The organism is Streptomyces sp. NPDC031225 (assembly GCF_055570355.1).
The window spans coordinates 143,527-256,384 of sequence record NZ_JBVIHJ010000013.1 but is presented as its reverse complement, the minus strand read 5'-3'; the positions used below and the strand labels follow the sequence as shown (position 1 = coordinate 256,384).

The 112,858-nt window shown below is 70.7% G+C and carries 101 protein-coding genes, 1 tRNA gene, 6 pseudogenes and 1 riboswitch (2 of these 109 running past the window's edge); of the genes and pseudogenes, 55 read left to right on the top strand and 53 right to left on the bottom strand.

The features are described 5' to 3' along the window. On the top strand, positions 1 to 1,616 hold the 3' portion of the coding sequence (locus ACZ48Z_RS23565; protein WP_468737819.1) for a (Fe-S)-binding protein. 676 nt of this gene lie to the left of the window's left edge; 1,616 of the gene's 2,292 nt are visible here — the last part of the coding sequence; its start codon lies off the left edge, out of view; its stop codon occupies positions 1,614 to 1,616. A gap of 224 nt (positions 1,617 to 1,840) precedes the next feature. On the opposite strand, the pseudogene ACZ48Z_RS23560 reads toward ACZ48Z_RS23565, so the two are convergent. Next, positions 1,841 to 2,203: pseudogene (locus ACZ48Z_RS23560) on the bottom strand (hypothetical protein); the annotation flags it as partial. A 130-nt stretch (positions 2,204 to 2,333) separates the two neighbouring features. Between ACZ48Z_RS23560 and ACZ48Z_RS23555 the strand changes: the two are divergent. After that, positions 2,334 to 3,719, top strand: a complete 1,386-nt coding sequence (locus tag ACZ48Z_RS23555) for an FG-GAP-like repeat-containing protein (RefSeq protein ID WP_468737818.1) — start codon at positions 2,334 to 2,336, stop codon at positions 3,717 to 3,719. Positions 3,720 to 3,798: 79 nt separating this feature from the next. On the opposite strand, the gene ACZ48Z_RS23550 is transcribed toward ACZ48Z_RS23555, so the two are convergent. Further along, a complete protein-coding gene (locus ACZ48Z_RS23550; protein ID WP_468737817.1) occupies positions 3,799 to 4,782 on the bottom strand; it encodes an ArsR/SmtB family transcription factor in 984 nt (327 codons plus the stop codon). 147 nt (positions 4,783 to 4,929) lie between these two features. On the opposite strand from ACZ48Z_RS23550, the gene ACZ48Z_RS23545 reads away from it, so the two are divergent. The 7 genes from ACZ48Z_RS23545 to ACZ48Z_RS23515 all read left to right on the top strand — a co-directional run bounded on the left by ACZ48Z_RS23545 (position 4,930) and on the right by ACZ48Z_RS23515 (position 10,867). Continuing rightward, positions 4,930 to 5,460: a peptidoglycan-binding domain-containing protein gene (locus tag ACZ48Z_RS23545; protein WP_468737816.1), complete on the top strand. Its 531-nt coding sequence runs from the start codon at positions 4,930 to 4,932 to the stop codon at positions 5,458 to 5,460. Positions 5,461 to 5,612: 152 nt separating this feature from the next. Then, positions 5,613 to 6,878, top strand: coding sequence for an FG-GAP repeat domain-containing protein (locus tag ACZ48Z_RS23540; protein WP_468737815.1), 1,266 nt, complete (start codon positions 5,613 to 5,615; stop codon positions 6,876 to 6,878). A 154-nt stretch (positions 6,879 to 7,032) separates the two neighbouring features. Continuing rightward, positions 7,033 to 8,451 (top strand): FG-GAP and VCBS repeat-containing protein, encoded by a 1,419-nt coding sequence (locus ACZ48Z_RS23535; RefSeq protein WP_468737814.1) that lies wholly within the window; start codon positions 7,033 to 7,035, stop codon positions 8,449 to 8,451. 58 nt (positions 8,452 to 8,509) lie between these two features. Beyond that, positions 8,510 to 9,466 carry a Yip1 family protein gene (locus ACZ48Z_RS23530; RefSeq protein ID WP_468737813.1) on the top strand — a complete coding sequence of 319 codons (957 nt, stop codon included), beginning with the start codon at positions 8,510 to 8,512 and terminating at the stop codon, positions 9,464 to 9,466. 158 nt (positions 9,467 to 9,624) lie between these two features. Beyond that, the gene (locus ACZ48Z_RS23525) at positions 9,625 to 10,032 is read left to right on the top strand and encodes an NUDIX hydrolase (RefSeq protein WP_468737812.1); all 408 of its coding nucleotides are present in this window, start codon (positions 9,625 to 9,627) and stop codon (positions 10,030 to 10,032) included. 60 nt (positions 10,033 to 10,092) lie between these two features. Then, positions 10,093 to 10,236 carry a hypothetical protein gene (locus ACZ48Z_RS23520; protein ID WP_468737811.1) on the top strand — a complete coding sequence of 48 codons (144 nt, stop codon included), beginning with the start codon at positions 10,093 to 10,095 and terminating at the stop codon, positions 10,234 to 10,236. Positions 10,237 to 10,417: 181 nt separating this feature from the next. Further along, a complete protein-coding gene (locus ACZ48Z_RS23515) occupies positions 10,418 to 10,867 on the top strand; it encodes a hypothetical protein (protein WP_468737810.1) in 450 nt (149 codons plus the stop codon). Positions 10,868 to 10,936: 69 nt separating this feature from the next. Here the strand turns inward: ACZ48Z_RS23515 and ACZ48Z_RS23510 are convergent, their stop codons facing one another. Continuing rightward, positions 10,937 to 11,452 (bottom strand): phosphoribosyltransferase, encoded by a 516-nt coding sequence (locus ACZ48Z_RS23510; protein WP_468737809.1) that lies wholly within the window; start codon positions 11,450 to 11,452, stop codon positions 10,937 to 10,939. After that, positions 11,449 to 12,024, bottom strand: coding sequence for a dCTP deaminase (gene dcd / locus ACZ48Z_RS23505; protein ID WP_037702868.1), 576 nt, complete (start codon positions 12,022 to 12,024; stop codon positions 11,449 to 11,451). The genes ACZ48Z_RS23510 and dcd overlap by 4 nt, the downstream gene beginning before the upstream one ends. A gap of 512 nt (positions 12,025 to 12,536) precedes the next feature. Here dcd and ACZ48Z_RS23500 point away from each other — a divergent pair. After that, positions 12,537 to 12,610: transfer RNA gene (locus tag ACZ48Z_RS23500), tRNA-Gly, on the top strand. A 529-nt stretch (positions 12,611 to 13,139) separates the two neighbouring features. Here the strand turns inward: ACZ48Z_RS23500 and ACZ48Z_RS23495 are convergent. Together ACZ48Z_RS23495 and ACZ48Z_RS23490 are read right to left on the bottom strand one after the other, a co-directional pair. Then, a pseudogene (locus ACZ48Z_RS23495) lies at positions 13,140 to 13,320 on the bottom strand (PIN domain-containing protein); the annotation flags it as partial. A 66-nt stretch (positions 13,321 to 13,386) separates the two neighbouring features. Then, positions 13,387 to 13,500 (bottom strand): annotated as a pseudogene (locus ACZ48Z_RS23490) (type II toxin-antitoxin system VapB family antitoxin); the annotation flags it as partial. Between the two features lie 271 nt (positions 13,501 to 13,771). Here ACZ48Z_RS23490 and ACZ48Z_RS23485 point away from each other — a divergent pair. After that, positions 13,772 to 13,930 carry a hypothetical protein gene (locus tag ACZ48Z_RS23485; RefSeq protein ID WP_468737808.1) on the top strand — a complete coding sequence of 53 codons (159 nt, stop codon included), beginning with the start codon at positions 13,772 to 13,774 and terminating at the stop codon, positions 13,928 to 13,930. A 5-nt stretch (positions 13,931 to 13,935) separates the two neighbouring features. On the opposite strand, the gene ACZ48Z_RS23480 is transcribed toward ACZ48Z_RS23485, so the two are convergent. Further along, positions 13,936 to 14,736: an FHA domain-containing protein gene (locus ACZ48Z_RS23480; protein WP_468737807.1), complete on the bottom strand. Its 801-nt coding sequence runs from the start codon at positions 14,734 to 14,736 to the stop codon at positions 13,936 to 13,938. A gap of 1 nt (position 14,737) precedes the next feature. Beyond that, positions 14,738 to 16,705, bottom strand: coding sequence for a serine/threonine-protein kinase (locus ACZ48Z_RS23475; protein ID WP_468737806.1), 1,968 nt, complete (start codon positions 16,703 to 16,705; stop codon positions 14,738 to 14,740). A gap of 216 nt (positions 16,706 to 16,921) precedes the next feature. Between ACZ48Z_RS23475 and ACZ48Z_RS23470 the strand changes: the two genes are divergently transcribed. Further along, entirely contained in the window at positions 16,922 to 18,349 is a 1,428-nt protein-coding gene (locus tag ACZ48Z_RS23470; RefSeq protein WP_468737805.1) for a tetratricopeptide repeat protein, read from the top strand. Beyond that, positions 18,346 to 20,184, top strand: coding sequence for a serine/threonine-protein kinase (locus tag ACZ48Z_RS23465; RefSeq protein WP_468737804.1), 1,839 nt, complete (start codon positions 18,346 to 18,348; stop codon positions 20,182 to 20,184). The genes ACZ48Z_RS23470 and ACZ48Z_RS23465 overlap by 4 nt, the downstream gene beginning before the upstream one ends. Positions 20,185 to 20,227: 43 nt before the next feature. Here the strand turns inward: ACZ48Z_RS23465 and ACZ48Z_RS23460 are convergent, their stop codons facing one another. The 3 genes from ACZ48Z_RS23460 to ACZ48Z_RS23450 all read right to left on the bottom strand — a co-directional run bounded on the left by ACZ48Z_RS23460 (position 20,228) and on the right by ACZ48Z_RS23450 (position 24,336). Next, positions 20,228 to 20,785 carry a hypothetical protein gene (locus ACZ48Z_RS23460; protein ID WP_468737803.1) on the bottom strand — a complete coding sequence of 186 codons (558 nt, stop codon included), beginning with the start codon at positions 20,783 to 20,785 and terminating at the stop codon, positions 20,228 to 20,230. Positions 20,786 to 20,819: 34 nt separating this feature from the next. After that, entirely contained in the window at positions 20,820 to 21,272 is a 453-nt protein-coding gene (locus ACZ48Z_RS23455) for a hypothetical protein (RefSeq protein ID WP_468737802.1), read from the bottom strand. 751 nt (positions 21,273 to 22,023) lie between these two features. Continuing rightward, positions 22,024 to 24,336 carry a YncE family protein gene (locus tag ACZ48Z_RS23450; protein WP_468737801.1) on the bottom strand — a complete coding sequence of 771 codons (2,313 nt, stop codon included), beginning with the start codon at positions 24,334 to 24,336 and terminating at the stop codon, positions 22,024 to 22,026. A gap of 405 nt (positions 24,337 to 24,741) precedes the next feature. On the opposite strand from ACZ48Z_RS23450, the gene ACZ48Z_RS23445 reads away from it, so the two are divergent. Beyond that, positions 24,742 to 27,393, top strand: coding sequence for an RICIN domain-containing protein (locus ACZ48Z_RS23445; protein WP_468737800.1), 2,652 nt, complete (start codon positions 24,742 to 24,744; stop codon positions 27,391 to 27,393). A gap of 149 nt (positions 27,394 to 27,542) precedes the next feature. On the opposite strand, the gene ACZ48Z_RS23440 is transcribed toward ACZ48Z_RS23445, so the two are convergent. The 7 genes and pseudogenes from ACZ48Z_RS23440 to ACZ48Z_RS23410 form a co-directional block, all read right to left on the bottom strand. Next, positions 27,543 to 28,781, bottom strand: a complete 1,239-nt coding sequence (locus ACZ48Z_RS23440) for an ABC transporter ATP-binding protein (protein ID WP_468737847.1) — start codon at positions 28,779 to 28,781, stop codon at positions 27,543 to 27,545. 283 nt (positions 28,782 to 29,064) lie between these two features. Next, positions 29,065 to 29,295: pseudogene (locus ACZ48Z_RS23435) on the bottom strand (ABC transporter permease); the annotation flags it as partial. 42 nt (positions 29,296 to 29,337) lie between these two features. Beyond that, a complete protein-coding gene (locus ACZ48Z_RS23430; RefSeq protein ID WP_468737799.1) occupies positions 29,338 to 30,129 on the bottom strand; it encodes an ABC transporter permease in 792 nt (263 codons plus the stop codon). Continuing rightward, positions 30,126 to 31,118 (bottom strand): ATP-binding cassette domain-containing protein, encoded by a 993-nt coding sequence (locus tag ACZ48Z_RS23425; RefSeq protein ID WP_468737798.1) that lies wholly within the window; start codon positions 31,116 to 31,118, stop codon positions 30,126 to 30,128. Before ACZ48Z_RS23425 ends, ACZ48Z_RS23430 begins: the two co-directional genes overlap by 4 nt. Positions 31,119 to 31,219: 101 nt before the next feature. After that, positions 31,220 to 32,062, bottom strand: a complete 843-nt coding sequence (locus ACZ48Z_RS23420) for a DUF4097 family beta strand repeat-containing protein (RefSeq protein WP_468737797.1) — start codon at positions 32,060 to 32,062, stop codon at positions 31,220 to 31,222. 98 nt (positions 32,063 to 32,160) lie between these two features. Then, the gene (locus ACZ48Z_RS23415; RefSeq protein ID WP_468737796.1) at positions 32,161 to 32,673 is read right to left on the bottom strand and encodes a hypothetical protein; all 513 of its coding nucleotides are present in this window, start codon (positions 32,671 to 32,673) and stop codon (positions 32,161 to 32,163) included. Between the two features lie 177 nt (positions 32,674 to 32,850). Next, positions 32,851 to 33,030: pseudogene (locus tag ACZ48Z_RS23410) on the bottom strand (winged helix-turn-helix domain-containing protein); the annotation flags it as partial. 89 nt (positions 33,031 to 33,119) lie between these two features. On the opposite strand from ACZ48Z_RS23410, the pseudogene ACZ48Z_RS23405 reads away from it, so the two are divergent. Then, a pseudogene (locus tag ACZ48Z_RS23405) lies at positions 33,120 to 33,296 on the top strand (3'(2'),5'-bisphosphate nucleotidase CysQ); the annotation flags it as partial. A 46-nt stretch (positions 33,297 to 33,342) separates the two neighbouring features. Here ACZ48Z_RS23405 and ACZ48Z_RS23400 read toward each other — a convergent pair. Then, entirely contained in the window at positions 33,343 to 34,641 is a 1,299-nt protein-coding gene (locus ACZ48Z_RS23400; protein ID WP_468737795.1) for an alpha/beta hydrolase, read from the bottom strand. Between the two features lie 337 nt (positions 34,642 to 34,978). Here ACZ48Z_RS23400 and ACZ48Z_RS23395 point away from each other — a divergent pair, with 337 nt between their 5' ends. From ACZ48Z_RS23395 to ACZ48Z_RS23350, 10 genes are all read left to right on the top strand, one after another. After that, entirely contained in the window at positions 34,979 to 36,718 is a 1,740-nt protein-coding gene (locus tag ACZ48Z_RS23395; RefSeq protein WP_468737794.1) for an FAD-dependent oxidoreductase, read from the top strand. A 374-nt stretch (positions 36,719 to 37,092) separates the two neighbouring features. Further along, positions 37,093 to 37,644, top strand: coding sequence for a hypothetical protein (locus ACZ48Z_RS23390; protein WP_468737793.1), 552 nt, complete (start codon positions 37,093 to 37,095; stop codon positions 37,642 to 37,644). A gap of 115 nt (positions 37,645 to 37,759) precedes the next feature. Then, the gene (locus ACZ48Z_RS23385) at positions 37,760 to 38,452 is read left to right on the top strand and encodes a class F sortase (RefSeq protein WP_468737792.1); all 693 of its coding nucleotides are present in this window, start codon (positions 37,760 to 37,762) and stop codon (positions 38,450 to 38,452) included. Between the two features lie 184 nt (positions 38,453 to 38,636). After that, on the top strand, positions 38,637 to 39,794 hold the full coding sequence (locus ACZ48Z_RS23380; protein ID WP_468737791.1) for a SchA/CurD-like domain-containing protein: 1,158 nt from the start codon (positions 38,637 to 38,639) through the stop codon (positions 39,792 to 39,794). A 46-nt stretch (positions 39,795 to 39,840) separates the two neighbouring features. Next, a complete protein-coding gene (locus ACZ48Z_RS23375) occupies positions 39,841 to 40,278 on the top strand; it encodes a cupin domain-containing protein (protein ID WP_468737790.1) in 438 nt (145 codons plus the stop codon). Beyond that, positions 40,275 to 41,543 carry a beta-ketoacyl-[acyl-carrier-protein] synthase family protein gene (locus ACZ48Z_RS23370; RefSeq protein ID WP_468737789.1) on the top strand — a complete coding sequence of 423 codons (1,269 nt, stop codon included), beginning with the start codon at positions 40,275 to 40,277 and terminating at the stop codon, positions 41,541 to 41,543. The genes ACZ48Z_RS23375 and ACZ48Z_RS23370 overlap by 4 nt, the downstream gene beginning before the upstream one ends. Further along, positions 41,540 to 42,790 carry a ketosynthase chain-length factor gene (locus tag ACZ48Z_RS23365; protein WP_468737788.1) on the top strand — a complete coding sequence of 417 codons (1,251 nt, stop codon included), beginning with the start codon at positions 41,540 to 41,542 and terminating at the stop codon, positions 42,788 to 42,790. Before ACZ48Z_RS23370 ends, ACZ48Z_RS23365 begins: the two co-directional genes overlap by 4 nt. Positions 42,791 to 42,834: 44 nt before the next feature. Beyond that, positions 42,835 to 43,092: a phosphopantetheine-binding protein gene (locus tag ACZ48Z_RS23360; RefSeq protein WP_468737787.1), complete on the top strand. Its 258-nt coding sequence runs from the start codon at positions 42,835 to 42,837 to the stop codon at positions 43,090 to 43,092. Position 43,093: 1 nt separating this feature from the next. After that, on the top strand, positions 43,094 to 43,573 hold the full coding sequence (locus ACZ48Z_RS23355; protein WP_468737786.1) for an SRPBCC family protein: 480 nt from the start codon (positions 43,094 to 43,096) through the stop codon (positions 43,571 to 43,573). Between the two features lie 32 nt (positions 43,574 to 43,605). After that, positions 43,606 to 43,938, top strand: a complete 333-nt coding sequence (locus ACZ48Z_RS23350) for a TcmI family type II polyketide cyclase (RefSeq protein WP_468737785.1) — start codon at positions 43,606 to 43,608, stop codon at positions 43,936 to 43,938. A 75-nt stretch (positions 43,939 to 44,013) separates the two neighbouring features. Here ACZ48Z_RS23350 and ACZ48Z_RS23345 read toward each other — a convergent pair whose 3' ends face one another. Further along, positions 44,014 to 45,042, bottom strand: a complete 1,029-nt coding sequence (locus ACZ48Z_RS23345; RefSeq protein WP_468737784.1) for a methyltransferase — start codon at positions 45,040 to 45,042, stop codon at positions 44,014 to 44,016. A gap of 77 nt (positions 45,043 to 45,119) precedes the next feature. Further along, complete coding sequence (locus ACZ48Z_RS23340) at positions 45,120 to 46,193, bottom strand: right-handed parallel beta-helix repeat-containing protein (protein WP_468737783.1); 1,074 nt, start codon at positions 46,191 to 46,193, stop codon at positions 45,120 to 45,122. 240 nt (positions 46,194 to 46,433) lie between these two features. On the opposite strand from ACZ48Z_RS23340, the gene ACZ48Z_RS23335 reads away from it, so the two are divergent. The 6 genes from ACZ48Z_RS23335 (at position 46,434) to ACZ48Z_RS23310 (ending at position 51,333) form a co-directional block, all read left to right on the top strand. Beyond that, positions 46,434 to 47,207, top strand: coding sequence for a polysaccharide deacetylase family protein (locus ACZ48Z_RS23335; RefSeq protein WP_468737782.1), 774 nt, complete (start codon positions 46,434 to 46,436; stop codon positions 47,205 to 47,207). Positions 47,208 to 47,294: 87 nt separating this feature from the next. Continuing rightward, a complete protein-coding gene (locus ACZ48Z_RS23330) occupies positions 47,295 to 47,777 on the top strand; it encodes a DUF5990 family protein (protein WP_468737781.1) in 483 nt (160 codons plus the stop codon). 372 nt (positions 47,778 to 48,149) lie between these two features. Beyond that, positions 48,150 to 48,353, top strand: a complete 204-nt coding sequence (locus ACZ48Z_RS23325; protein ID WP_006143946.1) for a cold-shock protein — start codon at positions 48,150 to 48,152, stop codon at positions 48,351 to 48,353. Positions 48,354 to 48,565: 212 nt separating this feature from the next. Further along, positions 48,566 to 50,062, top strand: coding sequence for a DEAD/DEAH box helicase (locus ACZ48Z_RS23320; RefSeq protein WP_468737780.1), 1,497 nt, complete (start codon positions 48,566 to 48,568; stop codon positions 50,060 to 50,062). 92 nt (positions 50,063 to 50,154) lie between these two features. Beyond that, positions 50,155 to 50,418, top strand: coding sequence for a CBS domain-containing protein (locus tag ACZ48Z_RS23315; RefSeq protein ID WP_468737779.1), 264 nt, complete (start codon positions 50,155 to 50,157; stop codon positions 50,416 to 50,418). Positions 50,419 to 50,979: 561 nt separating this feature from the next. Then, the gene (locus ACZ48Z_RS23310) at positions 50,980 to 51,333 is read left to right on the top strand and encodes a helix-turn-helix domain-containing protein (RefSeq protein ID WP_468737778.1); all 354 of its coding nucleotides are present in this window, start codon (positions 50,980 to 50,982) and stop codon (positions 51,331 to 51,333) included. Positions 51,334 to 51,386: 53 nt separating this feature from the next. Here ACZ48Z_RS23310 and ACZ48Z_RS23305 read toward each other — a convergent pair whose 3' ends face one another. Both ACZ48Z_RS23305 and ACZ48Z_RS23300 read right to left on the bottom strand, forming a co-directional pair. After that, the gene (locus ACZ48Z_RS23305) at positions 51,387 to 52,616 is read right to left on the bottom strand and encodes a lactonase family protein (protein ID WP_468737777.1); all 1,230 of its coding nucleotides are present in this window, start codon (positions 52,614 to 52,616) and stop codon (positions 51,387 to 51,389) included. Between the two features lie 287 nt (positions 52,617 to 52,903). Beyond that, entirely contained in the window at positions 52,904 to 54,256 is a 1,353-nt protein-coding gene (locus ACZ48Z_RS23300) for a phosphatase PAP2 family protein (RefSeq protein ID WP_468737776.1), read from the bottom strand. A gap of 551 nt (positions 54,257 to 54,807) precedes the next feature. Here ACZ48Z_RS23300 and ACZ48Z_RS23295 point away from each other — a divergent pair. The 5 genes from ACZ48Z_RS23295 to ACZ48Z_RS23275 all read left to right on the top strand — a co-directional run bounded on the left by ACZ48Z_RS23295 (position 54,808) and on the right by ACZ48Z_RS23275 (position 61,240). Next, positions 54,808 to 55,011 carry a cold-shock protein gene (locus ACZ48Z_RS23295; protein ID WP_007383480.1) on the top strand — a complete coding sequence of 68 codons (204 nt, stop codon included), beginning with the start codon at positions 54,808 to 54,810 and terminating at the stop codon, positions 55,009 to 55,011. A gap of 177 nt (positions 55,012 to 55,188) precedes the next feature. After that, positions 55,189 to 56,613 carry a DEAD/DEAH box helicase gene (locus ACZ48Z_RS23290; RefSeq protein WP_468737775.1) on the top strand — a complete coding sequence of 475 codons (1,425 nt, stop codon included), beginning with the start codon at positions 55,189 to 55,191 and terminating at the stop codon, positions 56,611 to 56,613. 125 nt (positions 56,614 to 56,738) lie between these two features. Then, the gene (locus ACZ48Z_RS23285) at positions 56,739 to 57,041 is read left to right on the top strand and encodes an SCO5918 family protein (RefSeq protein ID WP_468737774.1); all 303 of its coding nucleotides are present in this window, start codon (positions 56,739 to 56,741) and stop codon (positions 57,039 to 57,041) included. Between the two features lie 464 nt (positions 57,042 to 57,505). Further along, entirely contained in the window at positions 57,506 to 59,989 is a 2,484-nt protein-coding gene (locus tag ACZ48Z_RS23280) for a SpoIIE family protein phosphatase (RefSeq protein WP_468737773.1), read from the top strand. Positions 59,990 to 60,133: 144 nt separating this feature from the next. After that, entirely contained in the window at positions 60,134 to 61,240 is a 1,107-nt protein-coding gene (locus ACZ48Z_RS23275; RefSeq protein ID WP_468737772.1) for an ABC-2 transporter permease, read from the top strand. Positions 61,241 to 61,588: 348 nt separating this feature from the next. Here ACZ48Z_RS23275 and ACZ48Z_RS23270 read toward each other — a convergent pair whose 3' ends face one another. Beyond that, on the bottom strand, positions 61,589 to 62,821 hold the full coding sequence (locus ACZ48Z_RS23270) for an acyltransferase family protein (protein WP_468737771.1): 1,233 nt from the start codon (positions 62,819 to 62,821) through the stop codon (positions 61,589 to 61,591). 483 nt (positions 62,822 to 63,304) lie between these two features. Next, positions 63,305 to 63,526, bottom strand: a complete 222-nt coding sequence (locus ACZ48Z_RS23265; RefSeq protein WP_328748902.1) for a hypothetical protein — start codon at positions 63,524 to 63,526, stop codon at positions 63,305 to 63,307. A gap of 252 nt (positions 63,527 to 63,778) precedes the next feature. On the opposite strand from ACZ48Z_RS23265, the gene ACZ48Z_RS23260 reads away from it, so the two are divergent. After that, positions 63,779 to 65,137 (top strand): COG1361 family protein, encoded by a 1,359-nt coding sequence (locus ACZ48Z_RS23260; RefSeq protein ID WP_468737770.1) that lies wholly within the window; start codon positions 63,779 to 63,781, stop codon positions 65,135 to 65,137. A 56-nt stretch (positions 65,138 to 65,193) separates the two neighbouring features. Here ACZ48Z_RS23260 and ACZ48Z_RS23255 read toward each other — a convergent pair whose 3' ends face one another. The 4 genes from ACZ48Z_RS23255 to ACZ48Z_RS23240 all read right to left on the bottom strand — a co-directional run bounded on the left by ACZ48Z_RS23255 (position 65,194) and on the right by ACZ48Z_RS23240 (position 70,610). After that, positions 65,194 to 65,724, bottom strand: coding sequence for a TerD family protein (locus ACZ48Z_RS23255; RefSeq protein WP_468737769.1), 531 nt, complete (start codon positions 65,722 to 65,724; stop codon positions 65,194 to 65,196). A 119-nt stretch (positions 65,725 to 65,843) separates the two neighbouring features. Then, positions 65,844 to 66,638, bottom strand: a complete 795-nt coding sequence (locus ACZ48Z_RS23250; RefSeq protein ID WP_468737768.1) for an inositol monophosphatase family protein — start codon at positions 66,636 to 66,638, stop codon at positions 65,844 to 65,846. A 132-nt stretch (positions 66,639 to 66,770) separates the two neighbouring features. Next, the gene (locus tag ACZ48Z_RS23245; protein ID WP_468737767.1) at positions 66,771 to 68,006 is read right to left on the bottom strand and encodes a sensor histidine kinase; all 1,236 of its coding nucleotides are present in this window, start codon (positions 68,004 to 68,006) and stop codon (positions 66,771 to 66,773) included. A gap of 399 nt (positions 68,007 to 68,405) precedes the next feature. After that, the gene (locus ACZ48Z_RS23240) at positions 68,406 to 70,610 is read right to left on the bottom strand and encodes an MMPL family transporter (protein ID WP_468737766.1); all 2,205 of its coding nucleotides are present in this window, start codon (positions 70,608 to 70,610) and stop codon (positions 68,406 to 68,408) included. Between the two features lie 285 nt (positions 70,611 to 70,895). Between ACZ48Z_RS23240 and ACZ48Z_RS23235 the strand changes: the two genes are divergently transcribed. From ACZ48Z_RS23235 to ACZ48Z_RS23225, 3 genes are all read left to right on the top strand, one after another. Further along, entirely contained in the window at positions 70,896 to 72,509 is a 1,614-nt protein-coding gene (locus ACZ48Z_RS23235; protein ID WP_468737765.1) for an alpha/beta hydrolase, read from the top strand. A 158-nt stretch (positions 72,510 to 72,667) separates the two neighbouring features. Further along, positions 72,668 to 72,904 carry a Scr1 family TA system antitoxin-like transcriptional regulator gene (locus tag ACZ48Z_RS23230; RefSeq protein ID WP_468737764.1) on the top strand — a complete coding sequence of 79 codons (237 nt, stop codon included), beginning with the start codon at positions 72,668 to 72,670 and terminating at the stop codon, positions 72,902 to 72,904. Between the two features lie 60 nt (positions 72,905 to 72,964). Next, on the top strand, positions 72,965 to 73,165 hold the full coding sequence (locus ACZ48Z_RS23225) for a DUF397 domain-containing protein (protein WP_468737763.1): 201 nt from the start codon (positions 72,965 to 72,967) through the stop codon (positions 73,163 to 73,165). Here the strand turns inward: ACZ48Z_RS23225 and ACZ48Z_RS23220 are convergent. The 4 genes from ACZ48Z_RS23220 to ACZ48Z_RS23205 form a co-directional block, all read right to left on the bottom strand. Continuing rightward, positions 73,162 to 74,115 (bottom strand): HTTM domain-containing protein, encoded by a 954-nt coding sequence (locus tag ACZ48Z_RS23220; RefSeq protein WP_468737846.1) that lies wholly within the window; start codon positions 74,113 to 74,115, stop codon positions 73,162 to 73,164. The two genes, ACZ48Z_RS23225 and ACZ48Z_RS23220, sit on opposite strands and share 4 nt — an antisense overlap. Before the next feature lie 73 nt (positions 74,116 to 74,188). Next, positions 74,189 to 74,749, bottom strand: coding sequence for a DUF5819 family protein (locus tag ACZ48Z_RS23215; protein WP_468737762.1), 561 nt, complete (start codon positions 74,747 to 74,749; stop codon positions 74,189 to 74,191). Between the two features lie 256 nt (positions 74,750 to 75,005). After that, complete coding sequence (locus ACZ48Z_RS23210) at positions 75,006 to 76,199, bottom strand: ice-binding family protein (protein ID WP_468737761.1); 1,194 nt, start codon at positions 76,197 to 76,199, stop codon at positions 75,006 to 75,008. Between the two features lie 758 nt (positions 76,200 to 76,957). Beyond that, on the bottom strand, positions 76,958 to 77,446 hold the full coding sequence (locus ACZ48Z_RS23205; protein WP_468737760.1) for a signal peptide protein: 489 nt from the start codon (positions 77,444 to 77,446) through the stop codon (positions 76,958 to 76,960). Positions 77,447 to 77,777: 331 nt separating this feature from the next. Between ACZ48Z_RS23205 and ACZ48Z_RS23200 the strand changes: the two genes are divergently transcribed. Continuing rightward, complete coding sequence (locus tag ACZ48Z_RS23200; protein WP_468737759.1) at positions 77,778 to 80,618, top strand: golvesin C-terminal-like domain-containing protein; 2,841 nt, start codon at positions 77,778 to 77,780, stop codon at positions 80,616 to 80,618. Positions 80,619 to 80,918: 300 nt separating this feature from the next. On the opposite strand, the gene ACZ48Z_RS23195 is transcribed toward ACZ48Z_RS23200, so the two are convergent. Continuing rightward, positions 80,919 to 81,536, bottom strand: coding sequence for a phosphoribosylanthranilate isomerase (locus tag ACZ48Z_RS23195; RefSeq protein ID WP_468737758.1), 618 nt, complete (start codon positions 81,534 to 81,536; stop codon positions 80,919 to 80,921). A gap of 127 nt (positions 81,537 to 81,663) precedes the next feature. On the opposite strand from ACZ48Z_RS23195, the gene ACZ48Z_RS23190 reads away from it, so the two are divergent. Beyond that, positions 81,664 to 83,235, top strand: a complete 1,572-nt coding sequence (locus ACZ48Z_RS23190; RefSeq protein ID WP_468737757.1) for a carbohydrate-binding protein — start codon at positions 81,664 to 81,666, stop codon at positions 83,233 to 83,235. Between the two features lie 67 nt (positions 83,236 to 83,302). Here ACZ48Z_RS23190 and ACZ48Z_RS23185 read toward each other — a convergent pair whose 3' ends face one another. Genes ACZ48Z_RS23185 through ACZ48Z_RS23175 form a run of 3 tightly spaced genes read right to left on the bottom strand, consistent with a single transcriptional unit; the run spans position 83,303 to position 85,278 of the window. Then, positions 83,303 to 83,620 carry an antibiotic biosynthesis monooxygenase family protein gene (locus ACZ48Z_RS23185; RefSeq protein ID WP_468737756.1) on the bottom strand — a complete coding sequence of 106 codons (318 nt, stop codon included), beginning with the start codon at positions 83,618 to 83,620 and terminating at the stop codon, positions 83,303 to 83,305. Between the two features lie 36 nt (positions 83,621 to 83,656). Next, the gene (locus tag ACZ48Z_RS23180) at positions 83,657 to 84,652 is read right to left on the bottom strand and encodes a CU044_5270 family protein (protein WP_468737755.1); all 996 of its coding nucleotides are present in this window, start codon (positions 84,650 to 84,652) and stop codon (positions 83,657 to 83,659) included. Further along, positions 84,649 to 85,278: an RNA polymerase sigma factor gene (locus tag ACZ48Z_RS23175; RefSeq protein ID WP_468737754.1), complete on the bottom strand. Its 630-nt coding sequence runs from the start codon at positions 85,276 to 85,278 to the stop codon at positions 84,649 to 84,651. Before ACZ48Z_RS23175 ends, ACZ48Z_RS23180 begins: the two co-directional genes overlap by 4 nt. Positions 85,279 to 85,395: 117 nt before the next feature. Between ACZ48Z_RS23175 and ACZ48Z_RS23170 the strand changes: the two genes are divergently transcribed. Further along, complete coding sequence (locus tag ACZ48Z_RS23170) at positions 85,396 to 85,746, top strand: hypothetical protein (RefSeq protein ID WP_468737753.1); 351 nt, start codon at positions 85,396 to 85,398, stop codon at positions 85,744 to 85,746. Between the two features lie 120 nt (positions 85,747 to 85,866). Here ACZ48Z_RS23170 and ACZ48Z_RS23165 read toward each other — a convergent pair whose 3' ends face one another. From ACZ48Z_RS23165 to ACZ48Z_RS23155, 3 genes are all read right to left on the bottom strand, one after another. Continuing rightward, the gene (locus ACZ48Z_RS23165) at positions 85,867 to 86,793 is read right to left on the bottom strand and encodes a CPBP family intramembrane glutamic endopeptidase (RefSeq protein WP_468737752.1); all 927 of its coding nucleotides are present in this window, start codon (positions 86,791 to 86,793) and stop codon (positions 85,867 to 85,869) included. A gap of 115 nt (positions 86,794 to 86,908) precedes the next feature. Continuing rightward, the gene (locus ACZ48Z_RS23160; RefSeq protein ID WP_468737751.1) at positions 86,909 to 87,568 is read right to left on the bottom strand and encodes a response regulator transcription factor; all 660 of its coding nucleotides are present in this window, start codon (positions 87,566 to 87,568) and stop codon (positions 86,909 to 86,911) included. A gap of 484 nt (positions 87,569 to 88,052) precedes the next feature. Further along, positions 88,053 to 89,258 carry a sensor histidine kinase gene (locus tag ACZ48Z_RS23155; protein WP_468737750.1) on the bottom strand — a complete coding sequence of 402 codons (1,206 nt, stop codon included), beginning with the start codon at positions 89,256 to 89,258 and terminating at the stop codon, positions 88,053 to 88,055. A 197-nt stretch (positions 89,259 to 89,455) separates the two neighbouring features. Here ACZ48Z_RS23155 and ACZ48Z_RS23150 point away from each other — a divergent pair, with 197 nt between their 5' ends. Further along, a complete protein-coding gene (locus tag ACZ48Z_RS23150; protein ID WP_468737749.1) occupies positions 89,456 to 89,614 on the top strand; it encodes a hypothetical protein in 159 nt (52 codons plus the stop codon). A gap of 15 nt (positions 89,615 to 89,629) precedes the next feature. On the opposite strand, the gene ACZ48Z_RS23145 is transcribed toward ACZ48Z_RS23150, so the two are convergent. Beyond that, positions 89,630 to 90,724 (bottom strand): sugar ABC transporter substrate-binding protein, encoded by a 1,095-nt coding sequence (locus ACZ48Z_RS23145; RefSeq protein WP_468737748.1) that lies wholly within the window; start codon positions 90,722 to 90,724, stop codon positions 89,630 to 89,632. 111 nt (positions 90,725 to 90,835) lie between these two features. Beyond that, complete coding sequence (locus tag ACZ48Z_RS23140; RefSeq protein ID WP_468737747.1) at positions 90,836 to 91,486, bottom strand: DUF4328 domain-containing protein; 651 nt, start codon at positions 91,484 to 91,486, stop codon at positions 90,836 to 90,838. Between the two features lie 429 nt (positions 91,487 to 91,915). On the opposite strand from ACZ48Z_RS23140, the gene ACZ48Z_RS23135 reads away from it, so the two are divergent. The 3 genes from ACZ48Z_RS23135 to ACZ48Z_RS23125 all read left to right on the top strand — a co-directional run bounded on the left by ACZ48Z_RS23135 (position 91,916) and on the right by ACZ48Z_RS23125 (position 93,603). Continuing rightward, entirely contained in the window at positions 91,916 to 92,695 is a 780-nt protein-coding gene (locus tag ACZ48Z_RS23135; protein ID WP_468737746.1) for a class I SAM-dependent methyltransferase, read from the top strand. Positions 92,696 to 92,825: 130 nt separating this feature from the next. Beyond that, a complete protein-coding gene (locus tag ACZ48Z_RS23130; RefSeq protein WP_468737745.1) occupies positions 92,826 to 93,224 on the top strand; it encodes a luciferase domain-containing protein in 399 nt (132 codons plus the stop codon). Positions 93,225 to 93,231: 7 nt separating this feature from the next. After that, positions 93,232 to 93,603 (top strand): DUF6479 family protein, encoded by a 372-nt coding sequence (locus ACZ48Z_RS23125; RefSeq protein ID WP_468737744.1) that lies wholly within the window; start codon positions 93,232 to 93,234, stop codon positions 93,601 to 93,603. 496 nt (positions 93,604 to 94,099) lie between these two features. On the opposite strand, the gene ACZ48Z_RS23120 is transcribed toward ACZ48Z_RS23125, so the two are convergent. Further along, positions 94,100 to 94,612: a DUF7144 family membrane protein gene (locus tag ACZ48Z_RS23120; protein WP_468737743.1), complete on the bottom strand. Its 513-nt coding sequence runs from the start codon at positions 94,610 to 94,612 to the stop codon at positions 94,100 to 94,102. A 119-nt stretch (positions 94,613 to 94,731) separates the two neighbouring features. Continuing rightward, on the bottom strand, positions 94,732 to 95,412 hold the full coding sequence (locus tag ACZ48Z_RS23115; RefSeq protein ID WP_468737742.1) for a DUF6445 family protein: 681 nt from the start codon (positions 95,410 to 95,412) through the stop codon (positions 94,732 to 94,734). A gap of 365 nt (positions 95,413 to 95,777) precedes the next feature. Between ACZ48Z_RS23115 and ACZ48Z_RS23110 the strand changes: the two genes are divergently transcribed. Then, entirely contained in the window at positions 95,778 to 96,545 is a 768-nt protein-coding gene (locus ACZ48Z_RS23110; protein WP_468737845.1) for a DUF4142 domain-containing protein, read from the top strand. On the opposite strand, the gene ACZ48Z_RS23105 is transcribed toward ACZ48Z_RS23110, so the two are convergent. After that, complete coding sequence (locus tag ACZ48Z_RS23105; protein ID WP_468737741.1) at positions 96,546 to 98,231, bottom strand: glycoside hydrolase family 13 protein; 1,686 nt, start codon at positions 98,229 to 98,231, stop codon at positions 96,546 to 96,548. A gap of 260 nt (positions 98,232 to 98,491) precedes the next feature. Here ACZ48Z_RS23105 and ACZ48Z_RS23100 point away from each other — a divergent pair, with 260 nt between their 5' ends. Next, positions 98,492 to 99,436: an LAETG motif-containing sortase-dependent surface protein gene (locus ACZ48Z_RS23100; RefSeq protein ID WP_468737740.1), complete on the top strand. Its 945-nt coding sequence runs from the start codon at positions 98,492 to 98,494 to the stop codon at positions 99,434 to 99,436. Between the two features lie 114 nt (positions 99,437 to 99,550). On the opposite strand, the gene ACZ48Z_RS23095 is transcribed toward ACZ48Z_RS23100, so the two are convergent. Continuing rightward, positions 99,551 to 100,126 carry a dihydrofolate reductase family protein gene (locus ACZ48Z_RS23095; protein WP_468737739.1) on the bottom strand — a complete coding sequence of 192 codons (576 nt, stop codon included), beginning with the start codon at positions 100,124 to 100,126 and terminating at the stop codon, positions 99,551 to 99,553. Positions 100,127 to 100,406: 280 nt separating this feature from the next. Here ACZ48Z_RS23095 and ACZ48Z_RS23090 point away from each other — a divergent pair, with 280 nt between their 5' ends. The 4 genes from ACZ48Z_RS23090 (at position 100,407) to ACZ48Z_RS23075 (ending at position 103,269) form a co-directional block, all read left to right on the top strand. Then, positions 100,407 to 100,631 (top strand): hypothetical protein, encoded by a 225-nt coding sequence (locus tag ACZ48Z_RS23090; RefSeq protein WP_328748872.1) that lies wholly within the window; start codon positions 100,407 to 100,409, stop codon positions 100,629 to 100,631. Between the two features lie 110 nt (positions 100,632 to 100,741). Next, positions 100,742 to 101,923: a ThiF family adenylyltransferase gene (locus ACZ48Z_RS23085; RefSeq protein ID WP_468737738.1), complete on the top strand. Its 1,182-nt coding sequence runs from the start codon at positions 100,742 to 100,744 to the stop codon at positions 101,921 to 101,923. Beyond that, a complete protein-coding gene (locus ACZ48Z_RS23080; RefSeq protein ID WP_468737737.1) occupies positions 101,920 to 102,525 on the top strand; it encodes a GNAT family N-acetyltransferase in 606 nt (201 codons plus the stop codon). The genes ACZ48Z_RS23085 and ACZ48Z_RS23080 overlap by 4 nt, the downstream gene beginning before the upstream one ends. 378 nt (positions 102,526 to 102,903) lie before the next feature. Then, positions 102,904 to 103,269: a peptidoglycan-binding domain-containing protein gene (locus ACZ48Z_RS23075; RefSeq protein ID WP_468737736.1), complete on the top strand. Its 366-nt coding sequence runs from the start codon at positions 102,904 to 102,906 to the stop codon at positions 103,267 to 103,269. Between the two features lie 165 nt (positions 103,270 to 103,434). Here the strand turns inward: ACZ48Z_RS23075 and ACZ48Z_RS23070 are convergent, their stop codons facing one another. From ACZ48Z_RS23070 to ACZ48Z_RS23050, 5 genes are all read right to left on the bottom strand, one after another. Further along, positions 103,435 to 103,986: a hypothetical protein gene (locus tag ACZ48Z_RS23070; RefSeq protein ID WP_468737735.1), complete on the bottom strand. Its 552-nt coding sequence runs from the start codon at positions 103,984 to 103,986 to the stop codon at positions 103,435 to 103,437. Beyond that, entirely contained in the window at positions 103,970 to 104,467 is a 498-nt protein-coding gene (locus ACZ48Z_RS23065; protein WP_356108628.1) for an RNA polymerase sigma factor, read from the bottom strand. Before ACZ48Z_RS23065 ends, ACZ48Z_RS23070 begins: the two co-directional genes overlap by 17 nt. Before the next feature lie 104 nt (positions 104,468 to 104,571). Continuing rightward, positions 104,572 to 105,207 carry a class F sortase gene (locus ACZ48Z_RS23060; RefSeq protein WP_468737844.1) on the bottom strand — a complete coding sequence of 212 codons (636 nt, stop codon included), beginning with the start codon at positions 105,205 to 105,207 and terminating at the stop codon, positions 104,572 to 104,574. 2 nt (positions 105,208 to 105,209) lie between these two features. Continuing rightward, complete coding sequence (locus ACZ48Z_RS23055; protein ID WP_468737843.1) at positions 105,210 to 105,584, bottom strand: sortase-dependent protein; 375 nt, start codon at positions 105,582 to 105,584, stop codon at positions 105,210 to 105,212. A 235-nt stretch (positions 105,585 to 105,819) separates the two neighbouring features. Further along, positions 105,820 to 106,167 carry an ArsR/SmtB family transcription factor gene (locus ACZ48Z_RS23050; protein ID WP_468737734.1) on the bottom strand — a complete coding sequence of 116 codons (348 nt, stop codon included), beginning with the start codon at positions 106,165 to 106,167 and terminating at the stop codon, positions 105,820 to 105,822. 80 nt (positions 106,168 to 106,247) lie between these two features. Beyond that, positions 106,248 to 106,453, top strand: a riboswitch (cobalamin riboswitch). A gap of 29 nt (positions 106,454 to 106,482) precedes the next feature. Here ACZ48Z_RS23050 and nicT point away from each other — a divergent pair. Further along, entirely contained in the window at positions 106,483 to 107,586 is a 1,104-nt protein-coding gene (nicT, locus tag ACZ48Z_RS23045; RefSeq protein ID WP_468737733.1) for a Nickel transporter NicT, read from the top strand. A 99-nt stretch (positions 107,587 to 107,685) separates the two neighbouring features. Here nicT and ACZ48Z_RS23040 read toward each other — a convergent pair whose 3' ends face one another. Together ACZ48Z_RS23040 and ACZ48Z_RS23035 are read right to left on the bottom strand one after the other, a co-directional pair. Beyond that, positions 107,686 to 109,119, bottom strand: a complete 1,434-nt coding sequence (locus ACZ48Z_RS23040) for an ATP-binding protein (RefSeq protein ID WP_468737842.1) — start codon at positions 109,117 to 109,119, stop codon at positions 107,686 to 107,688. 139 nt (positions 109,120 to 109,258) lie between these two features. Next, a complete protein-coding gene (locus ACZ48Z_RS23035) occupies positions 109,259 to 109,438 on the bottom strand; it encodes a hypothetical protein (protein WP_468737732.1) in 180 nt (59 codons plus the stop codon). Between the two features lie 198 nt (positions 109,439 to 109,636). Here ACZ48Z_RS23035 and pglX point away from each other — a divergent pair, with 198 nt between their 5' ends. Continuing rightward, positions 109,637 to 112,858, top strand: partial view of a BREX-2 system adenine-specific DNA-methyltransferase PglX gene (gene pglX, locus ACZ48Z_RS23030; protein WP_468737731.1) — the 5' portion only. It continues 306 nt past the right edge of the window; the window shows 3,222 of its 3,528 coding nt (coding positions 1–3,222); it begins with the start codon at positions 109,637 to 109,639; its stop codon lies off the right edge, out of view.

Below are 112,858 nucleotides of genomic sequence, written 5' to 3'. Positions count from 1 at the left end.
TCACGGTCGCCCTGAAGACCGACATGGGCGTGGCCTGGCACCGCTTCCTGGCCTTCCCGAACATCTGGTTCAAGCGCAACGCGGACGGCGCGACCTCGCTCGGCGCCCTGCTCCCGATGACCTCCGGCGGCAAGCCGATCGACTTCACCGACCCCGGTGACGACGACGTCTTCGGCGTCTCCCAGGTCGAGCAGTTCTCCTGGAAGGGCCTGCTCGACTTCTCCACCTGCACCGAGTGCGGCCGCTGCCAGTCGCAGTGCCCCGCCTGGAACACCGGCAAGCCGCTCTCCCCCAAGCTCCTCATCATGTCCCTGCGCGACCACGCGCACGCCAAGGCGCCGTACCTGCTCGCGGGTGGCGGCAAGTCGATGGAGGGCGAGGAGAAGGCGACGGAGGAGCAGCTGGCCGGCGTACCCGCCGCGGCCCTCGCCGAGGCCGAGCGCCCCCTGATCGGCACGCTCGAAGAAAACGGCGTCATCGACCCGGACGTCCTGTGGTCCTGCACCACCTGCGGCGCCTGCGTCGAGCAGTGCCCGGTCGACATCGAGCACGTCGACCACATCGTCGACATGCGCCGCTACCAGGTGATGATCGAGAGCGCGTTCCCGTCCGAGGCGGGCACGATGCTCAAGAACCTGGAGAAGAAGGGCAACCCCTGGGGCCTGGCGAAGAAGCAGCGCCTGGAGTGGCTCAAGGAGGTCGAGTTCGAGGTCCCGGTCGTCGGCCAGGACATCGAGGACCTCACCGAGGTCGAGTACCTGTACTGGGTCGGCTGCGCGGGCGCCCTTGAGGACCGCGCCAAGAAGACCACCAAGGCCTTCGCCGAGCTCCTGCACATCGCGGGCGTCAAGTTCGCGATCATGGGCGGCGACGAGAAGTGCACCGGTGACTCCGCCCGCCGCCTCGGCAACGAGCCCCTGTTCCAGGAGCTCGGCATGGAGAACGTCATGGCGCTGAACATGGCGTTCGGCGAGGAGCTCGACGACGACGGCAAGGTGGTCCCGGAGTCCGCCAAGCCGAAGTCCGCGAAGAAGATCGTCGCGACCTGCCCGCACTGCCTGAACACCATCGGCAACGAGTACCCGCAGCTCGGCGGCGACTACGAGGTCATCCACCACACCCAGCTGCTCCAGCACCTCGTCGACGAGGGCAAGCTGGTCCCGGTCACGCCGGTCGAGGGCATCATCACCTACCACGATCCGTGCTACCTGGGCCGCCACAACAAGATCTACACGCCCCCGCGCGAGATCATCGCCAGCGTTCCCGGTCTCCGGAACGAGGAGATGCACCGCCACAAGGAGCGCGGCTTCTGCTGTGGCGCCGGTGGCGCGCGGATGTGGATGGAGGAGCGGATCGGCAAGCGCATCAACAACGAGCGCGTCGACGAAGCCCTCTCCGTCAACCCCGACATCGTCTCCACGGCCTGCCCGTTCTGCCTGGTCATGCTGACCGACTCGGTCAACGGCAAGAAGAACGACGGCAAGGCGAAGGAGTCGATCCAGGTCGTCGACGTCGCCCAGCTCCTGCTGCAGTCCGTGCAGACCCCGGCCGAGGACGAGCCCCCGGCGGGCGAGGCGGAGACGGAGAACGAGGCGGAGCCGCAGCCGGTGAAGTAGGCGGCGAAGCAGGCGGTTTTCCGCAGGTGTGTCGAGGTGCCCCCGGTCCGGGAAGGGCCGGGGGCACCTCTGCGTTCGGAAATACGTGGCGGTCCCGAAGACCCGGCGCAGCCGGGCCGGCTCGTGCCGGTCGCGTTCCGACGGCTCGTATCCCTGGGGGAGTAGTCGACCTGCTGCTCGGCGCGGAGACCCGGCACGGGCCCGCCGTGGCTGGTCCCCGTCACCAGGCACGAGACGGGGTGGACGCACGGGCGCTCCGGATCGGGCGAGGCCTGGAGCGCCGAGCCGCCGTCGGCGAAGACCAGGGGGTGCGGGGCGGCCTCCCGTCCGGGCGGTGACCACGAACCGGACCGGCCGCCGGTCCAGGCTCTCGACGAACCCGCCCCCTGGTGGTCCCGGGCCCGCTCGCCGATCAGGGCGTCGATACCCCGGCCGCCCCGGCTCCAGACCTCGCCCTCCGCCCTCCGCCCTCCGCAGCAAGCCGAGGCCGTGCACCACGTCGTCGGCCGACACCATCCGCCGCAGGTACGAGGTGCCGCCTTCAGCCGGCGACTGATGAAAACCTTACCGAACTCACGTACAACCATTACCTGTCGGCGCGGGTCTCATGATCGCCGACCGCCGTGTGCGCTTCTCCGTACGACCGGTGGTCCGCTCCCATCGACTGGGGAGGCCCGTGAGACGCGGGCGTCCCCGCGTGCCGCAGGAGAACACCGCATGCGCCAGTCCCTCAGGCCGACTCTCGCGACGGCCGTCACGGTCGCTCTGACGGGTGGTCTGCTCGCGTTCGTGGCAGCCACGCCGGCGACGGCCGCGAGCGGCCAGTACACGGCCGACTTCAACGGCGACGGCTACAAGGACGCCGTCGCCACCGCGCCCCAGGCCGCCGTCGGCGGCACCTGGTGGGCGGGCGCCGTCGGCATCGTCTACGGCTCGGCGGCCGGCGTCGGCCGGGCCACGTCCGTCAGCCAGAACACCGCCGGTGTGCCCGGCGCCGCCGAGGACTACGACACCTTCGGCGAGGCGGTGGCGGTCGGCGACCTCAACAAGGACGGGTACAGCGACCTGGTGGTCGGCGTCCCGAACGAGACGGTCGGCAACGACGTGGAGGGCGGTACCGTCGTGATCGTCTGGGGCTCCTCCAGCGGTCTGAAGGGCGCGACCACCGTCCAGGACCCGGCCCCCGGCAAGCACGACCGCTGGGGACAGGCCCTGGCCGTCGGCGACTTCACCGGCGACGGCAGGCCCGACCTCGCCGTCGGCTCCACCGGCACCACGCAGTACATCGTCAAGGGCGGCTTCACCAAGGCCGGTGCGACCGGCGCGAAGCTCACCTACACGACCTCCTGGACCGGCAGCAAGGGCGTCACCCGCCTCACCTCCGGCAAGGTGAACACCGACGCCAAGGCGGACCTGGTCATCGGCGGCAGCGTCACGACCGGCTCCGAGAACCACCTCGACCACAACTACCTCTACCTCGGCACGAGTTCGGTCCCGTCGAAGAAGACGAAGCTGCCGTACGGCACCCAGACCGCCCTCGCCGACCTCGACAAGGACGGCTACGGCGACGTCGTCACCGGGTGGACGCAGACCGAGACCGGCGGCTCGCTGGAGGGCAACGGAGCGGCGATCGTTTCGTACCTCACCTCGACGGGCGCCGTCTCCTCCTCGCTGCAGCTCCCCTGGCCCGGCATCCCGTCCGTCGGTGACATCAACGGCGACGGCCGCAAGGACCTCGTGCTGGGCGACCCCGACTACTCCGCGGAGGCGGCCGTGGCCGGCGCGGTGCACCTGTACTACGGCACCGCCTCCGGTCTCGCAACGGACGCCGTGACGCTCACGCAGGACAGCGCGGGGGTCCCCGGTGCCGCCGAGACGAACGACTTCTTCGGGGAGGGCGTCCTGCTCGCCGACCTCACCAAGGACGGCAAGGCGGACCTGCTGGCCGGGGCGAACGGCGAGAACGACGCGGACGGCCTCGTCACCCTTCTGAAGGGATCCGCCTCGGGCGTCATCACGTCCGGCGTGAAGACCTACGGCCCGAGCGCGTTCGGTATCCCGACGGCGGACGACCCGCGGCTGGGCTCGATCCTGGCGGGCTGAGCGGCGGTCGTACGCCACCGGCCGGGGATGCCCGCCGGGCATCCCCGCATGCCGCGGGAGCCCCCGCGCGCACGCCCCCTCACCACGGCCACCGCCGCCGCAGCAGCGCCGCCCCCAGCGGGGTCAGCGTGTGCAGGACCGTCGGACCGACCTGCTGGCTGGTTGTCAGACCGGCGTCCCGTAACACCGTGGCGTGCCGGCTGGCGGCGGAGAGGGAGACCCCCGCGGCCCGCGCGAGCTCCCCCGTGGTCAGGCCGTCCGCGACGCACCGCAGGACCCGCGCCCGTGTGGCACCGAGCAGCGCGCGCAGGGGCACCGCGTCACCGGGGAGCGCCTCCTCCGGCACCGTCGGACGGCTCAGCGGATAGGAAAGGATGGGCGGGAGATCGGGGTTGGCCAGGGCGACCGGCGTCCCCCACGAGAAGTACGTCGGCACGAGCCGGAGGCCTCGGCCCTGGAGGTGGAGGTCACGGTCCGTCCGGTAGTCCACCTCCAGGACCGGCCTGCGCCAACGCATCCGCGGTCCGAGGCTCGACAGCAGCCCCTCCACTCCGTCGGCCAGCAGCACACGGGCGAGCAGACCCCGGTGCGCGACGATCCCGCTGTCCATGCGCTCCGCGAAGGGGGCTACGGCGACCGCGTGGAAGCGGCTGATCAGCTCGGTGAGTTCCCGGCGCTCATCCAGCCGCGCCAGCCCCGGGGCCCAGGCGGGCGGGGCGTGGAAGCGGTGGAGAAGCTGCAGTTCGGCGAGGATCTCCCGGCGGGGGAGGCGCAGGAGGCCGTCGAGGCCCGCGTCCAGTCCGTCCTCGGACTCCGCCGGCGTCAGGAAGTCGGGCAGGTAGGGCCCGAGGGGGTACAGGGCGAACAGCACCTCCCGCACGGGCCTGGCCAGTCCGGCCGCGTGCAGGCCCGCACGCGTCGTGCGGTACCAGGCGGCGAACTGCCCACGCCCGCCGCGCGACTGGAGCCGGTGGAGCGTCGAGAGCACTTCCCACATCGGATCCGGCTCCCCGGCGACGCGGACCCGGGCGAGATCGACTTCGGTGAAGTGAATACGGAGCACGTGATTCCCCCCGCGGATCTCCACATTTGCGCTGTGGCGCAAGAGTGTGTCGCCGCTGACGAGTCCCTGCCAAGGTTCCGCCAGGCCAACTGGTCACAGTGGCCCGAATCCGACGGTCCGCCGTCACCCGAACCAGGAGGAACTGCCGTGACTTCGAAGAGATCCAGGCTGGCCGCCGGCACGATCGGCGCCCTGACGGCCGGCGTCCTCGCGCTGAGCGCCACACCGGCGTCGGCGAGCGGGTCGTACAGCGGGTTGGCCTACGTCTACGGCGGCGGCGTCTTCGCCGACGACTGGGACAACGAGGGCATCGTGGACACCAGCCACAACAAGCAGTCCAACGCGACCTGCCTGTGGCAGAAGATCCTTTGGGCCGACGGCGAACTCGCCGCATCCGGCATCGACGGCGACTTCGGGAGCAACACCGCGGCCGCGACCGCGAGGTGGCAGACCAAGTTCCAGGTGCCCAGCGACGGTTCGGCCGGACAGCAGACCTGGACCGCGGCCGGCAACTGGCTGCGCAACTCCAGCTGGCTGCCGGACGGCAGCACCGTGGCCCACTACATCGGCACCAGCTACTCCCTGGACCTCAGCCGCGACAGCGACGGCTACTACCACTTCACCGACGGCGACGGCAGCGGCCGCATCGCGGGCTACAACTACCGCACCTGCAGCTAGACGCGGCCGACGGCCGTGCGCGCGGAGGACCACTCCTCTCGCGCACGGCCGGCACCACACAGGACTGTCGCCGCGCCTCGAACATGTGCATCATTGACCGGTCGTTGTCAAAGATGCTGACGAGGTGAACGGTGCGCGCGCACAGAGGTGTTGTGGGTACGGCGGCCCTGTGCGGCACCCTCATCCTGGCCGCCTGCGGCCCCACGCAACAGGCCGGATCCCCGGACCGCGGCCCGCTCCGGATCGCCGACGCCCCGGCCCACCTGCCCGTCCCCCGCGGCAAGGGCAGCAAGGTCCCGGACGACTTCAACGGCGACGGCCACCGCGACCTCCTCCTCGGCGACCTGGTCAAGGCCCAGGCCCACGCGGACGACCCCGGTATCGGCATCGTCTACGGCGGCGCACGCGGACTCGTCCCGGGAGCCCGGCAGTTGGTCACCGCGAAAGGACAGGGCGCGGCGACCAAGGGCCAACTCCCCGCGGTGTTCGACGCGGAGGCCACCTGCGACCTGGACGGCGACGGCTTCACGGACCTCGTCGTCTCCACCGACCCGCCCTACGACGGCCAGGGCCGGCCGCCGGTCCCGCTCCAGATCCTGTTCGGTTCCCCGACAGGCCTGACGGGCAAGGCCGTTCACCTCACCGTCCCGTCCGTCGCCCGCGTCGGCAACGACTGGCCCGATCAGCCGGTCTGCGGCGACTTCGACGGCGACGAGGCGAAGGACCTGGTCCTGCACGCGACCGGCGGCAAACTCACCTACCTGCGCGGCCCGTTCACGAGGAAGGGCACCCCGAGGGCGGCCGGCGCCCCGCTCCGGTCACCGGGCGAGGTCCCCACGGGCCCGGCCGCCGACGTCGACCGCGACGGCTACGACGACCTGGTCGTCCGTACGGCCCAGGGCACCGGTCCCTCCGCCGTGGTCCTCGGCGGCCCCGCGGGCCCGACCCGCACCGGAACCGTCCTGCCGTCCGGCATCGACGTGGCCCTCGGCGCCTTCGGACGCAGCAAGGCCCTGGACGCGGCGGTCGGCGCGATGGGCGGAACGTCTCTGCGCTACGACCTCCCCACCGCCGTACGCGGAACCCTGGACGCGGCGGGCTCGGTCCTCGACGCCGCCGACTTCGACGGCGACGGCCTGTCCGAACTGGTCTCCAGCGGATCGCGCCTGCGGATCTTCCGGGGCCGTACGGCAGGCCCGTCCCCGAAGGCCATGGTGACCGTCGAACCCACCGCCACCGGCACCACCCGCGTCCTCACGGTCGGCGACCTCAACGGCGACGGCCGCGCCGACCTGGCGGTCCGGACGTACCGGGGCGAGACGAAGGACACCGTGGCGGTGTTCCCCGGCGCGAAGAAGGGCCTGGTCGCGGCGGACCCGTCGGTCACCTTCTCGACCTCGGTGTTTCTGAGCCCCTGACCTCGCCGGGAGCGTCAGGGAGGTGTCGCCGGGGTATCGCCGAACCCCCGTACAACCCATACCCCTTGTGGGAGGTCTAGTGATCGCGGTCGGAGATGTTCTGATCGCGACACCGTGCGATCCCGGGATCACCGAACGCCCCCATGGAGTCCTCTTGACCCCCCGTATCCGGCCCGTCCTCCTGGCCGCCGCCCTCCTCGCCGCAGGCCTGAGCCCGCTTGCCCTCACCGCCCCGGCGGGCGCGGCGGCCGCGAAGTACGCGGACGACTTCAACGGTGACGGCTACCGCGACCTCGCCCTCGGTGACCGCACCGCCACGGCCGGCGGAAAGAAGGAGGCGGGCGCGGTGGTGGTCGTGTGGGGCACGTCGAGGGGGCTGGACTTCGCCAGGCGCACGGTCGTCACCCAGAACAGCCCGGGCGTCGAGGGCGCGGCGGAGACCAAGGACTTCTTCGGCGCCAAGATCACCACGGCCGACGTGAACAAGGACGGCTACGCAGACGTCGTCGCCACCGCCCCCAACGAGGGCGTGGACTCCTCCCACCGCGGCACCTTCACGATCCTGTGGGGCTCGAGGACGGGCCTGAGCGGCGGCAGCGCGTACGCGATCCCGGGCGGCACGGACAGTTTCGCCAAGGACGTGGCCGTCGGCGACTTCAACGCCGACGGCAGGGTGGACGTGGTCTCGGTCGGCGACAACTACGTCTGGTTCCTGCGCGGCCCGTTCACCAGGTCCGGCTCCCGCGGCAAGGCCACCAACCTCGACCCGGTCGACGGCGAGGACATCAGGCCCGCGCTGGTCGTCTCCGGCAAGGTCACCAAGGACGGCACCGCCGACTTCGCGGTGATCGGCGACGACTCGAACACCGACCACAACCGTGTCTGGTTCTACCGCGGCGGCGGAAGCGGCCCGGCCGCACCGCCCAGGAAGTACAACCTGCCGATCCCGGGCGGAGCCGACCTCTCCTACGCCGCGGGTGCCACGATCGCCGACTTCGACAAGGACGGATACGGCGACCTGGCCGTCGGAGCCGCCCGCGGGGGCAAGGGCGAGGCGGTCCACCTCCTCAAGGGCAGCTCCACCGGCTTCAGCGGCTCGGTCACGTCGATCACCCAGAACACCGCGGGTGTGCCGGGGGTGCGCGAGACCGGCGACGACTTCGGCTTCGACGTCTCGGCCGGGGACACCAACGGCGACGGCTACCCGGACCTCGCGGTGGGGGCCCCGTCGGAGACGCTCGGCAGCGAGTTCTGGCGCGCGGGCGCCGTCACCGTCCTGCGTGGCGGGAAGTCCGGGCTCACCGGCACGAACGCCCGCCAGATCGACTACACCACGGCCGGCTTCCAGCGCCCGGCCGACGAAGGCGACTCCTGGTTCGGCACCTCGGTCCTGCTGCGTGACTACAACCGTGACGGCCGCGCCGAACTCGTCGCCGCCGCACCGGACATCGGCCGGCTGCACCTCTTCCCCGGCACCGCCTCCGGCCCGACGGGCACCGGCTCGACCACGCTGACCGTGAGCGGTCTCGGCCTGGGCAACCGTGCCTTCTTCGGCGCCGCACTGGCCGACTGACGGACCTCGCCCCGGAGCGCGGAGCCCCGTAGGGGACGGCTGAGAACTCCCTTAGGGGATGTCACAGCTCAGCCGCAAAGCCGTCCCCGAAACGCCCGGCCCCGCACGTTGCTCTCCAGGACCAGGTACGTTCGAAGACGTGGCTGGATTCAGGATCGGACGCGGCCGGGACAACGGCGCTCCTCATACGCGACCGCAACACCCTCCGTACGGGCAGCAGGCGCCCCAGGGACAGCCGTACGGCTATCCCCCCGCGCCTCCGCAGCCCCAGGGCCAGTGGACCCAGGGCGGCGGTGGCGGCTACGACGAGCCGGAGTACTTCGGCGCCGGCGCGGGCGCCCCGCACCCGCAGGGCGCCCCGGACCCGTACGCGGCCGACAACCCGGGCCACACCCAGGCGTTCTCGGTCGGTGAGGACCCCTACAACCCGGGCGGCACGTACCGGGCGGGCTCGGCCCCGGCGCCCGTGGCAGGCCCCCGTCTGCACTGGAAGGCCCTGCTCGGGGGAATCTTCACCTCCCCCAACCAGACCTTCCTCCAGATGCGGGACTACTCGATGTGGGGCCCGGCCCTCATCGTCACCTTCCTGTACGGCCTGCTCGCGGTCTTCGGCTTCGAGGGCGCCCGCGAGGACGCGATCAACGCCACCCTCTCGAACGCGATCCCGATCGTCCTCACGACGGCCGTCGCCATGGCCCTGTCGGCCTTCGTCCTCGGCGTCGTCACCCACGCCCTGGCACGTCAGCTCGGCGGCGACGGCGCATGGCAGCCCACGGTCGGCCTCTCCATGCTGATCATGTCGCTCACGGACGCCCCCCGCCTGGTCGTCGCCATGTTCGCCGGCGGCGATGCGTCCTTCGTCCAACTCCTCGGCTGGGCCACCTGGGTGGCGGCCGGCGTCCTCCTGACCCTCATGGTCAAGGCCTCCCACGACCTCCCCTGGCCGAAGGCTCTGGGCGCGTCGGCGATCCAGCTGATCGCACTGCTGTCGATCGTGAAGCTGGGCACGTTCTAGGTTCTACGCGGCGACGCCGACGAGGGGCTCCAGGCCGACACGGCCGGGAGCCCTTCCTGTTTCCCCGCGGGGTGCGAGCGGCGGGCGCGCTTCGGTCTGCCGGGCGGGGCCGTCCCGTACTGCTGCCGCCGCCGACACCCTCCGCTACGGTCCTGGCCATGGCGAACGGCGACGTAGTACCGGAGAAGGTGGCGTGGGTCCTGGTGCGGGACGACCGGGTGCTGGTGACGCGCAGTCACGGCAGAGATCGCTTCTACTTCCCGGGCGGTCATCGCGAGCCGGGCGAGTCCGACAGCGAGACCCTGGTGCGGGAGATCGACGAGGAACTACGGGCGGCGATCGACCCCGCCTCCATGGTGCACTTCGGCACGTTCGAGATCGGCGAGGGCCATCCGGAACACGGCCCGTTCCGCATGATCTGCTACACGGCCGATCACCACGGCGAGCTGACCCCGTCAAGGGAGATCGCCGAGAAGGCATGGTTCCGCTACGCCGACCGGGCCCGGGTGACGGCGGTCGACGAACTGGTCTTCGACGCGCTGCACAAGGCCGGGCGCCTCACCTGACCCCACAGTCGCTGTACACCAGCGAACCCACAGGTTCTGGTCCGAAGCCGGGTGGAACTCATGGCAGAACCGACCCGACTCAACATCACGCTGGACCTCATGATCGGGTGGGCCCATCCGTCGTACTGGGAGCCAGTCGAAGGCGAATGGGGAGCGATCGAGGTCGCGTCTCGGGAGCCGATCGTGCGGATCATCGGCAGTTGATCTGCGGTACAGCACGGAAGTACAGCAATCGTGGCGACCGAATGCGACCGGCATGAACTGTGGTCACCCTCGTAATCAGGGCGGGAGACCTCAGCGACCTCCCCGCCCGTAGTTCGCATCGAGGGCATGTGGAAGCACGACCGTCGTGGCGGTGTCAGTCCCAGCGTGCACAATGCCGTCCATGAGTGAGCGCTACGAGGTCGTCCTTTCCTGCTACTTGCGCGACGACACCCCCGAATGGGTCATGGCCGCCCTGCGGTGGCACTTGGGCATGGACACCGAGTTCCCCGAAGGTCTCGACGACCAAGACGAATTTCTGTACCCACTGCTCGTCCCCGACAACTACGCCAACCGTCGGGTGCCCTGTGGAGATGTCGCGTCCCTGCGTCGCGAGGTGCAAGAGTTCACGAGTTCCGGGGAGAGGTATGAGTGGGAACTTTTCGCACGCTCCGGCTGGATCGACGACTCCATGCTTTACCTCCGGGGCTTGTTGGACCTACTCGCCCCACACATCGCACAGCCCGGCTACGGCGGCCACTTCCGTCACCTATTCGACACCGAAGTGACTGTCTTCGACTTCCGTGACGGAGCGTACGAGCCCTTCAAGATATGGGGTGTCGACCCGCAGTAACAGGGCGGCAAAGGGTTCGCGCCCCGCATCGCCCCATCGGAGGCATTCGGCGGAGGAACACGCACCGGATCAGAGCGCTTCCTTCGACGGTGTGACCGGCTCCCCCGACTTACGTACGACAGGCAGAACACTCCACGGAAAGTTGATCCAGTCGTCCGTGCGCTTCCACACGTACTCGCACTTCACCAGGGACTGGGACTTCTCGTAGATGACCGCGGAGCGGACCTCGGCGACGGCGTCGAGGCAGAAGTCCCGCACCAGCTTGAGCGTCTTGCCGGTGTCGGCGACGTCGTCGGTGATGAGGACCTTCTTGGCGGAGAAGTCGATGGTGTTGGGGACGGGGGCCAGCATGACCGGCATCTCCAGGGTGGTCCCCACGCCGGTGTAGAACTCCACGTTCACGAGGTGGATGTTCTTGCAGTCGAGGGCGTACGCGAGACCGCCGGCGACGAAGACACCGCCGCGCGCGATGGAGAGGACGATGTCGGGCTCGTACCCGTCGTCGGCGATGGTCTGCGCGAGTTCGCGGACGGCGGTGCCGAACGCCTCGTAGGTGAGGTTCTCCCGTACGGCTGCGGCGCTCATACCTGGGTCCGGTGGAAGTTGAGGAAGGAGCGGGAGGCGGTCGGGCCGCGCTGGCCCTGGTAGCGGGAGCCGTAGCGCTCACTGCCGTAGGGGAACTCGGCCGGCGAGGAGAGCCGGAACAGGCACAGCTGGCCGATCTTCATGCCCGGCCAGAGCTTGATGGGGAGCGTGGCGAGGTTCGACAGCTCCAGGGTCACGTGCCCGCTGAAGCCGGGGTCGATGAAGCCGGCGGTGGAGTGGGTGACGAGCCCGAGCCGGCCGAGGGAGGACTTGCCCTCCAGGCGCGAGGCGAGATCGTCGGGGAGGCTGATGACCTCGTACGTCGAAGCGAGGACGAACTCACCGGGGTGGAGGATGAAGGGCTCGTCGCCCTCCGGCTCCACGAGCCGCGTCAGATCGGCCTGCTCCACGGAGGGGTCGATGTGGGGGTACCGGTGGTTCTCGAACACCCGGAAGAAGCGGTCGAGGCGTACGTCGACGCTGGACGGCTGCACCATGGATTCGTCGTAGGGATCGATCCGCACTCGCCCGGCGTCGATCTCGGCCCGGATGTCCTTGTCTGAGAGAAGCACGCCCCGAGGATACGCAAGGCGCGCGGACCGACCACAATCGGACGGACCCGCGCGCCTGGCACTAACTTCTCAGTGGAACTTCTCAGCGCTTCTCCAAGGTCACCTGAACGACACTGCGAAGCCGCGCGCAGCGAGGACACCGGACGAGTCGTCCGGGACCGAGGCGCTCGGCCTGCTGCATCGGGAACGAAGCGGTGCTGAACACGTGCCCATCGGCACAACGGACGACGGTGCGCTCCATCAAGTTCTGGAGTCCCTTCCCCAAGAGCCGCGTCGGGCTGCTGCTCACCTGACGACAAATGCCACATTACGGGATGGACAGGGCGACCCTCCAGGCGGCACTCCGGTCCCGCCCGAACCCTCTTCCCCGCCCCCACCGTACGCCCCAACTCCCGTCCCCCGCAGCCCCGTCCCACCCCTCAAACGCCCGCGGGCCCCACGGGTTCAGCGCCGGGGGCCTGGCATGAGGTAGGGTTGCGTTGCGTCTCGGCACCAGTCCGACCGGCGCACACGCGGGTGTAGTTTAGTGGTAGAACATCAGCTTCCCAAGCTGAGAGTGCGAGTTCGATTCTCGTCACCCGCTCCAGATCGAAACCCCAGGTCAGCAGCCTGGGGTTTGTGCATTGCTCAAGGCTCCTCAGCAGCTTCCGCCCCTTCGAGCACGCAGAGATCGGGCACCCGAAGGGCACGAGTGCTTGGCGGATGCCATGCAGGCGCCACTCTCGGTTGCCAAATCGCACCGCTGGCCTGGGATTTCGTGGCGCACATCGGAAGTGTTCACGAACCTGAGCCCTCAGCCTGCTGTTCCCACGCCTTTGGCTTCAGAAGAGCTTTGAATCGACGGTGGTTACCGCCGCTGACGGTCTGCGTTCTCCCGTGACCGGATGATCCGGCAGACGACCTCTTCGGCCACCTACCGGCAGTGTGCCATGGCGGCCGTGTCCGGTCGGTGGCGCCGGCCCAGTAATGAGCCGTGACCATTGACCCGCACCAGTTGGAGCGGCAGCGATCAAGGCCGCTGGTGATGTCACGCCGCTGGTCAGCCCGGCACGGAACAAAGCCCAGGTGTTCGCAGAGAACGTCCCCATCCGCAATCTGTCGGGCGACAATCCGCCTCAGGCCGCGTCGCGGATGTTGTGCTCGGTCAGGTCGGATGCGTGCCGGGCAACAGCGCGGTGGTCGGCGTCGTCATGGAGGACGGTCAGACCGTGATGGGCGGGCGGTGGCAGCGATGACAAGGTCCACAGCCGAGGCACTGCGATGTTCCCCAGCCCGGGCTATACGGTGTTGCACTTCCTCGACTGCACCCCACTCACGCGCACGCTCGAAGTGACGGCTTATGCGTGCCGCCCGCTCCTGCTGCTCGGCGTAGAAGCGCAGAGCGAGATTGACCGCCTCGTTCTTCGTCCTGACCCCGGCCAGAGCCATGGCGCGTTCCAAGGCGGCCTCATCGATGTCGATCTGGGTCACAGACATGTGGCGCCTCCCGCGGACGGCCTACGCGGAGAAGGCGGCGAGGACGGAGAACCAGACCAGGCCAGGATCCACGACATCCTGATGGTGAGTGAGGCGGTCGTTCATCAGGGTCCAGCCGAGCCATCCGCCACCGTTGATCGCCGCCCGGCACCACACCACCACCAGCGCGCCCGCCCGCGTACCCGAAAGCCGGCGGGACGGTGGAGTCCGGCCCGCACCCCAGCTTCCCGGGGCCGTTCCGGGACCCCTCCCGACGCTGTGCCGGTAGGCATTGGCCGACTCCCGGGCGCAGGGCTTCATGGACCTGGAGTACCCGTACGGGCGGGAGTACGCCGTGTTGGGCTTCATAGCGGTGGTCCTGACCGGCACCGGTGTGGCCCTGCTCTACGGCCGTCGCGGCAACACGTACTTCCGCCGGCGGCCATGGTGACGGCTTCAGGCGGAGTCGATCAGTGCCAGGTCCATCGGTACGAGCGTGGTCGATGCCAGCAGGGCCCGGATCAGGTGGTCGTTGAGCGCGTTGCCCACCGGCTCGCCGAGCTCCTCGCGGGTCAGCCAGGGCACCCCGTCGCGGGACAGCTTGGTGCGCACGCCGTTGACCAGGTGCTCGACGCGCTTGTCCGTCCAGCCGGCACCGGGCTGCACCTCGGCGAGTTCGGCGGCGGTCTGCCGCCAGGTCAGCGGCTGTGGCCGGGGTTCGTGCAGCAGGTAGCGCCGGCCGAGGACGACGAGGGCGAGCTTCTCCTGTTCGGTGAGCGCCCACACCCGGGGCGGGCGGGTGACGTCCTCGTGCCGCGGCGTCGGCCGGTCGCCCTCGGGGCCGGTGACGAAGACCTCCAGCAGGTGCTCGCGCCTGTGGGAGCCGCCGACGAACAGCGGGGTGTAGCCGGTGTCGAGCGGCAGTGACTCCTCGCCCCGGAACAGTAGCCGGGCCCCCGCGCAACGGATCGGCAGCCGCCCGGAGTTGCTCACCCACCAGCGGCCGTCCCGGTGTGTGAGCGTGCCCTGGTGGCGGCTGACCTGGGGGTCGTCCTCGCCGAGACAGACATGCACCTCGGGGCGGTTGCGGCCGAACAGCACCTCGCGGCCCTCCCCCGGCCCCAACGTCATACCGCCGGTCAGCGCGAGCGCGAAAACGGTGCCGGGCAGCCGTGCGGACGCGCCCCGGGCGAGGCTCCCATGGGTGGCGGGCAACCGCCTGGCGCCCGTGCCGTCGGGAGTCACCGGCTCCGTCATGTCACGCCTCCGGCGCTCGCTTCGCGATGTTCCGCACGACGACGGCCGCGAACTCCGCTGCGCTGTCGCACAGTTGCTGGTCCGACTGCGGCGCGTACACGGTCAGCTGGAGCAGCTCGACGGTGCGGTCGCCGACGGAGTCCGTGTACGTACGGTGCGGTGTCCGTACGGTGCAGCTGTCGTCCTCGGCCTCGTCCGCCACGTAATAGCTCCGCGTCCCGGCGACGTCCACCGCCGTTCCGTCGTCGGAGTCCAGCGAGTTGTCCCGGCTGAACTGGATCTCGACCTCGCGTGTGCCGTCGTCGCTGGACCAGTCGCAACTCCAGGAACCGAAGCCGCGGTCCCGGTTGTCCGCGTCGACGCCCGGCAGCCGCCTGAGCTCGGTGGCGTCGAGCAGGGTGCAGGTGTCCAGCCGGGCCAGGGAGTTCGCGGCCGGCGACGACGAACGCCGGGGCACCGGGCCGTCGGCCAGCACGCCGACCACGTGGTCGGTGGCGGCGTCGGCCATCTGGCACGGGTCGGGCGCCGCTTCGCCCAGTTGCTTCCCGATGACGCGGACCTGCTTGCCGTCGGTGGTCAGGACGGCCCGCTCGCAGGCCTTCCCGTCCCGTTTGAGGGTCACGACCGTGAGGCCGCCGGCGAGGTGGGTGGATTCGATATCCCCGAAGTCGTCCCGGTTCGAGTCGAGGTTGACCTGGACGTCCGCGTTGTCGTCACCGCTGTTGTTGCGCACCAGGACGTCGCAGCGGTCGAACTCCCCGTAGTCCGGGTCGAGTACGGTGTCGCCGAAGCGGCTCAGCGAGGCGGCGTCGAGCAGCCCGCAGGGGTCCGCCGTACGCTCATCGCCGATGACACCGGCCAACAACGTGGCCGAGGGTTTCGCGTCGGTCGCGCCTGTACGGCCGCCCTCGTCTCCCCCGTTCTTCGAGGCCCACGGGGAGGCCCATGGACCGAAGACGACCAGCCCGGCCGTGATCGCGCCCGCCGCGGCCAGCGCCACCGCCGCGATGACCAACCGACGTCGGCGCAGGGGCTGTTGCGGCTGCGGCACGAAGGGCGTGGAGTCCTGCGCTCGGCGGACGAGTCGCCGTAGCCGGAGGGTTGGGGACGTGCGGTCCCGCACACGGCTGTCGTGCAACTGCTCCGCTATGTGCGGGGGCGGTGGCGCGGCCCGCGTCAGCAGGCTCTGTGCCCTGGCGGCGTCGGGTCGGCGCCGGGGCTCCACCTCCAGCAGGGCGGTGAGCAGCCCCGCCAGCGGGCCGGCCCGGTGCGCGGGCTCGATATGTCCCTCGACGGCCCGGGCCAGGTAGGCCATGGGGTGTTCGACCTCGCCGTACGGTGACCGGCCCTCGACCGCCATGAACAGGGAGGCCCCCAGGGAGAACACGTCGGACTTCTCGCCCGCGGGCAGACCCTTGGCCAACTCCGGGGCCAGATACCGGGGTTTGCCGGGCACACCGCTCGACCCGCTGTGGGTGACGTCGCTCCACAGGGCCCGCGAGATCCCGAAGTCGGTCAGTCTCGCGACGCCTTCGTCGGTGACGAGGATGTTCTCCGGTGTCACATCGCCGTGCACCACGCCCTCGTGGTGGGACTTCGCCAGCGCGGCCGCGATCTGGCAGCCGATCGACCCGGCCGCCTCGGGCGGGAGCGGACCGCTCTCCGTCAGGATCTGTGCGAGGCTGCGCGAGGGGACGTACTCCATGATGATCCAGCAGGCGGCGCCCTCGTCGACGAAGTCGAAGACGCCCACGATGTTCGGGTGGTGCAGCCGCCCGGCGTTGCGCGCCTCGCCCATGAGCCGTCGCGTGGCCCGATCGTCGTCCAGGCGTGCGCACTTGACCGCGACCCGCCGTTCGAGCCGTTCGTCCCAGGCCAGCCAGACGACGCCCATCCCGCCTCTGCCGATGGGCTCCCGCAAGAGGTACCGGCCGGCGATCCTGTCCCCGGCCTCCGGCGTCACCAGCACCGCCCCACTCCTCGCCCCACCGCCGACGGTCCTGCCAGACGACGGAGTGTACTCAGCCCGCACCTGGCGGTGATCTCTTTCACCGGACTTCGGGCGGACCCTCCCACAACCCCCACAGCACGGCCTGTTCACGGTCCGCCCGGGACCCCTCCCGGGAACGGCGCCGCACCATGCGCGCACCAGACCTGTTCGTGACCGAGACCGGGGGAGATCAGGATGAGCGACCCGACGTACGCCCTGCCCACCAGGCCGAGTTCCGCGCCCGACGAGCCCAGGGCGCCCGACCCGATGGCCGTCGCCCTGGGCAATGCCTCGCTGCTCGGTGTCGGCTATCTGATGCTGCGGCGGCGCGGGCTCGCCCTCGCCGCCGTGGCCGGCACGACCGTGCTCGTGTGGCGGCTGGTCACGACCACCTCGCCGTCGTACGAGGTGGCCTTGCTCGGGTGGTGGGCGGCCGTCGTCGCCCATGGGTGGTTCCTGGCACGCGGAGGCGGCGGCAGCCGGGGGGCCGTGCGCAGACAGCGTCTGGTCGCGCTCGGCATCACGCTGCCGGTGCTGCTGGTGGTGGGACTGTTGCGCTTCGACGCGTTCACGATCGGTCGCAGCGTCACCGAGGCACGCGAAAGCGGCGACTGCGCACGGGTGTCGACCGCCCAGGACAGGGTGTGGTTCGGGCACCGCGTCGCCGACGCCCCGCTCACCGCCCGCGGTGACGAGGCCGTGGCGGCGTGCGACCGGCTGCGGACGGCCGGGGCCGAGCTGAGCACAGCGCTGACGGGCGACACCGAAGCCCTGACGGAAGGCTTCGACACACTCGCTTCCGTACTGGCCGAGGACGGCAACGAGAAGACGGCCGAAGCGACCTTGAACGGATTCCTCGGCGGGCTGCCCGCCAAGGACCCCTGCGACACCGCGACCGTCACCGACTGGCTCCGCGACCGGAAGTGGAGCCACGACCTACTGGAACGGACCGCCGACGCCGCCGGGAGGACCGAGCCCGCGGCACTCGTCGGATGCGGTGACGACCTCCTGGCGGACGGCGACTGGGAGGAGGCGCGCACGTACTACGACCGGCTACTCAGCCGGTATCCCGGCAGCGGCCTCGCGGACCGGGCCCGGAAGGGAGCCAGGAAGGCCACGCTGAGCATCGAGTTGGCGAACGTCCGCGGCCTGCTCCATTCGGAGACCGGTACACAGCCCGAGTACTGCTCGAACCCGGCGCAGTACAGCGGCGCCAAGCCCATGGGCAAGGGCACCAACCCCGCGCTGTTCTATACCTCCGACCAGTACGGCACCACGTCCGACTACCCGAAGCGGTTCCCCGGCTCCTGGAAGGCGGGGGATGCCACCGACGCGGTGCTGGTGGTCTGCATGGGTGAGGGCGCCTTCGGGGATTCCGTCGAGACCTGCCCGTACCGGAGCGAGTCCACCGGCAACGTCGGGTACGTGAGCTTCCACAAGATCGAGATCCCGGTGAAGGTCTACGAGCTGCGCAGCGGCAAGTTGGTCGCCAACCGCAAGATCCAGATCAGCGGTACGAGCTGCCCCGCGACCATCTACACCGCGGAGACCACGGTCTCGGTGTACGTCGACCCCTCCAAGTCCGATGTACGGTCCGCCTTCCGCCCGCTGGTCGTCCGGTGAGCGGCGGCGCGGAGCGTGGCCTCGGCGGGATCATCGCCGGGCGGTACCGGCTCCAGGAGCGGCTGGGTTCCGGCGGTGGCGGACATGTGTGGCTGGCCGAGGACGAGGACCTCCAGGTCCGGGTCGCGGTCAAGGAGATCGCGGTTCCGTACGAGTCGGACGGACCCGGCGACGACCCCGTCCACCGCGGGCGCAGGGAGGCGCTGAAGGCGGCGCAGCTGCGCGAGCACCCGAACGTGATCACGGTGTACGACGTGGTGGAGGCCGACGACCGCCCGTGGATCGTGATGGAGTACCTGCCCGGCACCCGGGATCTGCGAGCCGTGGTGGAGGACCGCGGGCCGCTGCCGAGCGAGGAGGTGGCCGGGATCGGGGCGGCCACCCTCGACGCGCTGTCCGCCGGGCACCGGCTGGGCATCATCCACCGGGACGTGAAGCCCTCCAACGTCCTGTTGGCGCCGGACCCGTCCGGCGCCGCCGATCGACGGGTTCTGCTCACGGACTACGGCATCTCGCTGTGGCCCCGGGAGACCCGGGTCACCCGGAGCGGCATGGTGGTGGGCACCCCGGGCTACCTGGCGCCGGAGCGACTGTCCGGCGGCGAAGCGACGGAGGCGACCGACCTGTTCTCGATCGGTGCCACTCTCTACTTCGCCGTCGAGGGCGCCTCCCCCTTCGAGCGGGACACACTCGACGCATCCCTCATGGCGGCGCTGACCGCGGAACCCGCCGTACCGCAACGGGCGAGCGACCCGCTGAGCCGCGTGATCATGGGGCTGCTGGCCAAGGATCCGGCGGAGCGTATGCGGGTGGAGCGAGCACGTGAGCTGCTCGCGGAAGCCGGGGGAACCAGGTCCCCTCGTACGCCACTGCCCGGGCTTCCCGGAGCCGCCCGGGAGAGGACCGGTTCCAGCGCCGATTCCGCCGCCCCGACCGGCTCCGGGCGCACCTCGGCCGCCGCTCGCCGGGCGCCCGGCCGGCGAACGTCCGTACTGCTGACGCTCGTTGCCATGCTGGTGGGGGCCGGCGGATTCGCGCTGGGCGCCGCCACGCACACGGTGGAGAAGGCCGGGGTGAACGGGCCGGAGGTCGGTACGAAGGTGACCGCGAGCCCTTCCCCGACCGTGACCCGAAACGCGTACCCGTACGGCCGGCAGGCGGGGCTGCGCGAGGAGCTCACACCTGGACAGTGCGTCGACGCCGACGGGAAGGACGGGAAGTTCAAGAAGCTGCCCAAGGTGAAGCTCGTCGACTGCTACGACGACAATCCCGACGGCCAGGTCATCACGACCGTCGCAGCCGACGGCCCGCGGGCAGTACGGGAGGAGTGCACCCGGCGCACCGCCAAGCTGCGGGCGACCATGGCCGACCCGGTGCTGTACGTCCTCACGCCCGGGCCCGGGCAGAGCGAGCCGCCGCCTTCGGCCTGTCTGCTCTTCCTGAAGAACGCCACCGCGGGCGGCCCGCTCGGCGACTTCCGCAAGTTCGGCAACGAGGTGTACGTCACGCAGCTGGGCCCGGGTGACTGCATCGACACGCGGAAGGACGAGGACGACACGTACACCAAGACCCTGGTGAACTGCGGCGGACCGCACGACCAGCAGATGGTGGGCTGGACCCGGGCCTCGGGCGACGGCTCGGCGGACAGTGTCGACGCGGGAGACCTCTGCGACGAGAAGTACGGCGTCAACTGGGCCCGTGGCCAGGGACACGAGATGTGGGGCTGGTACTCCTCGGACGAGGAGTGGGACGCCGGGTTCCGATGGGTGTTGTGCGGCGTGGGCCAGGAGGACGGGAAGAAACTCCCCGGCGGAACGCTGAAGTCGGCGTACTGACTACCCGCAGGATCCCCGGCGCCATCGACGCCGCTCGAGGTTGCTACCCGACGTCCTTCACCGAGGTCGGCCCCAATTGTTTGGCACTGGCGTACTCCGGCATCGTCATGGGCTTGTCGAACAGGAAGAACGACTGGTTCGTGCCGACCGTGAACTCCATGTACACGCCCGTCGTGGCATCGAAACCGTAGTAGGCGTTGCAGGTGGAACCCGACGAATACGTGCCGTCCATGCCGGGCTGCGCGAGGACTGCGACGCCGTTGGAGGAGGACTCCACCCTCTCCGTCGGAGTGAGCATCTTGCAGCGCGGCACAGGCAGGCCCTTCATGACGAAGTACCCGTACTCGCCATTGGCGTTCTGGATGTAGACGTACGAGAGTTTGCCCCGCTTCCCCCACGTCCTGATCCACTGGTTGATCGCTTCGCGGGTCGGCGAGTACTCCATGCGGCCCGCCGGCTGCTGGGCCACGAGACGGTCGTAGTTGTCCTGCTTGGCCTTGTTCTCCTTGTCCTGGCCGGAGTCGCCGGTGCAGGACGTCAGGGCAAGGCCCACAACGAACGCGACAACGGTGGCCAGGGCCATGCGTGCGAAATTCTTCATGCGGTACTGCCCTCTTCCCGGGGTGAGATGGGGATCAGTTGGTGCACGTCGTGTGCTCGGCGCCGGCATCCAGCCGGTACGGCAGATCCTTGTCGCGGAAGGGTGCGCGGTGCTCCTGGGCGGCCTTCGCGTTGTAGGCGTTGACCGACTCGATCCGCGTGGCCTTCAGCGCGGTGATCGACTGGTCGATCTGCGTCGTGCGAGTCTCCGAAGCGACCTCCCGCTCCTCCCGGAGCGCCTGGATCGTCCCTTCGGCGTTCTGCACGGCCTCGCACAGATCGAAGAACTCCTCGTACGTGGTCTGCCGGAACTCGCCCGAGCCGACACTGTTCTCGCGCTTGTCCGCCTCACCGCGGAACGGGGCGGTGATCCACTCCGCGCCGCCGAAGGCGAACACCCCGATCACGTACAACACCGCCAGGCCGATGACCCCGCTGACGGCCCAAGCCGCCAGCCGTGCACCCTCGCGTACCTGCCCCACGGTCATCCCCCTTCACCGGTGTCTCCAGCACACACCGCATCTGTAACGAAGACCGGGCTTGCGCGTGCAGGACCCGAATCGTTGGTTGCACGCGAGGCACTTGACTCCGGTGGAGGCTGGTCGTGTGTGCTGCCCGCAACTGATGTCCGATGCTAGGAGGAGCGTCCGGGACCGGTCCCGCGCACTTGCAGGCCCTCCCTGTTCCTCGGGTTCCCGATCACCCGCCGGTCCCCCGAGCACAGCGAAGGCGAGACCGCCGGCCCACATGCGCAGCGCACGACGCCGGAGCGCAGCTCCCGCAGCCATCGCTCACGGTCGGACAACCGGCTGGTAGCCACGGAAGTCGCCCGACCGGCGCAAATGATTCGCATGTGCCATGACGCATTCCGACCGTCACGATGCCCGGGGACAGCGATGGCTCCTCAGGCCCGCCCGCCGCTTCTCCTGCTCCGCCCCGAAGGCCGTGCCCACAGCACGCCCATAACCCGCTCTTCTTGAAGCCCCGGGCCAGCGGCCTGGGGCCGCTGCATGTCAGAGGTCTCTGTCGCGTTTTCCGGCACGCAAGGCACCCGAAGTTTGGGCACGCTGAGGGCACGAGTGTCTGGTGGCCGTTGTTCCTCCGCCACGCACAACGACCCGGCCGCGGCGCATCCAGCTGCCGCGCCGAGTGTGCGGAGCACTGCAACAACGACCGCGTCCCACCGGTCCAGGAGGTCCAGGAGGTCCAGGAACACAAGCAACCCCGAGCCGCTGGGTCTTACGAGGGGCTCCCGGGGCGGACCGTCAGGTAGGTCCACTGGCTCCATGCGCTGCCGGTCTGTGCGCCCCTGGCCGGCGGCGTGTAGTGAGCCCGGATGCGGTAGTGGCCGTTGCTCGCGAACAGCTTCAGAGTCCGGCCGTAGCCATACCAGCCGTCGGAATACACGGGCACGCAACTCTGCGAAGTCACCTTGTGCCAGGCCCCCGAGTAGTAGTGCTCCAGGTACACCGACGTGCAGCCGCCGGACTGGTGGGGGGTGACCTGGACGTTGAACCCCATGTTGACTTCGGACTTGTAGAAGACCTGGTAGGTGGTGGCTCCGATGCGGGTGGTCCCCGTCGGCCACTGCATCTGCGTCCGGGTCGTCGGCGTGAGGATCGCACTGGTGGTCACCGTGCGCGGCTCGTAGCGGTAGTCACCGGCGAAGGCCGCGCTGAAGACGGTGTTGCGGGTGATCTTGTAGTGCGCGACGAGGTTCCCTTGCGCGTCGACCTTGCCGGTCTTGAGCTGCGTCCGCGACTTGCCCGCAGGCTGGTCGTACAGCGTCACGAGACGTGAGTTGTACGTCGTCCCCAGATGCGCGGTGACCTTGACCGTCGCGCCGGAGTGGTACGACTTCGCGTCGGTCGCCACCTTCAGGCTCGGAGTGGCTCGGGACACCTGCACCTTCGCCGACGCCACGACCGGGAGGTAGGACGTGCCGCCGTCGTAGGTGAAGGCGTACGTGTTCGCGCCGCCGGTCTGCGGGGTGTCGTGGAAGGTGAAGCTGCCGTCGGCGGCGACGGGCACGGTGCCCACCGAGTAGCCGGAGGGGTGCGCCGAGTCGGTTTTGACGACGTGGACCGCGCCGGTCGCCACGTGCGCATGCGGCCAGGTGAGTTGCCCGGTGACGGTCATCGGTGCGGCACGGTCGCCGGCGGAGGGAGCAGTCAGCGCCATCGTGGGCGCGTACTTCGCGACGTGGACGTCGAAGGTCTGGCCGGCCGGGGCGTAGTGGCCGCTTCCGGAGTAGTCGACGCGGAAGCTCAGCGGGCCGGTGAGGGGAGCGGTGCCGGCGACGTAGTAGGAGCCGAAGAAGTCGACCGGCATGCGTGCCGGGGTGGTGGTCGGGTCCGGGATGAGCACGCCGTCCGGATCGGCGTCGTCGTAGCGCGTGATCCGTACCGTGCCCGGAAGCATCGTTTCTCCGGCACTGAGGCTGAGGGGCGAATCGAAGCCTGCTTGGAAGGAATAGGCCTCGCCAGGGGCGAGCGGAGTCGTGTTTGAGCGTCCGATGAGCCTGACCCGCGCGGTTTCCGGGTTACGAGCTGTCCGGAGCGTCGGTGTTCCCCCGGCGGCGTCCACGCCCACGGCGTAGAGCTCGCTTCCGTCCGGCGCCCAGGCAAGGCCGTGTGCGGCCAGGCGTACCGGCGTCTCGAACCCGTACTCGTTGTAGAAGCCCTCGCCCGTTTCCGGAAATGCCTCGAACGAGTAGTCGTTGCAGCCGCAGCCGGCCAGGGTGCCGTCCGCGGCTACGGCGACGGCTTTGGCGGCCACAGGCATGGCAAATCGCCCGTCCACCGCCAGATCCGAGGTGCGGTACCGATTGTCGCTCGCGACCTTCCAGGACGAGACCGCCAAGTGCTGCCCGTCCGCCGTGACCGCGAAGTCGCTCAGGTCGGAGACGGGCAGCGCCTTCGCGGCCTGCCGGGTCAGCGCACCGCCCCCGGCCCGGTACGTGACGAAGGCGGAGGTGTCGCCCGTCTGGGCGGCGGCCGCGAGTACACCGGAGGGGGTCGGGGTCGTCGCCAGCATGGGCGGTGTTGCCCAACTGCCGGAATCCTGCCGCAGAGTGACCGTGCCGGCCCCGTCGACGGATCCGATGCCGCCGGCGCCCGCCGTGCCGTACCCGAACCAGAGAGTGCCCCCGGCGACGGCCAGCGAGTCCGGATGGGTGGCCGCGCCCGTGCCGTAGCGAGCAGCCTCCGTCAGCTTGTCCGTGCTGATCGCCACGATCGTGTCGTGGTCCGGCAGAGCCGCGTACAGGGCGGATCCGTCGTCGGAGAGGGCAAGACCGGTGGCCCCCGGCTCGCCACTGATCATCGTCGGGTTCCCGCCGTCGAGGTCGGTGACGAGAATGCCGTCGGTGCCGGAGCCGCCGCTGATGAACAGGTGTCCGTGCGGAGCATCCACCACCATGTGCGCGAAGTGCGCGATCGGCAGTGGGACGTCCGACGCCGCGTACGAGTCGACCGCGCCTGGACCGATGGCAATCGTCAGTCCCAGGAACAGCGCTGCGGCGGTCGGCGGCGAGAAACGCGCCAGCTTCATGACAGGCCCCCACATAACCTTCACGATCAAGGGGCGCAACCTAGCACGGGAAGATCGGGCGTCGACCGGTGGGTTCCCCGGGGCCACATGACGTTTCGTGTACCTCGAAGGTGGCAGCCGGCCAAGTCGCCGTCGGTGAAATGAACTTGGGCACCGGGGAGCTCGCCGCACAGTCCGGGTGAGGGACCGACGCACCATCGCGGGGCTTCCGGGCAGGTTCTGCGCAACCGTCGCCCGCAGTTGCGACCAGACCAACGCCAGCGCACCCGAGGTGACCTGAAAAAGCTCCCCGCTCGCGGCAACCCTATGCGGAGCCTGTGACCACAAGGAAGCGGATCCGGCCAGTTCCGGTGGCCGGGATCCGGCTTTCTCTCGTGAACGGCTTGCAAGGAGAACACCCCGCTCATGAACCACCCCACGAACGGCGGGCGCCGCGGGCGTCATCGCCGTCGCTGGACCGCCACCGGTCTGATCCTCGGCGTGCCCGTCGTCCTCGTGCCGTATCTCCTCTACGCGCAGGAGGACTCACAGGCCGCGACGGTCGACGGCACCGCCTACTACCGGCTGGTTTCCGTGCGCAGCGGCAAGGTGTTGGACGTCAACGGCTTCTCCACCGCCGACGGCACCCGTATCCGGCAATACACCGACCAGCACACCGCCAACCAGCAGTGGAAGCTGAAGCCCACCGGGGACGGCTACTACGAGCTGGTGAACCGCAACAGCGGCAAGGTGCTGGGCATAACCGGTAACTCGACCGCTCAGGGCGCCGCCGCCGAGCAGCAGACCGACAGCTCCTCCACCGCCCAGGAGTGGCGGATGAGCGAGGTGAGCGGTACCGGCGCCGTCACCTTCACCTCCCGCAGGAGTGGTCAGGTCCTGGACGTTTCCGGGGGCTCCACGGCTGACCTCGCGGCAGTCATCCAGTCGCCGAAGAGGGGCACCACCAGCCAGCAGTGGAAGCTGGTGAAGACGGCCGAGACCCCGGCGGCCGGGGCCGGCACGGCGCAGACCACGGCCGCGGCCGGACCGTACAGCTGGAAGAACGCCCAGGTGGTGGGCGGCGGTTACGTCACCGGGCTGGTGTTCAACCCGCGGGAGAAGGGCCTGCTGTACGCGCGCACCGACATGGGCGGCGCCTACCGCTGGGACACCGGGGCCGAGCAGTGGATCCCGCTGACCGACTGGATCGGCGAGAAGGACTGGAACCTGCTGGGCATCGACTCGGTGGCGACCGACCCCGTCGACCCCAAGCGGCTCTACCTCATGGCGGGCACCTACACCAACGACTGGGCGGGCAACGGCGCGATCCTGCGCTCCACGGACCGGGGCCGCACCTTCAAGCGCACCGAGCTGCCGTTCAAGGTGGGCGGCAACGAGGCCGGCCGCGGTGCGGGCGAACGGCTCGTGATCGACCCGGCCAACCACGGCACCCTGCTGCTGGGCACCCGCAAGAACGGCCTGTGGCGCAGCACCGACTACGGCGTCACATGGCGTCAGGTCTCCTCGTTCCCCGTCAAGGACGGGGCGAGCAGCGGTGCGGGCATCTCCTTCGTGACCTACGGCCCGGCCGGCAGCAAGACGATCTACGTCGGTGTCGCGGACGGTTCCACCTCCCTGTACCGCTCGACCGACGGCGGCAGCACCTGGCAGGCCGTCTCCGGGCAGCCCAGCGGCCAGATGCCGCAGCACGGCGTGGTCTCCGGCGACGGCTCGCTGTACCTGACGTACACCGACACCCTCGGGCCCAACGGCGTGACGGCGGGTTCGGTGTGGAAGTACACACCGGCCGGCGGGGCGTGGAAGAACATCTCGCCCTCGCAGGGGTCTTACGGGTTCTCCGGTCTGGCCGTCGACCCGCGCAAGCCGTCCACGGTGATGGTCACCACCCTCGACCGCTGGTGGCCGGAGGACGAGATCTACCGCAGCACGGACGGCGGCACGACCTGGAAGGCACTGGCCGACAAGTCGGCGCGCAACGCCTCGGCCGCCCCTTACGTCGGCACCCACACCGGGCACTGGATGACCGCCCTGGCCATCGATCCCTTCAACTCCGGGCACGTGCTGTACGGCACCGGCAACGGCATCATGCGCAGCAAGGACGCAGGCGCCTCGGACAGCGGCGGCACCAGCCACTGGAGCAGCGGGGCCCGAGGGCTGGAGGAGACCGCGCTGATGGACGCGATCGCCCCTCCCGGCGGCGCCACCGTCATCACCTCCATGGGCGACCAGGGCGGCTTCCGGCACGTCGACCTGACCAAGGTGCCCTCCGGGCGGCTGAAGAGCCCGATGATGACCAACAGCACCGATATCGACTTCGCCCAGTCCAAGCCCGCGCTGATGGTCCGCGTCGGCCGCGGCGGCGCGCAGGACGGCGCCTACTCCACCGACGGCGGCCGCAGCTGGAACGGCTTCAAGGCGGAGCCGGTGGCCAGTGCCCAGGACGGCCATGTCGCGCTCTCGGCGGACGGCTCCACCATCGTCTGGACCGAGGACGGTCAGGCCCCGTACCGCTCGACCGACAACGGGGCGAGCTGGTTGAGGGTCGGCGGCCTGGGCAACGACGCCGTGGTCGTCGCCGACCGCTCCTCGGCCAGGACCTTCTACTCACTGTCCGGCGGCACGCTCTACGCCAGCACCGACGGCGGCGCGACCTTCACCGCCCGCGCCGGTAACCTGCCCGCCGGCAAGCTCACCGCCGTCCCCGGTATCGCCGGGGACCTGTGGATCGCCGGCGGTGACAAGGGGGTGCTGCACTCCACCGACGGCGGCCGCACCTTCACCACGCTCAGGTCGGTGCAGTCCGCCTCCGCCCTCGGCTTCGGCAAGGCCAAGCCGGGCACCGGCTACCAGGCCCTGTACCTGATCGGCACCGTCAAGAACGTCCCCGGAGTCTTCCGCTCCACCGACAAGGGCGCCACCTGGCTCCGCGTCAACGACCAGGCCCACCAGTGGGGCGCCATCGGCAGCGTCGGCGTCATCACCGGCGACCCCGACACCTACGGCCGCGTCTACGTCGGCACAAACGGACGCGGCCTCCAGTACGGCGACCCGTCCTGACCCACCCACCCGAGCGGGGCCGCAGCCACAACGACCTGCGGCCCCGCCACGGCGGAGGGACCTCAAGAGGCGTGCATCCGCAACCCGACTGCGCGAGGTGGCACCGGCGCTCTGGCGCCCTCCGAACCGAGCCCTGGCCCACGCGCACGTCAGCCCCCCAATGAAACCCCCGTGGCCAGCGCCGCGGTCACGGGATGCGTCGGTGAGTTGAACAGCTGTGCGGTGGGGCCCGACTCGACCGTGCGGCCCTCGGACATGACGACCAGGGAGTCCGTGCGGTCGGCGACGAGGCGCAGGTCGTGGCTGACGAGGACCAGGGACAGGTTCCGGTGGTCACGGAGCTCGGTCAGCAGGTCCATGACGGCTACGGCGGTGTCCGCGTCCAGTGCGGAGGTGACCTCGTCGCAGAACAGCACGTCGGGGTCGGCCGCCAACGCGCGGGCGATGGACACGCGCTGGCGCTGTCCGCCGGACAGTTCGTGGGGGTAGCGGTCGGCCGTGGCGGCGGGCAGGCCGACCTGTTCCAGGACGCGGGCCGGGGCCTCGGCGCGGCCGGTCCGGCCGTGCAGCAGGAGGGGGCGGTGCAGGGTCGCTCCGACTGTGCGACTGGGATTGAGGGTGCCGAGCGGGTCCTGCGGTACGAGTTGCAGGCGGCGGCGTTGCTCGCGGGAGCGACGATGAGCGGCGGGGGCCAGACGCGCGTCGTCCAGGGCGACCACACCGGCCGTGGGTCGGTGCAGGCCGACGAGCGTACGCAGCAGTGTCGTCTTGCCGGAGCCCGAGGCGCCGACGATGCCGAGGCTGGTCCCGGCGGCGAGGGTGAGATCGATGCCGTGGAGGACGGGGACGCGTCGGCCCCGGTGGAGGTGGGCGGCGTGCAGGGCGGATGCCGTGACGACGGGCGGGGCGTCGGATGCGATGCGGTCCTTTGCCATCCGCGGTGCGGGCACGTTCGCCTTGGGGCGCGGGCCGCTCAGGTCCACGACCTCGTCGGCGAGCCGGGCGACCAGGTCGGTGTCGTGGCAGGACAGGGCGATGGCGATGCGGTGGTTCTCGGCGAGGTGGCGCAGGAGGTCGGCGATCTCGTCGCGCAGCGCCGGGTCGAGTCCGGCCGTGGGTTCGTCCAGGAGCAGGACGGCCGGGCGGCGGGCCAGGGCCCGGGCCAGCGCGACCCGGCGCTGCTGGCCGCCCGAGAGGCCGCCGATACGGCGGTCCGGCAGGCCGTCGTCGACAGGCAGCCGTACCTCGGTCAGCTGGGCCCGGATCGCCTCGCGGCCGTTGTCCACGGCGACTTCGGCGAGCAGGCGGCGCACGCTCATCCGCGGGTTGAGGCCGGAGCCGGGGTCCTGGCCGACGTAGGCGAGGCGGTGCCGGCGCAGGGTGCGCAGGGCGGGTGCGGGCAGGGTGAGGGGGTCCTGGCCGAGGACGGTGACGGTGCCGGCGGTGCGTGCGGCGCCGGGGGGGCAGGGCGCCTGTCACCGCGCGCAGCGGGGTGGTCTTGCCGCAGCCGGAGGGTCCGACGACGGCAGTGATCCGGCCGGGGGTCAGCTCCAGGTCGGCCCGGTCGAGGAGAAGGCGGCCGTCGGTGGCGGGCGACGGTCAGGCCGGTGACCTGGACCGCGCCCGCGCCCTCCGTCGCCTGGCTGTCGGAGTACCGGTCGGGCATGTGGTTCACAGTGCGGGCACCGCCTTCCGGCCGGTTGCGGGGACCAGGGCGGCCGCCGCCAGGTTGACGCTCATGGCGAGCAGGCCGATGGCGATGCTGGGGGCGAGGACGGCCCAGGGGTTGAGGAGGATGCCCGCTGAGTTCTCGCGGATCATCAACGCCCAGTCCGCCCCCGGAGGTTGGGGGCCGATCTGGAGGAGGCCCGCGGTGGCCACCAGGTACACGGCGGCGACGAAGCCTACGGGGCTGGGGAGCCGCGGGACTCGTTGCCGAGGCTGCTATTTCGGGTCGCGGTCGAACAGCGACTTGGACCAGGCGTAGCCGAGTGCGGCCAGGCCGAGGCACCAGGCCACGGCGAGCCAGCCGTTGTGGCCGATCTCGGTGCCGAGGAGCAGGCCGCGCAGGGTTTCGATGGCCGGGGTGAAGGGCTGGTACTGGGCGATGGGCTGGAACCAGCCCGGCATGGCGTCGACCGGGACGAAGGCGCTGGAGAGGAGGGGCAGGATCATCAGCGGCATGGCGTTGTTGCTGGCCGCTTCGGCGTTCGGGCTGGACAGGCCCATCCCCACCGCGATCCAGGTGAGCGCCAGGGACATGAGGACGACCAGGGCGAAGGCCAGGATCCACTCCAGCACGGTGGCGTCCGTGGAGCGGAAGCCGATGGCCACGGCGACGGCGCCGACGAGGGCCACGCTCATCGCGCACTGGATCACGCTGCCGACGACGTGTCCGACGAGCACCGAGCCCCGGTGGATCGCCATCGTGCGGAAGCGGGCGATGATGCCCTCGTTCATGTCCATGGAGACGGAGACGGCGCTTCCGATCGTTGTGCCGCCGATGGTCAGCATCAGGATCCCGGGGAAGAGATACGCGAGGTACGCGGACCGGTCCCCGCCGCCGTCCCCGATGCCGGCGCTCATGGTGTCGCCGAAGATGTAGACGAAGAGCAGGAGCAGCACGATCGGGCTGAGCAGCAGGTTCAGGGTGAGGGACGGGTAGCGGCGCACATGCAGGAGGTTGCGGCGCAGCATGGTGGAGGAATCGCGCAGGGCGGGTGCGAGGGTGCTCATCGGACGGTCTCCTTGGACTCGTCGGTGACGTCGCGGTCGCCGGTGAGGGCGAAGAACACGTCGTCGAGGTCGGGGGTGTGCACGGTCAGCTCGTCCGCCTCGATGCCGAGGGAGTCCAGCCGGTCGAGGATCGAGCGCAGTTCGCGCTGACTGCCGTCGCTGGGGAGCTGGAGGGTGAGGGACTCGTCGTCCCGGGTCACCTCGCGCAGGGTCTCGGCAGCGCTCCGGTAGGCGGCCGGGTCGTCGAAGCGCAGGCGCACATGGCCGCCGGGGACGAGCCGCTTGAGCTCCTCCGCGGTGCCCTCGGCGACGATCCTGCCGTCGTTCAACACCGCGATGCGGTCGGCGAGTTCGTCGGCCTCCTCCAGGTACTGGGTGGTGAGGAAGACCGTGACGCCGTCGGAGACCAGCTCCCGGATGATGCCCCACATGCTGTGCCGGGAACGCGGGTCGAGGCCGGTGGTCGGCTCGTCGAGGAAGATGATCCGCGGGCTGCCCACCAGGGTCATGGCGATGTCCAGGCGGCGCTTCATGCCCCCGGAGTAGGTCGAGGCCGGCTTCTTCGCGGCCTCGGCGAGGTCGAACCTCTCCAGCAGTTCGGCAGTGACCCTGCGCCCCTCCTGTCGGGAGAGGTGGTGCAGGTCCGCCATCAGGAGCATGTTCTCCTCACCGGTGATCAGACCGTCGACCGCGGAGAACTGCCCGGTTACCCCGATCGCGGCACGCACCGCCTGGGCCCCGGCGGTGAGGTCGTGGCCGCCGACCCGCGCCTGACCGCCGTCGGCCGTGATCAGGGTGGAGAGGATCTTCACGACGGTGGTCTTGCCGGCGCCGTTGGGTCCCAGCAGGGCGAACACCGACCCTGCCGGGATGTGCAGATCGATGCCGTCGAGGACGGTCTTGTCGCCGTACGACTTGCGCAGGCCGGTGGTGGAGACGGCGATCGGGGAACCGTTCCCGTTGGATGTGGACATGACAGAAGAAGGCATGGAGCCCTCCCGTTCGAAGGCTGAAGTGGGTGGGGGGGCGATCGGTTGGGACAGGGGTGCTCAGCCCGGACTCCGACTCAAGCTCGGGCTCGGGCTCTGCCTCAGGCCTTGGCGCGGAAGACGTCGATGTTGCCCCAGTTGGTCCGTGCGCGGACCTTGACCGTGTCCTCGGTCTGCTCCGGGGCCTCGGAGGCGGTGAGCGTGTTGCGCACCAGGCCGCGGTTGGAGCTGACGTCGAGCCAGGCGGCGGTGCCCTCTCGGATGCCGATCTCGATGGGACCGTTGGAGGTTTCCAACTGGACTTCACCGCGGGCGACTTCGGCGACGCGAAGGGCGCCGTTGGTGGCGGTGCCGGTGACCGACGCCTCGGCGCACGCGATGTCGATGGTGCCGTTGGCACCGCTCACCCGCAGCTCGCCGGAGACGGCGCCCACGGTCGTGTTGCCGTTGGAGTTCTTCAGGACCGCCGGGCCGTCGACGGTGCCGACGCGCAGGTTGCCGGAGCTGGTGGTGATCTCGGCCTTGCCCTCGATCCGGTCGACGACGATCGAGCCGTGGGAGGCGGTCAGCTCAACCGGTCCGGTGGTGTCGAGGCGTACGTCACCGACCGAGGTCTTCACCCGGACCTCGCCGAGCCGGCCCTCACCGAGCACCTGGGCCCAGGCGCCGGTCACCTCGACGCGTGACCCCGTGGGCAGTTCGACCGTCACGTCGGCGACACCGGAGGGGCCGATCATGCGGCGCTCCTTCGTCCTGACGGTCAGGACGCCGCCCGCGTAGCTGACCTCGGTCTGCTCGGCGGCGCGTACGTCCTTGTCCCGCTTCGGGTCGCGGGGCAGCACCTCGACGACGGTGTCCAGGCGGTCGCCCGCGGTGAGCCGGAGGGAACCGGCGGCCACATGGGCGTTGACCGAGATCGGTTCGGGAGTGTCGAAAGAAGGCATGGCTGTCCCGTCCTCTTGAGTCCTTGGAGCGTCCCCGCTGGTGGGACGTGGTGCGGGTGAAGTGTGGGTGAAGCGCTTTTCCGTGCGGGCGGATGCGGCTAGCGCACCCAGCCCGTGAAGTTCTGTCCGACGTTCTGGGCCCTGCCCGGCGTACGGGGCCGGGTGCCGCCGTCGACCGCGGCCGCCACGGCACGCACCAGCCATGCGTTGACCGACAGGCCCTCGCGGTTCGCGGCCTCCTCGGCGCGCGTCTTGAGGTGGGCCGGCAGCCGGAGGTTGACGCGGGCGGTGCCGCCCTCCTCGGCGTCGGCCGGGTCCTTGAACGGTTCGAGGGGTGCGGCCGGTTCCACGGGGGCGTCGCCCTCGGTGGGCGGCAGCGTCACGACGAAGTCTGGGTCGAGTCCGCGCAGCCGTACGTCGACCGAACCGGGGGCGAGTTCGCGGGTGATCTCGTCCATCGCGGCGGACAGCACGTTGAGCATGACCAGCCGGGTCGCCGACTCCAGGGGGGCGGTCAGCCGCTCGGCCAGCTCACGGGCTTCGTCGCCTCCGGCTTCGGCAGCCACCGCGAGTTCGCGGCGGAGGTTGTCGACATACGGGGTGAGGTCCATGGAGCCATCATGGCACCACAATGGCGCCACCCGCAACCCCGAAGAGTCATCCCCAGCAGCAGAACCCGCGCCACCTGCGGAAACGCCATGAAGATAGACGTGGCACCACATGGCACCACTCAGTGCCAGGCGGTGCCACATGGCGCCAGTCGCTGACCTCCAGCCCGAGTGCCGTGTTCACCCTTCGAAGCGGTAACCCATGCCGGGCTCGGTGATCAGATAGCGGGGGTGGGCGGGATCCGCCTCCAGCTTGCGCCGCAGCTGGGCCATGTAGACCCGCAGGTAGTTGGTCTTGTCGCTCCGGGAGACGCCCCAGACCTCCTGGAACGGGTGTTTCTGCGTGATCAGCCGTCCCGGCGGCGACTGCCTGAACCACCGAACGGCCCGAGCGGAACAGAAACAGCACCCCGCGGCCGCGGACCGAACACGAGTGGCGAGCCATTCGCCTCGACCTGCCGCGGGGACCGCTGCTGTGGGCCCGTCCCGGATCGCAGTGGGCCGAGGGACGCGCGCTCCCGCCCGGGGAGTGGTGGGTCGTCGATCCCGCCGAGGGCAACGTCACCCACGTCCACGCCATGCCGGACTGGGCCGTCACCGCCAGACCGGTCCGCGGCCAACAGCCGCCCCGCCCACCCCTGTGCCGTCGCGACCGTCATGCCCCGGACGGGTTCACCTGCGTGTCCTGGCGGTAGGGGTGGGTTCCGGGCCGTCGGCGCGGAGGGGGGCGTGGCTGGTTTTCGGGGGGTCGGCGACCACAGCGCCCGGCTTGGTCCTGTGGTGGCGGGGGACGACGTCCTGGGGGAACGTCAGCTGCTGGTTCATCCACTTCAGGGCGGGGGGCATCTCCTGTACCCAGGTCGGGAAGTTGTGGCTGCCGTGCTCGGGCTGGATCGACACGACACGCATGGGTGCCTTGACGGCCCTGAGGAAGGCCTGCGTCTGCGGATAGCCGCGTTCGCCGTGCTTGCTCTCCGCCACCAGGACGGAGACCTGGGGGGCGGGCAGGTTCTTGAGCCTCCACATCAGATCGTGGCCGTTGCTCCGCTCGGCGCGTCCCGGCCCGCTGCCGAAGAGACTGCCGGTCGTCGGATCGTCCTTCACCCTGTAGTCGGGCGACAGGGCGGCGGCCGTCGTGTACGCGTGCGGATCACGCATCGTCAGCTGAAGGGCACAGCTGCCGCCGGAGGAGTAGCCCATGACACCCCAGGCGCTGGCGTCATGGCCCACCCGGTACGCGGACTTGAGGGCGTCGGGGAGATCCTTGGCCAGGAAGGTCTCGGTCTGCGGACCGCCGGGTACGTTCACGCACTCGGTGTCGCGCGGCGGGGCGATCGTCGGCCGGATCATCACCATGATGGTCGGCTGCATCTGACCGCTCTTCTGCAGTTCACCGGCGATCTGGGGGACCTTCAGATGCTGCGCGAGGTTGAAGATGCTGCCCGGGTAGCCGCTGAGCGCGACGATCACCGGGAAGCGCTGCCGCTGGTACGCCTTCTGGAAGTACTGCGGCGGCAGGTAGACGAACGCCGGGTCGACCACGCCCGTACGGCGTCCGACGACCTTCACGGACTCCACTCGCCCGTTCACCGCGGCGGGGCCGGTGGGCAGTCCGCTGACCTGGCTCAGCTGCCCGTCGCCGGCCGGCTGTACCAGCGACCCCTTCATGGCGACGCCGTTCACGGTGCCGGCGCCGCCGATGTCCCCGCCCGCCTGTGTCACCCCGACGGGGGCGGTCTCGACGCGGCCGAAGAGTTCGCCCCACGATCCGAAGAACTGGTACGACGAGTTCAGCCAGCACGCGAACGCGGCGATGATCACCACCTGGGTCGTCCCGATGGCCACCAGCCGCCCCAGCACCTGCCACAGTCCCTGCCGGGCGAACCGTGGCCACAGCCAGACCAGCAGTGCCACAGCCACGGCGGCGAGGGTCGCCATCACATACACGGTCGTCTCGCTCGTCAGACCCATACCGGTTGATCCCCGATTTCCCTACCTGTGCGGTTTCCTTCACACAGAAGGAGGGTGCTGGAGTCCTCCGCGTTCCACATTCAGTGCAAAAGGGGTGCAAGAACAGCCCACTCGGACGCGATCCAGGCGACTCGGGCCACGGGCCACCGGCCACATCGTCGGGAACGGCCCGTCGACCCACCGCCCCGCCTCTCCACCTCCCCACCGCCCCGCCGACCCGGCGAATCCGGCGGGTAAAGCGGGTGAAGCTTGGGCCCGCCCCGATGCCACGGGGCATGCATGGAGATCCCGGCCGTATCCGGACGAGTCGGTGGACCTGACGCGCCGGAGGCGAGAGATGAGCCCAAGAGACGACCATTCCGAGCGGACCCAGCGGAACGAGCGGGCCCCCCAGGTCGACGGGACCGACCCGTCCTACCCGTCCGACCCGTCCTACCCCCCGGTCCATCGGGTCCCGGTCCTCATCGTCGGCGGTTCCCTCGTCGGCCTGTCGACCTCGCTGTTCCTCGGCCGGCTGGGCGTACGCCACACGGTGGTGGAGCGCCACGCCGGCACCTCCATCCACCCCCGCGGGCGCGGCAACAACGTCCGCACGATGGAGCTGTTCCGCACCGCAGGCGTCGAGCCGATGATCCGTCAGGCCGCCGCCACGCTGGCCGGCAACCACGGAATCCTGCAGACGCCCACCCTCGTCGGCGACGCGGGCGAGTGGCTCTTCAAGGAGATCGACCCGGGCGGCGGACTGGCCCGCTTCAGCTCCAGCTCGTGGTGTCTGTGCAGCCAGAACGACCTGGAACCGGTGCTCCTCGAACACGCCGAGCGGCTCGGCGGCGACCTGCGGTACGGCACCGAGCTGATGTCGTTCGACAGCGACCCCTCCGGCGTCAACGCGGTGGTCAAGAGCCGGGAGACCGGTGAGCACACCACCATCCGCGCGGACTACCTGGTCGCTGCCGACGGCCCCCGCAGCCCCATCCGCGAGCAGCTCGGCATCGGCCGCAGCGGCCCCGGTGACCTGTTCAGCAACGTCAGCATCACCTTCCGTTCCCGCCGCCTCGCCGATGTCGTGGGCGACCGCCGCTTCATCGTCTGCTATCTGACCGACCCGGACGCCGACGGTGCGCTGCTGCCCGTGGACAACCGCGAGAACTGGGTCTTCCACGCTCCCTGGCACCCCGAACACGGCGAAACGCTGGAGGAGTTCACCGACGAGCGCTGTGTCGACCACATCCGCCGGGCGGTCGGCGTCGCCGATCTCGACGTGGAGGTCACCGGCAGGGCTCCCTGGCGCGCCGCCCAACGCGTCGCCCGGAGCTACCGCTCAGGCCGCGTCTTCCTGGCCGGCGACTCGGCCCACGAGATGTCACCCACCGGGGCGTTCGGCTCCAACACCGGTATCCAGGACGCGCACAACCTCGCCTGGAAGCTGGCCGCGGTGCTCGGCGGCTGGGCCGGGGAGGGCCTGCTGGACTCGTACGACGCCGAGCGCCGCCCGGTGGCGGAGGCGACCAGCGCCCGGGCCGCCGCCCGGTCGGTGGAGCACAGCCATCCCGGTTTCGCCCCGCCGCCCGGCGCGGGCGGCGGCGGTGGCGGTGGCCCGCAGCGCGGCATCCTCAACGTGGCCCTCGGCTACCGCTATCCGCAGGGCGCCGTACTCGGCACCGATCCCGCGGCTCCGGTCGTCCCGGAGCGCCTCGACCTGTCCGGTGAACCCGGCAGCAGGGCACCCCACATGGCGGTACGGCACCGGGGTGAACCGGTCTCCACGCTGGACCTCTACGAGCGGTCGTTCGTCCTGCTCAGCTCCGCCGACGAACCGGCCGGCTGGCACGAGGCCGCCGTCCGCCTCGCCGATGAGACGTCCGTGCCCCTGACCTCGTACCGGGTGGGTGGAGGGTCCGACGCCGAGCTGACACCGGAGGGCGACGCGGACTGGTCGGCCGTCCACGGCACGACGCCCGGGGGCGCCGTACTCGTCCGGCCCGACGGGTTCGTGGCATGGCGGTCGGCCGGGCCGGTCCCGGACGCCCTGTCGGCCCTGCGTGAGGCCCTGGCCGCGCTGGTGGCAGCGGACTGAGCCAGGCGGACACCTGAGCGGGAAAGGCCGGAGCGATGTCGCTCCGGCCTTTTTCGCTGCAAGGGGTCGGGCGGCGGCCGTTCGACACGTCCGTGCGGGGGGGGGTGTGATCCGGTGCTGGCGCCACGGGCCCCTCGGGTGTCTCCACTCCGACCCCGGCGGGCGTGAACTCGCCTGCTGCGTAAGCCTGTTGTGCCGTGGGGACGACCCGCGTGACACCGGCTCCACCGGGGCCGTCGGCCGGGCGGGTTCACCCGGGTGATCGTCTTGAGTGGTGGGAGACGGGCGACTGACTGACGGTGGATCACGTCGGGGGTGGGCCACCTCAGCTGACGAAGCACCAGCTGCCCGGCCACCGACGGAAGGAACGTCAGATGCATTCTGCTCGCACCCTCCTGGCCATCGCGGCGGCTTCGACCGTCCTCGCGCTCGGTGCCCCCGGCGCCTACGCGGCGGCCGGAGACGACGGCGACCACACGGACTCCGGCTACAGCAAGGAGCACGGCAAGGACCAGGGCAAGGAGAACAGCCAGGAGAACGGCCGGGAGAACGGTCAGGAGCACGGCAAGGGCAGCGGCCACGACTCGCCGCACGGTGGCATCCACACCGGTGGCGGTGCGCTGACCGCCGTGAACGAGGACGACTGGGGCACCGCGAAGGACCCGAAGTACGACCCGGAGACCTACAAGGACAAGGGCGACCAGGACAAGCAGGACAGCGGCAAGCAGGACAGCGGCTCCTGGAGCGGCAAGCAGGACGGCGGCTCCTGGAGCGGCGGCCACGAGAAGCCCAGCGGTGGAATGCACACCGGGGGCGGCGCGTTGGCCTCGCCGGCCATGACCGCGGGCGGGCTCGCCGTCCTGGCGGTCGCCGGAACCGGGCTGTACGCGGCGCGTCGCAAGAAGTTCGCCGGAAGCGTGGCCTGACCCATGCCGGGTGACATAGCCGCTGTGGCCGCCACGCGCGTGCCGCGTGGCGGCCCGGCGGGCCTTCCCCGTCCCTCGTCCGATTTGCTGCCGTGTCCCGGTGAGGTGGTGTCCGATGGCAGTGCGTCCTTCTTTTCCCGCAGACAACCCCGGCGGCCCCGGGCCGGCCCCCCTGGAGCGCGGATCCAACTCCAAGGTGATCTTGGGTGCCGTGGCGCTCCTGGCCCTGGCGGTGAGCCTGTTCGGCGGCCACGACTCCTCGCCCGACGCGCCCCGCCCGGTGCGGGTCGCCGCTCCCGCCGCCGTGTCGGTTCCCCCGGCCGGGCAGCCTGCGGAGAAGCCGACGGTGCAGCCCCTGCCCCGGTCAAGGCCCGTGCGGCTGCTCATCCCGAAGATCTCGGTCGACGCCCCCTTCACCGACCTCAGGATCGGCCCCACGGGACAGCTCGAGCCGCCCCCCGCCGCCGACACCAACCTCGTCGGCTGGCACGTCAACGGAGCGTCCCCCGGGGAGGCGGGCACCTCGGTCATCGCCGGACACGTCGACACGAAGACGTCGGCGGCCGTGTTCGCGGGTCTCGCCGAACTGGAGAAGGGGGACGTCTTCTACGTCGATCGCGCCGACGGGCGCAGAGCGTCCTTCGTGGTCGACAGCGCGGAGACCTTCGCCAAGGACGACTTCCCCAGCGACCGTGTGTACGCCGACACGGCACAGGCCGAGGTCCGGCTCATCACCTGCGCCGGCGACTACGACCATACGGTCCGGGACTACACGGACAACCTGGTGGTCTTCGCCCATCTCACCTGAGCCGGCCACGGCTTCCGGGCCGGCCGGTCACCCGCACGGTGCCTCCGAGTCGCGCGCTCCCGAGAGCCGGATCAGGATCGAGGCACGCCGACGTCGCCCCCCACGTGGCCGATGTCGGCCCGCGGCCGGGTCACCCCCGGCCCGCCCTTCCCCCGCCCCGCCCCGTCGAGGAGATGTGCGCAGGATGACCACCACGTCGGAACGTGTTTCCCCATCGCTTGCGCAGCAGGCCTCGCAGCGTGTCTCGCAGTCCGTCTTCGACGGCTCCAGGCTCCGTGTCGTCCTGCTGGTGGACGTCTACGACGGCGCCCAGCAGCAGTTCCTGGAGGCGTACGAGCAGCTGTGCGCGCAGGTCGCGTCCGTTCCCGGGCATGTCAGCGACCAGCTGTGCCAGTCCATCGAGAACCCCTCCCAGTGGCTCATCACGAGCGAGTGGGAGAGCGCACCGCCCTTCCTCACCTGGGTGAACAGCGAGGAACACGTGCGGATGGTGGAGCCGCTGCACAGCTGTGTCCGGGACACCAGGTCGCTCCGCTTCCACGTGGTCCGCGAGACCGGCGGTCCGGCCGTGGACACCGAGCCCGGCCGTCGCCGGCTGCAGGCCTCCCCCAGGATCGGTGACGGACTGATCCGTCACGCGCTCACCTTCACGGTCAAGCCGGGCAGCGAGGAGACCGTCGCCAAGATCCTCGCCGACTACGCCTCACCGGAGCCGCGGGTCGACGACACCACCCGGCTGTGCCGCACCTCCCTGTTCATGCACGGCAACCGGGTGGTCCGGGCCATCGAGGTGCGCGGCGACCTGCTCGCCGCGCTGCGCCACGTGGCCCGGCAGCCCGCGGTACGGGCCGTCGAGGAGGCGATCAACCCCTATCTGGAGCAGGACCGGGACCTCGACGACCCCGAGTCCGCCCGCGTCTTCTTCACCCGCGCGGCACTGCCCGCCGTCCACCACGTGACGACGGGCCGCACGAGCCCGGACGCGGTGCGGCACGCGTTGTACTACCCGGCGCGTGAGGGGCAGGGCATGCGGCTGGCCGAGTTGCTGGCCCGGCAGGACGAGGCGGCGGCCGACGACCCGCAGGGACCGGTGCTGCGCAGCACGATCTTCCAGCGCGACGACGTCGTGGTGCGGCTGGTCGACGTGAGCGGCGGCCTCGACAGCGACCCCGGGCCCGTGCTCGGTCTCACGGACCGCGGTCGCGCGGCCGAACTGACGGCGCTCCTCGACGGCGAGGCCCTCGGGGTGGAGGGTGCGGCACCGTCCGACGGCGCTTCCACCCGCCTCCTGTCGGTCTCCCGCATGGACCTCGTCACCGACCGTCGCGCCCCCGACGCCTGACTCTCCGGCACCCCCTGCCGGCCACGCCCCTGTTCGGAGGAACGCCGTGATCAAACGTCATCCCGGAATCGTGGATCTCAGCGAGGTCGAGCCCAACACTCGGCGCGGTGGCGATCTGCGAGCCCTGCTCACCCCGACCACCGTCGGCTCCACCAGCGGTTTCATGGGCGTGGCCATCGTGCAGCCCGGCGACCGCATCGCCGAGCACTACCACCCGTACTCCGAGGAGTTCATCTACGTCGTCTGCGGGCAGCTGGAGGTGGACCTGGACGGTGAGCCCCACCCGCTGCGGCCCGAGCAGGGGCTCATGATCCCCGCCCATGTGCGGCACCGCTTCCGCAACGTCGGTGAGGTGACGGCCCAACTGGTCTTCCACCTGGGCCCGTTGGCCCCGAGCCCGCCCCTCGGTCATGTCGACACCGAGGACGCCGACGGCGTGCCCATCGCGGTGGAGCCGGCCGAGCGCCCCCGGGTCCGCTCATGACGAGGCGCGTGGCGGTCACCGGCATAGGTGTCGTCGCCCCGGGCGGCATCGGCGTCCCGGCGTTCTGGGACCTGCTGACGAACGGCCGTACGGCGACGCGCGGGATCACGTTCTTCGACCCGTCCGGGCTGCGTTCCCGGATCGCCGCCGAGTGCGACTTCGACCCGGCGGCGCACGGACTGGACGCGGAGCAGATCGCCCGGTGCGACCGGTACATCCAGTTCGCGCTGGTCGCCGGGGACGAGGCGATACGGGACTCCGGTCTCGACCTCGCCGCGGAGAACCCGTGGCGCGTCGGGGTCTCCCTGGGCACCGCGGTCGGCGGAACCACCCGGCTGGAGCAGGACTACGTCCTGGTCAGCAGCTCGGGGCAGCGCTGGGACGTGGACCACCGGGAGGCCCGTGCGCATCTGCACCGGGCGTTCTCGCCCAGCACCCTCGCCTCGACGGTGGCCGAACGGTTCGAGGCACGCGGGCCGGTGCAGACCGTGTCCACCGGCTGCACCTCGGGGCTCGACGCGGTCGGGTACGCCTTCCAGACGATCGAGGAGGGCCGGGCCGACGTGTGCCTGGCCGGCGCCTCGGACTCGCCGATCTCCCCGATCACCATGGCCTGCTTCGACGCGATCAAGGCCACGTCCCCGAACAACGACGACCCGGCCCACGCCTCGCGCCCCTTCGACGCCGACCGCAACGGGTTCGTCATGGGTGAGGGCGGTGCCGTCCTCGTCCTGGAGGAGATGGAACACGCCCTGGCCCGCGGCGCGCACGTCTACTGCGAGCTGGGCGGCTACGCCACCTTCGGCAACGCCTACCACATGACCGGTCTGACCACCGAGGGCCTGGAGATGGCCCGGGCCATCGAGGACGCCCTCGACCAGGCCCGGCTCGACGGCACGGCGATCGACTACGTCAACGCGCACGGGTCGGGCACCCAGCAGAACGACCGGCACGAGACGGCCGCGGTCAAGCGGGTCCTGGGCGCGCACGCGTACGACACGCCCATGAGCTCCATCAAGTCCATGGTGGGGCACTCCCTCGGGGCGATCGGGGCGATCGAGGTCGTCGCCTGTGTGCTCGCCCTGGCCCACCAGGTCGTCCCGCCCACCGCGAACTACGAGACCCCGGACCCCGAGTGCGACCTGGACTACGTCCCGCGGGTCGCGCGGGAGCGAAGGCTGGACAGCGTGCTCTCCGTGGGCAGCGGGTTCGGTGGCTTCCAGTCCGCGGTCATCATGAGCCTGCCGAGGGAGACGACACGATGAGCGCATCTCGTCCCCGGCGCGCGGCCATCACCGGAATCGGCGTGGTCGCGCCCAACGGAACCAGCACCGAGACCTTCTGGAAGTCCACCCGGGAAGGCATCAGCGTCCTGGACCGGATCACCCGCGAGGGCTGCGGGCACCTGCCGCTGCGGGTGGCAGGCGAGGTCCGGGACTTCGACCCGCCGTCGGCGGTCGAGGAGCGCTACCTGGTGCAGACCGACCGGTTCACGCACTTCGCGATGGCCTCGGCCGACCAGGCACTCGACGACGCCGGCCTCGACCGGGCCGACACCGACGGCACGCCGTTCTCCGTGGGCGTGGTCACCGCGGCCGGTTCCGGCGGCGGCGAGTTCGGGCAGCGGGAACTGCAGCAGCTGTGGGACAAGGGCAGCCGCTACGTCGGGCCGTACCAGTCCATCGCCTGGTTCTACGCCGCGAGCACCGGCCAGATCTCCATCCGCCGCGGCTTCAAGGGCCCCTGCGGTGTCGTCGCCGCCGACGAGGCCGGGGGCCTGGACGCCCTGGCGCACGCGGCGCGGGCCGTGCGACGCGGCACCGACGTGATGGTGGCCGGGGCGACCGAGGCGCCGCTGGCCCCCTATTCGATGGTCTGCCAGCTCGGCTACGAGGAGCTGAGCACCGTCGGCGAACCGGACCGCGCCTACCGCCCGTTCACCGGCGCGGCCTGCGGATTCGTGCCCGCCGAGGGCGGTGCCATGTTCGTCGTGGAGGACGGGAGCCGCGCCCGGGAGCGGGGCGCGAAGGTGCGTGCCACGCTGGCGGGACACGCGTCGACCTTCACCGGCGCCTCGTGCTGGGAGCAGTCCCGGGAGGGACTGGCCCACGCCATCCGCGGTGCCCTGGCCGAGGCCGGGTGCGCTCCCGAGGAGATCGACGTGGTCTTCGCCGACGCGCTCGGCGTACCGGAGGCGGACCGTGCCGAGGCACTGGCGATCGCGGACGTCCTGGGCCCGCGCGCCGGCCGCGTCCCGGTCACGGCGCCGAAGACCGCTGTCGGCCGGGGCTACAGCGCGGCGCCCGTGCTGGACACCGCCGCGGCGGTGCTCGCCATGGAGCACGGTCTGATCCCGCCCACCCCCAACGTCTTCGACGTCTGCCACGACCTCGACCTCGTGACCTCCCGTGCCCGTGCCGCCGAACTGCGCACGGCGCTGGTCCTCAGCCGGGGGCTCATGGGGTCGAACGCGGCGCTGGTGCTACGGCTCGGCGCCGGCGACGCCTCGTAGCGAGGCATCGCCAACACACCACCACCCAGCAAGGAGAAAACCGTATGAGTGACCGCATCACAGTGGAGGAGCTGGCCGGGCTCATGAAGAAGGCCGCCGGGATCACCGTCGCCCCGGAGGAGCTCCAGCAGCGGTACGACTCCGGGTTCGACACGTTCGGCATCGACTCGCTCGGTCTGCTCGGCATCGTGGGCGAGCTGGAGAACCGGTACAACGCGTCGATGCCGTCCGACGCGGAGAAGAGCCGCAGCCCGCGGCAGTTCCTCGAAGTCGTCAACGGCGCGCTTCTGACGGGGGCCTGACATGTCGGGACACACACAGAACGAGGTCGTCATCGCCGCGCCCGTCGACCTGGTCTGGGACATGACCAACGACGTCGCGAACTGGACGCAGCTGTTCACCGAGTACGCCTCCGTCGAGATCCTCTCCGAGGAGGGGAACCGGACGACGTTCCGGCTCACCATGCACCCCGACGACAACGGCACGGTGTGGAGCTGGGTCTCGCAGCGCGAGACGGACCGCGACGCGCTCACCGTGCGGGCCCGCCGCATCGAGACCGGGCCCTTCGCCTACATGAACATCGTGTGGCAGTACGAGAAGGTGCTCGAGGGCACCCGGATGGTGTGGACCCAGGACTTCGCGATGAAGCCCGACGCACCGGTCGACGACGCCTGGATGACGGACAACATCAACCGGAACTCCAAGGTCCAGATGGCGCTGATCCGGGACCGCATCGAGCAGGCCGCCACGGAACGCCGGCCCGCACCCATGCTGTCCGACTGATCCGCCGACCGATCCGGACGAAGGACGCAACGATGCACCAATCCCTGATCGTCGCCCGTATGGCCCCGGGGTCGGCCCAGGACATCGCCAAGGTGTTCGAGGAGTCGGACCGAGGAGAGCTGCCGCACCTCGTCGGGGTCTCCCGGCGCAGCCTCTTCCAGTTCGACGACGTGTATCTGCACCTCATCGAGTCCGAGCACGACCCGGGCCCCGCGATCGCGAAGATGGCAGGACACCCCGAGTTCCGGGACATCAGCGAACGGCTGTCGGCGTACGTCACCGCGTACGACCCGGAGACCTGGCGCTCGCCGAAGGACGCGATGGCGCACCGCTTCTACCGCTGGGACCGGAACACCGGCTCCTGAACCGGTCGTTCCAACGCCGCCCGCCGGGCACGCGAGTCCCGCGTGCCCGGCAGGCGGCGTCTCACCGTTCCGCCGTCACTCGGGGACGGTGCAGTCGAACGCGTGCAGATAGGGGTTGACCGGCCGTACGTCGTCGATGACCAGACCGGCGCCCGTCAGCCTGCCGACCATGCTCTCGGTGGTGTGCTTGGCCCCGCCGACGTTGAGGAGCAGCAGCAGGTCCATGGCCGTGCTGAACCGCATCGAGGGCGTGTCGTCGACGAGGTTCTCGATGACCACGACCCGGGTGCCGGGGCCGCCCGCCTCGATGACGTTGCGCAGGGTGCGGGTCGTGCTGTCGTCGTCCCACTCCAGGATGTTCTTGATGACGTACACGTCCGCCTGGACCGGGACGGCCACCCGGCAGTCACCGGGCACGAGACTCATCCGGTCCGCGAGCGCGCCTCCCGGACGCAGCCGCGGATCGGCGTTCTCCACCACGCGCGGCAGGTCGAGCAGGGTGCCGTACAGCGCGGGGTACTTCTCCAGCAGGCTCGCCACCACATGCCCCTGGCCACCCCCGATGTCGGCGACCGACTTGCTCCCCGACAGATCGAGGAACGCCGCCACGTCCCGCGCGGACTGCACGCTGGACGTCGTCATGGCGCGGTTGAAGACGTCGGCCGATTCGGGGGCGTCCTCGTTGAGGTAGGGGAAGAACTCCTTGCCGTACAGGTCCTCCACGACGTTGCGGCCGGAGCGCACCGCCTCGTCCAGCATCGGCCACGCGTCCCACGTCCACGGCTCGGTGCACCACAGCGCGATGTCGCGCAGACTGTTCGGGTCGTCCTTGCGCAGCAGCCGGGACATGTCGGTGTGCGCGAACGTCCCGTCCGGCTGCTCGGTGAAGATGCCGTAGCAGGTCAGGGCCCGCAACAACCGCCGCAGCGGCTTCGGTTCGGCCTTCACCAGCGTCGCGAGGTCCGCCGCGGCCATGGGGCTGTCACCGAGGGCGTCGGCGACACCCAGTCGGGCGGCCGCACGGAGGGCCGCCGCGCACGCCGCCCCGAACACGAGCTCCCTGAGGCGCATGGACGGCATGGGGACGGTCTGAGCGGTCGTCATGAGCCGCCTTCCTTGATCGAGTTCTGCGAGTACTTCGGGTTCTTCGGGTTCTTCTGGTTCTTCGCGATCACGGCCGGTCAGCACATTCCGGCGGGCCGGGACGCCCGGCAGTGGTTGCCGTCGAAGGTGTTGCCCTTGCCGGTGTCCGCGTTGACGAGGTCGGCCGGGGCGTTGCCCTCCAGCTCGTTGCCGGTGATCCGGTTCCGCTCGCTGGTGGTGCCCACGAAGCTCTTGAACAGGACGATCCCGCCGGACATCGGGGAGGTGCCGACGTTGTCCGTGATGCGGTTGTGCGTCACCAGGGTGTCCTCGGCACCGGTCAGCACGATGCCGGAGCCCTGCAACGCGTCCAGCCGTGCGGTCTTCGGGCAGGACTTGTTGTTCCGCGCGATGTGGTTGCCGCGCAGGGTCATCGCGCCGGCCTTCGGCTTGTTCTCGTCGCCCACGACGAAGACGCCCGCGCAGTTGCCGGTGAGGTGGTTCTTCGCCACGGTGAGGTTCCGGAGGCGGCGGACGGTGATGCCGATCCGGTTGCCCTCCAGGCGGTTGTGCTCGACCACCGTCCCCTCGGTGTCCGCTGCGCCCGCCTCCTCCTTGATGGTGTTCGCGAGGAACAGGCCGGCGTCACCGTTGTCCCGGGCGGTGTTCATGCGGAACACGCTGCGGACCGAGCGCTCCGCGGCGATCCCCCACACCCCGTTCTTCACCGCGGTCACGTTCCGCACGGTCAGTCCGTCGGTCGCCATCGCGAACACACCGGTCCGGGTGAAGCCGGTCACGGTCAGGGAGGCGACGGTGACTCCCTCGACGTCGTGGTCCTTCGTCCCGACCACGCAGATGCCGTTGCCGCCCTCGGCACAGCTGTCGGCCGCCTTCGTGGTGCCCGGCTCGATGACGGTGTCCTCGCCACTGCCGCGCAGGGTGATCCCGGGCGTGGTCACCTTGACGCTCTCGTGGTACGTGCCGGGGGCCAGGAAGACGGTGTCCCCCGGCGCGGCGGCATCCACCGCTCTCTGGATGGACTCCCCCGGAAGGACCACGTGGGCCATGGGGAAAGGTCCGGCTCCGGCTTCGGCCGACGGGGCGGCCCCGAGGCCCACCGCGATCAGCGCCGCGGCACATACCAGGTAAGCAATGCGCACTTTCGTCATATTCATGACGGTATGACCACTAAGGTCGCGAACGGCCCGGATAGACCATCCGATGGCGTGTCATCCACCGCCCGCGGACAGTGACCCGGTGCCCGCACCGCTCGTTCGGTTGTCCGGGAACCACCCCGGGATTGTCCTTGATCGGTAACGGACGCATCCCGCGGCCACCTTCCGTCGTCCTGTCAGGTGGTCGCAAGGTGGCCAGGGGATCGGCGGGAACTGCGGGAAAGCGGGGCGGACATGGCGCGGCACGGTGGCGGGCGTGGCTGGTACGGCAAGGTGCTCGGCGCGGCGCTCGGGGTGACACTGCTCGCCGCCGGCGCCTCGGTGTGGACCGCGCAGGCCGGTGCCCTGGGCGGCTCGTCGCCGAAGACGAAGGTGTCGGCCGCGCCCGGCAGCGCCGTGAAGCAGGTCGCGGTGACCATCGTGCACGCCTCGGACAAGGGGGCACGCGGCGTCAACATCACCATCGACGACGGCCCCGACCCCGCGTGGACCCCCCAAGTACTCGACGTGCTGCGGGAGTACGGGGTGAAGGCCACGTTCTGCATGGTGGGAACGCAGGCGCAGGCCCACCCGGACCTCGTGAAGAAGGTCGTCGCGGCCGGACACCGGCTGTGCGACCACTCGGTGTCCCACGACACCACCATGGACAAGAAGTCCGAGGCCTACCAGTCGCAGGAGATCCTCGACGCCGAACGCATGATCACCGAGGCGTCCGGGGGCGTACGGCCGATGTACTACCGGGCGCCGGGTGGGGCGTTCACCCCGTACAGCCGCAAGCTCGCCGCCTCCCACGGCATGCGCCCGCTGGGCTGGAACGTGGACACCAAGGACTTCGAGCGGCCGGGCACGGACGCCATCGTCGCCACCGTCGAGCGCGAACTGCCGAACGGGCCGACGCTTCTCTTCCACGACGCGGGCGGCGACCGCTCCCAGACCGTCGAGGCCCTGCGCCAGGTCCTCCCCCGCCTCAAGGAAGAGGGCTACGCCTTCGGCTTCCCGGTGCGCTGAGGGCGCGGCTCCCGGGCCCGCGCCCTCAGACCACGCCAAGCGGTAGGCGGCCGGGCGCTGTGCCGGCGATGGCGGATGATGGCCACCATGCGTATCCGCATCGACGCCGTCGATCTGCCCGGGCTCACCTTTCCCGGCCCCGCCGACGGCAAAGTACCCGTGTACGACAACGTCCACGTCGCCGTGCAGCGGCGGGACCGCCCGGCCGAGCTCCTCGATCCGCAGCGCGGTGACGCGCCCTCCGCGACCTGGAGCCTGGAGTGCACCGCGAGTGCCTCCGCGAACGGCACCGAGATCAAGGGCCCGTACGTGCAGGACCGTCTGGGCCGGCGGTTCGTCTACCTGTCGTGGGGCACGGTCGACGAGGCGGGGACCTTCACGATGTTCCGCCGCGCGAAGCTCCTGCTCGACGTCATCCCCGAGGACGTGCTCGCCGCCGCCGCACGCGACGGGCTGCTGGTGGGGCGGCTCGGCCTCACCGACCCGCAGGGCGGGCCCCTGTGCGCGCGGGTCGAGCCCCCGCACATCACCTGGACCGCGGCGCGGGCCGGCTCTCCCACGCCGATGTGATCTTTATTGCGTCAGCGGGGTCCGGGAGCGCTCACCGGCGCCCCGTCCGTCGAGGGCGGCGGGTGCCGCGTACGGCTCATCGACCGAGGTCATCGCGCTGCGGCCGGATACGCCCGGCGGGAACACTGCATCCGCGCGGAGCAATATCTGTGTTCGTCGAGTGAGAAATAGGTGCGGTGCCCGGCGAGTATTCCTCGATCACCGACCCGATGTGGAATTCCGCTCCGTCCGGGGCCGATCCCGGCATGCTAATGTCACTGTCAGTTGCAGGTGTGGTTGCCAGAAGGTTTATTTTTCCGACGGGTTAATCAGCACGGCACGCGGAATCCGCACAGGGCGAATTCCGGGCATCGTCTCCGAAGGAGAAATAACATGGCTACTGGCACCGTGAAGTGGTTCAACTCGGAAAAGGGCTTCGGCTTCATCGAGCAGGACGGCGGCGGCCCCGACGTCTTCGCCCACTACTCGAACATCGCCGCCCAGGGCTTCCGTGAGCTGCTGGAGGGTCAGAAGGTGTCCTTCGACATCGCGCAGGGCCAGAAGGGCCCGACGGCCGAGAACATCGTTCCCGCCTGACACCCGCAGCATCGCGTACTTCGCAGCTGGGGCCCGCACCTAGGGGTGCGGGCCCCAGCTCGCTGCATTTCCGGGCGCGTGCCGGACGGCCGCCCACCGCTTCCGACTCGCACCCATCGTCTCCGGCTCGTTCTCGCGATTCCCTGCGCAGTTGTTCTTGCGCGGAAATTCCTTGCTACGTGCCTATGTGCCAACATCGAGGAAGGTTCCGCTTGAACCGCGCACGCACCGAACGCACCACCCGCACAACCCGCTCCCACGAGCGCTCCTGGAACTCCGCCCCCGTGCGCTCGGGGGCTCCGCGCCGTTCCAAGGGCAACGACCGCCGACAGGCCGCCCCCCAGGGCGAGTTCGCGCTGCCGGTGACCGTCACACCCGCGCTTCCCCCGGTCGAGTCGTTCGCCGACCTCGACCTGCCGGCGCCCCTGCTGGCCGCACTCGGACGGGAGGGCATGTCGGAACCGTTCCCCATCCAGGGAGCGACGCTGCCGAACTCCCTCGCCGGACGTGACGTGCTCGGCCGCGGCCGCACCGGATCGGGCAAGACCCTCGCCTTCGGCCTCGCGACCCTGGCCCGTACCGCGGGCCGACGCGCGGCGCCCCGGCAGCCGCTCGCCCTGGTCCTCGTCCCGACGCGCGAGCTCGCCCAGCAGGTGACCGACGCGCTCACCCCCTACGCCCGCGCCGTGCAGCTCCGGCTGGCCACCGTGGTCGGCGGTATGTCGATCGGCCGGCAGGCGAACGCGCTGCGGGCCGGGGCGGAGATCGTCGTCGCGACCCCGGGACGGCTCAAGGACCTCATCGGCCGCGGCGACTGCCGGCTGGACGAGGTCGCCATCACCGTCCTCGACGAGGCCGACCAGATGGCCGACATGGGCTTCATGCCCCAGGTCACCGCGCTGCTCGACCAGGTGCGTGCCGATGGGCAGCGGATGCTCTTCTCGGCCACCCTGGACCGCAACGTCGACCTGCTCGTGCGCCGCTACCTGAGCGACCCGGTGGTCCACTCCGTCGACCCGTCGGCGGCCGCGGTCACCACGATGGAGCACCATGTGCTCCACGTGAACGAGGCCGACAAGCACCGGACGACCACCGAGATCGCCGCACGCGACGGCCGGGTGATCATGTTCCTGGACACCAAGCACGCCGTGGACCGCCTGACCAAGCACCTGCTGAACAGCGGTGTCCGCGCCGCCGCCCTGCACGGCGGCAAGTCCCAGCCCCAGCGCACCCGGACACTCGCCCAGTTCAAGACCGGGCATGTGACGGTCCTGGTGGCGACCAACGTGGCGGCCCGCGGCATCCACGTCGACAACCTCGACCTGGTCGTCAACGTGGATCCGCCCACCGACCACAAGGACTACCTGCACCGCGGCGGCCGTACCGCACGCGCCGGCGAGTCCGGCAGCGTCGTCACCCTGGTGACGCCCGGTCAGCGTCGGAGCATGAGCCGGCTGATGGCCACGGCCGGCATCACCCCGCAGAACACCTCCGTGCGGTCCGGTGAGGCGGAGCTGGCCCGGATCACGGGCGCCCAGGCCCCTTCCGGTGTCCCGGTCGTCATCACGGCACCGGCACCGGCCGCGGCCCGTCCGCGGCGTGCCCCGGCTTCCGGGAGCACCTCGTCCCGGGGCGGCCAGGGGCGTGGCGGCACGGGACGCCCGGCGCGGCGACGTCCGCAGCGGTCCGCCCTCGACTCCGCGGCCTAGAAGAGCCGGTCAGCAGCAGTGGTTCACCCATCTCCCTGGAGGCACCTTTGACACCGTTCCGGACACAGCGACGACACGCGGATCTCCGGCCCATGCCCGTGGGCCACGCCATGGACGCCCACGGCCCCCGGGTCCGGGACGACATGACCGTCGAGGTCGCGCTGTCCGTCATGGCCGGGGCCCGTGTCGAGTACCTCATCCTGTGCGACGGGGACGACCAGTACACGGGCTCGGTCACCCGGGCCGAACTCGCGGTTCACCGCGACAGTTCCGCGTACACGGACCGCATCCGGCTCCGGGACGTCCTCGGTGAGGCGGTCATGTCGACCGCCCCTCTGTGCGTCGCCGTCGGGTAGTCCGGCCGGCGCAGGAGAAGGGGGCGGTCACCCGGGACCGCCCACAGGAACAAGTGAGGGCCCTGCCGACGCGCGTCGGCAGGGCCCTCATCGCTGTTCCGTGACGGGTGGCTCCCCCGTCGTCGCAGGTCAGGCTATCTGTTCCCCCAGAGGGCTGAAATCTACTCTTGTCACAGTAGACATTGGACTCCGGCATGGTTAGTCTTCTTCACGTAGATACCGGTCGAGCAGAACCCGGCAGACACGAACTGGCGGGTCGCAGTACAAGAAGTTCGCAGGTCAGTCCAGCAGCAGCTGGTTGGTTCAGAGGAAGGACGGAGGAGCAGACGCCATCAGGATCGCCCGGCCCGAGAGGCCCTCGGCCCGGGTACCGCAAGACCCCGGATTGGAAGGTGGTCCCCGGTCACGCAGCCGCGATCCCCGTACCCCCCTTCTGCAGGGCAGGTAGCGGAAACAGAAGGTCGGCGCAGCACAAGAGCCGACAGATGGTGTTGAATTTCCTTCGGGGCCCTGGTGCCGTACGGCGCCAGGGCCCCTCGACGCGTTGCACTACGAGGTGACATGACAGCAGATATTCCCCTCAGTGATCGTCTGGACGACGATGACTACCCCGCCTACACGATGGGGCGGGCCGCCGCGATGCTCGGCACCACGCCGGCGTTCCTGCGAGCCCTCGGTGAGTCCCGTCTGATCACTCCGCTGCGCTCGGAGGGCGGACACCGCCGCTACTCCCGCTACCAACTGCGGATCGCGGCGCGGGCCCGCGAGCTCGTCGACCGGGGCACCCCGATCGACGCCGCCTGCCGCATCGTCATCCTCGAGGACCAGCTCGAGGAAGCTCAGCGCATCAATGCCGAGTACCGCCGCTCCGCCGGGCACCAGGCACCCGACAGCTCCGTCCGCGGCACCGGCTGACCAGGCCTGCGATGACAGCGACCGGTGTGCCGTAGTACTCCTCCGGCCGCTGCTCAGACCGCGACGATGCCCTCCATACCGGACGCGCTGAAGGCGGGCAGCCTGTCGGCCGTCGTCACCTTCGTGAGCGCGCCGTCGGCCTCGACGCGGAAGCCGTCGACGGTGCCGGAGGTGGCGTTCTGGACGTAGACGAACCTCGCGTCCTCGGTCACGGCGAGGTCGATCACACCCCGTGACCTGGCGGAGGGCGGGGTGGCGATGCCCACCTCGTTCGTCAGGGACAGCTTGCCGTGCCTGTCCATGCGGTAGCCGGTGACGGTGGAGTTGCCGGTGTTGCCGCCGTAGAAGAAGTCACCTGCGCGCTCCAGCCAGCACAGGACTTCCTGGCCGTTGGCCAGGGGCTGCTGGAGGACCTTCAGTGTGCCGTCGCGCCTCACCTGATACGTCGTGACCGTGGACTTCTCGGCCTCGGCGACCAGCATCCGCTTCCCGGTCCGGTCGAAGCTGATCGCGAACGGGACGCCGCCGGCCGACTTGTTGACCACCGGCGCGGCGACGGACGGAAGGCCGTCCCGCTTCATCGGGAGGACCTCGACGGTGTTGCCGCCCTTGGTGGTGACGACCAGGTTCCGCCCGTCCGGGGTGAACGCGACCTCGCCCGGCGAGGTGTCGAAGCGCGGTACGTCCTTGTTGGCCAGGCCAAGGGAACGGCGGGATCCCGCCAGCGGCCGCAGCCCCTCGCCGGTGATCCGGAAGCCCTGGACGCTGCCCGTGCCGCCCGCGTTCATGACGTACGCGACCTTGCCGTGCACCGCGATGCCCGACGGGAACGCCCCGCCGGAGCTCACGACCCGCCGGTGCGTGAGCCGCCGTCCCTCGACGCGGAACGAGGTCACCGTGCCGCTGCCGGCGTTGACGGCCAGCAGCATCCCCGAACGGTCGTCGTAGACGAGGGAGCCCTGGGAGGCGAGCGAGTCGGTGGGGGCGTCGACCTGGTCGCCGCCCTTGCCACCGGTCCCGTAGTCCGCCGCGGGCCGGAGCCCGCCGTCGTCGCCCCGTGCGAACACGTGGATGGTGTTGCCGTCCAGCTCGTTGCCCTGGACGAAGACGGCGTGGTCGGCCCCGGCGGCCCGGGCGGGGTGCTGGCTCGCCGAAGCCACGGTCGCGGCCACGGTGGCCGCCGCCGCGGCGGCGAGGGCACCGCCGACGACGGCGACACGTCGTGCCCGGGGCTTCGCCCGGTGGCCGGCGCGGCTCCTGTGCTTGTCCATACCCATGTCCATGTCCCGTTCCTCGATGCCGTGCGGTGCTGTCCGCGGGTGCGGACGGCACCACAGTGGTCGGAGGGAACGGCATGCTCATGCGGAACGACGGTCGCGTCAGACTCTCGTAAGAGGTTCCCGGCGGCGTGACCTTGAGCGAGTCGTCGACGTAGACGCCCTTCGCGGGCAGCGACGGGTTCGCGCCCCTGCCGACGCTCCCGCCGACCTGGACCGCCCGGGCTACGACTATCCGCTGGGCGGCAGTGAGTGGATCGAACGGCAGGGCTGACCCGGGCGTACGCCGCGGGTCACAGCAGTTCGGGCTGCCGCTCCGGCTGCGGCGCGGGCTCCGGCTGCGCCTCCCACCGGGCGACGGTGCGTACATAGCCGTAGATCACCGAGGCGAGCAGCAGCAGGAGCAGCGGCCCCGCCACCCAGCGGTACTCCGCCATCTGCGACGGCAGCCAGCGGTACGACACCAGGAGCGCGGTGAAGACCGCGGCACCGTAGGCGGTCAGCCGGATCCCCGTGCGGTCCCCGCCGCGGTCGTAGGTGCGCAGGGCTGCCTCGATCGTGAGCGTGAAGACGACACCGGCGATGAGGTCCACGCCGTAGTGGTAGCCGAATCCGAGCGTCGCGCAGAGCGTGGCGGTCAGCCAGAACGCGCCCGCGAACCGCAGGGCCCGGGGTCCCTTGCGGGTGTGGATGAAGATCGCGGTGGCCCACGCGGTGTGCAGGCTGGGCATGCAGTTGCGCGGGGTGATCCCGTCGAACGGGATGGTGTGCGGGGCGGTGATCGACGGCGCCGTCCGCGGCCACAGGTCGGCCACCGCCCAGTGCGCGCTGGGCGGCATCTTCGGCGCCCACAGGCTGATCGACGCCCAGTGCTCGGTGCCGGTGCCGTATGCGAACACCGGTCCGACCACCGGGAAGAGCATGTAGAAGGCCGGGCCGAGGAGGCCGATCACCAGGAAGGTGCGGACCAGGTGGTGGCGCGGGAAGCGGCGTTCGGCCGCCACGGTGCGCAGCTGGTACAGCGCGACGAGGACGGCGGCCACCGCGAGCTGGCCGTAGACGACGTCGAGGAAGTTGAAGCCGAACGTGCCGGTGGCCGTGACGATCCGGCCCATGACCCAGGACGGGTTGCCCAGCGCGTGATCGGCCAGCGCCACGTACGGGTCGAGTACGGTCGGCCGGGTCTTCGCGGTGATGAGCAGCCAGGTGTCACCGGTCTTGCGGCCGGCCACCAGCAGGAGACCCAGCCCGGCACCCTTCAGCAGCAGGGCGCGTTCCGGGCCGGTGCGGCGGGTGACGGCGACGACCGCGCAGCCGAGGATCACCCACAGGGCGCCGTTGCCGAAGGGGTGGCCGTGGTGCACCTCGATGCCGGACGCCGTCCGGACCACGAAGAACGCGACGTCGACACCGATCGCGGCGGCGACCGCGACGAACCGCTGGCGCCAGGTGAGGACCACCATCGTCAGCGCCATGCCCGCGTACAGCACGGGGCCCGACTTGGGCGGGAGGACCAGCTCTCGCGCCTGGCTGGTGAGCGGGCCGGGCAGGCCGTAGCGACGCGCGGCGAACTCCAGCGCGACCAGGAATCCGAGCACCACGACGCCCGCCAGGACCCAGAGTCTGGGTATATGTCTCAATTTCATCTCTCCTGATGAGCCGCCCGTCCGACTGGAGAAGATGAACGGATTATGGCGCGGGTTGCGGAGGGGGCTCAATCGGCGAACGGGACGCACTTCCGGGTGCCGCGGCTGGTGGTACCGACACTGCGCACGCTGCCGAAGGTGCAGGGTATGACACCGGCCGCGCAGGGCCGAGATCTGTCACGGTGACATCACATATTTTAGCTCGGACACGCGAGGATTGTGATCGACCGGACATCGCGGGGCGGGGATCGGACCCGCCACCGACCCCCTCCGCAAGGAGGTTCCGGGACCGCTGGACAGATATCTGTCGCAGTCACGTGAGAATTGCGGACGGAGTCCGGTGAGCTTTTCGGTTCGGGGCGGGCCCGACCAGGGCGGGCGTAGATCCACCCGCCCGCCGTGTGTTAGCGTGGTAAGAGTTGCAGTTTTGGTTTCCGGGGGACTTTACGAAGTCCTCCGAGTCTTTCCGGGTCTTCCGGAGGGGAGATCATCGCGGCGACTCGGGTTCCGCACAGTGCGGTTCCCGGCACTGCCCCCTAGGGAGATTCAATATGGCATCTGGCACCGTGAAGTGGTTCAACGCGGAAAAGGGCTTCGGCTTCATTGAGCAGGACGGCGGCGGCGCCGACGTGTTCGCGCACTACTCGAACATCGCCACCTCCGGCTTCCGCGAGCTTCAGGAAGGCCAGAAGGTGACCTTCGACGTCACGCAGGGCCAGAAGGGCCCGCAGGCCGAGAACATCGTTCCTGCCTGACGCTGACGCTTATCGGCTGGGGCCCGCATCTCTCGGGGTGCGGGCCCTTGTCCATTGCCCGAATCTGTTTGTTTGCTTTCTCCTCGGCTCTTTCTTGCGAATTCTCGTGCGGTTTCGCCGCGCCCTCGGAGGAATTCCTCGACACGTGCCGCACGCATCGAGGAAGGTTCCCCACCCATGAACGGCGCCCGTCGCACTGGGAACAACACGCCCCGTGTCCGGTCCCGGGGGACGAGTCACCAGCGCTCCCGTCCGGCCGCCGCCCCCAGCGGTGAGTTCACCCTCCCCGCCACCCTCACCGAGGCACTGCCCGCAGTCGAGGCGTTCGGCGACCTCGATCTGCCGGAGCGTCTCCAGGCCGCGCTGATCGCCGAGGGCGTCACCACGCCCTTCCCGATCCAGGCCGCGACCCTGCCGAACTCCCTGGCCGGCCGTGACGTACTCGGCCGTGGCCGCACCGGCTCCGGCAAGACCCTCGCCTTCGGACTGCCCCTGCTGGCCCGCCTCGACGGACAGCGGGCCGAGCCCCGTCGGCCCCTCGCCCTGGTCCTCGTACCGACCCGGGAACTGGCCCAGCAGGTCACCGACGCGCTGACCCCCTACGCGCGGGCACTGCGGCTGCGCGCGGCCACCGTGGTCGGCGGAATGTCGATCGGCCGGCAGGCCTCCGCGCTGCGAGCCGGCGCCGAGGTCCTCGTGGCCACGCCGGGCCGGCTCAAGGACCTCATCGAGCGCGGCGACTGCAGCCTGGACCAGGTGGCGATGACCGTCCTGGACGAGGCCGACCAGATGACCGACATGGGCTTCATGCCCCAGGTCACCTACCTGCTCGACCAGGTCCGTCCCGGCGGCCAGCGGATGCTGTTCTCGGCGACGCTCGACCGCAACATCGACCTCCTGGTGCGCCGCTACCTGCACGACCCGGTGGTGCACTCGGTCGACCCGTCCTCGGGCACCGTCACCACCATGGAGCACCACCTCCTGCACGTCCGCGACGACGACAAGCACGCCACCGCCACCGAGATCGCCGCCCGCGACGGACGCGTGATCATGTTCCTGGACACCAAGCACGCGGCGGAGCGGCTGGCCAAGCACCTGCTGTCGGTGGGAGTGCGGGCCTCGGCGCTGCACGGCGGCAAGTCCCAGCCGCAGCGCACCCGCACGCTCGGCCAGTTCAAGGACGGTCACGTCACCGTCCTGGTGGCCACCAACGTCGCGGCCCGCGGCATCCACGTGGACGACGTCGACCTCGTCGTCAACTTCGATCCGCCCGCCGACCACAAGGACTACCTGCACCGCGGCGGCCGTACCGCGCGCGCCGGCGAGTCCGGCACCGTCGTCACCCTGGTCCTGCCGCACCAGCGCCGCGCGGTGGACCGTCTGATGTCCGACGCCGGCGTCAGCGCCCGGACCACCCGGGTCCGCCCGGGCGAGGCCGAACTCAACCGCATCACCGGTGCCCGCACCCCCTCCGGCGTGCCCGTCGTCCTCCCGGCACCGGCCGCCGCCGAACCCGCCCGGCGCACCGGATCGCCCGCCGGGCGCGGCCGCAGCAGCCGCTCCGCTCGCGGGCGCCGCAGCTCCACCCGCACCGGCCGATAGCCGTACGACCCACTGACCGGGCCCGGTGGCCGCGCCACCGGCATCCCCCGTCGCGAAGGAGACGAACAGGGCCGCACCCTGGCCGTTCTCACCGTCACGTCCCGATCGCTCCCCGTGGAGGCACCATGCGCATCGTCATCGCACGTTTTCCCTTCGACCTGACCATGACCGAGGTCGAGAGGTTGATGGAGAGCGTCCAGCCCGAACCCGCCACCGGCCAGTGTGTGACCATCGGTCGCCATGTGTTTCCGGTCAAGCAGGTCGGTCAGGTGATCACCCGGCAGGACCGTCGTGACTTCACCGCGCACGAGGTGACCAGGGCGCTGACCCGGCTCGGCTTCACCTGCCACGAGGTGCAGCCGCCCCGCCCGGAGGCCTTCAACGACCCGTCGTCGTCCCTCCCCTGGGCCGACACCCCGCTGGGCTGACCCACCCCTCGACCGCGACAGCCGGCACCGGTTCAGGGGGCCGGGATCGTCGCCCCCCGTGCCGGTGACCGGGGCGCGGTCGACGATCCCGACCCCGTACGGCTCGCGGCCGCCCACCCGGCCACCCGGTCCCGAGGCCGCCGTCAACGGCCCGACTGCGGCGGGGGACGAGGACGGTCAGTGCCGTGTCCTGGTCGCCGGTCGGCCCGTGGGGACACCGGCACACGCCCGACCGCTACGACACGGTGATGCGGTGGGTCCCGGAAACAGCGCGAGCTCAGCATGTGCGGACCCCCGTCCCACCCGTCACTCCCGTAACCCGGCTCGACGCGTTCCGTTCCCCGGTCCCGCCGCCCCGTGCAAGACTGCGGCACCTCACGGCAGGGCCGCCGTGCTCCTCCTGTCATCGCCTGAGCGAGCAGTCCTCGCTTGAGCCGGGAGCTGCGCGGCGGGACGCTGGGAGCATGGACAGCAGGGGCGGCACATCCGGAGGCACCGTGGCAGGGCGTGTACCCGAGGACCTGGCGATCGTCGTCGACGCCGGCGGGACCGTCACGGTGTGGAGCGCGGGGGCACGGCAGCTGCTCGGGTACGAGGCCGCCGAGGTCGTAGGACATCCGGCCGCACGACTGCTCGCGGCCGAGCTGCCCGCGTCCACGCGGCGCCATGTGGCCGACGGCCGGCGGTGGGCCGGCGAGGTAGCGCTGCGGCACCGCGACGGCGAGCGGGTCGTCGTACGGCTGAAGGGCACGCCCCTCGCGGACGGCGACGGCGCGCGGCCCTGGCTGGTGACCGCGGCCGCCCCGGAGTACGCGGCCGGGCCCGCCGAACCGGCCGCCGAGGCCCTGTGGGACCTCACGCTCGCGCAGCTCCCCGTGCCGGTGGCGGTCTACGACCGGGAGGCCCGGCTGGTGGCCGCCAACGAGGTGATGGGCCGGGTGATGGGCCGGACCCTGGCCGAGATGCGCGGACTGACCCTGTGGGAGATCGAGCCGAACCCGCCCTTCGACGAGTACGACCGCCTCCAGCGGCAGGTCCTGCGCACGGGCGAGCCGGTGTTCCACGAGAACTACGGGCAGGCCCCCGGCGAGGTGCGCGGACACTCCTGGTCGATGTTCCTGTCCCCGCTGAAGGACGGGAACGGCACGGTCCAGGGCATGTCGGCGGCCGTCTTCGACACCACGGAGCAGTACTGGGCCCGCCGTCGCCTCGCGGTCCTCAACGACGCCAGCCTCCGCATCGGCAGCACCCTCGACGTGACCCGGACCGCCGAGGAACTGGCCGACGTCGCCGTGACGGGCTTCGCGGACTTCGTCACCGTGGACCTGCTGGAGTCGGTCGCCCTCGGCGACGAACCGGGACCGGTGCCGCCGAACCGGCCGGTCACCGTACGCCGTACGGCCCAGCGGTCGGTCCTCGACGGCTGCCCGGAATCGGTGGTCCCCTCCGGCGGGACCACGCTCTACCCGGTGGACACGCCCCCGATGCGGGCCCTGACCGCCGGCCGCGGCACCCTGCCGCAGCCCGGCGACCCCGGACTGCGGGCGTGGACCGAGTCCTCCCCCGCCCGCGCCGAGTCGGTCTCCCGGTACCGGATCCACTCGGTGATGATGGTGCCGCTGCGCGCCCGTGGCGTCACCCTGGGCCTGGTGCACTTCCTGCGGCACCGTACGCCGGAGCCGTTCAGCGAGGACGACCTGCTGCTCGCGGAGGAGATCGCCGCGAGGGCGGCGGTGAGCGTGGACAACGCCCGCCGCTACACCCACGAGCGCCGCACCGCGCTCACCCTCCAGCGCAGCCTCCTCCCGGACCGCCCGCCGGACCTCCCGGCCATGGAGGTCGCGTACCGCTATCTCCCGGCGGGCGCGGGCGCGGACGTGGGCGGTGACTGGTTCGACGTGATCCCGCTGTCCGGTGCCCGGGTCGCCCTGGTGGTGGGCGACGTGGTGGGCCACGGCATCCACGCCTCGGCGACGATGGGCCGCCTGCGGACGGCCGTACGGACCCTCGCGGACGTGGATCTCGCCCCCGACGAACTCCTCACCCAGCTCGACGACCTCGTCGTCCGGCTCGATCGCGAGGAGGGCCCGGAGGCGCGGGAGCGGGCGGCCGGGTCACCGGGGGTGTCCGCGGACGAGGCGCACGGGCGGGTGGCGGAGGTCGTGACGCCGGGCGAGGTCGGTGCCACCTGCCTGTACGCCGTCTACGACCCGGTGTCCCGCCGGTGCACGATGGCCCGCGCCGGCCACCCGCCCCCCGCCGTGGTCACCCCGGACGGCGACGTCCGCTTCCTGGACCTGCCGTCAGGTCCGCCCCTCGGCCTGGGCGGTCTGCCGTTCGAGTCCGTCGAGGTGGACCTGGAGGAGGGCAGCCTGCTCGCCCTCTACACCGACGGCCTGGTCGAGGCCGCCGACCGTGACATCGAGGTCGGCCTGGAACTGCTGCGCGGGGCGCTGGCCGACAAGGCGGGCCCGCTGGAGGAGACCTGCGACGACGTACTGCGTACGGTCCTGCCGGTCCGCCCGGCCGACGACATCGTCCTGATGCTGGCCCGCACGTCCGCCCTGGACCCGGCGAGCGTCCGCACCTGGCAGCTGCCGCGCGACCCGGCCGCGGTGGCGCGTGCCCGGAAGTCGGCGAGCGAGCAGGTCACGGCCTGGGGCCTGGGGGACACCGCCTTCGCGACCGAACTGATCGTCAGCGAGCTGGTCACGAACGCGGTCCGCTACGGCGCCGACCCGGTCGTCCTCCGGCTGATCCGCGACTCCGCGCTGATCTGCGAGGTCTCCGACGGCAGCAGTACGGCTCCGCATCTGCGGCGGGCGAGAGTGTTCGACGAGGGCGGGCGCGGGCTGCTGCTGGTCGCGCAGATGGCCGAGAGATGGGGGAGCCGGCAGACGGCGACGGGGAAGACGATCTGGGCGGAGCTGGGGTTGTCGAGCGAGTAAAGCTCTGCTGACGGTGCTGACGGGCGCCGCGCTGATCCACCGGATGAGCCCTGGGCGGCTCGGGACGACAACAGGCCGGCAACGGGACGACAACAGCACATCAAACGGAAGGTCCAGTTCACCCACCTGTGCGACGATGCGGCCGTGAACGCACCCCCCACCCCCGCCTCCGCCTCCGCCCCCGCCGGACCTCCGACTCCGCCGGCCCCCAAGTCGGCTGGTTTCGCAGCGGAGTTCAAGGACGCCGTGACGTTCCGGGCCTTCGGACTCGTCCTGGGCGGCCTCCTTGTACAACTGGCTTTCGTCGTGTCGTACGTGGGCGCCTTCCACTCCCCCACCCCGCACCGGATCCCGGTGGCGGTGGTGGCCCCGCAGCAGGCGTCCGCGAAGATCGTCGCGAAACTGAACGCGCTGGACGGCAACCCGGTGAAGGCAACCGCGGCCTCCAGTACGGCTGTTGCCCGCGAATGGGTCCTGACCCGGCACACGGACGCGGCCTTCCTCTTCAACGCCGCCGGCACCAAGGACACCCTCCTGGTCGCCTCGGCGGGCGGCCCGTCGGTCTCCCAGACGGCCACGCAGATCGCCCAGAAGATCGAGGCGTCGCAGAAACGCCAGATCACGGTGACGGACATCCGCTCGCCCAACCCCGGCGACGGCCGCGGTATGACGTCCTTCTACCTCGTCCTGGGCTGGGTCATCGGCGGCTACCTGACAGCGACGATCATGGGCATGGCGGCGGGCTCCAAGCCGGCCAACCGCCACCGCACCCTGATCCGGCTGGCCGTCCTGGTCCTCTACTCCGTCGTCTCGGGCATCGCGGGCGCGATCATCGTGGGCCCGGTATTCGACGCGCTGGGCGGCCACTTCTGGGCACTGAGCGCGATCGGCGCCCTCACCGTCATGGCCTCGGCGGCAACGGCCCTGGCCCTGCAGACCCTGCTGGGCCTGCTCGGCACCGGCCTGGTCGTCCTCCTCTTCGTGGTCCTCGGCAACCCGAGCTCGGGCGGCGTCTACCCGGCCCCCCTGCTCCCCGGCTTCTGGAGCGCGATCGGCCAGGCCCTCCCCCCGGGCGCCGGCACGACCCTGGTCCGCAACACAGTGTACTTCTCGTCCCACGCGACGACTTCGGCACTGTGGGTGCTGGGGGCGTACGCGGTGGGCGGGGCGGTGCTGGCGTGGGGGGCCGCCTGGTGGCGGGAGGGGAAGCAGGCCGACGCGGGGGCGGAGGCGGCCCCGGTGGCTGCTTGACGGCCGTCATGGCACCTCGCGTGGTCCTGCGAGGTGCCATGACGCGGGAGATGGACCGGGCCCCGAACCAAGTACGACGACGACGCGAACGCGCCGCACCCGAGCCCACCGAGCTGAGGCCGGCTCAGGGAGATCGCCGGGTGGCTACGCCTCCTCCACCCCCCGTTTCAGGAGTTCCGCCTCGACCGCGCTGAGCTTCTCGCGCCAGTCGCGTGCGGCCTTGGGGTTGCGGGCCGTACCGCGCGCTGCGCGGCGAAGGCAGCTTCCAGCGACTCATGGGGGTCAGGGTGCTTCGGACTGCGGTGCAAGCGCTCCTCGATTTCGGGCGCCCGGCGTGTCACCGGCCCGCTACATCGCCGGCGCCAGTACCGGTCGCGGTGCCCTCGTCGTGTGGGCCCTTCGCAGGAAGGGTTTCTCGATGGCGTAGTAGGACAGCAGTGCCATCAGCAGGGTGAGGACCACCGTGGCCGCCAGTCGGCCCTCCTTCATGCCGAGGGAGGCGAGGAGCCGTACGACCGGGTAGTGCCACAGATAGATGCCGTAGCTCAGGTTGCGGCCCACCCAGGCGAGCGGGGTCAGGGCCAGCAGCCGGGAGAGACGGTCGTCGGGGCGCAGTTCGAGTGCCGTGACCAGGGTCGCGGACAGGGCCGCCACCGCGAGGAACCCGATCGTGTACCACGCGGCCGTCCAGACGCCGAGGTCCTCGGTCACCGGTACCTGCCAGGCCGCGAGCCCCAGCAGCGCCAGTGCCGGCCACGCGAGCCGGCCCGCCCAGGTGCGCAGGAGTGCGAGGCGGGGGTCGTCGGCCCGCAGCCGTGCCAGTGCGACGGCGACCAGGGCGCCGGCCAGCAGCTGGTCGGCGCGGGTGTCGGTGCCGTTGTAGATGCGGTGGGCCGCCTCGGGGTTCCACAGGACGCAGCGCCACAGCAGCGGCAGCACGCACAGGGCCGCCGTGCAGAGGAGGACCGTACGGGCCCGGAACCGTCGTAGGAGGAAGAGCAGGGCGAGTGGCCACAGGAAGTAGAACTGCTCTTCCACGCCCAGCGACCAGGTGTGTGCGAGCGGGCTGGTGAGGTCGGAGTAGGGGCCGGACTCCATGGCCCGTACGACGTTGGTGAGGAAGGTCGCCGACAGACCCGCGGCCTGCAGGGAGCCGTCGAAGCCCCACAGCGAGGTCGTCATGCCCAGTACCGCGCAGACCGCGCACAGGGCCAGCAGCGCGGGGACGAGCCGCAGCCAGCGGCGCCGGTAGAAGGACATGAGGGAGATGCCGCCGCGACGGACGTACTCGGCGAGCAGCAGGCGGGTGATGACGAAGCCGCTGATGGTGAAGAAGACGTCGACGGCGACCGCGCCGCCCGGCAGGACGTCGGGCTCCACGTGGTGGACGATGACCAGCGCGACCGCGAGGGTCCGCAGTCCGTCCAGACCGCCGACCCGTCCGCTGCGGGCCACCGCGGACGGAAAACCCCGGCTCGCACGTGGTGCGACCGGGGCTGCGGCTCTGCGGACGCCGACCGCCGTGTCCGCTCTTTCCCGCTGGGGGTCCACCACGGCCGTCGAGTCCGGTGCCTTCGCCATGAAAGAGATCTCTTCTCACCTGCCCGCTGAATCGAGTAATCCCGGTGCGCCTGTCCGGAAATCACGCTCGCATGCGTCGCTGGGCATCGGCTGTGGCGGATCAGAGCAGATCCACAGCCCGTCCACAGGGTGTGAGAAAAGGGGAAAGGGTGAGCCTGCCGGGCGCCCGGGGTGGTCACGGTGGCGCTTCTCGGCGGTCGGCTCAGGTCATGGCGAGGGCCGCACCCGGCCGGGTGCGGCCCTTCGTCCGTGCGGTCGTCCCGGTGGTGGGCGTCAGGCCGCTTCGGACCGCGTCGCGGGCATGCCTGGGGCGGCGCTCCCCTGGTCGTCCTCGAACGGGTCGGTCCCGTTCTCGTCCTCCCCGAAGTCCGGGGCCTGGAAGGGGTTCGTCGTCGGAGGCGGCAGCGCTGCGGGGGAGCAGCGGATTTGCCCTTCCGGGGCGGAGAACAGCGAGGTCAGATCGATGAGAGGGATTCCTTTCTCCTACAGCTTGGTCATCTTCGAGTACGGACTCGGGATCCGCATCTGCGACGAGCCGAAATCCACGAGTACAGCGATTCCGTCCTCGACGCCGATCACCCGGCCGAGACCGTACATGTCGTGCGTGACCTGGTCGCCCACCTCGAAGTGCTTCGGAGCGGGTGCGACCGGTGCTTTGAAGGGACTGGTGGCCAAATGGCGCTTCGGTGCAGCAGGCTTTGTCATCCTTCTCAGTATGCTCCTACGACCGCCCCGCCCGCGCCGCCTGTCCAAGACCAGGTACGGACACCATTTGGTCACGGGCGTCGTGACATTGGCCCGGTCGGGGCCGCCCGGGCTCCCGCGTTGATCTAGAAGTCGGTAAGAACCGCACTCCACACGCCCCTCACCTACAACTTTCCGCCCCGGTGCCTCGTCCAATTCGCGCCCGGTGCCGGATCACGGTTCCGGGGTCCTTTCGTCCCAGGTGGGGTTGTCATGAGTTCTGTCTCCGTTCGGCGTGCAATGCGTCGCGGGGCGTGTGCCGGAGTCGTGGGGGCGCTGGTCGTCGCCGGACTCGGGAGCGGGGTCGCGTTCGCCGACGACCCGGCGCCCAGCGATCAGCTGGAGATCCAGGCGCCGTACGAGCAGGCGGTCGTGGCGGCCCCCGAGGGCGGCGGCGCGGCGCAGTACCGGTCGATGGCGCTCGGGCTCCAGCACTACAACAGCGACTACGCCGTGACCGACGGACGGCTGACCGTCGACGTCTCCGGGCTCGCGGGCGTCGCCGAGGTCGCCTGGCCCGACACCTGCACGCCGGACGCCGCCGGCACCGTCGCCGTGTGCGACACCGGTGACGTGCCGGTCCGCTACAACCCGCAGGTGCAGCTGAAGCTGCGGGCCGCGGCCGGCGCCGCCGCGGGCGCGCAGGGCGCGATCGAGTACTCCGCCACGGCCACCGGCGGCCCGGACGGCACGCTCACCGCCCCCGAGTCCTCCGCTGAGACCTTCGTCACTGTCGGCTCCGGACCGGACCTCGGCATCGCCGCCACCCCCGACGTCAGCGGCGTCGCGCCCGGCACCGGCCTCACCGTGCCGTTCTCCGTCACGAACACCGGCAACGAGACGGCCCACGGCTTCACCGTGAAGCTGTGGGCGACGTACGGCCTCGACGTCGCCACCCGCTACCCGCAGTGCACCTACACCGGCCCGGACGTCGACGACGCCCAGTACCCGGCCATGACGTACGCGACCTGCGCCTTCGACACCGACATCGCGCCCGGCGCCGGCGTGGAGCTGCCCGAGCCGCTGCGGCTCGCCGTCACCGGCCACGCGCTGTACGAGCGGTTCGACTACGAGGTCGAGCCCGGCGGCGACGTCGCCGACCTCGACACCTCGGACAACGGCCGCGCCTGGCACATCGACGCCGCCAACACCGCGGACTTCGCCGTGCACGGCACCGAGGTGAGCGGCGCGGTGGGCGACACCGTCACCGCCGGTTTCCGCTTCGTCAACCGCGGGCCCGCCTGGGTCGCGAACGTCGCCTCCGGTGACCCGGTCCCCGCGATCGACTACTACCTGCCGCCGGGCACCACCGCCACCTCGGTGCCCAGCACCTGCCGCACCGCCTCGCCGTCCGCGGACGCCCCGGCGATCCCGCACTACGTGTGCACCCTGCCGACCTGGACCAAGCCCGACCTGAAGGTCCGCTTCCCGTTCGGGCTCCGCGTCGACGAGGTCGTCCCGAACGCCACGGGCCGGGTCGTCGTCCGTCCCTACGACGGCAGCGCGTCCTTCGCCTTCGACCCGAAGGTCAGGAACAACTCGGCCGAGGTCGTCCTCAACCCGTCGGCCTGACAGGGGAGGGGTGAGGGGTCGGGGGTGAGGGGCGGGTCCGGCTTCGGGGCCGGCCCTCAACCCTGCTCGCTGCCCATCTCCGCCATGAACCCCGTCGGGTTGCTGTCGAAGCCCCTGATCAGTTCCCTGAGGCGCCACGCGCCGGACGCGTCCCGGACGAACTCCGCGATCGTCGCGGCCGTGGCCTCGGGGACGCCCGCGAAGTCGTCGACCATCAGCCTGCGGTAGCCCTCGACGACGAGCACCCCGGCGTGTGTGAGGTCGCCGAAGGTGCGGGGGCCGCCGTTCTGGTGGATGGCGACGCCGACCACCACCCGCCCGTAGGCCGACGACAGGCGCTCGAACTCCAGCTCCATCACCTCGACGACCCCGAGACCGGCGCCGGTCTCGCTGTGCCGGGTCATGGTGATGGTGCCGTCCGGCGAGCGGCTCTCGGTGTGCACGACGTACTCCGGCCGCCCGTACGGGTCGCCCACCGCGTAGGTCGCGGCGACGATGTCGAGATGCCGGGCCGGTTCCCCGTAGGGACTCGGATCCCACCTCAGCCGCACTTCGACCTTGCCAAGACTCGCACCATCGGCATGCATCAAGCCGCTCCCCGTCACAGCGCCCCGGGCCCCTCCCGCTTGCTGAAGTATGTGCTCCGAGCAGCCTGTTGATACCTCACCTGCGGTTATCTCCTGGTCAGATCCCGACCAGGAGGGCATCACCCGGCCGCCGCCCCCGACCGGTGCCAGAGGTCGGCCGTCTCCTCGGCGGCGCCGGGTGCCACGAGCAGCAACGGCTGGTTGTGGAAGGGGAGTTCGGGCAGCGCCACCGCCCCGGCCTCCCGTGCGATCAGCAGGGCGGGGAGTCCGTCGACCGCGTGGAACGCGCCGATCGCCGCCGCGGTCGCCCGGCCCGCCGCGACCTGGGCGAGGGAGAGTGCGGTGGAGCCCATCACGCGGACCGTGCAGTGCCGGTCGGCCAGTTCGGTGAGGAGGGCGTCCATTCCGGGCCAGTGGGCGTGGGCCGCCCATTCGGTGAGGAAGACATGGCCGGTGAGGGTGGTGTGGGCGGCCGCGTGGACCCGGGTGCCGTTCAGGTACGCGCCCCCGCCCCGGACCGCGGTGAACGTCTCACCGCGCCACGGGTCCGCGACCACACCGAGCAGCGGAGTGCCGTCGGCGGCGGCCAGGCCCAGCGAGAAGGAGCACCAGCCAAGTCCGTGGGCGTAGTTGGTGGTGCCGTCGACCGGGTCGATCACCCAGTGCGGGGCTCCGGGGGCGCCCTCCGTGGTGCCGTACTCCTCGCCGACGATCCCGTGGCCGGGAAAGGCCCGCCCCAGCACCTCGCGGGCGTGTGTCTCCACCGCCTCGTCGGTGGCCGTCACGATGTCCGCGGGGCCGTCCTTCTCCCGCACCGCGGCACCCGGGTCGCGCGGGCGGCGGATCGCCTCCGACGCCCATGCCGCGAGCTCCGTCGCGACCTCCAGTGCCCGGTCGAGATCCACGTCAGCCACAGCTCGTCACCCGTCCCTCCACGTGCTTGCCGGTCAGCGCGTCCACACCCCAGGAAACCAGCCCGACGGACACGGGACCCGGCACGCGGTGACCTCCCGGTGAACCCGGGGTGACACCTGCGGCCCCGCGCCTCACCCGGTCTCCTCCCCGCTCACCGACGGCTGCAACGGCAACGCCGTACTCACCTCGAAGCCGCCCTCCGGACGCGGTCCCGCCCGGAGTTCGCCGCCGATGGAGTGGGCGCGTTCCCGCATGCCCATGAGGCCGAAGCACTTCCAGGGCTCGGGGGCGGGGGCGCCGGGCGGGCCCTCGTCGGTGACCGTGATGAGGAGGCGGGCACCGGAGTAGACGAAGCTGACGTGCGCGTTGTGGGTGGCGGCGTGCTTGGTGACGTTGGTGAGGGCCTCCTGCACGATCCGGAAGGCGGTCAGGTCCACGCCCGGGGAGAGGGGCTGCGGCTCCCCCTCGGTGGTGGCGGTGACCGTGATCCCCGCGGAGGCGCACGCCGAGACCAGTTCGGGCAGCCTGGCGAGCCCGGGGGCCGGTTCCAGCGAGGCGGTGCCGTCGTCGCCGTTCTGCCGCAGCAGGCCCAGCGTGGCCTTCAGTTCGCGCAGTGCGGAGGAGGTCGTACCGGTGAGGTCGTGGAGGATCTGCTTCGTCTGCCGCGGGTTGGTGAGCGCGAGGTGTTCGGCGGTACCGGCCTGGGCGTTGGCGAGGGCCAGGTGGTGGGCGACCACGTCGTGCAGTTCGCGGGCGATCCGCATGCGCTCCTCGGTGACCCTGAGCCGTGCCTCCTCCTCGCGGGTGCGCTCGGCGTGTTCGGCGCGGGCCTGCGTGGCCGCGAGGTAGGCGCGCCGCAGCTTGGTCATCGTGCCGGCGGCGAGGGGCAGCAGCAGCCAGAAGAACGGGCCGATCGTGCGGAGCAGCAGCGACAGGTGGTCCATGGAGTCGGAGACGGCCGCCGCGATCATCAGCGCCACCATGGTGATGCCGCCGTAGGTGCGGAGGGTCTCGCGTTCGGCGAGGGTGGCCAGCCAGTAGAGCGACGCCATGACGGGGGCCAGCAGCAGGGGGGTGAGGAGATACCCCAGGCCGATCACGGCCGTGGCGCAGACCGCGTTCACGGCGACCGCGAGGCGCGGGTGCGTGCGGTGCTTCAGCAGGGCGAGGCAGGAGACGCCCATGAGGACGACGGCGGTCCTGTCCTGGGCGGGCGGCTCGGCGCCGGGCAGCGTGAGCGAGGCGCCCAGAGTGGCGGAACCCATCAACGCCACGACCAGCGACAGGTCGACGAGGAAGGGATGGCGGTCCGTGAACTCCTCGATGCGTTCCGCGTAACGCCGCTCCTGGCTGATGGTCGTGGTCATCGTGTTCTCCGGTGGTGGACTCAGGGACCCATGGTGCTCGAAGGGGGCCACCCGTGCCGTACGGACACGGGTGGCCCCTGGGGGTGGGGGTTGCTGGTGAGGGGTGGACGGGTGGGGGCTGCTGGTGGGGGGTGGGGGCCGCACCCGGTGGGGCACGGAGGGCCGACACACCGGCCTCCCTGCACGCCCCGGACCACCGCCTCGCGACGGGGCACCGAGGGCCGACGCACGCGGCCCCCGGCGAGGCCCAGACCACGACCTCCCCGCGAGACCCGGACCACCACCTCCCGACCGGACACGGAGAACCGACACACGCGACCCCCGGCGGGACCCGGACCCCGCCGCCCGACCGGACACGGAGAACCGACACACGCCGGGCGGCCGGGCGGACGGGCGGGGTCAGACGTGTGCGGTTTCGCGGTTGGTGGGCGCCGGGGCCGAGGGGTCGGTGCGCCGGGTCAGTGCCTCGCCCTCCACGTCCACGTGGGGCAGGATCCGGTCCAGCCAGGCCGGCAGCCACCAGGCCCTGGCGCCGAGCAGGGCGAGCACGGCGGGCACGATGGCCATCCGGACGACGAAGGCGTCGAGCAGGACGGCGGAGGCCAGGCCGAACCCGATCATCTTGATCATGGATTCGCTCTCGCCGATGAACCCGGCGAAGACCGCGATCATGATCAGCGCGGCAGCCACGACCACCCGGGCGCTGTGCCGGAATCCGGACGTCACCGCCTGCTCGGGCGTCTCGCCGTGGACGTACGCCTCGCGCATCCGGGAGACGAGGAAGACCTCGTAGTCCATGGCGAGGCCGAAGACGATGCCCACCAGGAAGATCGGCATCAGGCTCATGATCGGACCGGTGGTCTCCACGCCCAGCAGTCCTGCGCCGTGCCCCTCCTGGAAGACCACGACGACCGCGCCGAGGGCGGCCAGGACGGAGAGCAGGAAGCCGAGGGCCGCCTTCAGCGGGACCAGCAGGGACCGGAAGACCACGAGGAGCAGCACGATCGCGAGGCCCACCACGACGATCAGGTACGGCACCAGCGCGGACCGGACCTTGTCGGAGATGTCGATGTTGAGCGCGGTGGTGCCGGTGACCTCGTAGGTCGCGCCGGTCCGGGACTCGATGCCGGGGCGTTCGCCGCGGATCGTCGTGACCAGGTCCTTGGTCTTCTCGGCGGTCGGCGCGGTGGACGGCACGACCGAGAAGACGGCGGTGTCTCCGGCCTCGTTGAAGCGGGCCGGGGAGACGGACACGATTCCCTTCGTCGCGCCGATGTCCTTCGAGATCGCCGCCGCGGCCGACTTCGCGTCGCCGTCGCCCTTGGCGTCCACGACGACGGTCAGCGGACCGTTGAAGCCCGGTCCGAAGCCCTCGGCGAGCGCGTCGTAGGCCCGGCGCTCGGTGGTGGAGGCCGGCTTGGCCTCGTCGCCTGGCATGCCCAGCTGGAGGGAGGTCATCGGCAGGGCGAGGGCGCCGAGGGCGACCACTCCGAGGATCAGCACGGGCAGTGGGCGGCGCAGCACGAACCGGGCCCAGCGGGTGCCGCCGTTGTCCTTGGCCTCTTCCCCGGCACCGCCTCGCTTGCGGTCCTTGCGGCGCAGTACCGCGTTGGGCCAGAAGCCGAGGAACGCCGGGACCAGGGTGAGCGCGATCAGTACGCCGACGACGACCGCGCCCGCCGCGGCCAGGCCCATCTTGGTGAGCATCGGGATGCCGACCACCGCGAGCCCGGCCAGCGCGATGACGACGGTGAGCCCGGCGAAGACGACCGCGGAGCCCGCCGTACCGACGGCGAGGGAGGTCGCTTCCTGGGGTGCCGTGCCCTTGGCGCGTTCCTCCCGGTAGCGGGAGACGACGAACAGGGCGTAGTCGATGCCGACGGCCAGTCCCAGCATCATCGCCAGGGTGCCGGTGGTGGTGGACAGGCCGAGGGCGTCGGAGAGGGCGAGGATCGTGGCCATGCTGACGCCGACGCCGATGAGCGCGGTCAGCAGGGGCAGCCCGGCGGCGGCCAGTGAGCCGAAGGTGACGAGGAGGACGACCGCGGCGATCGCGACACCGATCACCTCGGCCGCGCCGCCCGCGCCACCGCCGTCGTCCATCGCGGTCCCGCCGGCGTCGACGGTCAGCCCGCTCCCCCGGGCCTCCTCGATCGCCTTCTCCAGCTGCGCCCTGCTGTCGTCGGTGAGGTCGTTGGCGGCGACCTTGTAGGTGACGGTGGCGTACGCCGTCCTGCCGTCCCTGCTCACGGCCTTCGCCTGGAACGGGTCGACGGCGCCCGCGACCTGCGAGCCGTCGGCCAGGTCGGCGACGGCGTCCTCGACGGCCTTCCTGTTCTGGGCCGCGGTGACCTTCTCACCGGTCGGCGCGACGAAGACGACCCGGGCGGTGGCGCCGTCGGCGGTGGCTCCCGGGAAGCGCTGTTCCATCAGGTCGAACGCCTTCTGGGACTCGATGCCCGGCATCGAGAACCCCTCGTCGGCGGCGCCCGGCGCCTTCAGGGCGCCCAGCCCGACGGCGGCCAGGACGGCCGCCCAGACCAGGGCGACGTACCAGCGTCGCCGGAAGGCCAGGCGGCCCACGCGATAGAGGAAAGTAGCCACGGCAGGGGATCTCCACATCTGGTGCCGAACGGTCCACCCAGGCTGTCGGGACGAGGGCGGCGGTGTCGTCGTGCGCCTGCCGTCAATTCCCGGTACTCGGATCGCAGTACGCGGCCGTTCGCGCGTAGGCCCCCGGGACTACCGCCGGGTGGTCGGGAGGTCCCGCGGAAGGACGGCCGCGGCCCACTCGCCGAGGGTGTTCCGTTCCCCTGGAACTGGAGAAACCCCGAACTCATCTTTACCTGTGAGTTCGTTGTGAACCATCCGACCAAGGGGGAACATCCTGTGACATTCGGACGCCTCAGATTCACCGCAGCCGCGGCGACCGCCCTCACCGTGGCCCTGACCGCGCCACAGGTGTGGGCCGCTCAGCAGCCCGTGTCGGCACCCAAGTCGCCGCCCGTGCCCACCCTGTCCTGGTCCGACTGCCAGAACGGCTTCGAGTGCGCGAACGCCCAAGTGCCCCTGGACTACCGGGAACCGCAGGGCAAGACCATCACGCTGGCCGTCATACGCAAGCACGCGGCCGACCCCTCCAAGCGCAAGGGCACGCTGTTCCTGCAGCCGGGCGGCCCCGGCAACTCCGGCGTCGACTTCGTGCGCAACAACTACGCCGACCTGCCGGCCGCCCTGCGGGACGACTTCGACGTCTTCGGGTACGACGTGCGCGGGGTGGGCCGCAGTTCGCAGGTCGTGTGCTGGGACGACCCGACGTACACGAAGGCCGTCACCGCCGCCAAGGGCGTCCCCGGCCCGGACGCCTACGAGCCGGCGGTGAAGCAGGCCGCGGACTTCGACGAGGCCTGCCAGACCAACGCGGGCGACCTGCTGCCGTACGTCGGCACCCAGTACGTGGCCCGCGACATCGACCTGCTGCGGCAGGCTCTCGGCGAGCAGCAACTGACCTACTACGGGCGGTCGTTCGGCTCCTACATCGGTACGGTCTACGCCGCGATGTTCCCCAAGCGGGTCCGCGCGCTCGCGCTGGACGGGGCGTACGACCCGGAGCACTACACCAGTAAGCCGTACGCCTACGACCGGCCGCAGTACCTCGCGCTGGACGGCGCGATGGGCCGCTTCCTCGACTGGTGCAAGGCCGACCAGGCGACCTGCGGGTTCGGTGACGGCGACCCGCGCGGGGCGTTCGAGAAGCTGAAGGCCGACCTGGACGCCAATCCGGTCCCGACCGCGAACGGCGGCCAGGCGAACGGCTACACCCTCGTGTACCGGCTGATGTTCAACATCAACGAGGGCAAGGTCATATGGCCGTCCTTCGGTGAGGCTTTGCGCAAGGCGCAGCTGCGCGACAACACGTCGTTCCTGCTGCGGCCGCCGTCCCCGGCCAGCTTCGACTTCCTCAACCCGAACGTCGTCGTCGAGTGCGTCGACAAGAAGTACCCGACCGACCCGGCCCTGCTGAAGCGCCAGGTCACGGCCAACGCCGAGCTCGCGCCGCTGCTCGGCCCGGCCATGGCCTACGGCCCGCCGACCTACGACCACCAGCACGCCACCGCGTGCGTCCAGTGGAAGGGCGAGCACACCAGCCGCTACGGCGGCTCGTTCCGCGCGAAGGGCTCCGCGCCGATCCTCGTCATCGGCAACACCGGTGACCCGGACACCCCGTACCAGGACGCGGTCGCCCTCTCCCGTGAGCTCGACAGGGGGCGCCTGCTCACCTTCAAGGCGGAGGGGCACACTGCCTTCAACCGCAGTGTGTGCGCCACGGACGCGATCACGGACTACCTGGTGGACCTGAAGGTCCCGGCCCGCGGCGCGAGTTGCGCGGACGAGACCCAGCCGCCGTCCTCCGAGCCGACGGTGGCTCCGCCGGGGACGACGCTGAGCGAGCTGCGCAACGGCGTCAGCGAGCGGGTCGACCGGATCGGCTCGCTGCGCTGACCTTCCGGACCCTTCCGGATCCTTCTGGACCGACCGCCCCTGTCCGCTCGATCGCGGCCAGGGGCGGTCGTGGCTCCGGGCCGCGACTCACCCGCCCACCTCGAACCACAGCAGCTTCCCGGCACGGCGGTCGAATTCTCCACGAGGCCGCACTGCGCATGCAGTCCGGCGGTCGCGATGTGGCCAGGGCCCAGCTGCACCAGGTCACCGAGATGAGCGAACACCCCGCCGTCAGCCTTCGCGTGATCCCGTTCGACGGCACCTCGTTTCCCACGACCGGTCACGCCATCGACTACTTCCACGGCCCGGTACCCACGGCAGTGAACTCGCCGATGCGGCAGGCCAGTTGGAGAAGTACCGGCTCGTCCTCGACCGCATGGAGGCCGTCGCTCTGAAGCCCGGGCCCTCACGCGACCTCGTCCACCGCATCGCCCAAGACATCTGAGAGGCACGCCATGACCGCCCCGACCTGGCAGAAGTCGTCCTACAGCGAAGAAGGTTCCGCCTGCGTCGAGATAGCCACGACCCCCACCGCCGCCCACATCCGCGACTCCAAGACCCCCACCGGCCCCCACCGGCCCCCACCTCACCCTCCGCCCCACCACCTGGGCGGACTTCGTGTCGTACGCGGCGATGGTGGGGCGCTGATCTCCTAGCCGCCGGTGCGCAGGCGCAGGCGTCCCAGTGACCGGTAGAAGCGGTCCGGCAGGAATGCCGCGTCCGCGACGATCATCGCGGCGGAGAACAGGGGCAGGCCCATGAGGACCGCGATGCCCAGGTGCATGCCCAGCAGCAGGGTCAGGACGGGGTACTTGAGGGGTCCGAACAGGACGAACGGGAACGCCACCTGCAGCAGGACCGTCAGGTAGCAGGCGAGGGCGATGAGGACGTCGTGTCCGTCCGCCATGGCCGAGAGTCCGGGCCAGGGGCGGAACAGGTCGAGGTTCAGGACGTAGTGGAGGGCGCTTCCGTCGCCCCAGGAGGAACCCTGAGCCTTGTAGAGGCCCGCCGATCCGTAGAGGAAGCAGACCTGGGCCGCGATCAGGAACATGCCGCAGTTGTGGAGTACGGCCGTCAAGGTCCGGCGGGAGACGGCCAGTTGGTGCCGGAACGCGTCGGCGGCCGGGGCTGCCGGGTTCGCCGTGGAGCCTGGTGGGCGGGTTCTGCGCGCGTCCAGGGACCAGTGCCGGCCGCACGCGGTGAGGACGAGGTAGACGGACATCAGGAGGATGAGGTTGTCCCCTCCGTCCGTCATGAAGATCGCCCTGGCGTGGAAGGACGCCACCACGACCGCGAACAGCACGGACACCGCTCTCGTCCGCCAGCCCAGCATGAACAGCGCGGACGTGACCAGGGCCAGCGCGTAGCAGGTCTCGAAGTACGGCCGGCTGTCGGACAGGGTGAGGACGCTCGCCCAGCCCGTCTGCGCGAAGAGCTGTCGGGCCAGCTCGGGCGTCCACGGTGACCCGGGGCCCCAGATCTCGTCGCGGTGGGGGAACTCCCGTAGGAGGAAGACGAGGTAGAGGAGTCCGTAGCCGATGCGGAGGACGGCCGCGGCGTAGAGGGAGACCGGCTGCTCGGTCAGGGTGGTGAGACGGGCGCCGATCCGCCCCGGGGTGGGGCGGGGCGGGGCCGCGTCCGACCGGTCGGGGGCGCGTCGGGGCAGGGGCAGTGTCTGTTCAATTGTCACGCGGGGTCACCTTCCACCAGGGCAGATAACGCGTCTCGACGGGCTTCGGCGCGGTGATCGGCACGGTGGTCACCCGCAGCTGGACGGATTCGAAGGCGCCGCCGCGATGTTCGCTGATGCGGTCCGCCGCGATGTCGGTCAGGTAGCGCTGCATCATCAGCGCCCGCTCGGTGCGGGGTTCGTCGTCGTTGCCATGCGTGTCGAGGTACGAACTCCAGGCCCGCCGCAGCATGTTCTGCGCGGTGTGGCTCGGGAAGGGGTCGTGCTTCACGGCGGCGGTGTCGACTCCGCTCAGGTCGAACCAGCCGCTCGTGCGCACCCTGCCGTCCGGGGTGGTGTGCAGGGTGCGTGCCGAGATCTGCCGGTTGACCGACTCCGGGTTCGGTGCGAAGAGCCGCCAGTTCTGCTCGAAGAGCGGGAAGACCCAGGCGTTGATCTGCCGGCTGTACTGCCGGGAGAGGGGGTTCGGGGGTGCCACGTGCAGGAAGACGAGGAGAACGTGGACCAGGGTCGTCGCCAGGCACAGGGCGACGGCGGCGCTCGTGCCCACCTTCAGGAGGACCACCTTCAGGAGGAGGGGAGGCGGCGTGGCGGTCCGCCGACCCGGGAGGATCGTCCCGTCCCGGTCTTTCGCGGTTACGCCCGGAGTTTCCGTCCTGGCTTCTCTCACTGTTTCTCCTGAGATCTCGTGAGATCGCACCGCCGGCGCGCGACGGAATAGGCTCCGATCCGTCGCGCGCCGCGCGTTCTGCCTACTCACGGGGAGCTAGGCGGATTTCTAGTGGCAGATTTCTAGTGGCGGATTTCTAGTGGCGGCCTTCGTGGCTGCTGCCATAGCTGTCGGGCTTTTCGGGCTTTCCTTGATGCCCGCCATGGCCGCCGTAGCTCCCGTGCTCTTCGGGCTTTCCGCCGTGGTCGGGGCCACCGGGCTTGCCGTGGTCGTAGTCGTGGTCATGGTCGTGGTCATGGTCGTGGTGGTCGGTTCCGCCGGTACCGCCGCCGCCCGTCGCGCCACCGTTCGTGCCGCCCGTGGTGCCGCCCGTCGTGGCGCCCGCGACCAGGCCGCCCAGCACGCCGCCGGTGGTTCCGCCCGACGTCAGGACGCCGCCGAGGAGGCCGCCGCCGGTACCGCCGCCCGTCGGCACGCCGCCGATGACGCCGACCGTGGTGCTGCCCGCGGTGTCGCCGCCGGACGTGGCACCGGCCACGACACCGCCGGTGACCAGACCGCCAGTGGTTCCACCGGCCGCGCACGTACCGCGGTCGATCGTGTTGTTGTCGAGGGTCACGGCGCCGGTGCGGGCCAGCGCCCGGCCGGCGATGGTCGTGCCCGTGGTGACGGTGATCGACTCCTGGGCCATGATCGTGCCCACGAACCTGGAGTTCGTGCCGAGCGTGGCCGAACTGCCGATCTTCCAGTACACGTTGCACGGCGAGGCGCCGTTGACCAGCGACACGTTGCTGCCGGACGCCGTCGTCAGGGTCGAACCGATCTGGAAGACCCAGACCGCGTTGGGGTCACCGTGCGCGTCGAGGGTGAGCGTGCCGGTGATGCCCGCGGAGATGGGTGCCTTGTAGACGCCCGGGTCCAGCGTCCTGCCACCGAGTTCCACGGGGTCGGGCGCGGTGGGGTAGGTGACGTCCGGGGCCTGCCCGGCGGCGTTGTTGTACGCCGTGACGAGGTCGCTCTTGGCCTGGAGCGCGACCGCGTCCGCGGAGTGCTGGGCGCCCTTCACGAGGCCGGGCGGGAAGCCGATGATGGCCGTTCCCGGCGACACTCCGAGATCGCCGGTGATCGCCGAGGGCCCGGTGTTGGTGACCTGTGAACCGGCCAGTACGGCGAAGCTGCCCGCCGTACCCAGCGGCACCGGCGTGGCGATGGCGCTCGCGTTCGTCGGTGTCATCGCGAGGACGACGGCGGCGATCACCACGGCCGTCAGCGCCCCGACCCACGCCGACATGGTCCGCCGTAAGGGTGATTCAGGGATATTCAGCGTCATCGGGCTGCCAACTCCTTTGAGGGGATGGTATTGGCGGTTCCTGGTCGAACAGAAGCGCCTTTGGCGCAGCAGTTTATTCAGGAATGCGATGACCGGCAGTTCCCGCGAGGAGCATCGCGAATTGTGTAGAAATACTTAATGGGCCGGATGACCGCAAAAGAATGATTGTTGCCGGGCCCGATCGGGAAAGCGCGCGGCCGAACACACCGCCCGGGACCTGCATTCACCGTGATTTCTACGGTGGTACTACCGGCTGCGAACCGGTTCACTCACTCGGACAAGCACTTCGAAGGGCGGCTCCGGCGTGTTCCCGACGGGAACGACGTCATTCGGCGGCCTCCCCCAGGGCTTCGGCGTCATCGCCTGACGCCCGGGTTCGAGGCGGACCGCCGGCTCAGCGGCGGTGCTCTCGGAACGTGACAGGCACGGCTCTACGGCCCGTGATCCTGGCCCGAGGAGTTCCTGGGCCACGGGTATGCCGCGCATGCCACGCATGCGGCGCCCCGGCGAGCCTCCCGAGGCTGAGGCTGCCTGCGACTGCCGGGCTGCCGGGGTCGTCCGTATCCCCGGGCGGCGCGGCCGCGGCCGCGCCGCCCGCTGCGTCCTGCTGGTTCACGTTCTGGGCGTCGGGCCCGTACACCGCGGACTCGCGCCGGGTGGCCGCACAGTCGGCGTCGTCCAGCCAGATCTCCGCGTGCCGGTCCTCGGCGATCGCGAGCCGGTCGCCGAGAATCCAGAACCCGTCCGCCTGAGCGGGATCAGCCGTACAGCGCCACCCTCGGCGCAATCGTGCCCCGCGCCTCGGGGTTCACCACCGAGATCCCGTAGACCTGAGTGAGGGTCTGGCCCGGGTGCAGGACGCGCTGGGCGTTCGTCAGGTCGGTGAAGAGGGTGCCGGTCTGGGTCGCGGTCTGCACCGGGCGCCAGCAGCCGTGCGCGGTGCGCTGCTCGACCACGACGTCCGACGGGGCGAGGAACGGGCCCGCGTCCGGCGACTCCACGAGGAGCTGCGGGGCGACGGTCAGGTCCGCCGAGGTGTCGTTGCGGTAGGTGACGGTGACCTCGTGCCGCGCGCCGTCGGCCACCAGGGCGCTGGTGGGCAGGTCCACGAAGTCGACGGGTACGGCGGCCTGCTGGGCCCGGACGGCTGCCGGCGCAGAGGCCGCGGCCGCCGGACCGGCTGCCGTCAGACCCGCGAGGGTCATGGCCACGGCCACGAAAGCCACCTTGAGACGAGTGTTCTTCATCAGCACGTTCACTGTTCCTTGTGGTGCGTGGGGGGATGTCATTCAAGGGATGTCGTTCAAGGGGACTGCGGCCAAAGGAAATTCGTTGACGCATTCTCGTGGAAGTTTTGTGGATACCCCCCGGTAGATCACCCACGGCACCCATTCCGGCCATAGCGGACTGGTAGCTTCCGCGTCACCGGCCTGGGGGAGCGTCGGAGCCGGTACCCCACCTTTCACCCCTTGAATGACCGGACGGAATTCCTTGCGCACTTTCCGTGACAACCCCGGCGGCAGACACCGCTGGCGTGTGCCGAAAAGCCGGCGTGGCCGTATAGCGGCCGCCGGCGCGATGTCCGTGCTCTCCCTGGCACTCATCGCCCCGCTGGCCTCGGCGGCCCTGACCGATCCCGCCGACCCGACGGCCGCCCCGGCGGCGGACCACGTCACCGACACCTCCCAACTGCCCTCCGGCTGGCAGAAGTCCGGCGACCGCATCGTCACCTACGACGGCGACGGCACCGGACTGCATGTACTGGTCGCCGACGCTGCGGACGCCTACAAGTGGCACACCGCCGCCACCCTGTCCGAGCCGGGCGTCGACACCGACCAGTGGATCGGCCAGACCTGTGTGACCGGGTCCGGCGACCGTGCCGTCGTGGTGTACGCGCCCCGGCAGGCCGTCAACGACCAACAGGGCTTCCAGCAGGGCGCGTTCGCGGCCGTGGTCGATCTGGCCGACGGCCGGGTGACCAAGCTGCCCGAACTGGTCTCGCTGGCCTACTTCAACCCCGGCTGCGGCGACGGCGAACAGGCCGTCCTGACCCGGCCCGAGGGCGACGACACCGAACTGCTCACCGTCGACACCGCGCAGGCCAAGCTGGTGCGTCAGCAGACCGTCGCCGGTCAGCTGACCTCCGCCGTGCCCTTCGGTGACAGGATCGCGGCGGTCTCCGGCGACTCCGTGGTCTCGGTGGACGCCAAGGGCTCCACCAGCACGCTGGCCAGGACCGGCGGCACGCCCTTCCGGCTGGTCCCGGACGCGCACAGCGGGCTCGCCTACCAGGTCCCCGACGGCAAGCGGGTGCAGGTCCGCCGGGTCACCTCCGCGGGCTCCGACACCCTCCTCGGCTCCGGCACGCTCGGCTCCCTCGCGGTGCACGGCAACGGCGGCCGGGTCTACGTGACCGGCGCCGACGCCGAGAACGCCGTGAAGGCACTCCCGAAGAGCTGGCAGACCCTCGACGTGCCTGCCTCCGCCGAGATCTCGACCACCGGTGACCTGGCGCTGACCTCCGTCGGCAACGGCACCGAGGCGGCAGGCGGCAGGAAGGCCGCGGCGGACACCGCCCGGTCCGTCGGCATCGGCGCGGTGCTGCCCGGCAGCGACACCACCGTCGACTTCACGGTCCGGCCCAAGGCCGCGGCCCAGGGCGCCGAGCAGTCCCCGGCCCTGTCCGACGGCGTCCACACGGACAGCGTCAGCGCGCCGAGCGCCACCACCGCCGCCACCGCCTCGGACGACGACCCGGCGGCCGTCACCACCGACCCCGACCGCGCCTGCGCCGTCACCCGCAACGACCCGAAGCTCCAGTCGCTGCAGCCCTCGAACGCGCAGGCCGAGTGGGCGACGGACCTCGCCGTGCAGGGCAAACTCGACGTACGCCGCCGCAGCGGCTGGAACGGCAGCGAGCTCCCCTCGTACACCCCGCAGGGCCTGTTCCCCTCCACCGCGCTCAAGGGCGGCGGCCGGGTGCCCGCGCAGATCATGCTCGGGGTGCTCTCCCAGGAGTCCAACCTGCTCCAGGCAAGCTCCCGGGCGGCCGCGGGCGAGAGCGGCAACTTCGTCCAGGGCGGCTACTACGGCAACGCCGGCAGCGTCCACACCGTCAACTGGGCGGCGGCGGACTGCGGTTACGGCATCTCCCAGGTCACCAGCGGCATGGCGAAGACGGACACCACGTACACCGCGGAGCAGCAGCAGGCGATCACCGTGGACTACGCGGCCAACATCGCCGCGGGGCTCCAGATCCTCCAGGACAAGTGGAACCAGCTGTACGACAAGGGCCTGCTCGTCAACGGCGGCGACCCGAAGTACCTGGAGAACTGGTGGCTCGCGCTCTGGGCCTACAACAGCGGTCTCAACCTGCCCAGTTCGACGGACGCGAGCGCCCCGTGGGGTCTTGGCTGGTTCAACAACCCGGCCAACGGCCTCTACCCGGCCGACCGGAAGATGTTCCTGTCGTCCGGCTACGACGACGCCCGCAACCCCAACCTGTGGACGTACCCGGAGCGGGTCCTCGGCTGGGCGGCCTACTCCCAGCAGAAGACGGACCCGGCGACCGGGGCGACCGTGAGGTCCTTCACCGTCGGCGACTGGCCCTCCGGCGCGCCGGCCGCCGAACCGGCGCACGACACGTTCTGCGCGCCCACGGTCAACGACTGCGACATCACCAAGCCGCACAAGGTCGAGGGGTCGACGCAGCCCGAAGGCCCGTGCCAGCGCGACGACTTCAAGTGCTGGTGGCACCAGCCGGTGAGCTGGACGGACTGCACGGCCACCTGCGGCACCGAGGTGCTGAAGTACCAGGCCGGTGACCCCGAGCCGAAGGTCACCGCGCCCCACCCGGCCGCCTGCACGTCCACCCTGCCTGCGAACGCGCTGATCGTGGACGACGTGCCGAACACGGTGAAGTACCGGGTCGGCGCCGCCAACCCCTGTGCGGGCAAGCGCAATTGGATCAGCCGGGGCACGCTGACGTTCACCTTCGGGTCGGCGCAGCAGAACGGCGCGACCGTCTACCCGTCGAAGATCGACTTCCATCAGCTGGGCGCGGGCTTCGGCGGCCACTTCTGGCTCGCCCACACCCGGGTGCCGAGCTACACCGACTCGGTGGTCACCGGCACCTGGACGCCGGACCGCAAGGTCACCGGCTCGGCGGAGGTCATGGTGCACCTGCCCGACCACGAGGCCAACACGCCGTCGGCCGCGTACCGCATCGACCTCGGTGACGGCACGGTCGTGGAGAAGACGATCTCCCAGGACACCGGCGGCAAGAACGCCTGGGTGTCACTGGGGTCGTACGAGTTCAAGGGCACGCCGAGTGTGTCGCTGAGCTCGGCGACGGCGGACGGGACGGGGGACGCGTCGATTGCTTGGGACGCGTTGGCTTTCGTCCCTGTGAAGGGCTGAGTGAGTGCCACGATGGCCGTCGTCCGTCTGACGCGCCGTCGTGGCTGGTCGCGCAGTTCCCCGCGCCCCTTTAGGGCGTTGCAGTACCGGAGTTAGCCCGTGAGCGCCCGTCGTCGGTCCGGTGGACTGACGACGGGCGCTGCAAGCGCCTTTAGGGGCGCGGGGAACTGCGCGACCAGCCACAGCGGGCCCGCACCCGGCAGCGGTGGTCGCCACTCACCCCAACGCCGTTAGGGGCGCGGGGAACTGCGCGACCAGCCACGACGTACCCGCACCCGGCAGCGGCGGCGCCCAGGGGACTCACCCCGACGTGACGGCCCCCGCCCGCGCCGCCTTCACGAACGCCGTGATCAGGGTCGGGTCCTTGACGCCCCGGCTGGCCTCCACGCCGCTGGACACGTCGACACCCCAGGGGCGGGTGACGTCGACGGCCTCCCGTACGTTCTCCGGCGTGAGGCCTCCCGCGAGGAGCCACCGCTCGCCCGCCGCGGCGACCTGCTTGCTCGACCAGTCCCACGCGATGCCGGAGCCCGGCACCGGGGCGTCGAGGAGCAGCATGTCCTCGCCCAGTTCCCCGCAGCGCGGCACGGTGTCGCCGAAGGCGGCCGCGCGGATCAACGTCCAGCCGCCGCCGGAGAGTTCGTCGTAGTAGGCGCGGTCCTCGGGGCCGTGCAGCTGGACGGCGCCGATGCCGGACTCGGCGGCCACGGACCGTACGTACTCCAGGGGTTCGCGGCGGAACACCCCCACCGTCAGGACGCTCTCCGGGACCCTGGCGGCCAGCCGTGCCGCGATGGCGGGGTCGATGCGCCGCGGGCTGTCGGAGAAGACGAACCCGATGGCGTCGGCGCCGGCCTCGACGGCCGTGTCGACATCCTGCTCGGTCCGCAGGCCGCAGATCTTCACGAAGAGGGTCATGCGGCCCACCGTATCCAATTCGTATCCGTGAACAACGATCACATACGCAACCGTTGACGCGGCCATGGCAAGCGCTTACCGTCCGAAGAATACGTGCCCCCGTCACCGCACACCATGGAGACGAACGATGCACCTGAGACCCCTCATCACCTCCGTCGGCCTTCTCGCCGGCACGCTCGTCGCACTCTCCGGCACGACCACGGCGCAGGCCGCCACCACCCGCTACGAGGCCGAGACCTCCCCCGCCGTCTGCACCGGAGCCGTCGAGACCGAGTACGCCGGCTACTCCGGCAGCGGATTCTGCAACGGCACCAACGCCACCGGCGCGTACGCCCAGTTCACCGTGTCCACACCCGCATCGGGCACGGCGACCCTCAGCCTCCGCTTCGCCAACGGCACCACCACCGCCCGCCCCGCGGACATCATCGTGAACGGCACGACGGTGTCGTCCGCGTCCTTCGAGTCCACCTCCACCTGGACCGGCTGGACCACGAAGACGCTCACCGTCCCGGTGAACGCGGGCAGCAACACCATCCGGCTCAACCCGACCAGCGCGAACGGCCTGCCCAACGTCGACTACCTGGACGCCGAGACGTCCGGCACGACGACCCCGCCGTCGAGCAGCGCCCTGTACGTGTCACCGACCGGCACCGACAGCGCGGCCGGCACGGCGACCGCGCCCACCACCCTCACCTCGGCGATCAGCCGCATCGCGGCGGGCGGCACCATCTACATGCGCGGCGGGACGTACGCCTACTCCTCGACGGTGACCATCCCGGCCGGCGCCAACGGCACCTCGGCCGCCCGCACCACGCTCTCCGCCTACCCGGGCGAGACGCCGGTGCTCAACTTCTCGGCGCAGAGCGAGAGTTCCACCAACCGGGGAATCCAGCTCAACGCGAACTACTGGAAGATCTACGGCCTCGTCGTCGAGCGTGCCGGGGACAACGGCATCTACGTCGGCGGCAGCAACAACGTCATCGAGCGCACGGTGACCCGCTTCAACCGTGACACCGGACTCCAGCTGGGCCGGATCGCCTCCTCCACCCCGGCGAGCCAGTGGCCCGCCAACAACCTGATCCTGAGCGCCGAGTCCCACGACAACGCCGACTCCGACGGCGAGGACGCCGACGGCTTCGCCGCCAAGCTCACCACCGGCACCGGGAACGTCTTCCGGTACGCCGTCTCGCACAACAACATCGACGACGGCTGGGACCTCTACACCAAGACCGACACCGGCGCGATCGGCCCGGTCACCATCGAGTACTCCCTGTCCTACGGCAACGGCACCCTCACCGACGGCTCCCAGGCCGGCAACGGCGACCGCAACGGCTTCAAGCTCGGCGGCGACGACATCGCGGTCAACCACGTCGTGCAGCACAGCATCGCCTACGGCAACGGCCACCACGGGTTCACCTACAACAGCAACCCCGGCTCGATGACCATCACCAGCAACGTCTCCGTCGCCAACACCGAACGCAACTTCAACTTCGAGACCGGCACCTCGGTCTTCCGCTCCAACACCTCGTGCAACAGCGGCGCCAACGACCGCTACGTCGGTGACGCCGACAGCTCCAACCAGTTCTGGTCCGGCACCAACGGCTCCCGCTGCTCCACCTACGCGGGCGCCCTCGGCTGGTCCTACGCCTCCAACGGCAGCCTGGTCGTGACCTTCGGCGGCAAGCAGGTCACGCTGTAGGACACGGCGGGGACCCCGGCCCGGTGATCCGGGCCCGGTGATCCGGGCCCGGGGTCCCTTCCCTCTTCTACCGCTTGGGCGCGCCCTGCTGGACGACCTCGAAGGTCCACAGCGTCGAGCCGGAGGAGGCCGGCTTGGGACGGTTCTGCTCCCCGCCCCCGTGCGAGGACTGCGACATCCCGGACATCCACTTCTGGAAGTCCTCCTCGCTGCGCCAGCGCGTGTACACGAGGTAGGTGTCGGTGCCCTCGACGGGACGCAGCAGCTCGAACCACTCGAAGCCGTCCGAGTTCTCGACGGTCCCCGCGCGGGACGCGAACCGCTTCTCCAGCGTCTCGCGCTGCTCCTCGGGGACCGTGAGTACGTTGATCTTGACGATGCTCATGCCCGCAATTGTGCTGCAAGGGACATCAGCGGGACGTCAACGGGACGCGGCCCGCGCGGGCACCTCGCCCTTCTTGTCGACGACCGCCGTCTCCATGACGGCGCTGGTGCCGGCCAGGGTCTCGGTCGTGATCCCCCGGTCCGGGTCGGTGACGTAGAAGCGGGCGCCGAGCAGGGCCAGGGTCTCCTTGTCGAAGACCCACTCGTCGCGGGTCGCGAAGCCGGTGTCGTCGAGGGTGATGGCGATGCCGTGCCTGCCGGTGGCGTCGACGGCGTCGGGGATCTCCCGTACCCCCGGCAGCTTCGCGGCCGCCCGGTAGAACGCGGCGGCGTTGGCCGGCGGCATGACCGTGCCGCTGATCAGGTCGCCGATCAGGGAGAAGACCGCCTGGTCCCGCGACTCGCCCTCGACCGGCCTGGCCTCCTTGCCGAGCCGGGCAAGCAGGGCGCCGGGGTCGGTGGGCAGCGAGGCCAGCCACCGGTACGTCGGGTGGTCGACGCCCTCGGGACGGGGATCGGAGGACTCGATGGGGATCACCTGCCCCGGCATGATCGCGTCCTTGCCGCTGGCCTTCAGCCACCCGGTGACGCGGAGCGGACCCGGGTCCTGCGAGGTCCAGCGCTCCTCGGTGTGCAGGGCGCCGAGCCGGACGGGACCGGTGAAGGTGCCCGTGTTCTCGCGGACCAGCGTCCGCACGTACACGAACTGGTCGTCCCGCACCGGGGTCGTGTCGCTCGCCATGGCAGCGGTGGCGATCCGGTTGAGGGTGCCGGACGCGCTGGAGACCCCGGCCGCGGGAGTGTGCCCGTCCGGGGTGAGCGTCACGAGCAGCACTCCCGCAAGGGCCGCCGAGACGAGGGGCACCAGTACGGCCGGCCGGGCGAACCGGGCGAACGCGCGCCGTGCGGAGGCCTGTTCGGTACGGCCCTCTTCATGATCGATCTGCTGCATCAGTACGTCCTTGAAGTGACGGTGGCGCTCCGCGGGGAGGTCCCACTCCGCCGCCGACAGCAGTTCCTCGGCCTCGCTCATCGGGTCTCCTCCCGCAGGAACAGGGCCGCGAGCGCGGCCTCACTCTCCATCTCTCCGTGAGCCGGGGGCGGTTCCGCCTCCGTGCTCAGCCGGGCCAGCCGGGCCCGGGCCCGTGACAGCCGGGACCGCACCGTGCCGACGGGCACGCCGAGCGCCTCCGCGGCCTGCCGGTAGTCGAGGCCCGCCGACACGCACAGTGCGAAGACCTCACGGTCCTGGCGCTTGAGCTGCCCGAGCGCCCGGTGCACGACCGCGAGCCGCCGTGCGTCGTCGATACGGCCGGCGCTCTCCTCGGCGAAGTCCTCGACGGGGCGGGGTTCGGGGCTGCGGGCCAGGAAGGCGAGCCGTCTGCGCAGCCCGCGGTTGGCGTTGTACGCCTTGTGCGTGGCGATCCCGAGCAGCCAGGGCTTGAGCGAGTCACCCTCCGGCTCCACGGTCTCCCTCGTCCGCCAGGCCGCGAGAAAGGTCTCGGACATGGCCTCCTCGGCCTCCGCCCAGTTCCCGGTCAGCCGCAGGGCGTGGTTGTGGACGGCCCGCGCGTACAGGTCGTACAACTCCCCGAAGGCCGCCCGGTCCCCGTCCCGAATCCGCGCGCGCGACGGCTCCACCGTCTCTGTTTCCCTCACACCAGTAACGCTCCGCACCCCCGCCCCGAGTTCCTGTGTCTTGCGCCACACACGCCACACGTCAACTGCCGCACCGGCACCGGCACCGGCTCGACGCCCACGCTCTAGGCTGCGCCCATGGAGCAGCGCGAGATCATGCAGAACGTCGTCGGGATCCTCACCGAAGCCCTTGAGATGCGGCGGCAGGTCCGTGAACACCCTGATCGGCAGGTCTCGTTGACGGGGGCCATCTCCGCGCTCCTCGTGGAGACCCTGCCACGGATCCACCTCCCCGCGGACGCCAGCGGCCACGCGGCGGCGGACGCCGTCGTCGAGGAGCTGGGGCCCGCCATCGCGAGCATCGCCAACTGCTTCTCGTTCGCCTTCGTGCAGCTGGCCGAGGTCCACGACGAGGGCCGCACCGACACCTCCGCCGCGGAGGTCCTGCGGCACATCTCCCTGCAGTTCGCCAACGGCTCGGAGCGGTAGCCGGGCGGGCGCGAGCGGCGAACAGGGCGCGGGGGCGCACCGGAACGGGCTCCCGGAGCGGCGAGGGAGGCGCCGGGAGCCCGTTCGTGTGCTGTGCGTGCGGCCGGGTCGGGCCGTGGGTCAGGCCGCGAGTCGGTCCGAGGGGTGCCCCTTGGGCAGGCCCAGCCTGCCGCGCGTCACCGCCAGCAGGATCAGGGCCGCCGTCGTGGTGGCGAGCAGGAGCGCGTGGGTGCCCTCGCTCTGGGACATCTTGGGGAACATGTCCGCCCCGGCCATCGAGAAGAAGTTGTTGACGCCGCAGTGCAGCAGCATGACCAGCGGCATGCTCTCACCGGACTTGTTGAACACCCAGGTCATCACGCAGCTGAAGGTGATCGTCATCGCGATGAACTCCACCGGCACCGTCCACGCCACATGCGGTCCGCCGCCCCACTCCGTCAGGAACAGCGGCAGGTGCCAGGCGCCCCACAGCACGCCGACGACGAGGGTCGCGTTCAGGGGGCCGTAGCGGCGCTGCATCCGCGGCATGGCGAACTCGCGCCAGCCGGGCTCCTCCGCGAGTCCTGTGGTGATCAACTGGACGAGCAGGGCCGGGAGATACGCGGCGAGGATCATCGTGGACGGCAGTTCGGGTCCGCGGTCGGACAGCGCGACCGCGGCGAGGGTCAGCGCGGCCGGCACCGAGGCCAGCACCACCAGGTACCAGCGCCAGCTGACCTTGAACTTCAGCATCCGGCGCCGCCAGGTCCTGAGCCCCGCCCGTCCCTCCGTGACGCCGGTGACGAGGAGCGCCGAGGCGATCGGGCCGAGGTAGGCGCCGGGCAGGACGCCGGGGAGCTGACTGGCCGCGCGGCCGCCGGGGAAGGTGAAGTGCCAGACGCCGAGGCCGTTCTCGGAGAGGACGTACGGCGTCCAGGCGGCCCAGCTCAACGCGAACGCCAGGGTGAAGAACCAGGTCAGGGGGTGTCGGCGGATGCTGCCGAGCAGGCCCGTGCGTGCTTGCGGAGCCGGCCGGGTCTCGATGCTGACGGGGGCTTGGACGCTCACCGCGGGTCCTTTCCGAGGGGCTGATGTGATGCGTCCAGCACACCAGCGCCGCGCCCTCGGATCATTGCCGCGCACGCCCCGAGTGCCGGTACAGCAGGCACTACCCGGGACCTCCTCAGGGCCGTCGGCGCGCGTCCTCCAGGTAGCGGAGCACGGCCGCCACCCGCCGGTCCATCTGGTCCGTCGGGGCCAGGTCCAGCTTCGCGAAGATGCTGCGGATGTGCTTGTGCACGGCCCCGTCGGTCACGAACAGCCGCTCCGCGACCGCGCTGTTGCCGAGTCCCTCGGCCATCAGGGCGAGTACGTCCCTCTCGCGCGGACTGAGCCGTTCCAGCCGGGTGTCCTGACGGGACCGGGAGAACAGCTGGGCGACGACCTCGGGGTCGATGGCGGTCCCGCCGGACGCCACCCGGCGCAGTGCGTCGAGGAACTCCTCGACCCGGCCGACCCGTTCCTTGAGGAGATAGCCGAGCCCACCGACCCCGCCGGTCAGCAGTTCGGTCGCGAAGCTCTGCTCGACGTAGGCGGACAGCACGAGCACGGCGAGGTCGGGCCTGCGCCGCCGGGCCTCGACGGCGGCTCGGATGCCCTCGTCGGTGTGCGTGGGCGGCATCCGGACGTCGAGGATGGCCACGTCGGGCTTGTGCGCCTCGATCGCGTCGAGGGCGTCGTCGGGAGTGTCGGCCGTGGCGACCACGTCCATCCCCTCGGCACGCAGCAACAGGGCGAGTCCCTCGCGCAGCAGGGCGTCGTCCTCGGCGATCACGATCCGCATGGCAGGTCAGTCTCCAGGGTCGTCGGGCCGCCCGAAGGGGTCATCGGGCGGCAGGCACGGACAGCGGCCACCGGGCCGTATCGGGAACCGGTCACACATCGCACGGCAACCGGTCCGCATCCGGAACGGGTCGCGCGTCGCAGCACGGCAACGGGTCCGCATCCGGAACGGGTCGCGCGTCGCACAGCAACCGGGCTACATCCGGAACCGGTCGCGCACCGCGCCGCGACCCGGCCGCTTCTGCGGCCGGTCACGCACCGCACCGCAAGCAGGCGGCATCCGGAACCGGTCACCCGTCGCACCGCAACCCGGCGACACCCGGAACCGGTCACGCACCACGCTGTAACCCGGCCGCCTCCACGGCCAGTCACACACCGCACGGCAACCCGGCCCCGCCCACGGTGGATCACGCGCCGCACGGCAATCCCGCCCCGCCCACGGCCAGTCACGCACCGCACGGCAATCCCGCCCCGCCCACGGTCGGTCACGCGCCGCACGGTAGTTCCACCTCCAGGGCCGTCGGGCCGCCCGGGGGGCTGGTCAGGCGGAGGGTGCCGTCGTGGGCGGCGACGCGGTGGCGGATGCCGGTGAGGCCGGAGCCGCCGTGCTCGTCGGCGCCGCCCCGGCCGTCGTCGGAGACGGTCAGCACCAGCCGGTCACCGACGGCCCGGACGGTGACGCCGGCCTTTTCCGCCCCGCTGTGCTTGGCGATGTTCGTCAGCGCCTCGGCCACCACGAAGTAGGCGGTCGCCTCGACCGAGGCCGCGCACCGCCGGGACATCTCGACGTCGACCGAGCACGGCACCGCGCTCTCCGCCGCGAGCCCCGTGAGCGCCCCCGCCAGCCCCCGGTCGGCGAGCACCGGCGGCAGGATGCTGCGGGAGACGGTCCGCAGCTCGGCCAGTGCCTGCTCGGCGGCCGACTGGGCCCGCTCCAGGAGTTCGTCGGCGCCGGCCGGGTCGCGGGCGACCATGCGGCGGGCCGCCCCGAGCAGCACGGTCACCGTGACGATCCGGTTCTGCGTCCCGTCGTGCAACGAGCGCTCGATGCGCCGCAGTTCGGTGGCGTGGGCGTCCAGCGCGCCGGCCCGGGTGGCGGTCAACTCCGCGATGCGCAGGGAGAGATCGGCGTCGGGGCCGGCCGACAGGAGCCGGCGCCCGGGGGCCGCCTGGAGCCGTGCCATGCCGGGCGCGAGCCCCAGGATGATGGCGATCCAGCCCACGCCGAGCAGGGTCACGGCGAGGGCGTCCGGCCAGGAGTGCGCGTTGCCGATGCCGATGGAGGTGGCGGTCGCGTTCTCCGGGGCGAGCCGCCAGTACAGCGGGAAGGCGGTGTCCCGTACGGCGAGCAGGGGCAGCAGGAAGCCGAGCGTCCCCAGCGGCAGGCCCGCGGCCAAATGCCGGATCAGCCAGCGCAGTTCGCGACGGGTCGTGGGATCGGTGAGGGCGGCCCGCAGTCGTGCGGGCGGCGGTGCGGGGGCGGCGATCTCGGGACCCCAGCGGGCGAGCCGGGCACGTTCCACGCCGGCCAGCGAGTGCAGCGCGCCCACCCCGCCGGGTGCCAGCACCAGCCACAGCAGCACGAACGGCGCGAGGACGGCCGTACCGAGTCCGGAGACGAGCTGACCGATCGCGGCGGCCGCGGTCGTCGCGGTCTCCACGACCAGGCCCTTGACGTCGGCAGTGGCCATACCGGTCCCCTCTGGCTGGTCTGTCCGGTCGGTCTGGAAGGGAACGACCATATGCCGAAAGGGAGTTCGTGCCACCGTCGGCAGCCGGAAAGTACAGCCTGCTGTACCCCGGACCGGGCGGACCGCTGGATCGGCGGGAGCGGGGGCCCGCCCGTAGCGTCATCGGCGTCGAGACCACCCACGTCCCCGGAGGAACCGTGAACCTTCTGCTCTGGCCCCTGCTCGTCCTCAGCGTGCTCGGCAACGCGGTGGCGTCGTTCACCCCGGCCGACACCACCGTCCATCTGGCCTTCGGCACGGTCACCGCGCTGGCGGCCACCACCCTCGTCGTACGACGGCTGCGCACCGGCCTCTGAGCGGCCGGGCCGGGCCTACTTGAGCCCGATCGCCGCGCAGTCCGCCGCGTACTGGGCGGTGCAGATCTGCTTCACCGTGTAGACGTCGTCCTTGACGACCGTCTGCCTGATGTTGTCCCTGGTGAGGGCGACCACCGGTACCAGCATCGACGGGATGTCCTTCTGGGTGGGGCTGTCGACCTTGTCGCGGATGAGCGCGTCGAACTGGATGCCGCGGCCCTGGACCTTGTACACCGCGATCTGGGCGGCGTTGGTCGCCTCCAGCAGGAACGACTTGTACACGGTCATGTACTGGTCGCCCGACACGACCCGTTGCACCGCGGCGAGGCTCGCGTCCTGCCCGGTCACCGGCGGGACCTTGGTGGCCCCCGCCTGCTTGAGCTCGTCGATGACCGCGCCCGCCATGTCGTCGTTGGCCGAGTAGACGGCGGCGATGTTGTTCAGCCCGAGGGAGGCGATCGCCTCCTTCATGTGGGCCTTGGCGACCGACGGCAGCCACTCCGGGGTGTCGTACTGCTTGGCGATGACGACCTTGCCGGTGAGTTCGCTCAGCGCGCCCTTCTTGAAGAGGGCGGTGTTGGGGTCGGCGACCGAGCCGTTCATCATGACGATCTTGCTGGTCTCGGCCTTGTCGCCGAGCGCCTCGACGACGGCACGGCCCTGCACCTCGCCGACGAGCTCGTTGTCGTGCGAGACGTAGGCGTCGATCGGGCCCTGGGCGAGCCGGTCGTAGGCGATGACGGGTATGCCGGCGTCCTTCGCCTTCTGGACGTCGGACCCGATCGCCTTGGCGTCGACCGCGTCCACCAGGATCACGTCCACCTTGTCGGCGATCATCTGCTCGAACTGCCGGCTCTGCTGCTTCGCGCTCGCCCCGGCGTTGGCGTAACTGACCCTGCCCTTGCCGTGGGTGAGGGTCGCGACCTCCTTCTTGATGAGGGGGAAGTCGAACCTGTCGAAGCGGCTGGTGTCCCGGTCGGGCAGCAGCAGACCCAGCGTGATGTCGTCGCCCTTCTTGGGGCTCACGGCGGTGTCGCTGCTGCCGACTCCACAGGAGGTGAGCAGGAGGGCCGACACGCAGACGGCCATGACGGAGGGGAGGCGACGCATGACGATCCTGGGGGTGGGGGGGCTGTCACGTAGGCGCAACATTAAGTGCCCTCATTCCCGATCAAACGACCTGACCGTTTCCTTCAACGGATCACCACGCGGTGCACGCAACTAGTCATCCATGTGCACACGTTGTACGGCGGTCAGGGCGCGCACCATGAGGATCCCGGCGACGGCCGCGCCGATGACGGCGAGGTCGGCGAACAGCAGGGTGCCCACATCGTGGTAGGCGCGGACGATGACGTCGTCCGTGCCGCCCCTGTAGGTCAGGCCGAGCCCGGTGACCATGCCGACCAGCCACAGCGCCCACCACACGTTCACGACGGCGGGCAGCTTGGTGTCCGGGGCGCTCCTGCGGTGGATGTCGGCGACGATGCCGCGCGGGATCCACAGGTTGGCGATCGGCACGATCCAGGAGGCGTAGACCCAGATGCCGGCGTAGCGCGGGGGTTCGCCGGACAGGGCCCGCGCGTTGTCCCGCATCCGCCACAGCCAGCCGATGAACAGGGCCGCGCACAGCAGCGTGAGCAGGTCCCCGGCGCTGCTGACCAGGTGGTAGCCGTCCTCCAGGGCGTTCAGCGGCCGGTGCCGGCCGTCGCCCTGGTCCGGCGGCCCGGCGGCGGGCTCCCCCGCGACGGCGAGCCGGACATGCCACACGGCCCGCACCACCCAGGCGGCACCGGCGAGTCCGAGCCCCACGACAGTGAGCAGGGCGGACCCGCGCACTGTGCGCAGCTCGGGCCGGACGGCGTTCTCACTCACGGGGTCCCCTTTCGGAAAGATCAGTTCACCCTCTCATCGTCCCGAACCCTCCGATCGGTTCACGCGGGGGTGACGGCCGGGGGGGCGACGGCGGAGGGGGTACGGCGGGGGGTGCGGCGGAGGGGATACGGCGGGCGGGTTACAGCGGGCGGGTTACGGCGGGCCGGGGGGCGGGTCGAAAGCCGGGCACGCGACAACCCTGCGCGCGCCCACGGACTGGCCCTGGCAACTGCCAACGCGCCCCGCGGCGGCCGCGGTCCCGGCAGGCTCACGCGTCGCATCGCGACGTTCGCCGGGTGGACCGATCACCGGCCGCGCCGCAGTCGCGCGGCGATCCCGCGATCCCGGCGGGCAGCCCACCCCGCGAATCCCCGCAGGACCCCGTGGAGAAGCCGTGAAGAAACGCGGTGGGGCGAGGATCGTGGGGGCATGGACGAACAGGGAAACGACGTGTGGGCGTCCGGTGCCGCCTACGACCGGTACATGGGCCGTTGGAGCCGGGTGGTCGCACGGGAGTTCACGGCCTGGCTCGGCCGCCCGGCCGGACTGCGGTGGCTGGACGTGGGATGCGGCACCGGGGTGCTGTCGGCGGTGGTGAGTGAGCGCTTCCGGCCCGACCTGGTCGTGGGCCTGGACCGTTCCGAGGGCTTCGTCCGGGCGGCCCGGGCCACGGCCGTGGCGGACGCCATGGCACTGCCCGTCCGGGACGGCGCCTTCGACGTGGCGGTCAGCGGGCTCACCCTGAACTTCCTGTCCGACCCCGCGGCGGCCGTCGCCGGGATGGCCCGCGCGGTCCGTCCGGACGGCGGTCTCGTCGCCGCGTACGTGTGGGACTACGCGGACCGGATGGCCCTGTTGCGCCACTTCTGGGACACCGCCGCCGCGCTCGACCCGGCAGCGGTGGAGCTTGACGAGGGCCACCGGTTCCCGGACTGCCGTCCACAGCCGCTGCACGACCTGTGGACGGCCGCGGGACTCACCGACGTGCTCGTGCGCGCGATCGAAGTGCCCACCGCCTTCACCGACTTCGCCGATCTGTGGGGCCCGTTCCTGGCCGGTCAGGGGCCCGCCCCCGGTTATGTCGCCACCCTCGGCCTCGCGGACCGCGACCGCCTGCGCGAGGCCCTGCGGGCGGCCGTCCCGACCGCCCCCGACGGTTCAATCTTCCTCTGGGCACGCGCCTGGGCGGTGCGCGGGAGGACAGCGTGAAGCGGCGTCGGCCATGAGCGGGGCGGGCTGGAACGGGGTGCGTCGCTTGTGGCCCACGTGACACCTCACGCCCCGGTTACGTTTCCCTCAACCTCTGGTTGCGGCGCGGTGAGCGGGCGACGATGGACGCATGACTCTGGCCGAGCGTGCCCTGGAGCGCCTGGAAACGTGGTCCGACCTCTACGTGGGCACGCCCAGCTGCGGAGCGGGGCTGGCACTGCGCTCCGTTCACAGCGAGATCGTGCACTTCCACCCGGGCCGGGACGTGGATCTGCATCTCACCGAACCGGCCATCCGCCGATTCCACGACGATCTCCAGGAGTCGACCGCGGTCCGGCTGATACCGGGGTCACGGTGGGTCACCGTCCATCTCGACTGCGAGACCGACGTCGATCTGCTGATGAGCCTGGTCAGCATGGCCCTCAAGACCCACCAGGCGGCTCTAGCGCCCGCCGGCCCGGCCGAGTGCAACTTCCACCGGGTGACGGTGGTCCCCCGGGACTCCACGATCGGGTCGATTCGGCGATAATCGGACTATGAATACGGCGACGTTTGTCCTGGCGGCCACGTCCAGCGACGTACTCGACGTGATCGCCGCCTTTGCAGGGGGGCTGTTCATCGCCGGCGCACTGGTGTGGGCCGTGCAGTTCGGCATGCGGGTCCAGGACCGGGAACTTCCACGACCGCTCGACCAGGAGCAGCCGCGGCTTCCGGAGACCGGACCGATCCGCGAGGTCCGGGAGATGCGGGAGCCGGACGAGGTACCGGCCACCCCTGACGGGCGGGAACGGCTGATGCCGTACCAGCTCCGCCACTCGGGAAGCCGACGAGGGGAGGACCAGCGCCGCAAACGCTGGCTGCCCGGTTCCGGCGGCGGCTTCGGCAGCGGCGGCCTCGGCCACGTGTGACAGACCCGAAAACCCGGGCCACCGGCGCCAACCGGGGGCGTCGGCCCGCCCACACGGGCCGCCCCCGGCGACCGAGCCGAGCCCACAAACCCGACCCACCCTCACCGACCGGAGACTGGGCCAGCAAACCCAGCCGCCCTCACCGACCGGCAGCCCGGTCCGCATACACGGCCCGCCCCCACCGACCGGCAGCTCCGACCTGCCCACATCAACGGCCCCCACCGGCCGGAGGCCGGGCCAGCAAACCCGGGCCGCCCCACCGACTGGAGGCCTGGCCGGAAACCCGGCCACCCACACCGACCGGGAGCCCGGTGCACACACACGGACCGCCCTCACGGACCGGGAGCTCCGGCCCACCCACATCAGCGGCCCCTACCGACCGGAGACCGGGGGCTCCGCCCCGAAGACCCGGGCTGCCCCCGACCAACACCGGATCCCCGGGCTTCCGTCAGCGCTGACCGCTCACCACACCGCGACCGTGTGACCGTTCAGGGGATCAGATCCGCTCGCCCGGCTGGTACACCGCGAGCGCCCAGATGACGAAGAAGTCGATGCCGATCATGATGACCGACCAGACCGGCGCGTAGGGCAGGAAGAGGAACTGGGCCAGCATGCTGAGCGAGGCCAGGAAGATGCCGGTCATCCGGGCCCAGCCGGCTCCCCTGAGGACGAACGCGCCGGTGACGGCGGCCAGGGCACCCAGGCAGAGCAGGATGACGCCCCAGCCGGTGAGGTTGATCTTGTAGACGTAGTCGCCGACGCGGGTCCAGACGTCGTCCTTCGCGAGCAGGGAGATGCCCTGGAAGATCGCCAGGATGCCGTTCATCAGCATCAGCACGCCGGCGAAGACGACCCCGCCGGCGGCCCAGGAGTTCTCGGTGGGTGTCGGACCGAGTCCCGGCGCCGGGGTCGGGGTCATGCCGGCGGGCCGCCGGGTCTCGCTCCAGCCCTGCCCGGCCTGCTGCTGCCCGCCGGCGGACGGCTCTGTGGCGTGCGGCTGCTGCGTCATGGGGCACCTCACCTCGATCGGTCGATGTGCTTCGACCATCGGGCGGGGCGGGGTCGGCCACCACGGGAGCAGGGCCATTCGGGTGACGCCGGGCCCCGGGTAGGTGACCCCGCCCGAGGTCACGCCATCCAGAAGAAGACGGCCGTCATCCGCTTCTCCTCCAGCGTGCTGCCGGAGTATCCGGTGGCGCTGTGCAGGAGGTTGGCGTTGTAGAGGAGCAGCCGGTTGTACCGGTGCGGCACCCGGATGTCCTCCTCGAAGGCGTCGGGCGCGACGAACCGGGTGCCGAGGGCCTCGACGAGGTTGTTGTGCGGTGCCTGCACGACGTTGCCGCCGAGACCGCCGCCGGGCAGGGACTGCCGGTAGAAACTGGTGCCGCAGTCCTTGGGGACACCGGGGTTGAGATACAGCACGGCGGCGTACCGGCACAGCGCCCGGGAGTCGGTGTGCGGCCGGGGCTCGCTCTCGCCCTCCCCGACGACCTGGACGCAGTTGTGGTTGAGGGTGCCACCGCCGGGCGCCTGCTGCACCCACAGGTCCTTCGCCCCGGTCGCCTTCTTCACCAGCCGCTCCACGCGCCCGAGTTCGGCGGGTTCGAGCCCCGGCATGGTCCGCAGTCCGGGCCAGGTCTCCGAGGTGTACGGATACCCCTTCACCCAGTCGTCCTTCGCGAGACAGCGTTCCCGTACGGCGTCGACGTCCGGGAGCACGTCGTCGATCACCCAGTAGTCGCGGCCCTTGGTGGGCTTGCGGTACGGGAGGACGGGAAGGGGCCGTTGCGACCGCTGTGGCATGGACATGCGGCGAATCTAGATCCGGGGTGCGTCAGGTCTCTCCCGCGATTTCCTCCGGACTTCCCCGCGAACCGGTCAACGGACGGTCAACAGGAAGAGGAGGAACCGTGCGGGGGCCACGGACTCACCGGAAGCACTCACCTGAAGCACCCCTGTCCGGTCGCCCACGTGCCCGCCACCCCGCCTTGCGAGGTCGCCTCGCATGCCCTGCCCGGCAGGGGCGCCCCCTCCTGACCACGTCTCCTCGTGACCGTGTCCCGTACACGATGAACGCCGGCGCCCCCACGCCCGTACTCCTGTGCGTCCGACCCGCCTCCCGGCGGGGGATCCCCGACCGGGCAGGAGGCACGGTGCCACTCTCGCGCAACGCGATGGGAACGCTGTTCGTGGGCGGAGCCCTCACATTGACACTGGGCGCGCTCGCGTACCCGTCAATGCTTGGCGTCAGCCAAGCGTCCACCGCACAGGACAGAATCATCGCGCAGACCCAATGGGGCCCGCTGACCGAACAGGACCGCGACTTCGTCGTCAAGGTCAGGGCGGCAGGCCTCTGGGAGTACCCGCTGGGGAAGATCGCCCTCCAGAAGGGGACGACCCCGGCGGTCAAGACCGCGGGCGAGCACCTCATCGACGGTCACGCGGCGCTGGACACCACAGACCGCAAGGTCGCCGCGATGCTCAACATCACCCTCCCGAACGTGGCGAGCCCCCAGCAGCTGGGCTTCGTGAACACGATCGACTCGAGCTCCGGGCAGCAGTTCGACTCGAACTTCGCCAACATCCTGCGTGTGACGCACGGCTCGATCTTCAACGCGATCGCCAAGATCCGTTCCACCACCAAGAACTCGCTGGTGCGCGCGCTGGCCGACCAGGCCAACAACACGGTCCTGGACCACATGACGGTCATGGAGAAGACCGGCTTCGTCAACTTCGACCAGGCCCTGTTCATGCAGACCACCCCGCCGAAGCTGCCCTCGGTCGACCTGACCCCGCCGGCGCCCCAGCCCGGCGAGCCGATGATCGTGCTCACCCCGCCGCCGACCTCGACCTCCACACCGGTCGCGCTCCCGGGTGACGCCTCGAGCGGCGGCGGCTCCGCACCGAGCGCGGGCGCCACCCCGACCCCGACCATCGGGTAGCTAGCCCAGCCAGACCGTGGTGTCCGGCCCCAGCAGCCCGTCCTCCAACGGGCTGCTGGTCAGCAGCACCTCACCCGCCGGGAGGGGCACAGCGCTGTCCGACAGATTGGTGACGCACCGCCAGCCCTCGTGCCGGGAGAAGTCCAGCACGTCGGCCGGTCCGGTGTCCGTCCAGGTGAGGTCCTCCCCCTGAAGGAGCTTGCGGCGCAGGCGCAGGGCGGTGCGGTAGAGCTCCAGCGTGGAGCCCTCGACGCCGTCCTGGGCCTCGACGGCGTACCGCGCGAACCACTGCGGCTGCGGCAGCCACGCACCGCCCGCCCCGAAGCCGTACGACGGCCCCGTCGTCGTCCAGGGCAACGGCACCCGGCACCCGTCGCGGCCCTTGCGCACATGCCCGGTCTGTTCCCAGATCGGGTCCTGGAGCACCTCGAAGGGCAGCTCGGCGACCTCGGGCAGACCGAGTTCCTCGCCCTGGTAGACGTACGACGATCCCGGGAGGGCCAGCATGAGCAGCGTGGCCGCGCGAGCGCGCCGCAGACCTTGCCGCGCGTCCACGTCGGGCGCGTGGCCGCCGGTCAGCAGCCAGGCGTTCTCGTCGGTGCCCGGCGGGAGCACGAGGCGGGAGGCGTGCCGTACGACGTCGTGGTTGGAGAGCACCCAGGTGGCCGAGGCGTGAGCCGCGTGCGCGGTGACGAGGGAGTCGGCGATGACCTGGCGCAGGTCGCCCGCGTCCCACGGGGTCTGGAGGTACTCGAAGTTGAAGGCCTGGCCGAGTTCGTCGGCGCGGGCGTACAGCGCGCGGCGCGGACCCGGTACCCAGGCCTCGGCGACGGCCGTACGGGGCGGTGTGTAGGAGTCGAGGATCGTGCGCCAGTCGCGGTAGATCTCATGGACCTCGTCGCGGTCGAAGAAGGGGTGGGTGCCGGGTGCCATCGAGGCGAGGGCCTGGTCCCCGCTGAGTTCGGGGGTGCCGAGATCGCGCAGCGGTTCGCCGAGGTCCTTGACCAGGGCGTGGGCCACGTCCACGCGGAAGCCGTCGACCCCGCGGTCGCACCAGAAGCGCAGGGTGGTGCGGAAGTCCTCGCGGACCTCGTCGTTCGACCAGTCGAGGTCGGGCTGCTCGGGGGCGAACAGATGCAGGTACCACTGCCCGTCCGGCACCCGCCGCCAGGCGCTGCCGCCGAAGACGGACTGCCAGTCGGTGGGCGGGAGTTCGCCGTGCGCGCCCTTGCCGTCGCGGAACACGTAGCGTCGCCGGGCGGTCGAGCCGGGGCCGGCGGCGAGGGCCTCCTGGAACCATGCGTGCCGGTGGGAGGTGTGGTTGGGGACGAGGTCGACGATCACCTTCAGTCCGAGCCGGTGGGCCTCGGCGACCATGGCGTCGAAGTCGTCGAGGGTGCCCAGGCGGGGATCGACGTCCCGGTAGTCGGCGACGTCGTAGCCGCCGTCGGCGAGTTCGGAGGGGTAGAACGGGCTCAGCCACAGGGCGTCCGCGCCGAGCGCGGCCAGGTGTGTGAGGCGCTGGGTGACGCCCCTGATGTCGCCGAGGCCGTCACCGTCGGCGTCCGCGAAGCTGCGGGGGTAGACCTGGTAGACGACGGCCTGCCGCCACCAGTTCGGGTCATTGCTGGACAGGTCGGGCGAGGGGATGGGTGAGGCTTCGGGCGCGGTGGTGCGGGCGGTCACGCGGACTCCTCCGGAATATGTGCGGTCTTTTTTCGAGCGACAAATGGGAATCTGTCCACCTCGCCCGAAAGGTGAACCAGACGCTTTCCGGAGGAGATCATTCCTGGTGTGGCGAAATTGTGATGGCCTTTGAAGCGACCTTGCATCACCGCAGGTTGACAGGTTTAAGCATCGAGATCCACGATGTGCGGACACCGTGGCGCATGTGACCAATGGGCCCAGTGTTTCTGAGACCACTTTTTCTTCCTGACGGGATACGTATGTCCATAGCGAGACGTGTCACCATGCGGCGCCTGCTGGGGACGGGCGCCGCGACGCTCGCCTTCTCCGCTGCTCTCGCCTCTGTGGCCTCGGCGTCCGACTGCCCCGGCGGCAAGGGCTGGCAGGACGGCGGAAGCTACAAGCCCGGTACGGGCGCGGGCTCGAAGACCGAGACCGACCGCTGTGAGTTCTCGCTCGACGGCAAGAACTTCTTCGCCTCGGTGAAGGTCGACGACCAGAACCTGAAGCCGGGCGACGACGGCAAGGTCCACGTCAAGGTCCGCGCGGCGGGCGACGCGTCCACCTGCACCGCCTCCCTGGCGTCCTACCTCGCGCACGGCCCGACGTTCGCCACCTCCGGCGAGCAGGTCTTCCACGACTTCGACACCGTGACCGTCAAGGCGGGCTCCGTCGACACCCTCGACGTCGCGATCCCCGACGCGGGCTGCTACGGGCAGGTCGACCTCTACCGCGGCAACACGAAGTTCGACGGCAAGCTCGACGCCAACGACGGCTTCACGCACGGCGACCTCCCCAAGGGCCCGGACCACCCGGTCATCAAGGACAAGCTGATCGCGGCCTGGAACGGCGGCACGAAGGACTGCACGACCACGCAGACCACGCCTCCGGCGACCCCGCCCGCGGAGGAGTCCACTCCGCCGGCCTCGGAGTCGACCCCGCCCGCGTCCGAGTCGACGCCCCCGGCCTCCGAGAGCACGCCCCCCGCCTCCGAGACCCCCTCGACGGAGTCCCCGACCCCGTCCGCCTCGGAGTCCACGACGGCCCCCGCGGTCCCCACCCCGAACGGTGGCGGCGGTGACAACCTCGCCGAGACCGGCGCCAGCAGCAACACCCCGCTGATCGCGGGCGGCGCGGCCGTCCTCCTCGCGGGCGGCGCGGGCATCGTCCTGGCCACGCGTCGGCGCAAGGCTTCGCGCGCCTGACGAACGGTCGCTGAACATCACTGAACGTCCCTGAGCATTCCTGAACGTTCCCGAAGGGGCCGTCCCACCGTCCGCGGTGTGGGCGGCCTTTTCGGGTTCGGGTTGCCGGACGGGTCAGTGGAGGGTGGGCCGGTAGACGAGTTCCTGGATGTGTCCGTCGAGCGTCCGGTGCTCCACCAGCTCCAGGTCGAAGTCGGCCGCGCCCGCGAAGACCGGGTCCTGCCCGGTCCGGCCGGTGATGACGGGGAAGAGCGTCACCTGGACGCAGTCGACCAGGCCGGCCGCCATCAGTGCCCGGTTCATCGCCAGGCTGCCGTGCGAGCGCAGCGGCACCTCGGACTCCTTCTTGAGCCGGGCGACGACGTCCACCGCGTCCCCGCTGACGACGGTCGCGTCCGGCCAGTCCAGAGGACCTTCCAGCGTCGTGGACACCACCGTGGTCGGCAGGTTCCGCATCCGGGTGACCCACGGGTCGCGCACGTCGGAGTCCTCGGTGCTCTCGGCCAGCATCCGCGCGAAGGCCCGGTATGTGGTGGCGCCGAAGACCATCCGCTGCTCCGGCCCGTACAGGGCGAGGCGGCGGTCGAGGAGTTCGGGTCCCTGCTTGCCCCAGTAGCCGGTCCAGTCGCCACCGGCGCTGCCGTAGCCGTCGAGGCTGGAGAAGACGTCGAAGGTGTAAGTAGCGGTCATGTCGGTGTCTCCTCGTCCGGAGGGGCGTCGACGTCCGTCGCACCCGTAACCCGGTAGACCCGGCCCGCCGCCGGAACTCATCGCCGTGCCGGCCATGGCCCCATAAATCGAACACATGATTGAATCCAGTCATGCGATCGCTTCCCGACCACCTCACCCGGCCACAACGGGAACGGAGTCCCGCCCACCCGCGGCCCGGACAGCGCCCCGTCCGCACCGGGGGGCCGCGCCGATGACGGGCCGGAATGCGGGACCGGACGCCCAGGACGATCCTGAAGGCATGTCCGGACCGATTCGCGTGATCGTGCTCCCCCCGTCACCCACGGGCGGCCGACGCGTCCGCGTGGACGGCGAGATCCTCGGCCTGGCCCACAACGCGGCCGACGTGGCCGAGTTCCTCCGCCGGGCCGGACTGGAGATCGACCCGTCGGAGGTGGCGGACTCACCGTGGATCGACTGGCGAGGAGTCGGCCCCGATCAGTGGGGCCCGGAAACGAGCGGCTGACACCCTCGGCCCCGCATGCACCACGCCTCTCCTCCCGCGCATCAATTCGAATGCGCCCTCCCGTGTGACAAGGGCTTTCCAAGATCATTCGACTGCTAACTTCCCGCCTCGTGATCGATTCAGATATCCGCACAGATACCTCACCCGCGTTCCCCACCGCTGTCTCTGCCACCGCCCCGCAGGACGCCTTCCGACCCGCTCTCCTGAACCCGGCGGACGCCGACGGAGCAGCGGCTCTCGCGGCGTTGCTGGAATCGGGTGCCGTCCGGGAAGTCCATGACCGCATCGACGACCAGTTGGAAGAACTGGCGCGTTGCATGCGGCCCGGGCAGCCGCCGGAGGAGCCGAGCATGGCGGCCGCCATCACGGAGATCCTGGCCGGCGCCCCGCGCAGGCGCTACGGCACCTGGGTCTGGTACCCGTGGTCGGCACGGCTGGTGCACGTCCTGCCGGCCGAGGAGTTCCGGCTGGTCCGCACCGACCGCAACCGGGACAAGATCACCCGGGTCCAACAACAGGCGCTGCTCGGCCGGCGTATCGGCGTGCTCGGCCTGTCCGTGGGCAACAGCGCGGCGCTCACCTGTGCCATGGAGGGCGTAGGAGGATCGTTCCGCCTGGCGGATTTCGACCGGTTGGGGCTGTCGAACCTCAACCGGCTGCGGGCCGGTGTCCACGACCTGGGCGTGGAGAAGACCGTCCTGTGCGCACGTCAGATGTACGAGATCGACCCCTATCTCGACATCGAGATCCACCGCTCGGGCGTGACCGAGGAGACCATCGAGGAGTTCTTCGGCACCGCCACCGGCAGCACTCCCGGTACCGGACTCGACCTGCTCGTCGAGGAGTGCGACACCCTCTGGGCGAAGTTCGCCGCCCGTGAGCACGCCCGCGCCCGCCGCGTCCCGGTGCTGATGGACGCCAACGACCGTGGCCTGCTGGACGTGGAGCGCTTCGACGAGGAACCGGACCGCCCCCTCTTCCACGGCCGGGCCGGCGACCTCACCGCCCGCGACGTCCGCGGCCTCGACCCCGCCGGGTCGCTCGACGTCCTGCTGCGGATCGTGGACGAGAGCCGCCTCAGCCCGGCCATGACCGACGCCCTGGGCCGGATCGGCCGCACGCTGTCGAGCTGGCCGCAGCTGGCGAGCGGCGTCGCACTCGGCGGTGCCCTGGTCACCGACACCGCCCGACGGATCCTGCTGGGCGCCCCGGTGCCGTCGGGACGCTACTACGTCGACCTCGAAGCCCTCGTCACCGCCGAGCGGGCGGTCCCGGCCGGAGCCATGTCATGACACACCTGCCCGAACTGCACGGCGAGCACCTGTGGTTGCGCGAACTGCGGGCCACCGACCTCGCGCCCTTCGAGCGCGTCTACACCCACCGCGTGCTGACCCGCTACCTCGGCATCGACCGCATGGACGCCCGCCGGGCACAGGACGCCTTCGCCCAGTGCCTGGCCCAGCCCTACGCCCACCCGCGCCGCAGGCACACCCTCGCCGTGTGCGCGCCGGGCGACGACACCATGGTCGGCACCATGGGGCTGCTGGTCGAGGACTACGGCAGCAACGCCATGCTCACCGGACTCGTCCTGCTGCCCGACGCACCCGTGCGCGGCCACGGCCACGAGGCCGGACGGCTCCTGATGGCGTACGGCTTCGGTCCCCTGGGCCTGCACCGCATCTGGGCCGGCCACCGCGCCGACCACACCCGCATGCGTGACCTGATGCTCGCCGCCGGCCTGCACCCCGAGGCCACCCTGCGGCAGCTGTTCCACACCCAGGGCCAGTGGCACGACGTCACCACGTACGCCGCCCTGGCCCCGGAATGGCGCGCCTCGGCCACCCCCGCGGAACAAGCCGTCCTCGCCGACAGCCACGGCCTCCTGCCGGCCTGAGCGACGGCCACCCGAGTGATGAGGCGCCGGAACGCGTCCCGTTCCGGCGCCGGGCCGTCACCCGGGCGTACCCGATCGCGCCGACGACCGTATCGGCCGGAATTCACAGAACCCCTGGCGGAATCCCACCGCAGAAGACGCCTGAAATATGGCCGGGATTTGGTCATACGAAAAAGTGGGGCGTATTTTCGCGAGATTTTGAGTGTGTGCTCCTGGCACGCTCGGGTCGGTGCGGACGGCCGGCGCGGTCGTTCGCGTCACTTCCTCATTGTCGATAGGAAAGAGAGAACAATGCGATCTTCTCTGGCCAGGGCTCTCGTTACCGCGAGTGCCGTCGTCGGCATTGCAGCCGGAGGTCTCGCGGGTGCGAGTGCGAGCGTGGCAGCTCCTCAGCAGGCCACCCAGTCCACGGCCGGCAGCGCGCGCGTCTCCGTCCTCGCGGTGAACAACCTCGGCCTGGACACGGCCCGGGCCAAGAACTGGCAGAGCTGCCTGAACGCCTGGGGCTTCAACGCCGGCACCGAGGACGGACAGCTGGGCACCAACAGCTGGAAGGCAGCACAGCGGCTGCTCAACGCCTGGGGCTACAACGCCGGTACCGTCGACGGAGCCGTCGGGCCCAACACGATCACAGCGCTCCAGAAGTTCCTGAACAACGTCGGCTACAACGCCGGAACCCCCGACGGGATCGCCGGACCGCAGACCCGGGCCGCGTTCTGGAATTACAACGCCACTGGCTGCTGAGCCACATCTGCATATGGTTTCGGGCCGGTCGAGCGGGGATTTGCCGCTCGATCGGCCCGAAACGCTGTCGCGGTCTCAACGGACACAGACAGACTGTTGCGCTCGGGATCGGCTTTGACGTCCTGCCCACCTTGTTCTTTGACGCTGCTTTCTTTGGCCCGGCCACTACGGCGCCATGCTGCTGTCCTGCGCCACGCTCGCCGACGGCTCGACGTCCGCCGCAGTCGCCCCTGTCGTAGCCGAGGGCGTGGGCGCCGATGTCACGCCGGCCGTGGTGCGGGGCATTCGGCTCGGGGCGAGGGACGTCCCGGAGGGAACGTCGTCGGGGCCGGCGGGGTCGCGGGTGGCGGGTTCGGACGGCTGCGGGGTGGCGGGGGACGGTGACGGCGAGCGGTCGACGGGGGGTGTCACCGGGCTGCTCGCGGGGGGCGGGGCCTGGGGGACCGTCGGGGAGCGGGGGCTCTGCGCCGTCGTCAGGTTGAGGGGCAGGACGATGACGGCGGCGACGGCGCAGGCCACGCCCACTCCGGCCGCCACGCGGGTGCGGCGACGGCGGGTCGCGGTGCGGCGGATCTCCTCGTAGCGACCCGGGGGAGCGCCCAGGTAGGCGGGGGCGGACGCGGGTCCGAGAAGGATCAGGAGAGGGTCGTCGGGGTCGTGGTCCGCGGCGGAGGGGTCGAATTCCGGGACTTCGTCGTCGTCAAAGCGTGTGGTCAAGACTTTTCCTCAGGTGGGCACGGAGTAGTTCACGGGCCGCGTGGAGGTCGGCCTTGATGGTTCCTTCCTTGCGTTCGGTCAGCGCGGACACTTCCCGAATGGGCATGTCAGCGTAGTAGTGGAGGAGGATCGGCACCCGCAGCCGTTCCGGCAGCGACTGGACGAGGAGACGTACGGACGGGTCCGACGCCTCCGTGTGCGGGCGCAGAGCCGCTTCCGTGGTCGCGCGCCGCATCGCCTTTCGCTCGCGCTCCATTTTGCGCCAGTGGTCCCGGACGATGTTCGCCGCCGTCACATAGAGGAAGCCGCGCGGCTCCTCCACCGAGGTCCAGCGGGCCCACAGGCGCGTGAACGCCTCCGAGGCGATCTCGTGGGCCGTCTCGTCGTCGTCCACAAGGCGGCGGCACCAGCCGGCCAGGCGCGGGTAGAGAGCGGCGAACAGCTCGGACGCTGCCGCCTCTTTCTCGCGGGACCGTTTCAACGCTCTCCATGTGCCTGTTGCCACCGGCGTGGCACTCGTGGGGGAGGACGGCGGGCCGCCGGCGTACGTTCCGGCGGCCCGCCGTCCTTCGTGTTCCAGCGTGCTCACGGTGTCGTGGACGACGTGAGCGCGGCGAAGACGATCACATTGTCGAGGTAGCCGTCCTCGTCCTTGGGGCCGCCGCACGTGATGAGCCGCAGCTCCGGCCGGCTCACGTTCCCGTAGACGTCGTCCGTCGGGAAGTCGGCCTTGGCCACCGTCCGCACGGAGGTGACCGTGAACTCCGTCTGCGTGCCGTTCTCCAGGCGCGCCACGATCTTCTCGCCCCGGCGCAGCCGCGACAGGCCGCGGAAGACGCCGTCCCCGTACGCGCCGACCGTGACATGGCCGAGGATCACCGACGGGCCGGTCTGGCCGGGCGTCGGTGAGTGCTCGTACCAGCCGGCCTGGTCGTGGTCGCTGATCGGAGGGACCTGCACCGTACCGTCGGACGCCAACCCCAGCCGCATGACCGGGGTGTCGACGCCGATGGCGGGGACTCTGAGCCGGACGGGGGCCGAACGGCCCACCGCGCGGACGGACTTCGCGGCGGTGTGCTTGCCCGCTGACTGCTGCGACGCGGCGGGGTCGGGAGCCGCGGTCCCCGTCGTCCGTACGCCCCCGGCGTCGGAGGAGCAGCCCACGAGCAGCGAGGCCGCGGCAGCCGTGGCCCCGGTGCCGAACGCACGCCTGGAGAGCAGGGTCACGCTCCGGTCGCCCGCCGACGGCGTACGACGATCACCGCGGCGCCGGCCACGGCGAACGCGGCGGCAGCACCGCCGCCGATCAGCGCTCCCGGCGTTCCGGAGTCCGTCGACGTCTGCGTCACCCCGGTGTCGGGCGCGCCGTTCGGAACCTCGGCGACCTGGGACGGGGAGGCCCCGGCGTCGGTCGTGGGGGCCACGCTGGGCACCGAACTGGCCTCGTCGGCCGGTGCCTCGGTCGGCGCGGCGGTAGCCTCGGTCGGCGCGGTGGTGGGGGCCGAGGACGGGCTCGTGCCGTCGGCGAACGCGGGCGCGGTGCCCGCCAGTACGGCGGTGGCCGCGAGTGCCACGGCGCTGAGGACGGTACGGCGCACGGTACGGCGCATGGAATCGCTCTCTTTCGTCGGTCCGCCCGGAAAGTGGCCCGGCCCGGTGTTCGGGCCGGCCGGGCGGCTGAGTGACGGAACGTGCGGAGAGACGAGCCGGCGGAGGAGCAGGTTGTAAAGGGATGGCAAAGTCGTCGAGGTGGGGTAACTCCGTGGCGGAGCAAGGCTGTTCAGCGGCTCGGCCGCCGGCTTCCAGCGAACGGCCCTGATCGCCGGTTCAGGCTCACGGCACCTGCTTCAACAGCCCCCGCACTCCCTCGTCCACCACCGAGTACCGCACCACCCGCCCCTCCTTCTCCCCCGCCACCACGCCCGCCGCCCGCAGCAGCCGCAGGGCCTGGGACACGGCGGGGTCGTTCATGCCCGTGGCGATCGCGAGGTCGGAGACCGCGAGGGGGCCGGTCCGGTGCAGGGCGAGGAGGAGGGAGAGGCGGTTGGGGTCGGCGAGGAGGGCGAAACGGTCCGACCATGCGCGGACATGGCCGGGGTCACCGATCGCGGCGATGGCGTCGCACACCCGGTGTCCGTCGATGGTGCGGCGGTCCGCTCGGTCCGCCGGGACGAGATGCATGGGGGTCATCCTCGCAGGCGGCCGGTGTGATCTTCCATACCTGCGCAGGTATGCAGCTATGCAGGAGACGCCGCGCACCCCTACCGTGGTCGGGCCGTGGTGCTCGGGAAGCCGGTGACGACCCCTCAGGGGTCCATACCGGCGCGGCCCTCGCCACTGTGATCGGGGAGTTTCCCTCCCACGTCCCTCGCGGGACAGCCACTGGTCGTCAGCACGAGGCCGGGAAGGCGGGCAGGGAAACGCACGACCCGTAAGCCAGGAGACCGGCCACGGCAGCTCACGCGTTCATCCACGAGGTGCTGGAGTGACCACCGTATGACCGACCCTGCCCTGCCCGAGAGCGCCGCCGCCTCCTTCCGCTGGCGCCGCGAGGACACCGTCAAGACGGTCGGCCTGATGGTCGCGATCGCCGCCCTGCACGTCGTCGCCTTCGGCATCCTGTTCCTGCTCGTCGTCCCGGAGCACTACGAGGTGGGCGACAAGGCCTTCGGTATCGGGCTCGGCATCACCGCCTACACCCTCGGCATGCGGCACGCCTTCGACGCCGACCACATCGCCGCGATCGACAACACCACCCGCAAGCTGATGGCCGACGGCAAGCGGCCGGTGTCCGGGGGGTTCTGGTTCGCGCTCGGGCACTCCAGTGTCGTGGTCCTGCTCGCCGCGCTGATCGCCGGCGGCACCCAGCTGGCCGGCAAGGTCATGAACGAGGGCTCAAGCACCCACCAGGTGCTGGGATTTCTCGGTACGACGGTCTCCGGTTCGTTCCTCTACCTCATCGCCGCCCTCAACCTGGTCGCCCTGCTGGGCATCCTGAAGGTCTTCCGGGCGATGCGGGCGGGGACGTACGACGAGAAGGAGCTGGAGCAGCATCTCGACTCGCGCGGGTTCATGAACCGCATCCTCGGACGCCTCACCAAGTCCATCACCCGGCCCGGCCAGATGTACCCGCTGGGCTTTCTGTTCGGGCTCGGCTTCGACACGGCCACCGAAGTGACCTTGATGGTGATGGCCGGGTCGGGCGCGGCGGCCGGGCTGCCCTGGTACGCGATCCTGTGCCTGCCGCTGCTGTTCGCCGCCGGCATGAGCCTGTTCGACACCCTCGACGGCACGTTCATGAACTTCGCCTACCAGTGGGCGTTCTCCAACCCGGTGCGCAAGGTCTTCTACAACCTCGCCATCACCGGGCTGTCCATCGCCGTCGCGTTCTTCATCGGCACGATCGAGCTGGTCGGCGTCCTGCACGACAAGTTCGACCTCACCGACGACCTCACCACCTGGATAGCCGACATCGACCTCGACAACGTCGGTTACGTCATCGTCGGCCTGTTCGTGGTGGTGTGGGCGGCGGCGATCACCTACTGGCGGCTCGCGAAGGTGGAGCAGCGGTGGACGGTACGGCCCGCCGACACCCACTAGCGGCAGGCGACGTCTGCCACAAGGAGCGAGTCCGTCCCGCCCCAGCCGGTTGCTTGAGCATTCGGCCGGTGCGGCGACAGGACCCTGGCCGGCGGCCGGCTAGGGCAGAACGGCTGCCGGCATCGCTCGGCCGTACAGTTCGTCGAGGCCGATCAGCAGGATTCCACCTCGTTCGGCTTCGGCCCGCAGGGCGTCACTGAAACCCGCAGCGCTGAAGCACGCCAACCCGCACCGCGTGGTGTCCATCCCCCGCTCGGCAAGGACGTCCCGGGCCCGGACAAGCCGTTCAAGGTGGTTCAGCCCCATGGTGGTCCCCCACTTCGCCTCCCCGAGCAGAGCGACCGATGGCTTGGCCCCGCCGGATCCCGGTTCGACCGCAGCCACGTCGATCTCGATCTGCCGGCGTGCCCTCGGGTCGGTCACCACTCCGCTTCCGACCGCCCCCAGGGACGTGCCGAGCAGAGATCGTCCCGGCCCGAGTACGTAGTCCCGGCACACGGCCTCGAAGTGCGGGCCCGCCACCTGAGCCGCGAACCGCTCGGCCGACCGGGCCCACACCTCCGCGGCCTGGCCGCTCTCCAACCGCGTCCAGGCGGGACGCATGACGGCTTCGTAGAAGTTGATCAGTGGTTCGGTGATGCGGTACTGCGACTTGCCGGCCCTGAAGATGTCCGCCTCCCGCACGAGGAGGTGACTGTCCTCGAGGACGTTGAGCGGATGGGAGATGTCGACGGACTTGCGGCCGATGTAACCGGCGATGCCCCCGCGCGTCGTATTGCCCTGTGCCACAGCTGCGAGAACCGAGTGGTAGAGCGCGGTGTCCCGGATGTCCGTCTCCTCGGCGAGCAGGTAGCGCGCCTCCCGGAAGAGCGGGCTGAACGGTGAGAGGACGGTTCGGCAGAGCCAGTCGTCGAAGTCACCGAGATGTGCGGGAACGTCGTCCGCCAGGAACTGACGCCGGTACGCCGGTGTGCCCCCGACCACGGCATGCAGTCTGGCCGCGAGCGCCGGTTCGGCGGCGACTCCCCAGAAGTCCGCGGCGGCCCGGTAGCCGAAGGGACGGACAACGAGTTCCAGCTGAGCCCGTCCGCGCAGGGGTGCGGTACTGGCCAGCAGCCCGCCCATGACGGACATCGCCGAGCCGCACAGGAGCATCCGCATGCGGCTCTCCTCCACCTGGCAGCGGTCGATCTCTCGCTGGATGAGCGAGGGAAGCTCCGGTGAGACCTTCACCAGGTAGGGAAACTCGTCGATGACCGCCAGGAACGGACCTTCCCCCCGGCCTGGCGCGGCGAGACCGAAGAGATACGAGATCGCGTCGTGCCAAGTGGAGAAGGCGAAAGGCGCGGGCGAGCCCACGTGTTCCGCCAGAGCCGAACTGAACTGCCGCAGGGACTCCGCCTCCGTCCCGGCCGTGGCCCCGAAGTAGAAGCCGCCGCACTGCTCGACGAGTGCCCGCAGGAGATAAGTCTTGCCCATGCGCCGCCTGCCGCTGACGATCCCGAGCATGGCATACGGCAGGGGGCGGCTCATGAAGGCGGTGAGCCCGTCCCACTCGGCACCCCGGTCGAAAACGCGCGAGGGCTTACCCGGCCCCGTTCGACGCTGCACCAGCAACCCCTTTGTTAGAACCACACCTCTAAGGAGTGTAACCCTAACCCTCCAAGGGCAGTCACCCGCCCAGAAAAATCCCCACCGTGAGCCCAAGGGTGGCCACACCCAGGAACGTCGCCCCTCCCGCCGTAAGCGCACCCTTCACGCGGCCCTCGACCTGACTCCCGTGCCCTACGACCCAGAACAGAAGGGCGGCGGCCCCGCCGGCGAACAGCGCGCCGAGCAGGATGATCGCCACCCACACCTTTCTTAGCCCCCCACTGCCGCCGTCCATCAGGCCGCCCACCCTTCCGTCGCCCGTCCGCCACATCCAGGATGGAGCGTAGAGGAACACTCCAACACTCTCAAGCTTTTACGACACTCTCAGGGTGATAACCTCCAGCACAGAATCACGATCAGTGAATCGGCAGCTGCAATACCGATCGGGAGACGCGTAATGTCCGCCTTCAATGTCCTGGCTGAGGAACTGCGGCGACTCACCGTCGACATCGAGCGGGACCTGCACGGGCGCGCTCCCACCGATCCGGCCACCGAGAAGCTGCGGGACGAGTACCAGACGGCGAGGTTTCGCGGTCTCACGTCCGCGACCTGGCACTCATGGCTGGACGCGCAGCTTTCCCGGACCGCGACGGCCTGGGTGCTCGCGACCGCGATGATCCGGTTCTGCGAGGACAACGAGTTGCTCGACCTGTCCTTCGCCACGGATACGGCAGACGCCGCGGACGAGGCCTTCTACGCGGCCCGCCCGCACGCGTCGGCCGGCGACCTGATCGCCCATGCCGTCGAACGCCTCTGCACGCACCCCACCATGGCGTTGGTGTTCGACAGGACCAGCCACCCCTTGTGGCGCATGCGGCCCGGCCACGACGCCTGCGAGGCGCTGCTCTCCTTCTGGCGCCGCCGGACCCCGGACGGTGCCCTCGTTCACGACTTCACCGGCACGGCACGCTCCACCGAGTTCCTGGCGGATCTGTACTCGGCGATCGACGAGCGCGCGATGAAGGCTTACGCCCAGACCGCCACCCCGTCCTTCGTCGTCAGCCTGATCCACGACCTCACGATCGACCCCGCCTTGGCCGAACACGCACCCGGCGTGCCGGAACTGTCCGGCTTCCGAGTCATCGATCCGGCCTGCGGCTCGGGCGCGTTCCTGCTCGACGCCTACGAGCGATTGTTCCAGCAGTGGTCCGAGACCAGGCCGGAGATGAGCCGGTGGCAACGAGCGGCGAGAGCTCTGCGGTCCGTGCACGGTTGCGACATCGACCCCTGCGCGGTCAGCGTCACACGCTTCCGCCTGCTGTTGGCCGCCATGGACAGCACCGGAGAGCGGCGACTCGAAGACGTTCCGGACGTGCCACTGGTGGTGGCGACAGGCGACTCGCTGCTGTACGGCCGGGCGAATCCACACGCCAGGATGACGGCAGGGTTCGACACGGCGGACGACGTCGATGAGTACGCCGCTCGCCATGGGCTCCTCCGCCCTGCCTCCTACCACGTGGTGACGACGAATCCGCCCTACATCACCGTCAAGGACAAGGCACTGTTCACGGCCTACCGGGACCTGTACGAGAGCTGCAGCGGGCCCTATCCGCTGTCGGTCCCCTTCACGGAGCTCGCCTTCGATCTCGCACTGCGGGGCGAGACGGCGGGTCACGTCGGCCTTCTCACCTCCAACTCCTTCATGAAGCGGGAATTCGGGCGAAACCTCATCGAACGTGTCCTGGCCAGAGTTGAGATCTCCCACGTCATCGACACGTCCGGGGCGTACATCCCCGGACACGGAACCCCTACCGCCGTCCTCGTGGGACGGAGCCGGGTACCCGACCCTCGCGTACCCGTTCACATGGTCGTGGGTCGTCAAGGCGAGCCCGCGGTGCCGGTTGTGCCCGCCGAGGGGCACGTCTGGCGGTCGCTGCGGGAGCTGGCGTTCACGGCCGGGGCCACGAGTCAGTGGGCGGAGTCCTACGCTCAGGAGCGCGAGCAGCTGAGCGTCTTCCCCTGGAGTCTCACCGCGTCAGCGGCCAAAGATCTGCTGCGCCGCATGGAGGCCGGAGGGCGGCTCCGCGAGCGAGTCGTGCGTATCGGATATGCCGCAAACACAGGATCTGACGATCTCTTCTGCGCCACTGCCCGTGCCTTCCGCCGCGGCGGAGCCGAGGAGTCCGCCACCGTCCCCGTGCTGACCGGCTCCGAGGTACGCGACTGGTCCGCATCCCCGACCCTCGTGGCGTTCCATCCGCGCGCAGAGAACGTTCGGGAGCCCATCGACCTGCGACTGTTTCCAGGACATCACCAGCGCCTGTGGCCGTACCGGACGGTGCTGCGCGAGAGGCAGGGCGCGAAAAAGACCGCCCCCTGGTACGACTGGCACCAGGTCACATCCGGCTGGGACACGCATCCGTGGTCCATCGTCTTTCCCTGGGTGGCCACACATCCTCACTTCAGCCTTCTCCGCGGCTCCGCCGTCCCGCTCAACTCGGCACCAGTGATCAAGCTGTCGCCGAGCGACACCGAGGGCTCCCACCTCGAACTACTCGGCGCCCTCAACAGCTCGGCCGTGTGTTTCTGGCTCAAGCAGATGAGTCAGAGCAAGGGAGGGCCCCGTATCGACCAGCTCCGCGGCGGTGAGGCCTGGGAGAAGATCTACGAGTTCACCTCCACCCGACTCCTCGACCTGCCGCTTCCCTCCGCGTTCCCTGTCGACGAGGCGAGGGAACTGGACCGGCTGGCGGCCGGGACGAGACACGTACTGGAGGAGGTCTCGGACACGAGCACGCGGATCACCGAAGAGTTTCTCGCCTCGGCCCGGCGTCGCTGGTCCTCGATCAGATCAAGGATGATCGCGATCCAGGAGGAACTCGACTGGAAGGTGTACGGCCTCTACGGGTTGATCTCCCACGGGGAAGAGCTGCTCGCTCCGCCGGAGGATGTGCCCGAGATCGCCCTGGGCGAGCGGGCCTTCGAGATTGCACTGGCCCGGAGGCTCGCGACAGGAGAGGCACGGACGGACTGGTTCCACCGGCACGGGACGGCACCTGTGCCCGACATCCCGAAGCACTGGCCCTCGACTTACCGGGACGTGGTGGAACGCCGCGTGAACGCCATCCAGGAGAACGCCTCTCTGTCACTGCTAGAGCAGCCCGAGTACAAGCGCCGCTGGTCTGCCTCCCCGTGGGACGCCATCGTCCGTGAACTCCTGCGCGAACGCCTGCTGGGCCACTGCGAATCGCCCCAACTGTGGTGGGAAACCACCCCACAGGGACGACGCCCCGTCACCCGGACGGTTCGGGACCTGGCCGAACGGCTGGGAACGGACGAGGACTTCGTCGAACTGGCGGCACACTTCGTTCCCGGCGCGAGTGTGTCCGAAATTCTTCTGGAGCTTCTCGCCGACGAGCACGTCCCGCAGGCGGCTCCTCTCCGGTACAAGGCATCCGGCCTTCGCAAACGGCAGGAGTGGGAGGAGCTGTGGGAGGTCCAGCGCCAGGAGGACAGAAGGGGAGTGGTCGACTCCGGCGTAGGCCGTGACCTTCCGTCGCGCTACACACCTGCGGATTTCTTCCGGCCGTCGTACTGGAAGCAGCGCGGCAAGTTCGACATCCCGAACGAGCGTTTCGTCTCATTCGGATCCGCTGTCTCGCCGTTGTCGCCCACCATG

Excerpts from the sequence above, each read along its gene's own strand:
- ACZ48Z_RS23555 (WP_468737818.1), top strand. The coding sequence starts at position 2,334 with ATGCGCCAGTCCCTCAGGCCGACTCTCGCGACGGCCGTCACGGTCGCT.
- ACZ48Z_RS23530 (WP_468737813.1), top strand. The coding sequence starts at position 8,510 with ATGTCACAGCTCAGCCGCAAAGCCGTCCCCGAAACGCCCGGCCCCGCA.
- ACZ48Z_RS23525 (WP_468737812.1), top strand. The coding sequence starts at position 9,625 with ATGGCGAACGGCGACGTAGTACCGGAGAAGGTGGCGTGGGTCCTGGTG.
- ACZ48Z_RS23520 (WP_468737811.1), top strand. The coding sequence starts at position 10,093 with ATGGCAGAACCGACCCGACTCAACATCACGCTGGACCTCATGATCGGG.
- ACZ48Z_RS23515 (WP_468737810.1), top strand. The coding sequence starts at position 10,418 with ATGAGTGAGCGCTACGAGGTCGTCCTTTCCTGCTACTTGCGCGACGAC.
- ACZ48Z_RS23510 (WP_468737809.1), bottom strand. The coding sequence starts at position 11,452 with ATGAGCGCCGCAGCCGTACGGGAGAACCTCACCTACGAGGCGTTCGGC.
- ACZ48Z_RS23480 (WP_468737807.1), bottom strand. The coding sequence starts at position 14,736 with ATGACGGAGCCGGTGACTCCCGACGGCACGGGCGCCAGGCGGTTGCCC.
- ACZ48Z_RS23470 (WP_468737805.1), top strand. The coding sequence starts at position 16,922 with ATGAGCGACCCGACGTACGCCCTGCCCACCAGGCCGAGTTCCGCGCCC.
- ACZ48Z_RS23460 (WP_468737803.1), bottom strand. The coding sequence starts at position 20,785 with ATGAAGAATTTCGCACGCATGGCCCTGGCCACCGTTGTCGCGTTCGTT.
- ACZ48Z_RS23455 (WP_468737802.1), bottom strand. The coding sequence starts at position 21,272 with ATGACCGTGGGGCAGGTACGCGAGGGTGCACGGCTGGCGGCTTGGGCC.
- ACZ48Z_RS23450 (WP_468737801.1), bottom strand. The coding sequence starts at position 24,336 with ATGAAGCTGGCGCGTTTCTCGCCGCCGACCGCCGCAGCGCTGTTCCTG.
- ACZ48Z_RS23445 (WP_468737800.1), top strand. The coding sequence starts at position 24,742 with ATGAACCACCCCACGAACGGCGGGCGCCGCGGGCGTCATCGCCGTCGC.
- ACZ48Z_RS23430 (WP_468737799.1), bottom strand. The coding sequence starts at position 30,129 with ATGAGCACCCTCGCACCCGCCCTGCGCGATTCCTCCACCATGCTGCGC.
- ACZ48Z_RS23425 (WP_468737798.1), bottom strand. The coding sequence starts at position 31,118 with ATGCCTTCTTCTGTCATGTCCACATCCAACGGGAACGGTTCCCCGATC.
- ACZ48Z_RS23420 (WP_468737797.1), bottom strand. The coding sequence starts at position 32,062 with ATGCCTTCTTTCGACACTCCCGAACCGATCTCGGTCAACGCCCATGTG.
- ACZ48Z_RS23415 (WP_468737796.1), bottom strand. The coding sequence starts at position 32,673 with ATGGACCTCACCCCGTATGTCGACAACCTCCGCCGCGAACTCGCGGTG.
- ACZ48Z_RS23400 (WP_468737795.1), bottom strand. The coding sequence starts at position 34,641 with ATGGGTCTGACGAGCGAGACGACCGTGTATGTGATGGCGACCCTCGCC.
- ACZ48Z_RS23395 (WP_468737794.1), top strand. The coding sequence starts at position 34,979 with ATGAGCCCAAGAGACGACCATTCCGAGCGGACCCAGCGGAACGAGCGG.
- ACZ48Z_RS23390 (WP_468737793.1), top strand. The coding sequence starts at position 37,093 with ATGCATTCTGCTCGCACCCTCCTGGCCATCGCGGCGGCTTCGACCGTC.
- ACZ48Z_RS23385 (WP_468737792.1), top strand. The coding sequence starts at position 37,760 with ATGGCAGTGCGTCCTTCTTTTCCCGCAGACAACCCCGGCGGCCCCGGG.
- ACZ48Z_RS23380 (WP_468737791.1), top strand. The coding sequence starts at position 38,637 with ATGACCACCACGTCGGAACGTGTTTCCCCATCGCTTGCGCAGCAGGCC.
- ACZ48Z_RS23370 (WP_468737789.1), top strand. The coding sequence starts at position 40,275 with ATGACGAGGCGCGTGGCGGTCACCGGCATAGGTGTCGTCGCCCCGGGC.
- ACZ48Z_RS23365 (WP_468737788.1), top strand. The coding sequence starts at position 41,540 with ATGAGCGCATCTCGTCCCCGGCGCGCGGCCATCACCGGAATCGGCGTG.
- ACZ48Z_RS23360 (WP_468737787.1), top strand. The coding sequence starts at position 42,835 with ATGAGTGACCGCATCACAGTGGAGGAGCTGGCCGGGCTCATGAAGAAG.
- ACZ48Z_RS23355 (WP_468737786.1), top strand. The coding sequence starts at position 43,094 with ATGTCGGGACACACACAGAACGAGGTCGTCATCGCCGCGCCCGTCGAC.
- ACZ48Z_RS23350 (WP_468737785.1), top strand. The coding sequence starts at position 43,606 with ATGCACCAATCCCTGATCGTCGCCCGTATGGCCCCGGGGTCGGCCCAG.
- ACZ48Z_RS23345 (WP_468737784.1), bottom strand. The coding sequence starts at position 45,042 with ATGACGACCGCTCAGACCGTCCCCATGCCGTCCATGCGCCTCAGGGAG.
- ACZ48Z_RS23340 (WP_468737783.1), bottom strand. The coding sequence starts at position 46,193 with ATGACGAAAGTGCGCATTGCTTACCTGGTATGTGCCGCGGCGCTGATC.
- ACZ48Z_RS23335 (WP_468737782.1), top strand. The coding sequence starts at position 46,434 with ATGGCGCGGCACGGTGGCGGGCGTGGCTGGTACGGCAAGGTGCTCGGC.
- ACZ48Z_RS23330 (WP_468737781.1), top strand. The coding sequence starts at position 47,295 with ATGCGTATCCGCATCGACGCCGTCGATCTGCCCGGGCTCACCTTTCCC.
- ACZ48Z_RS23325 (WP_006143946.1), top strand. The coding sequence starts at position 48,150 with ATGGCTACTGGCACCGTGAAGTGGTTCAACTCGGAAAAGGGCTTCGGC.
- ACZ48Z_RS23315 (WP_468737779.1), top strand. The coding sequence starts at position 50,155 with ATGCCCGTGGGCCACGCCATGGACGCCCACGGCCCCCGGGTCCGGGAC.
- ACZ48Z_RS23310 (WP_468737778.1), top strand. The coding sequence starts at position 50,980 with ATGACAGCAGATATTCCCCTCAGTGATCGTCTGGACGACGATGACTAC.
- ACZ48Z_RS23305 (WP_468737777.1), bottom strand. The coding sequence starts at position 52,616 with ATGGACATGGGTATGGACAAGCACAGGAGCCGCGCCGGCCACCGGGCG.
- ACZ48Z_RS23300 (WP_468737776.1), bottom strand. The coding sequence starts at position 54,256 with ATGAAATTGAGACATATACCCAGACTCTGGGTCCTGGCGGGCGTCGTG.
- ACZ48Z_RS23295 (WP_007383480.1), top strand. The coding sequence starts at position 54,808 with ATGGCATCTGGCACCGTGAAGTGGTTCAACGCGGAAAAGGGCTTCGGC.
- ACZ48Z_RS23290 (WP_468737775.1), top strand. The coding sequence starts at position 55,189 with ATGAACGGCGCCCGTCGCACTGGGAACAACACGCCCCGTGTCCGGTCC.
- ACZ48Z_RS23285 (WP_468737774.1), top strand. The coding sequence starts at position 56,739 with ATGCGCATCGTCATCGCACGTTTTCCCTTCGACCTGACCATGACCGAG.
- ACZ48Z_RS23280 (WP_468737773.1), top strand. The coding sequence starts at position 57,506 with ATGGACAGCAGGGGCGGCACATCCGGAGGCACCGTGGCAGGGCGTGTA.
- ACZ48Z_RS23270 (WP_468737771.1), bottom strand. The coding sequence starts at position 62,821 with ATGGCGAAGGCACCGGACTCGACGGCCGTGGTGGACCCCCAGCGGGAA.
- ACZ48Z_RS23265 (WP_328748902.1), bottom strand. The coding sequence starts at position 63,526 with ATGACAAAGCCTGCTGCACCGAAGCGCCATTTGGCCACCAGTCCCTTC.
- ACZ48Z_RS23260 (WP_468737770.1), top strand. The coding sequence starts at position 63,779 with ATGAGTTCTGTCTCCGTTCGGCGTGCAATGCGTCGCGGGGCGTGTGCC.
- ACZ48Z_RS23255 (WP_468737769.1), bottom strand. The coding sequence starts at position 65,724 with ATGCATGCCGATGGTGCGAGTCTTGGCAAGGTCGAAGTGCGGCTGAGG.
- ACZ48Z_RS23245 (WP_468737767.1), bottom strand. The coding sequence starts at position 68,006 with ATGACCACGACCATCAGCCAGGAGCGGCGTTACGCGGAACGCATCGAG.
- ACZ48Z_RS23230 (WP_468737764.1), top strand. The coding sequence starts at position 72,668 with ATGCAGTCCGGCGGTCGCGATGTGGCCAGGGCCCAGCTGCACCAGGTC.
- ACZ48Z_RS23225 (WP_468737763.1), top strand. The coding sequence starts at position 72,965 with ATGACCGCCCCGACCTGGCAGAAGTCGTCCTACAGCGAAGAAGGTTCC.
- ACZ48Z_RS23210 (WP_468737761.1), bottom strand. The coding sequence starts at position 76,199 with ATGACGCTGAATATCCCTGAATCACCCTTACGGCGGACCATGTCGGCG.
- ACZ48Z_RS23205 (WP_468737760.1), bottom strand. The coding sequence starts at position 77,446 with ATGAAGAACACTCGTCTCAAGGTGGCTTTCGTGGCCGTGGCCATGACC.
- ACZ48Z_RS23200 (WP_468737759.1), top strand. The coding sequence starts at position 77,778 with ATGTCCGTGCTCTCCCTGGCACTCATCGCCCCGCTGGCCTCGGCGGCC.
- ACZ48Z_RS23195 (WP_468737758.1), bottom strand. The coding sequence starts at position 81,536 with ATGACCCTCTTCGTGAAGATCTGCGGCCTGCGGACCGAGCAGGATGTC.
- ACZ48Z_RS23190 (WP_468737757.1), top strand. The coding sequence starts at position 81,664 with ATGCACCTGAGACCCCTCATCACCTCCGTCGGCCTTCTCGCCGGCACG.
- ACZ48Z_RS23185 (WP_468737756.1), bottom strand. The coding sequence starts at position 83,620 with ATGAGCATCGTCAAGATCAACGTACTCACGGTCCCCGAGGAGCAGCGC.
- ACZ48Z_RS23180 (WP_468737755.1), bottom strand. The coding sequence starts at position 84,652 with ATGAGCGAGGCCGAGGAACTGCTGTCGGCGGCGGAGTGGGACCTCCCC.
- ACZ48Z_RS23170 (WP_468737753.1), top strand. The coding sequence starts at position 85,396 with ATGGAGCAGCGCGAGATCATGCAGAACGTCGTCGGGATCCTCACCGAA.
- ACZ48Z_RS23160 (WP_468737751.1), bottom strand. The coding sequence starts at position 87,568 with ATGCGGATCGTGATCGCCGAGGACGACGCCCTGCTGCGCGAGGGACTC.
- ACZ48Z_RS23155 (WP_468737750.1), bottom strand. The coding sequence starts at position 89,258 with ATGGCCACTGCCGACGTCAAGGGCCTGGTCGTGGAGACCGCGACGACC.
- ACZ48Z_RS23145 (WP_468737748.1), bottom strand. The coding sequence starts at position 90,724 with ATGCGTCGCCTCCCCTCCGTCATGGCCGTCTGCGTGTCGGCCCTCCTG.
- ACZ48Z_RS23135 (WP_468737746.1), top strand. The coding sequence starts at position 91,916 with ATGGACGAACAGGGAAACGACGTGTGGGCGTCCGGTGCCGCCTACGAC.
- ACZ48Z_RS23130 (WP_468737745.1), top strand. The coding sequence starts at position 92,826 with ATGACTCTGGCCGAGCGTGCCCTGGAGCGCCTGGAAACGTGGTCCGAC.
- ACZ48Z_RS23125 (WP_468737744.1), top strand. The coding sequence starts at position 93,232 with ATGAATACGGCGACGTTTGTCCTGGCGGCCACGTCCAGCGACGTACTC.
- ACZ48Z_RS23120 (WP_468737743.1), bottom strand. The coding sequence starts at position 94,612 with ATGACGCAGCAGCCGCACGCCACAGAGCCGTCCGCCGGCGGGCAGCAG.
- ACZ48Z_RS23115 (WP_468737742.1), bottom strand. The coding sequence starts at position 95,412 with ATGTCCATGCCACAGCGGTCGCAACGGCCCCTTCCCGTCCTCCCGTAC.
- ACZ48Z_RS23110 (WP_468737845.1), top strand. The coding sequence starts at position 95,778 with ATGGGAACGCTGTTCGTGGGCGGAGCCCTCACATTGACACTGGGCGCG.
- ACZ48Z_RS23100 (WP_468737740.1), top strand. The coding sequence starts at position 98,492 with ATGTCCATAGCGAGACGTGTCACCATGCGGCGCCTGCTGGGGACGGGC.
- ACZ48Z_RS23095 (WP_468737739.1), bottom strand. The coding sequence starts at position 100,126 with ATGACCGCTACTTACACCTTCGACGTCTTCTCCAGCCTCGACGGCTAC.
- ACZ48Z_RS23090 (WP_328748872.1), top strand. The coding sequence starts at position 100,407 with ATGTCCGGACCGATTCGCGTGATCGTGCTCCCCCCGTCACCCACGGGC.
- ACZ48Z_RS23080 (WP_468737737.1), top strand. The coding sequence starts at position 101,920 with ATGACACACCTGCCCGAACTGCACGGCGAGCACCTGTGGTTGCGCGAA.
- ACZ48Z_RS23050 (WP_468737734.1), bottom strand. The coding sequence starts at position 106,167 with ATGCATCTCGTCCCGGCGGACCGAGCGGACCGCCGCACCATCGACGGA.
- nicT (WP_468737733.1), top strand. The coding sequence starts at position 106,483 with ATGACCGACCCTGCCCTGCCCGAGAGCGCCGCCGCCTCCTTCCGCTGG.
- ACZ48Z_RS23040 (WP_468737842.1), bottom strand. The coding sequence starts at position 109,119 with ATGAGCCGCCCCCTGCCGTATGCCATGCTCGGGATCGTCAGCGGCAGG.